Below are 110,748 nucleotides of genomic sequence, written 5' to 3' on the forward strand. Positions count from 1 at the left end.
TTCGGCACGCATGAGCAGCGCCAGGACCCCGCCCAGCACGAAGAAGGCGAAGGTCGTCACCAGGTAGAGAGAGCCGATGGCCTTGTGGTCCGTGGTCGTCAGCCATCCGATCACCTTCCTTCCCCGGCTCGTCCGGACCGGGTCCGGGCGCTCCGCCGTCAGCTCCGCCGCTGTGCTGCCGGTCGTCGTCACCGCGACAACTCCTCGCCTCGATGGTCACGTGCACTGCGCACCGGACCACCATGGTCCTTTTTCACCCCCTTGCGGGTGTATTGCGGTGCGGCGAGTCGAGTGCTCGTGGGCGGGCCGGCGAAGCCCGGCCGTCCGGCCGCCGCCACGCGTACCCCCTGGACGCACGCGTATGCGGGTGAGTCCTGCGGCTATGTTCCGGTCCGCGCGGCGCGGCTGTACTGGACGCATGACGACGAACAGCGACATCACGCAGCACACCGAGCAGCCCGTCCGTACCGCCGAGTCCACCCGTACCGCCGAGCCCGTCCGCACCGATCGCTCCCGCCCGGCGGGGGGCGCCGCCGAGCACGGCACCACGCTGGTCATCGGCGGCACCGGCAAGACCGGCCGCCGCGTCGCGGAGCGGCTGACCGCGCTGGGCCGCCCCGTGCGGATCGGCTCGCGCTCCACCGCCACGCCCTTCGTCTGGGAGGACCCGGGCACCTGGGAGGCCGCACTGGAGGGCGTCGGCGCGGTCTACGTCACCTACTACCCGGACCTCGGCTTCCCCGGCGCCGCCGAAGCGGTGGGCGCCTTCTCCGAGTTCGCCGTCGGCAGGGGCGCGCGGCGGCTGGTGCTGCTCTCCGGCCGGGGTGAGGAGGGGGCGCGCGCGAGCGAGGACGCGCTGCGCGGCTCCGGCGCGGACTGGACCATCCTGCGAGCCAGTTGGTTCGCCCAGAACTTCAGCGAGAGCTTCTTCCTGGAGCCCGTGCTCGCCGGTGAGCTGGCGCTGCCGACCGGGGACGCGGTCGAGGCGTTCGTCGACGCCGACGACCTCGCGGACGTCGCCGTGGCCGCGCTGACCGGCGAGGGCCACGACGGGCAGATCTACGAACTCGCCGGGCCCCGGCTGCTCGGCTTCCGGGACGTGGCCGAGATCCTGTCGGCCGCGACCGGCCGCGAGGTGCGCTACGTGCCGGTCACGGTCGAGGAGTTCCGGACCGAGCTGAAGCGGCAGGGGCTGCCGGAGGACTTCGCCGACCTCTTCCGGCTCATCCTGGACGGCCGCAACGCACACCTGACCGACGGCGTGCAGCGCGCGCTCGGCCGGGCGCCGAAGGACTTCGCCCAGTACGCCCGCGACGCGGCGGCCAGCGGTGCGTGGGACGCCTGAGATGCCGTCCGCGCGGCGCGGGCGGCCGGTGGACCTGCGGCCCCTGACGCCGCACACCGCGCCGGACCCGTTCGCGCGCTGGGCGTACGTGGACGACCCCGGCCACGGGAGGTTCGTGGCCGGGCCGCCACGGGCGCACCGGCACGGCGGCGGGGAGGCGGCTACGCTCCGGGGCATGGACAGCTTCACCGGAATGCTGGACGGGCCCAAGGCGAGTGGCGCCTTCCTGCTCCGCTCCCTGCTCGATCCGCCGTGGGCGCTGCGGATCGAGGACAGGGCGCCGCTCTCGCTGGCGACGATGGTGCGCGGCGAGGCGTGGGTGCTGCCGGACGGCGGCAGCCCGGTGCGGCTGCGCCCCGGGGACGTCGCCCTGCTGCGCGGGCCCGACGCGTACACCCTCGCGGACCACCCGGACACCCCGGTCCAGGTGGTCATCGACGCCGACCAGCGGTGCAGCACGGGCACGGGGGAGGACGTCACCGACGCCATGGCGCTGGGTGTGCGCACCTGGGGCCACGACACCGAGGGCTCGGCCGTGCTGCTGAGCGGGACCTACCAGGCGGACCGCGAGATCGGCCGCAGGCTGCTCGGCGCCCTCCCGCCGCTGCTGATCCGCCCGGCGGGCTCCGGCGACAGTGCACTCGTACGGCTGCTCGCGGAGGAGATCGGGCGGGACGAGCCGGGCCAGGAACTCGTGCTGGACCGGCTGCTGGACCTGCTGCTCGTCACCATCCTGCGCAGCTGGCTGGCGGCCCCCGACTCCGGGGCCCCCGCCTGGTACCAGGCGCAGTCCGACCCCGTGGTCGGTCCGGCGCTGCGGCTGCTGCACGGCAGCCCGGCGTACCCGTGGACGGTGGCGGCGCTGGCGGGGAAGGTCGGGGTCTCCCGGGCGGCGCTGGCCCGCCGCTTCGCCGAACTGGTGGGCGAGCCGCCGATGACGTACCTGGCGGGGTGGCGGCTGGGGCTGGCAGCGGACCTGCTGCGCGAGCCGGAGGCGACGGTGGCGCGGGTGGCGCGGGAGGTCGGCTACAGCAGCGCGTTCGCGCTCAGCACGGCGTTCAAGCGGGTGCGCGGGGTCAGCCCGCAGGAGTACCGCAACGGGGAGCGGGGGACGGCGCCCGTGGTGGGGACGGCACCGGTCGTGCTCAGCGGCTGACGGGCGCGCGGCAGCGGTGACTGTGACAGAGCCAGCGGCGGAGACAGCGACAGCGACAGCGACAGCGACAGAAAGAAGGAAGCCATCATGCGGGTCATCGCCTTCGACCACCTCGTGCTCAACGTCGAGGACGCCGAGCGCTCCCTCGCCTTCTACTGCGGACCGCTCGGGCTGGAGCCGGTGCGGGCCGAGGAGTGGCGGGCGGGGAAGGTGCCGTTCCCCTCCGTACGGGTCAGCCCCACCACCATCATCGACCTGCTGGAGCAGCCCCGGGGCGCGACCAACGTGGACCACCTCTGCCTGGTCGTCGAACCGCTGGACTGGCAGGAGGTCGTGGACTCGGGGGTCTTCACGGTGGTGGACGGTCCGGGCAGCCGCTTCGGCGCGCGCGGCACGGCGCAGTCCCTCTACGTCCTCGACCCTGACGGGAACACCGTCGAACTGCGCTGGTACCCGGAGGACGCCGAGAAGGCCTGACCGGCCGTCATCGCGGGCCGAAAGCCCGCAGCGCCGCCTCGGTCAGGCTGTCCGCGTACTCCGCCGTCAGCGGGCCCGTGCCCAGCAGCCAGCGCTGGTACAGCGGGCCGTAGAGCACTTCGAGGACCAGATCGAGGTCGGCGTCCGGGTCGAGCTGCCCGGCGCGCTGCCCCGCGCGCAGCCGCTCCTTCTTCGCCTCGTCCACCGGGCCCGCTATCTTCTCGCGGTAGGCGCTGGCCAGCGCCGGATCGTGGATGATCTCGGTGTTCAGCGCGCGCACCGGGGCGTCGAAGGCCGGGTCGGCGAACTCCGCGACCGTCGCCCGCAGCACGGCCTTGAGGTCCGCTTCGAGATCGCCGGTGTCGGGCAGCGAGACACCCTCACCCGCCTCGTCCTCCCCCTGGCCGGACTCGCTCAGAGCGAGGAACGCGTCGAAGACCACGGCGCCCTTGGAGGGCCACCAGCGGTAGATCGTCTGCTTGCCGACGCCGGCGCGGGCCGCGATGGCCTCGATCGTCAGCTTGCCGTATCCCGTCTCGCTGACGAGGTCGCGGGTGGCGGCGAGGATCGCGCGGCGGGAGGCTTCGCTGCGGCGCGCGGGGTCGGGCTTCTTCTCGTTCGGCACGGCCTCAGCGTACCGCATCAACGAGACGCGACGGTCCGTCTTGACGGGGCGATCCGAGGGGCCTAAGGTCGGTCTCGACAGCGAGACGCGACGGTCCGTCTCGTGGATTCGGGAATGCCCCTTCTCTGCACCAGGAGTGCCGTGCACACCATCGCCAGCGCCACCAGCCACGCCCACCCCGCCGCCCACGCCGCCACCAGCCCCCGCGTCTGGTTCATCACCGGCGCCTCCCGGGGCCTGGGCCGCGCGCTGACCGCCGCGGTGCTCGCCGAAGGCGACCGCGTCGTCGCCACCGCGCGTGACGTCACGCCCCTCGCCGCGCTCTGCGCCGAGTACGAGGGGGCGCTCTTCGCCTTCCCGCTCGACGTGTCCGACCGGGCGGCCGTGTTCGCCGGGGTGGAGCGCGCCGTGGGCGAGTTCGGCCGGCTCGACGTCGTGGTCAACAACGCGGGCGGCGTCCTGTTCGGCATGACCGAGGAGGTCACCGAGGAGCAGGCGCGCGCCCACTTCGACACCAACTTCTTCGGCGCCCTCTGGGTCAGCCAGGCCGTGCTGCCGCACCTGCGCGCCCGGGGTTCGGGCCACCTGCTCCAGATGTCGTCCATGGGATCGGCCGGCGGCTTCGCCTCCGTCGGCCTCTACTCCGCGGGAAAGGCGGCGCTCGACGCGATGAGCGAGGGCCTGGCGATGGAGCTGGAGCCTTTCGGGGTGAAGGTGACGATCCTTCAGCCCGGCGGCTATGCGACCGACTTGTTCACGCTCGGCCTGACCGCCACCGAGGAGCGGGAGGAGTACGCCCCGCTGCGCGCCGAGCTGGCCGAGATGTGGGGCGGCGCGGTGGATGCCGCGCCGGAGAAGGCCGCCCCGGTGATACGCGAGGTGGCAGCGATGGAGCACCCGCCCAAGCGCGTCCTCCTCGGCGGGCTCGCCTTCGACCAGGTGCGTCAGTTGGATCAGGCCCGGGCTGCGGAGTGGGCGCGGTGGGAGGAGCTGAGCCGCCGTGCGGACTGAGCGGGTGGGCGTCGCCGATGGCGGAAGAGCTGGCTCCCGGTGTATTGCCGGGGCGCCCGGGGAGCCCCAAGCTGTGGCACATGGATCTGGAGCTGCGGCACCTGAAGACGATCCGGGCCATTGCCGAGGCGGGCAGCCTTACCGGGGCTGCGACCGCACTGGGCGTGGCGCAGCCCGCGCTCAGCGCGCAACTGAAGCGTATCGAGCGCACCTTGGGCGGTGAGCTGTTCGAGCGCAGTCGGCAAGGGGTGCGGGCCACCGCGCTCGGCGAGATGGTGTTGGAGCGGGTGCGTGTCCTGCTGCCGACGGTGCGCGAGTTGCAGGAGGAGGCGGTGCGCTTCACGCAGGCCGCGCGGGGGATGCCCCGCTTCCGGCTCGGCGGCACGCACGGGCCGCTGCTCGGCGGCGTACTGGACCGGTTGGCGAACAGCCATCCGGCGGCCCCGGTGACGACGCACACCTCGTGGTCGGAGCGCGAGATCGCCAGCATGGTGGTGGAGGGCCGGGTCGACTTCGCGCTGATCGGCGTCTGCGGGCAGAGCCTCCCGCCGGAGGCGGAGCGGCTGGTGTGGCGGGAGGTCGGTATCGACCCGGTGTTCGTGATGCTGTGCAGCGCGCACCCGCTCGCCGGGTGCTCCCAGATCGAACTGCGCGAGCTGGCCGGTGAGTCGTGGACGGACGTCCCGGGGGACGGCTGCTTCGCCGACTGCTTCGCGGCGGTCTGCGCCCGCGCCGGATTCACCCCCACCTCGGTGTACGAGACGGATACGGCCTCGTGCGTGCACCTCGTCCAGGTGGGGCGGGCCGTCGGCCTGTGCCGGGCGACGTTCCCGCCGATGCCGGGGATGGTCACGGTGCCGCTCGCCGGAGTGCCGTTAAAGTGGCGGCACCTGATCGGCTGGCACTCCGGGACCCCGGCAGCCGAGGCCGCTCCCGAGGTCGTCGCGCACGCACGGGCGGCGCACGCGGAGGCCGCGGAGCGCAGCGTCAGCTTCGCCAAGTGGCTCGTGGCGCATCCCGAGTTCGAGGGGGTCTCCTCTGCCCCGTCCTGATCCTCGCCCTGACCCCCGTCCTGACCGCCGGTCTGCCGCTCCGGCCTGGCGTACCCGCCCGCCGAGGTGTCGCGTCGCAGGTCAGCGCCCTGGCGGGGGCCCATAACGCGAGGGCAGGGGCCGACTGATAGCTCCTCCAGCGGTCGCACCCGCGGCTACGGTTTCGGCACCCCCGAAACAAGGAGACTCGCATGCTCCACAGACGTGTCATGGGTGCGTGTTCCGCCGTGGTGGCGATCGGCGCACTCACCCTGGCCGGACTGCCGGGCACGGCAGCGGCACGACCCGCAGAATCCCCACCCTCTTCGGCGGCCGCTCAAGCGCCGGAGATATCCCCCGGAATGCTCAAGGCCATGAAGCGGGACCTCGGGCTCACCGCCGCCGAGGCCAGGACGAAGCTGGTGAACGAGCAGAAGGCGGGCGCCACGGCCGGCAGCCTGCGGCTCGCCCTCGCGGACGACTTCGCCGGGTCCTGGGTCAGCGGTGACACCTCGAAGCTGACGGTGGCCACCACCGACGCCTCGGACGTCTCCCGGATCGAGGCCAGGGGCGCCCGTGCCAAGGTGGTGGAGCACAGCCTTGCCGAGCTGGAGTCCGCGAAGTCCGCCCTGGACCGCGCGTCGAAGCGGCAGGCACCGGACGCCACCCCCGTCTGGTACGTGGAGGTCCGCACCAACACCGTGGAGCTGCTCAGCTCCAAGCCGTCCGAGGCGAGGGCCTTCGCCGCGGACGCCGGTGTGGCGGCGGACGCCGTATCGGTGAAGCGCTCGACGGTCAAGCCCCGCCCCTACTACGACATCCGGGGCGGCGAGGCGTACTACATCGGCAGCGGATCGCGCTGCTCGGTCGGGTTCTCGGTGACCAAGGGCGGCCAGTCCGGCTTCGTGACCGCGGGCCACTGCGGCAGCACCGGCCAGACCACGACCGGCTCCAACCGCGTGGCGCAGGGCAGCTTCGCCGGATCGAGCTTCCCCGGCAACGACCACGCCTACGTGGCGGCCAACAGCCAGTGGACCTCCACCCCGCAGGTCAACAGCAGCCCGCAGCAGGTGGCCGGTTCGACCGTGGCGCAGGTGGGCGCCTCGATCTGCCGCTCCGGCTCGACCACCGGCTGGCACTGCGGCTCGGTCCAGCAGCTGAACACCAGCGTCACCTACCCGCAGGGCACGGTCTCGGGTGTCACCCGGACCAACGTCTGCGCGGAGCCCGGTGACTCCGGCGGTTCCTTCATCTCCGGGAACCAGGCCCAGGGCATGACCTCCGGCGGTTCGGGCAACTGCCGCTCCGGTGGCACCACCTACTTCCAGCCGGTGAACGAGGCGCTCCAGGTCTACGGCGTGACCCTCACCACGACCGGCGACCCGGGCCCCGGCCCCGGCCCCGGTCCGGGCGACGGCACCTGGAAGGCGAGCACCGTCTACCAGCCCGGTGACTCCGTCACCTACGGCGGCGCGACCTACCGCTGCCTCCAGGCTCACCAGGCCCAGCCCGGCTGGGAGCCGCCGAACGTGCCCGCACTCTGGCAGCGCGTCTGATCCAGTCTCCCCACCGCGTGCCGCGGGCAAGGGTTTGCCGGGTGGTCTCGGACCGGATGGCGTGACCGCCCGGTCGGAGGCCACCCGGCAGACCTTGTGACGGCTCCGGCCGTCGGAGCGCACTTGACGGTGCTCCGGCGGCCGGTCCGCCGTCCGCGGCGGTCCCGCCGAGCGGGCGGCTCGGCGGTCACCCACCGATTTCCCCTTTGGGCCGGGAGTGACGTAGAGTCCTGATTACCGACGCGGGGTGGAGCAGCTCGGTAGCTCGCTGGGCTCATAACCCAGAGGTCGCAGGTTCAAATCCTGTCCCCGCTACTGCACCCGAAGGCCCGGCAGCCCAGCTGCCGGGCCTTCGTGCTGTCCGCCTGCCCGCTCGTCCGCCTGCCGCCCCCAACCCACCAGGCGCGGATCGGTGCGCGGGTCCGGGCGGGCGGCCCGGGTCCGCGAGGGTGCCTGCTCCACGGCCGGAGCCGCCGCGGGTTCCGCCTGCGCCTCCACCTCCACCTCTGCCTCTGCCTCCGCGCCGTCGGTGCGGCGCTCCGTGAACGGGTCGGTGTACGCGGGGAGCCGCGCGGCCTCCCGAATCCAGCGCGCCACGGTGGCCACGGCGCCCTCGTCCAGTTCCGCGAGCTGTCCGATGGCGCGCAGGTCGCCGGGGTGCGGGGGTACGCCCGCCCGGATCAGCTCCATGTGCAGCCACATCCGGTGCTGGTCGGTCGCGCCGCGGACCGGTTCCGGCGCCGACGCGGCCCCCGTGCCCGTGCCGTCCGCGGCGCCGTCCGCTGCCGCCGCGGGCGTCGGCGTCATCGGCGTCGTCTGCGGTGGCGTGGGCGGCACGGGCAGCGGCACCGTGACGGCGTGCGGGTCGGCCATCGGGGATCGCCTCAATCCTTGCGGTACGCGTCGTGCGGTCACCCCATGTCACGAGCGACGACCCGGTGTGGTTTCGGGTGCGGCGCCCGGTGTCACTCGTTCAGCGGGGCGGAAGCCGCTTCGGAGCGGGATCACCGCGATTGGCTAGATACCCCCTTGGGGTATACGATGAGGGTAACGGACGCACCAACCGGCACTCAGGGAGCACGGTATGACCACCGCATCGCCCGCCGTCCAGCACGAGGTGGAACTCGCCATCGGCGGTATGACCTGTGCTTCCTGCGCGGCGCGCATCGAGAAGAAGCTGAACCGCATGGAGGGTGTGCGGGCGACCGTCAACTACGCCACAGAAAAGGCGAAGGTCACCTACGAGGCGTCGGCCGACCTCGCCGTGGAGGACCTGGTCGCCACCGTGGAGGCCACCGGCTACTCGGCCACCCCGCCCGCCCCGGCCCGCCCGGACGGCGCCCCCGGCGGCGCCCCGGAGGCCGCGGCGCCGGACGCGCTCACCCCCCTGCGGCAGCGGCTGGTCACGGCGGTGGTGCTGGCGGTGCCGGTGATCGCCATGGCGATGGTCCCGGCCTGGCAGTTCGAGTACTGGCAGTGGCTCTCCCTCACCTTGGCCGCGCCCGTGGTGACCTACGCGGCCTGGCCGTTCCACCGGGCCGCCTTCACCAACGCCCGGCACGGCGCGGCCACCATGGACACACTGGTCTCCGTCGGCACCTCGGCCGCGTTCCTGTGGTCGCTGTGGGCGCTGTTCTTCGGCACGGCGGGCACGCCCGGGATGACCCACGGCTTCGAGTTCACCATCGCCCGCAGCGACGGAGCGGGCAACATCTACCTGGAGGCGGCGGCCGGGGTCACCGCGTTCATCCTGGCGGGCCGTTACTTCGAGGCGCGCTCCAAGCGCACGGCCGGCGCCGCGCTGCGCGCGCTGATGGAGCTGGGCGCGAACGAGGTCACGGTACTGCGGGAGGGCCGCGAGGAGACGATCCGCACCGAGGAGCTGACGGTCGGCGACCGCTTCGTCGTACGGCCCGGCGAGAAGATCGCCACCGACGGCCGCGTCCTCGAGGGCAGCTCGGCCGTGGACGCCTCGATGCTGACCGGTGAGTCGGTGCCGATCGAGGTCGCCGCGGGCGACGCGGTCACCGGCGCCACCGTGAACGTCGGCGGCAGGCTGGTCGTGGAGGCCACCGGCGTCGGTGCCGACACCCAGCTGGCCCGGATGGCGAAGCTGGTGGAGGACGCGCAGAACGGCAAGGCCGCGGTGCAGCGCCTCGCCGACCGGATCTCGGGCGTCTTCGTCCCGATCGTCATCGCACTCGCGCTGGGCACGCTCGGCTTCTGGCTGGGCAACGACGCGGGCTGGACCGCCGCGTTCACCGCCGCCGTGTCCGTCCTGATCATCGCCTGCCCCTGCGCCCTGGGGCTGGCCACGCCCACCGCGCTGATGGTCGGCACCGGCCGCGGAGCGCAGCTCGGCATCCTGATCAAGGGCCCGGAGGTGCTGGAGACGACCCGCACCGTGGACACCGTCGTGCTGGACAAGACCGGCACCGTCACCACCGGCGTCATGACGCTGCTCGGCGTGCACACCCTCAAGGGCGGCGCGGGGGAGGCGCACAGCGCCGCGGAGGACGAGGTGCTGCGGCTGGCCGGCGCGCTGGAGCACGCCTCCGAGCACCCCATCGCCCGTGCGGTCGCCCGCGGCGCCGAGGAGCGGGTGGGCACGCTGCCCGCGCCGGAGGACTTCGCGAACGTCCCCGGCCTCGGGGTGCAGGGCGTCGTCGAGGGCCACGCCGTCCTCGTCGGACGGCGGCGGCTGCTGCGCGAGTGGGCCATGGACCTGCCGCCGGAGCTGGTGCGCGCCGCCGAGGAGGCGGAGGCGGCGGGCCGTACGGCGATCGCGGTCGCCTGGGACGGCGAGGCGCGTGCCGTGCTGGAGGTGGCCGACGCGGTCAAGCCCGGCAGTGCCGAGGCCGTCAGCCGGCTGCGTGAGCTGGGCCTGACCCCGGTCCTGCTGACGGGCGACAACACGGCGGTCGCGGAGACCGTCGCCGCCGAGGTCGGCATCTCCGAGGTGATCGCCGAGGTGATGCCGGAGGACAAGGTCGACGTGGTCAAGCGCCTCCAGGCCGAGGGCCGCAGCGTGGCCATGGTGGGGGACGGCGTCAACGACGCCGCCGCGCTGGCCCAGGCCGATCTCGGACTGGCCATGGGCACCGGCACCGACGCGGCCATCGAGGCGGGCGACCTGACGCTGGTACGCGGAGACCTGCGGGTCGCCGCGGACGCCATCCGGCTCTCCCGGCGCACGCTGGGCACCATCCGGTCCAACCTCTTCTGGGCCTTCGCCTACAACGTCGCCGCGCTGCCGCTGGCCGCCGCCGGTCTGCTCAACCCGATGCTCGCCGGGGCGGCGATGGCCTTCTCCTCGGTGTTCGTCGTCGCCAACAGCCTGCGGCTGCGCCGCTTCCGGTCGCTGACCCCGCAGGGCACGCGGCCCGAGCCCGCCTGAGCAGGGTCACGGCGCCCGCCGGAACCGGCCCGTACCCGGCCGCGCCCGGCCCCCCGCGGAGCGATCCGCAGGAGGCCGGGCGCGCCTGCGCGCGGGCGACGCGCTGGGCCGTTCGGGGCACCTTCCCGGAAGCTTGCCCGAGGCGCCCAAACCGCCTCCGAACAGCGTCTTCGCAGCGTACGAAGCCGCAGCCGGAACGGCTTCGGGCGCTGGCAGGAAGTGGACAGAATCCGCTCCCCGAATCGCTGGCACACAGCGGCTGTGGAAGGCACTATCGGCAGTAATCGGCAGCAAGCCGAAGAGCTGGGTCCGTCCCCCGATTGGCAACTGGAGGAACCCATGCGCGCATCCTGGACGACCTTGGTCCGTGTGTGCAGGGAAGTGGCTTACGGCATCGACTCGATGAGCGCGGTGTGGCACGGCAGGCGTCCGTCCCCACCCCCGTATCTGCCACCATCGGCTCGCACCATCCCCTCGTCCCCGCCCACCTCGCGGTCCGCCCCCACGGCCGCCCCCGCGGCTGTCGGCGCCGGTGAGTCACCGGCCCGGTCCCGTGAACCGGAAGGGAGCCTGCCGAGCGGCGCCTGACCCGCCGGCCGTAGCCGGCGCCTCGGGCAGCACGTCGTCCAGCCGGTGACGCGCGGGGTGCGCCCCCGCGGGTCACCGGCTGCCGTGCAGGGTCAACGGCCGTACGCCGCCCTCGATCATCGCCGCCAGCCCGCGCACCGCACAGCCCGCCGGCTCCTCCGCGATGTGTACGGACATGCCCGTGTTCTCCCGCAGCCGGGCGTCCAGCCCGGGCAGCAGTGCGGTCCCGCCGGTCAGCACCATGCCGCGCTCCGCCAGGTCGGCGACCAGGTCGGGCGGGCAGTGGTGCAGCACGGTGCGGATGGCGTCGATCAGCGAGGTCACCGGAGCCTGCACGGCGTCGCGTACGTCCTGCGGGTCGACGCGGACGGTGCGCGCGAGGCCGGTGACCACATCCCGCCCGTGCACCTCGGTCGGCGCCGAGGCGCCGGCGGCGCCGGCGTTCAGTGCGAGATGCAGCGGGCGTACGGCCTGGCTGGGCAGCATCAGTTCGTGGTGGTTGCGCAGGTGCTGGACGAGGGCGTTGTGGATGGTGTCCCCGCCCATCGGCACGGTGACCGCCGAGACGATCGCGCCCAGCGACAGCACCGCGACCTGGGTGGTGGTCGCGCCGCAGACCAGGATCATGTTGGCCTCCGGCTGCTCCACCGGCAGCCCGCAGCCCACCCCCGCGGCCGTGGGCGCGTCCACGAGTTCGACCCGGCGCGCACCCACCCCGGCGAGCGTCTCCACAGCGGCCCGGCGCGCCAGGGGGTCCGCGTTGTGCGGCACGCAGACGGCCGCCCGCAGCATCGGACGCCGCCGCCACGCCCGCCGCACCTTCTCGCCCACCAGGGCCCGCAGCATCCGCTGCGCCATCTCGATGTCGACCACCATGCCGCCGGTGACGGGGCGTACGACGCGGATGTGCGCGGGGGTGCGCCCCGCCATCCGCTCGGCGGCGGCGCCGACCGCGATGAGCGCGCCGGAGAAGGTGTTGACCGCGACCACGGACGGTTCGTCGACGACGAGCCCGGCGGCTTTCACGTGGACTCGGGTACGGGAGGCGCCGAGGTCGACGGCCACGGTGCAGCGGCGCAGCTGGTCAAGGCTGAAGGTCACGGCGGATCGGGTCCTTCCCGGTGGTCGGACTGACGGGCCGCCCACCCGGCGGCCCCTCCGCCCATCGTGCGGGCAGCACGGACGCCCCGCCCGCCGGGATGGTCCGGTCGGGCGAGGCCGCCGCGGGGGCCGGGTGACGGGGGGTCAGCCCGCCGGGCCGCTCAGCACGCCGTCCGGCTCAGCTCGGTGCCCGCCGGCGCCGGCTCCGCGCCGGGCGCGCCCTCCTCGCTGAACTGCGTCCGGTACAGCTGCTCGTACCGCCCGTGCGCCGCCAGCAGTTCGGTGTGCGTGCCCCGCTCCACGATCCGGCCCTCCTCCAGCACGAGGATCTGGTCGGCCGCCCGCACCGTGGACAGCCGGTGCGCGATCACCACCGACGTACGCCCCTCCAGCGCCTCGGCCAGCGCCTCCTGCACCGCCGCCTCCGAGGTGGAGTCCAGGTGTGCGGTGGCCTCGTCCAGGATCACCACCTGCGGCTGCGCCAGCAGCAGCCGGGCGATGGTCAGCCGTTGCCGTTCGCCGCCCGAGAGGCGGTAGCCGCGCTCGCCGACCACGGTCTCCAGCCCGTCGGGCAGCCCGGCGATCAGGCCGTCCAGGCGGGATCGGCGCAGCGCGTCCCACACCTCCTCGTCGGTAGCCTCCGGGCGGGGCAGCAGCAGGTTGGCGCGGATCGTGTCGTGGAAGAGGTGCCCGTCCTGGGTGACCATGCCCAGGGTGTGCCGCACGGAGGCGGCGGTCAGGTCCCGCACGTCGGTGCCCGCCAGCCGCACGGTGCCGCTGTCGGTGTCGTAGAGGCGGGCGGCGAGCTGCGCGATGGTCGACTTGCCCGCGCCGGAGGAGCCGACGAGCGCCACCATCTGGCCCGGCTCGGCGCGGAAGGAGATGCCGTGCAGCACCTCCTCGCCGCCCCGGGTGTCCAGCGTGGCGACCTCCTCCAGGGAGGCGAGGGAGACCTTCTCGGCGGACGGGTAGCCGAAGCGGACGTCGTCGAACTCGATCGAGGCCGGGCCCGCCGGGACGTCCCGCGCGTCCGGCTTCTCCGCGATCAGCGGCTTCAAGTCCAGCACCTCGAACACCCGCTGGAAGCTGACCAGCGCGGTCATGACCTCCATCCGGGCGCTCGCCAGCGCGGTCAGCGGGGCGTACAGCCGGGTCAGCAGCATCGCGAGCGCGACGACGGCGCCCGGCTCCAGCGAGCCGCGCAGGGCGAAGAAGCCGCCGAGGCCGTAGACCAGGGCCAGCGCGAGGGCGGAGACGAGGGTGAGTGAGGTGATGAAGTAGTGCTGCACCATGGCCGTGCGCACGCCGATGTCGCGGACCCGCCGCGCGCGGTCGCCGAACTCCGCCGACTCCTCCTCGGGCCGCCCGAAGAGCTTGACCAGCGTCGCCCCGGGGGCGGAGAACCGCTCGGTCATCTGGGTGCTCATCGCCGCGTTGTGCCCGGCGCGCTCCCGCTCCAGCTGGGCCAGCCGGGCGCCCATCCGGCGCGCGGGCAGTACGAACACCGGCAGCAGGACGAGCGCCAGCAGGGTGATCTGCCAGGAGATGTTGAGCATGACGACCAGCGTCAGCAGCAGCGTGACCAGGTTGCTCACCACCCCGGAGAGGGTGTCGCTGAACGCCCGCTGCGCGCCGATGACGTCGTTGTTGAGTCTGCTGACCAGGGCGCCGGTGCGGGTGCGGGTGAAGAAGGCGACGGGCATCCGCTGCACGTGGTCGTAGACCGCGCCGCGCAGCTGGAGGATCAGCCCCTCGCCGATCCGGGCCGAGAGCCAGCGGGTGCCGATGCCGGCCACCGCCTCGGCCACCGCGATCGCGCCGATCACCCCGGCCAGCCACAGCACCACGCCGGTGTCGCTGCCGTCCACGATCGCGTCCACGACCTGGCCGGCCAGCAGCGGGGTCGCGACGGTGAGGACGGCCAGCACGCTGCTCAGCGCCAGGAACACCCCGATCTTGCGGTGGTGCGGACGGGCGAAGCGGATGATGCGGCCCATCGCGGCGCGGGAGAAGGGGTGCCGGTCCTGCTTGGCGTTGCGTGCGTGGTGGAGTGCGCTCCACGCGGTCATTTCCATGCTCATGTCCGTCGCCCCTCGGTTGGTGAGGACTGAACCGTAAGAGCTGAAGGACACTTCAAGTCAAGCAGCCCCGGCCGTGCACCTGGCGCACTCCTGCCGCGCTCCGGCCACGGGCCGTTCAGCGGGCCGCGTAGACGATCCACACCTGCCCGCGCGCGAACGCCATGCGCTCTCCGTCCGGCAGCGTGTACGCCGTCCCCGAGTCGTCGGAGGGCCGCTTCCACTCGGTGGCGTAGGACTTGCCGTCCCGCAGTACCGTCGCCTTCCCGGACCCGACGGTCTTGATGTACGGCGTGACCGCCCCCGTCACATCGCGGTACCGCGAGGAGGTGACCTCCACCTCCTGCACGACCACCGTCGGCGCCCCGAGCCGCTCGCCGCCCGCGTCCCGCGCCGCCGCGCCGTCCATCGAGACCAGCCAGCGCTTCTCCTCGCCGGACCAGTCGAACGTGAAGCGCGCGGCGGGATAGCGCACCTCCCGGCGTGCCGTGGGCTCGCCGCCCGGCGGCGCGTCGCCGAAGCGGAAGCCGATGTCGCGGGGCGCGCTCATGCCGGGCGCGGCCCGCACCGCGTCCGCGGGCCGCAGGAACAGGTTGTGCGGCGCCGCCCGGTTCTCCGAGCGGTAGTACGCGGCGGGGACCTCCGAGGGCGGCAGCCGCCGCAGCGGAGCGCGCCGCAGATCGTCCTGGAGCGCGGAACGGACGCCGGAGTAGGCCAGCGCCGGGCGCCCGAACTGGCGCAGCAGTTCGATGTCCGACTCCCGGGCGCTGCGCACCGGGCCCACGGAGTCCGGCGGGCGCTGCGAGTAGACGGCCAGCAGCCTGCTGGACCCGCCCTCCACCTGTTCGACGAAGACGAGGTCGGCGCCGCCCGGACCCGTCGGGCTGCCCAGCCCGGCGGGCGGCCGGGCGCCGGGGGCGTTGTCCACCTTGACGGCCAGCACCGGACCGAGCTTGCCCGGCAGTCCGGTGAACGGTGAACGCCCCTGCTCCGGGGCCTGGCCGCCCTCGTGCGGGTCGCGCTGCGAGCCGTCGCCGGAGCTGTCGCAGGCGGCCGTCAGGCCCAGCAGCAGGGCGGCCATCAGTACCGCCAGGATGTGCGCGGTCCGGCGCGTGCGGCCCGGCGGGCGGGCGGTTCCCGCGGCCTGTGCCGCGGTGCCTGCGGCCGTCCGCGCCGCGGTGTCCGCCATGTCCGCCGCGGCCTGCGCCGCCGTCCGTTTCCCGAGTGCCGTCCGTGCGGCCATCACGGCCACCTCCTGGGGTCGGCGGACGCCTCCGCGTCCTGCCTGCGTCCTGCCCTCTCGGCGGCACACGCACCCGGCAGCCAAGTCCTCCTCCGATGATGCGCCACCGGGTACGGGTCCGCCCGCCCGCCGGGGCGGGCACCGGAAAACCGCCGCCGGATCGCCGGAGGCAGACGGCCGTGAATTGCGTCTTTCTGTTCGACAACAGGGAGCCGCGCGTTTTTCCCGTGACATGACACAGACCGTCCGTCATCAGATGCGTGCACATCGAATTGATAGCAACAAGGGGTATTCCGCTTGTGCTGTTGGCATATGCGCAGCCGTCTGACCGGCTGTGATGGCCTCGCGACGCGCGGTCGTGCACGTGCATTAGCGCATGCATCAGCACGTGAACAGCGTTATGATCCGGGGCAGTTGGAGATGTCCCGGCATTCCCGCGGGCATCACAAGCAGTGCCACCCCCCAGGAGACTCCAGTGCCTCACGCGTACAACGGCATGGCCGCAAGGGACCTTGAGGGGGTCCGGTGGCAGAAGAGCCGGCACAGCAACTCGCAGGGCACATGCGTGGAGTTCGCCAAGCTGCCGGGGGGAGAGGTGGCCGTGCGCAACTCGCGCTTCCCGGAGGGGCCCGCCCTCGTCTACACGCCCGCGGAGATGGAGGCGATGCTGCTGGGCGTCAAGGACGGCGAGTTCGACCACCTGGCACAGGGCTGACGGCGCGGACGGCCGGGCGCGCGGGGGAAGCCGGGGCCGCCGCGCGGCCAGGCAGCGCAGCGGGCCCCGGGGCGCCGCCGGATCAGATGCCCGGGCCGAGCCGGAACATCGCCCAGACGACCTTCCCGGGCAGCATGCCCGTCAGCGGGTGCCAGCCCCAGCTGTCACTGAACGAGTCGACCAGGCACAGGCCGCGCCCGGACTCCGCCGCGAAGTCCACGAACTCCCCGAAGCCGCTCTCCTCCACCGCGCGGGTCTCCGGCGCCTCGGAACTCGGGTCCCGTACGGCGCACACCAGACGGGCGGACCAGCGCATCAGGTGCAGGCGTACCGGCGGATCGGTTTCGGGGGGCGTGCCCGACGGAACCCCGTGCCGCATCGCGTTGGTCACCAGTTCGGAGACGACCAGCGCCACGTCGTCGAACTCGGCCGCTATCTCCCAGCGGCGGAGTGTTCTGTGCGTGAACTCCCGTGCACTCTTGACCGCTTCGTAGCGCGCGGGAAGCGCGCAGGACGCCGCCCCGGACAGGGCGGCGGCGTCGAGTGCGGGGAGTCCATGCCATAACGGCTCGAGCACGGTCGATCCTTCGGTCCCCATGACGAGCCACTCCTGGGCTTGCGCGGCTGTGCCGATCCTCACGGATCGGTCCTGGTCCTCGGCGCTCCCCCGTAGGACGCTGGAGACCCGGCGATCGTAGAGTCTTCAACTTCCGTAGCACCGCGTGCACTTGTGCGATCCCCATCGTTCCCAAAGCCTTGGGCAGATGCAAGGGCAGATGCACGTGCACGCGATACTTTCGATCGTGTGTAATCACATGGGCACGCAACGGAGCCCGGAGGTGGCAGACTGCCCCCCGAGTACGGGGTGGAGGGTTAATCGAAATGAACACGAGACCGGCAAACAGTGAGAGTTACGGCGTGAACGGGACGAGTAGTTCAAGCGGCTCCATGGTCCGCCGCATCCTGCTCGGCTCCCAGCTGCGACGACTCCGCGAGGCGCGCGGGGTCACCCGCGAGGCGGCCGGTTACTCGATCCGTGCCTCCGAGTCGAAGATCAGCCGGATGGAACTCGGCAGGGTGAGCTTCAAAGCCCGTGACGTCCAGGACCTCCTGACCCTCTACGGCGTGACCGACGAGGCCGAGCGCGAGCCCCTGCTGGGCCTGGCCCGCGACTCCAACAAGGCGGGCTGGTGGCACAGTTACAGCGATGTGCTGCCCGGCTGGTTCCAGACATACGTGGGCCTCGAAGGCGCCGCCTCGCACATCAACACCTACGAGGTCCAGTTCGTCCACGGCCTGCTCCAGACCGAGGACTACGCCCGTGCCGTGATCGCCGGCGGCCACCGGGCCGGCCTGCCCGACGACGAGATCGACCGCCGGGTCGCGCTGCGGCTGGAGCGGCAGAAACTGCTCCTCTCCGAGCAGGTCACCCAACTCGTGTGCGTGCTGGACGAGGCCGCGCTGCGCAGGCCGTTCGGCGGCCGTGCCGTGCTCGACGCCCAGCTGAGGCACCTGGCCGAGATCTCGGAGGCGTCGAACGTCACGCTGCACGTCGTCCCGTTCGAACTCGGCGGGCACGCCGCCGAGAGCGGCGCTTTCACCCTGCTGCGCTTCCCCGAGTCGGACCTCTCGGACGTCGTCTATCTGGAGCAGCTGACCAGCGCGCTCTATCTCGACAAGCGCGAAGAAGTCGACCGCTACGACCAGGTGCTGAACCGGTTGGCCGAAGTCAGTCTCTGCGCCGACCGGACGCGTGACCTGCTTCGGAAGTTCCGCCAACTTCCGTGAAACAGAAGTACGATGACATGCCATCAAAACTTGAATCCGGCCTCTTCCGACCCCCCGAAGGAATGGCATGTCCTACTTCACGGACTTGGCGCTTCAGTACATCGACGGCGAGTGGCGTCCCGGGAACGGCTCCTGGGACATCATCGACTTCAATCCGTACAACGGAGAGAAGCTCGCCTCGATCACGGTCGCCACGACCGAAGAGATCGACCAGGCATACCGCGCGGCCGCGCACCACCAGCGCGCCTGGGCAGCCACCAATCCCTACTCCCGCCGGATCGTCTTCGAACGCGCGGTGCGCATCATCGAGGACCGCGAGCAGGAGATCACCGAGGCGATCATCGCCGAACTGGGCGGTACTCGGCTGAAGGCCGCCTTCGAGATCCACCTCGCGAAGGAGTTCCTGCGCGAGTCGATCCAACTGGCGCTGCGCGCCGAGGGCAAGATCGTGCCGTCTCCGGTGGACGGCAAGGAGAATCGCATATACCGCGTCCCGGTGGGCGTGGTGAGTGTTATTTCGCCTTTCAACTTCCCGTTCGTGCTCTCCCTCAAGTCCGTCGCGCCCGCTCTCGCCCTCGGGAACGCGGTCGTGCTCAAGCCGCACCAGAACACCCCGGTGTGCGGCGGCGCGCTGGTCGCCAAGGTGCTGGAGGAGGCCGGGCTGCCGCCGGGTCTGCTCAACGTCGTCATCACCGACATCGCGGAGATCGGCGACTCGCTGATCGAACACCCGCTGGCCAACGTGATCTCCTTCACCGGCTCGGACAAGGTCGGCCGCCACGTCGCCACCGTCGCTGCCGCACACTTCAAGAAGGTGATCCTGGAACTGGGCGGAAACAGCGCCCTGCTGGTGCTGGACGACGCCGATATCGACTACGCGGTCGACGCCGCGGTGTTCAGCCGCTTCGTGCACCAGGGACAGGTGTGCATGGCGGCCAACCGCGTGATCGTGGACCGCAGCGTGTCGGCCGAGTTCACCGAGAAGTTCGTCGCCAAGGTGAAGACGCTGAAGGTCGGCGACCCGCAGGACCCGACGACCCACATCGGCCCGCTGATCAACCCCGGCCAGGCCGAGAGCATCACCGCGGCCGTCGAGCAGGCCATCGAGGACGGCGCGACCGCCCTGGTGCACGGCACCACGCGGGACAACCTCGTCGCCCCCACCGTCCTGTCCGACGTACCGGCCGACTCCGCGGTGCTCCAGCAGGAGGTGTTCGGCCCGGTCGTCATGCTCATCGAGGTCGACGGCGAGGACGAGGCGGTCCGGGTCGCCAACGACACCCCGTACGGGCTCGGCGGCGCCGTGCACACGCGGGACGTGGAGCGGGGCATCGAGGTGGCCCGCCGGATCGAGACGGGCATGGTGCACGTCAACGACGCGACCGTCGCGGACGAGCCCATCGTCCCCTTCGGCGGCGAGAAGCACTCCGGCCTGGGCCGGCTGAACGGTGACCAGACCGTGGAGGCGTTCACCGCCACCAAGTGGATCTCCATTCAGCACAGCCGCAGCGCCTTCCCCTTCTGAGGGGGCCCGGCACTGTGGTGCAGACAGAAGGCCGGGCGGAGCACGTACGTCGACGCCGGGTGTGAGGGGGGGCGTCCCCACGCACCCGGCGTTCTTGTGTGCGCGGCAGCGTGCCGGGTGCCGACGGCCGGAGGACCCGCATCCTTGCGGACCGAAGCTGACCGCAACTCTTCATAACGTGGGCGTCATCGGGAGCGAGGCCCCGCCCGGGGCCCTGACGAAGGGTGATGCCCATGCCTACTCTGGTAGACGCCGAGGCCGCGGGTGACGAGCGTTCCGCACTGCTCGCCTACCTGGAGGCGCAGCGCGGTGCCGTGCGCCGGACGCTGCACGGGCTGAGCCCCGAGCAGGCGGCGAGCGCCCCGAGCGCGAGCACGCTGTCGCCGGCCGGGTTGCTCAAGCACGTCGCGGAGGTCGAGCAGGGCTGGGTACGGGACGCCCGCGGCCTGCCGCGCGAGGTGCGCCGCGATCACACGAACTGGGACGGCTGCTTCCGCCTGGAGGGCGCCGAGACCGTCGAGAGCGTGCTCGCCCGCTATGCCGAGGTGGCCCGCGAGACCGAGGAGGCGGTACGCGCGGTGCCCTCCCTCGACGACACCTTCGCCCTGCCGGAGGCGCCGTGGAACCCGAAGGAGCCGCGCTCCTGGCGCTGGATGCTGCTCACCCTGATCAGCGAGGTGGCCCGGCACGCGGGCCACGCGGACATCGTGCGGGAGACGCTCGACGGCCGTACAGCACTGGAGTTGGTCTGGGAGACCGGCGCCGCGCCGAAGCCCGACTTCGGCTGAGCGGACGGCCGGGCGGCCGGACGGCCGGGAGACCTCACCCGCGAGCGTCGGCAGGCGGGGTCGTTAGGCTGTGGGCACACCGGGTCACCGCCGTCAAGCGGCTGTGGCCCGCCCCGGTCTGGGAGAGGGAGACGCGAGAACGATGTCAGCGATCCGGCTGCTCGTGCTGGGCGCCGTCCGCCGGCATGGACGGGCCCACGGCTACCAGGTCCGCAACGACCTGGAGTTCTGGGGCGCGAACGAGTGGTCGAGCGCCAAGCCGGGCTCGGTCTACCACGCGCTCAAGCAGATGGCGAAGCAGGGACTGCTGCTGGCCCACGACGTCGCGCCGAGCACGGCGGGCGGCCCGCCCCGTACCGAGTACGAGCTGACCGGGGCGGGCGAGACGGAGTACAAGGCGCTGCTGCGCCACTCCCTGACGGACATCGACCAGAAGCCCGACCTGCTCACCTCCGGAGTCGGCTTCATCGTCGACCTGCCCCGCGAGGAAGCGATCGCGCTGCTCCGGCAGCGGGTGGCCGCGCTGGAGGGCTGGCGCGGCGACGTGGAGAAGAACTGGGCGCCGGAGGGCAGCCCCGTGGAGTGGGGTCACATCGGCGAGATCATGAAGCTGTGGGTGAGCACGGCGGACAGCGGCGCGGAGTGGGCCCGTGGGCTCATCGCGCGGCTGGAGGACGGCGCGTACGTGATGGCCGGGGAGGCCGGGCAGCAGCCGGACGTGCTGGCACCGGAGTCGGGGAATCCGTACGCGGACAGGAAGCTTCGGGGCGGCGCGGGCAGCACGGACACGTGATCAAGTTTGACTACACGAGCAGGGGGTTCGCCAACCCGGTGCGGTGCGGCGGCGCTTCCCGGGTCACCGGACACGCGGTGCTGAGGGCGGTCGTCCGGCCGCCGGCGGTACGGCGCTTCCGGCAGCTGGGGGACTGAGCGGCCGGACACGCGCTCCCGGTCCGGTGCGAAGCGCCGGGCGCGGGAGCGGGGGCATGCCGGGCGTCTGCATGTGGGAGTGACGGGGGGTGGGCCTGACGGGTGGCGGGGTGGCGCGGCGAAGTCACCCCGTGTCCCGTCCCCGACAGTCCTGGCCGCGTATCCGGCCTGGTCAGCGCCCGATACGAGGTCGCCACGGCGAACGCGGCCCCCTTCGGCGCGGCCCCTTCCGCCGACGGCGGCCCGAGCCCGCCGGTGTCCGGATGCGCACGCCCGCGCCCTGGGGCGGCTGCCCGCGCGTCGCGCGGGGCGTGGGCGCCACCGCCCCCCTCGGGCGCCCGGAGTGCAACCCTCCTATGCTGCCAGCAGACAGCGATCCTGTCGGCTGAATCGTTTATCCCATGTCCGGGAGCGGGAACGTTGAACGCGTGCCCGACCTGGTGGGAGCCGCCGGCCGAGGGGATCGCGTACGGAGACGAGGAGCGGGAGGACAGTGGCCGGGGAGTCGCAGCGGAGCGGGTCGGGCGGCGAGCCGGAGCCCGTCGACAGCAAACCGCATCCGGACGAGGTGCACAGCGCGTTCACGCCGCCGCTCGGCGTACCGCTGCCGCCCCCGCCCGAGGACGAGCACACCACCTCGGAGTTCGCCGTCCCCGAGGGGCTGCTGGCCTCGCCGCCCGTCGACATCAGCAGCGCCTTCACCCCGCCCGAGGGCATGCCCCTCCTCCGGACCGGGGCGCGTCCGGGGCTGCCCTGGCAGGACCGGATGCGCACCATGGTCCGGATGCCGCTGGCCGAACGGCCCGCCCCGGAGCTGGTGGTCCGCGTCGAGGAGGACGAGGGTCCGGCCCCGGCGGTGCCCCGCGTGCTGGACCTGACGCTCCGTATCGGGGAACTGCTGCTCGCGGGCGGCGAGGGCGCGGAGGACGTCGAGGCGGCCATGTTCGGCGTCGCGCACGCGTTCGGCCTGGACCGCTGCGAGCCGACGGTCACCTTCACCCTGCTGTCCATGACCCATCAGCCCTCGCTCGTGGACGACCCGGTGACGCTCAGCCGGACCGTACGCCGCCGGGGCACCGACTACACGCGGCTGGCGGCCGTCTTCGCGCTCGTCACCGACATCACCACCGGCGAACTGACCCTGGAGGAGTCCTACCGCCGGCTCGCCGACATCCGCCGCAACCGGCACCCCTTCAGCAAGGGCGCGCTGTCCCTGGCCAGCGGCCTGCTGGCCGGCGCCGCCTCGCTGCTGGTCGGCGGCGGCTGGCTGGTCTTCGTCCTGGCGGCGCTCGGCGCGATCCTGGGCGACCGGCTGGCCTGGTTCTGTGCCGGGCGCGGGCTGCCGGAGTTCTACCAGTTCGTGGCGGCGGCGATGCCGCCCGCCGCGATAGGCGTCTCGGTGGTGCTGGTCGAGACGGACTTCACGGCCGAGATCCAGGCCGGCGCCGTGATCACCGGCGGCCTGTTCGCCCTGATCCCCGGCCGTGCCCTGGTCGCCGCCGTGCACGACGGCCTGACCGGCTTCTACATCACCGCCTCGGCCCGCCTGCTGGAAGTCATCTACCTCATCGTCGGCATCGTGTGCGGCGTGCTGATGGTGCTCTACGTCGGCGGGGAACTGGGCGCGAAGCTGGACCCGGAGGCGCTGCGGCATCAGGAGCGCCCGGAGATCCAGCTGTTCGCCGCGATGCTGCTCGCGCTCGCCTTCTGCGTGCTGCTCCAGCAGGAGCGCCACACCGTGGTCCTGGCCACCTTCAACGGCGGTGTGGCCTGGCTGATCTACGGCGCGATGCGGGACGTGGGGGAGCTGAACCCGGTGGCCGCCACCTTCTGCGCGGCCGGTCTGGTGGGCCTGTTCGGGCAGTTGATGTCCCGGTACCAGTTCGCCTCGTCACTGCCGTACATCACCGCGGCCATCGGCCCGCTGCTGCCGGGCAGCGCGACCTACTTCGGCCTGCTCAACATCGCCCAGGGCAACATGGACCCGGGCATCGAGAACATCTCGCGCGCCATCGCGCTCGCGCTCGCCATCGCCATCGGGGTGAACCTCGGCGGGGAGCTGGCACGGCTGTTCATCAAGACGCCGGGCGTCGAGACACCGCTGCCGGGCCGCCGCGCGGCGAAACGCACCCGCGGCTTCTGACCGGGCGGATTCCCACCCGGCGAAGCGCCTGCCGCGTAGCGGGACAGCAGCGCCGCGGCGGCAGGCGTGTCACGGTCAGGATCAAGAACGTCCGGAGGGGAGCGATACCGGCCCTGACGTGGCTACCATGGCGTCCCCCGACAGGCGGCGGCTCAGCCACGGGGCCACACTTGAGCCACGAGTTCGTCCATGGACGGGACGGGAGGCCGGCACGGTGAACCGCGGCAGCCGCGATCGGCGCCTGTCCGGCGGGGGCGCCGCCGGGACGCCCGGGGCCTCCCGCGTCTCCCAGGTGTCCCGGCAGTTCCGGCTGCGGCGCCGGGCCGCGGCCCTGGCCGAACGCCTCGGTGAACGCAGCCGCCTCGCCTGGCTGAACGACGCGAGCACCCGCATCGGCACCACGCTCGACCTGGAGCGCACCGCCCGCGAGCTGGCCGAGTTCGCGGTGCCTCGACTGGCCGACGGCTGCGCCGTGGACCTGCTGGAGGCGGTGCTGCGCGGCGAGGAGGGCGAACGTGCCAAAGGGACCGGCCTCCCCGTCACCCGCGCGGTCGCGGTCGCCGCCATCGATGCGCTGGCCAATCTGGAGCCCGACCCGATCGGCGAGGTCTCCGTGCACCCCGGCGCACTGCTGACGGACCGGTGCCTGGCCAACCGCGAGTCGGTGATGCTCAACCTGCGGGAGCCGGAGGACTTCCGGCGGGTGACGCCCACGCCCCGCCGCGCGGCCAAGATGCGCGAGAGCGGCGTGCACAGCTACATGGCGGTGCCGCTGATGGCCCGCGGCGTGCTCCTCGGGATGGCCGACTTCGTACGGGGGAGCGGCAGTCCGCCGTTCACCGCCACCGACGTCGCGCTCGCCGAGGAACTCGCCTCCAAGGCGGCGGTCTTCATCGACAACGCCCGCCTCTACGGCCGGGAGCGCGAGCACGTCGTCTCGCTCCAGCGCAGCCTGCTCCCGCGCGCCACCCCCAAGACACCCGGCCTCGACGTGTCCTCCGCCTACGCGCCCGCCGTCGACGCGCACGGCGTGGGCGGCGACTGGTACGACGTCGTGGCGCTGCCCAGCGGCCGTACCGCCCTGGTGGTGGGCGACGTGATGGGCCACGGCCTGTCCGCCGCGGCCACCATGGGGCGGCTGCGTACGGTCGCCCGCACGCTGATGACCCTGGACATCGCCCCCGAGCGGGTGCTCGCCCGGCTCGACCTGGCCACTCGCGACCTGGAGGACGAACAGGTCGCCACCTGCCTGTGCGCGGTGCACGACCCGGCCTCGGGCACGTACACCCTGGCCAGTGCCGGGCATCCGCCGCCGCTGCTGGTCGGCGCCGACGGCGCCGCAGCGTACGTGGACGTGCCCGTCGGCGCGCCGCTGGGGGCCGGGGTGATCCCGTACGACCCCCGGGTCCTGCCGGTGGGTTTCGGCGACCGGCTCGTCCTCTACTCCGACGGCCTGGTCAAGACCCGCGCCGTGGACGTCGATACCCAACTCGACCGGCTGCGCGCCACCGCCGCCGCGATGGCGCCGCAGGAGCTGGTCGCCGACCGGCTGATGGCCGCGGAGCACGACGCGGAGGGCCGCTTCGACGAGGCCGTGCTGCTGATCGCCGCCGGACACGAGACCGCGCCGGACGCCGACCTGTACGTCTGGGACCTGCCCTCCGACGGCACCGCCGCCTCGGCCGCCCGCAAGCTGGTCACCGAGCAGCTCGGGCTCTGGGGGCTGGCCGACCTGTCGGACGTCACGGAACTGGTCGTCAGCGAACTGGTCGCCAACGCGCTGCGCTACGGCGGCGGCCCCGGCCAGCTGCGGGTGCTGCGCGCCGAGCGGCTGATGGTCGAGGTCTCCGACACCGGCCCGGACCTGCCGCAGATCCAGCACGCCGACGTCCAGGACGAGGGCGGGCGGGGGCTCCAGCTGATCAACATGCTGTGCCGCCGCTGGGGTTCGTGCCGCACCGCGAGGGGCAAGGTCGTCTGGGCGGAGCAGGACATCCCGCGCTGACCGGCGGCACCGGCCAGGCGGGACGTACCGGGCGGACGCGGCGCCGGGCCGCGTCGGGCACCTGCCGCCTGGCGAGGCCCCGTGCCTCGGCCCTGGCGGGCCCGGGGCACCCGCAGGGCCCCGCCGCCTTGCGGGCGCGCTCGGCTTCCGGGGGCGGGACGATGCGGGTGCGGTGCACTGGACGCGGCATGCCCTGCCCCGCCCCTGCGGGCGGACGGGCGGCGTCATGCGCCGGACACGACGGAGCGGGCGGGCCCGCCCGTCAGTGGCCGCCGCCCTGTGCCTCCAGGCGCTTGCGGGAGGCCTCGACCTCGGCCTCCGCGTCCGTACGGCCGACCCAGTTCGCGCCCTCGACGGACTTGCCGGGCTCCAGGTCCTTGTAGACCTCGAAGAAGTGCTGGATCTCCAGCCGGTCGAACTCGCTCACGTGATGGATGTCCCGCAGGTGCTCCATCCGGGGGTCGGACGACGGCACGCACAGCAGCTTGTCGTCGCCGCCTGCCTCGTCGGTCATGCGGAACATGCCGATGGCCCGGCACTTGATGATGCAGCCCGGGAAGGTCGGCTCCTCGAGCAGCACCAGCGCGTCCAGCGGGTCGCCGTCCTCACCGAGGGTGTGGTCGACGAAGCCGTAGTCGGCCGGGTACACGGTCGAGGTGAAGAGGTGACGGTCGAGCCGGATGCGACCGGTCTCGTGGTCCACCTCGTACTTGTTCCGCGACCCCTTCGGGATCTCGATGACGACGTCGAACTCCAAGGCAGGCTCCTCCGTGATCAACACATGTTCTGGTGATTAAGTGTCCCCTACGCACATGTGTGCTCGCGAAAGGGGCTGGTCCGAGGTGCGCGACACCGCCGCACGGGCAACCACCGCCGCCCTCGCCACCGCCCGTTCCGCCGTACGGCGGGCCCGGCGGCGCTGGCGGGCGGCCACCGCGCAGCAGCGGCAGACCTGGCGGCTGACGGCGGGTTCCGCCACCGTCGGACTGGCGGTCGCGCTCACGGCGGTGGCCGCGGCGGGACCATGGGACTCCGGCCAGCGTACGGCCGAACGCACCCGCGCCGCCGCCCGGGAGGCCGCGGGCGGCCCCGGCGGCCCGGCGCTCGCCGCCCCCGCGCCCAGCGCGCCCGCGGTGCTCACCACGCTGGGCGGCGGGCAGCGCACGGGTCCGCGCGGCAAGAACGCCGAGCCCGGCGTGCCGCCGCCGCCCACGCTGGCGGGCATGGCGGACGCGCTCGAACCGATGCTCGATGATCCGGCGCTGGGCCCGGTGCGTACCGCGTCCGTGATGGACGCGGCCAGCGGCAGGCAGCTGCTGGACCTCGGCTCGGGGCGCGCGGTCACCCCCGCCTCCACGATCAAGCTGGCCACGGCCGTCGCCGCGCTCTCCGCCCGCGGCCCCGACTACCGGATCGAGACCCGGGTGGTGCGGGCGGGCGAGGGCCGGGTCACGCTCGTGGGCGGCGGTGACCCGACCGTCACCGCGAAGCAGCTGGACCAGCTCGCCCAGGACACGGCACGGGCGCTGCGCGGCGGTGGCAAGGACGGCGACGGCAAGAGCGGCGACGGGCCCGTACGGGTCGCCGTCGGCTACGACACCTCGCGCTACTCGGGCCCGGTCCGGCACAGCATCGGCCCCAACGAGAACCTCGCCGCCGTCACCCCGCTGATGGTCAACGAGGGGCGGCTGGACGGCAGTCGCCACGGACCGGCCCCCCGCGCGTCCGACCCGGCCCACGAGGCGGCCCGCCAGTTCGCCGCCCGCCTGGAGAAGGCCGGAGTACGGGTCACCGGGACGGCGGACCGCCCCGCCAAGGCCCCCAAGGGCGCCGACGAGCTGGCCGTCCACCGCTCGGCGACGGTGGCGTCGCTGGTCGAGCGGACGCTGACGCACAGCGACAACGACGTCGCCGAGGCGCTGGCCCGGCAGACCGCCCTCGCGGACGGCGCACCGGCCAGCTTCACCGGGGCGGGCAAGGCGGTGCGCGATCGGCTGGACAAGCTGGGCCTGCCGGTCAAGGGCGCGCGCTTCGCGGACGGCAGCGGGCTGAGCCGGGACGACCGGCTCCCGGCGTCGCTGCTGACGCGGATTCTCAGCCAGGCCGCCGCACCGCAGCACCCGCAGCTGCGGACAGTGCTCACCGGCCTGCCCGTCGCCGGTTTCACCGGCACCCTTCGCGAGCGGTACCCGGACGCGGCGCGCGGAGCGGGTCTCGTACGGGCGAAGACGGGGACGCTCACGGGGGTGAACACCCTGGCGGGGACCGTCGTGGACGCGGACGGGCGGCAGTTGGTCTTCGCGTTCATGACCACCGGCACGACGGACGCACACGGCGCGCAGGCGGTGCTGGACAAGCTCGCCTCCTCGCTGGCGAACTGCGGCTGCCGCTGAGTGGTTTGCGCCCGGCGTACGGCGAGAACGGCCACCGTGCGGCGGTCCGCTCCCGCTGGGAGGCCGTGGCACGTACCGTGAAGCCATGACGAGCCTCGGTGGTGTGGAGATGGTCGACTGGAATCTCGCGGTCGCGACCGCGACCCGGCTCATGCGGCCGGGCCCGGAGGTCAGCCGGGACGAGGCGCGCGCCGTCGTCGCCGAGCTGCGGCGGCACGCGAAGGTGTCCGAGGAGCACGTGCGCGCCTTCACCCGCATGGGCAGCCGTACGGACGCGGAGACCGCCGCCGGGGAGACGCCGCCGCCGGTCCTGGTGGTCGACCGGGCGGGCTGGGTGAAGGCCAACGTGGCCGGGTTCCGGGAGCTGCTGTCGCCCCTGCTGGGCAAGATGCAGGAGCGGCGCGGCAGCGGGCCGGGCGGCGCGGTGCTGGGCGCGGTCGGCGGCAAGGTGACCGGCGTCGAGGTCGGCATGCTGCTCTCCTTCCTCGCCTCCCGGGTACTCGGGCAGTACGAGACCTTCGCCCCGGCGACGCGCGAGCTGCCCGCCTCCTCGGACGGCGGCGGCAGGCTGCTGCTGGTCGCGCCGAACATCGTCCACGTGGAGCGCGAGCTGGACGTGCTGCCGCACGACTTCCGGCTCTGGGTCTGCCTGCACGAGGAGACGCACCGCACGCAGTTCACCGCGGTGCCCTGGCTGCGCGACCACCTCCAGGGGGAGATCCAGTCCTTCCTGAGCGAGACCGATGTGGACCCCTCGACCCTGCTGGAGCGGCTGCGCGAGGTCGCCCAGTCGCTGACGGGCGCCAGGCCGTCCGGGGAGGAGGGCGAGGAGGCGGGCGACCGCAGTTTCGTGGAGCTGGTGCAGACGCCCGCGCAGCGCGAGATCCTGGGCCGCCTCACCGCCGTCATGTCCCTGCTGGAAGGCCACGCGGACTACGTGATGGACGGGGTCGGGCCCGAGGTGGTGCCGTCCGTCGCGGAGATCCGGGAGAAGTTCCAGAAGCGGCGCGCGAGCGGCGCGGGCCGCCTCGACCAGGCGCTGCGCAAGCTGCTGGGCCTGGACGCGAAACTGCGCCAGTACCGGGACGGCGAGCGCTTCGTGCGGGCCGTGGTGGACGAGGTGGGGATGGACGGATTCAACCGCGTCTGGACGTCACCGAACACCCTGCCGACCAAGTCGGAGATCGCCAAACCGGCGGACTGGATCGCGAGGGTGCACAGCAAGAACGACTGAGGGCCGCCGAGTGCTTCTCCAATCACCCATCCGAGGGACCGTGAGTCACGGGTCAGCGTGCGATGCTCAGGGACGCAGCCGGTCTCTGTCACCATCAGTCCACCCAGCGTGACCAACTCAGTGTGACCAAACCTCCCTCGAGGAAGTGAATCGGACATGGGTCCCCATCCCGCGGTCGCCGCAATACGCCTGGCGGTCCGCCGCGTTCTTCACGACGTACTCCGCGAGCACTCCGCGCCCCCCCACCCACCGCCGACCCCTGCCGGGCCGGAGCCCTCCGGCGTCCCCGGCCCGCCCGGCGCCCCCGGCCCCTCCGGCCCGGGCACCGCCTCCGACGGGCCCGCGCCGCCCGCCCCGCTCGTCCTCGTCGCCTGCTCCGGCGGCGCCGACTCCATGGCCCTCGCCTCCGCCGTCGCCTTCGAAGCCCCCCGGCTGGGCGTCCGGGTCGGCGGGATCACCGTCGACCACGGCCTCCAGCCCGGCTCCGCCGAGCGCGCCCACGAGGTCGTCGCCCGGCTGCGCGCCCTCCGGCTCGACCCCGTCGAGGCCGCCACCGTGGCCGTCGGGCGCGGCGGCGGGCCCGAGGCAGCCGCCCGGGACGCGCGGTACGCCGCCCTGGACGCCGCCGCGGAGCGCCACGGCGCGGTCGCCGTGCTGCTCGGCCACACCCGCGACGACCAGGCCGAGACGGTGCTGCTGGGCCTGGCCCGCGGTTCCGGCACCCGCTCGCTGGCCGGCATGGCCGCGGTGTCCGGGCCCGGTGGCCGCTACCGCCGCCCGTTCCTCGCCGTCGACCGCCAGACCACCCGCCGGGCCTGCATGGTCCAGTCGCTCCCGGTCTGGGACGACCCGCACAACGCGGACCCGGCCTACACCCGCTCCCGCGTCCGGCACGAGGCGCTGCCGACGCTGGAGAAGGCGCTCGGCAAGGGCGTCGTCGAGGCGCTCGCCCGTACGGCGCGGCTCTCCCGGGACGACGCGGACGCGCTGGACGCCTGGACGGACGAGGCCGAGCGCTCCGTACGGACGGTCCCGGGCGCCCCGGCCGCCGCCACCGACGGGTCGCCCGCCGCGCGGCCGCCCGTACCCGAGCTGGACATCGCCCGCCTCCGCGCGCTGCCACCCGCCGTGCGCCGCCGCGTGCTGCGCCGTACGGCCATCGCGGCCGGTGCTCCGGCGGGCTCGCTCTTCGCCCGGCACATCGAGGAGGTGGACCGGCTGATCATGGCCTGGCACGGCCAGCAGGCCATCAACCTGCCCGGGCTGGTGGAGGCCCGCAGGCAGGGTGGCAGACTGGTCATCCGGCAGAGCTGACAGCGCCGGCTGGTCCGGCATCGAGCGAGAGCGGCACGGGTGGACGAGAAAGACATGGGCACCGACCTGGAGTCGGTGCTCATCACCAAGGAAGAGATCGACGCGAAGCTGGCGGAGCTGGCTGCCGGGATCGACGCCGAGTACGCCGGCCGGGATCTGCTGCTGGTGGGGGTGCTCAAGGGCGCGGTCATGGTGATGGCGGATCTGGCCCGGGCCCTCTCGACGCCGGTCACCATGGACTGGATGGCGGTGTCCTCGTACGGCGCGGGGACGCAGTCCTCCGGGGTGGTGCGCATCCTCAAGGACCTGGACACCGACATCCAGGGCAAGCACGTGCTGATCGTCGAGGACATCATCGACTCCGGTCTGACGCTGTCCTGGCTGCTGTCCAACCTGGGGTCGCGGGAGCCCGCCTCGCTGAACGTCTGCACCCTGCTGCGCAAGCCGGACGCGGCCAAGGTGGCGATCGACGTGAAGTGGATCGGCTTCGACATCCCCAACGAATTCGTGGTCGGCTACGGCCTGGACTACGCGGAGAGGTACCGCAACCTGCCGTTCGTGGGCACCCTGGCGCCCCGGGTCTACGGCGGCTGACCACCGTCGCGTACCACCCGTCCGGCGCCGGGAACGGAATCGGATGTCCCGCCGTTGGAGCAGGGGAGGACGGGACGGTTGACCGTCCTCGGCGGCGCCGGGTGACAATGCTGGGGTACCGTCCGAAGGTCAGTCTTTTTCAACTCACTGTGGCAGGAGGGACGGGGTGCACCGCGCTCCGTGTGGATGGACGTGAAGCGATACTTCCGTGGGCCGGTCATGTGGATCGTGCTGGCCGTCCTCGCCGTAGTCGTGTTGATGCAGGTCGTCAGCTCTTCCGAGGGCCACAAGACGGTGGACACCGGTCAGGTTGTCCAGGCGATCAACGATGACAAGGTCAAGTCCGCGCAGCTCACCACGGGCGACGAGCACATCGTCAAGCTCGAGCTGAAGGACGGGGCCAAGGTCGAGGGCAGCGACAAGATCAAGGCGAGTTACATCGGTGACCAAGGTGTCAACCTCGCCAAACTGCTCCAGACCAAATACCAGAGCAAGGACATCCCCGACGGTTACACCGTCTCCCCGTCGAAGCAGAACCCGTTCGTCGGGATGCTGCTCTCGCTGCTGCCGTTCGTACTGATCATCGTGGTCTTCCTGTTCCTGATGAATCAGATGCAGGGCGGCGGCTCCCGGGTGATGCAGTTCGGGAAGTCCAAGGCCAAGCTGATCACCAAGGACACCCCGAAGACGACGTTCGCGGACGTCGCGGGGGCGGACGAGGCGTGCGAGGAACTCGAGGAGATCAAGGAGTTCCTCCAGGAGCCCGCGAAGTTCCAGGCCGTGGGCGCCAAGATCCCCAAGGGCGTGCTGCTGTACGGCCCGCCCGGTACGGGCAAGACGCTGCTCGCGCGGGCCGTCGCCGGTGAGGCGGGCGTCCCGTTCTACTCGATCTCCGGCTCGGACTTCGTCGAGATGTTCGTCGGCGTCGGCGCCTCCCGGGTGCGCGACCTGTTCGAGCAGGCCAAGCAGAACGCCCCGGCCATCGTCTTCGTGGACGAGATCGACGCGGTCGGCCGCCACCGCGGCGCCGGCATGGGCGGCGGCCACGACGAGCGCGAGCAGACGCTGAACCAGCTGCTCGTCGAGATGGACGGCTTCGACGTGAAGGGCGGCGTCATCCTGATCGCCGCCACCAACCGCCCGGACATCCTGGACCCGGCGCTGCTGCGTCCGGGCCGGTTCGACCGCCAGATCGCGGTGGACCGTCCCGACATGCAGGGGCGGCTGGAGATCCTCAAGGTGCACCAGAAGGGCAAGCCGGTCGCGGACGACGTCGACCTGAGCGCGGTCGCGCGGCGTACCCCGGGCTTCACCGGCGCGGACCTGAGCAACGTGCTGAACGAGGCGGCGCTCCTGACCGCGCGCAGCGACAAGAAGCTGGTCGACAACCACTTCCTGGACGAGGCGATCGACCGCGTCGTGGCCGGTCCGCAGAAGCGGACCAGGATCATGAGCGACAAGGAGAAGAAGATCACCGCGTACCACGAGGGCGGTCACGCCCTGGTCGCGGCGGCTTCACCGAACTCCGACCCGGTGCACAAGATCACGATTCTCTCCAGAGGCCGTGCCCTGGGGTACACGATGGTCCTGCCCGACGAGGACAAGTACTCCACCACGCGGAACGAGATGCTCGACCAGCTGGCCTACATGCTGGGTGGCCGTGCCGCTGAGGAACTGGTCTTCCACGACCCGACCACGGGCGCGGCCAACGACATCGAGAAGGCGACGGCGACCGCGCGCGCCATGGTCACGCAGTACGGCATGACCGAGCGGCTCGGCGCGATCAAGTTCGGCTCCGACAGCTCCGAGCCGTTCCTCGGCAAGGAGATGGGCCACCAGCGCGACTACTCCGAGGAGGTCGCCGGGCTGGTGGACGAGGAGGTCAAGAAGCTGATCGAGACGGCGCACAACGACGCCTGGGAAATCCTGGTGGAGAACCGCGACGTCCTCGACAACCTCGTGCTGGCCCTGCTGGAGCGGGAGACGCTGAACAAGGAGGAGATCGCCGAGATCTTCGCCACGGTCGTCAAGCGTCCCTCCCGCCCGGCCTGGACGGGCTCCTCGCGCCGTACGCCCTCGACCCGGCCGCCGGTCACCACCCCGGCGTCGGTGGCCAACGCCAACGGCGGCCCGCCGGCGCTCGAGAAGGGCAAGGAGATCGGCCCGACCGACCCGGTCGAGTCCGTCAGTGTGGTGGAGGAGCCCCGCCCGGAGGCCTGACCAACCGCACCGGGCCCGTACCCGGAATTTAGCCCGCGCCCCTCAGGTTCTAGCCTGGGGGGCGCGAGCTATGGAACGCGCCCGTGCGCGTGAGGAACGAGGGAACATGACCGACCCGGTGATGCTGGACGGCGAGGGGCCGATAGCCGACTTCGACGAGAAGCGCGCCGAGAACGCGGTGCGCGAGCTGCTGCTGGCCGTCGGCGAGGACCCCGACCGGGAAGGGCTCCGGGAGACCCCGGCCCGGGTGGCGCGCGCCTACCGCGAGCTGTTCGCCGGGCTCCGGCAGCGCCCGGAGGACGTGCTGACCACCACCTTCGACCTCGGGCACGACGAGATGGTGCTGGTCAAGGACATCGAGGTGGTGAGCCAGTGCGAGCACCACCTGCTGCCCTTCCACGGCGTCGCGCACGTCGGGTACATCCCGGCGGCCAGCGGGAAGATCACCGGGCTGTCGAAGCTTGCCCGGCTGGTCGAGGTCTTCGCCCGCCGCCCGCAGGTCCAGGAGCGGCTGACCACCCAGGTCGCCGACTCGCTGCTGAAGATCCTCGAACCGCGCGGCGTGATCGTCGTGATCGAGTGCGAGCACATGTGCATGTCGGTGCGCGGCGTGCGCAAGCCCGGTGCCAAGACGCTCACCTCGGCCGTACGCGGACAGCTGCGGGACGCCACGACGCGGGCCGAGGCGATGAGCCTCATCATGGCGCGCTGACGGCTTGACGGCTTGAGGCGCTGACCGCCGGGGAGCCAGGCTCCGGGGCGGGCGCCGTACGCGCGTCGCGCCGCTCACAGGTTGCGGAGCCCGACGAGCACCTGCCGCAGCAGCTCGGGACCAGGCGGTTTCCCGTCGGCGACGCCCGCCGCCCGCGGGTGCCGGGCGGTGATCCGCCCGGCCGCCAGCAGATCGCCCAGCAGAATCCGCACCACACCGACCGGCAGGCCCAGCGCGGCGGCCAGCTCCACGACCCTCGTCGGCACGCGGCAGATCCGCAGTATCGCGGCGTGCTCGGACTGCATGCCCGGTGCCGGGTCGCACTGCCCGACCACGAGGGTCACCAGGTCGAAGACCCGGGTGTCGGCGCGGCTGCGCCCAGCGGTGACGGTGTACAGGCGATCCGGTGCCTCGTCGCGCCCCGGCCTGGTCATGGTGGACCGAGGCGATCGGCGGAGCGCCGCGGCGCTGCGCCGATCTCGTCGCTCAGCAGGCGCACCAGCTCGTTCACGTGGTGGCCGACCACGCCCGCGTCGCATTCCTCGGCCGCCACCACGGCCAGGTGGGCGCCCTGCCCGGCCTCCACGACGAACAGCACGCCGCCGTAGAACTCCGTCATCGCCTGCCGGACCCCGCCGCTGCCGTCGCCGAACTCGAAGGACGCGCCCCGCGACAGGCTCTGTAACCCCGCGCTGATGGCGGCCAGCTGGTCCGCCCGGTCCTCGGTCAGTCCGGTCGTACGGCACAGCTTGAGGCCGTCACGGGAGAGCAGGAGGGCGTGCCGGGCGCCCGGGGTGCTCAGCAGGAGGTTCTCCAGGAGCCGGTCCAGCTGGGTCTCGGTGATCACCGGACATCGTCCTCCGGGCGCGGAGCGGCGGGGGCCGGCGTCGTGCCCGCGGCCGGGTCGGCCTGCCCGGCCGGGTCCCGCTGGTCCGCCGCAGCGGCCTGCTCCCGGAGGGCGCGGCGGAAGGTGCCGAACCGGGCCCCGGACTCCTCCGGCGTACGCGCGGCCGGGCCCGCCTCGTCGGCGTGCCCGCGAACCCGCCCCTCCGTGCCCCAATGCCCCGCCGTGGCCGGTGTGGCCGGTGTCTGGCCGCGCTGCCGCCTGGGCAGCCCGCCCTCGCCGTACCGTACGGCGCCGCCGTGCTCCGCCTGCGGCTCGTGCGCGCGGTGGGGGCCGGCCGGGAGTTCCGGCGCGTCCTCCCACGCGCCCCCGGCCATGTCCGGCAGGTCCGCCGTGGCGCCTGGGACGCCCGGGGCGCCGCCGAGGGCGGGCGCCCCGGTGGCGGGCACCACGGCGCCAGGGGAGGCCGGGACGGCGGCGCCCGTCGCCCACGAGGGGCGCACGTCCATGCCGGTACGCGGGTCCGCGGCGGCGGGCCGTGACGCCCGGACGATCAGCGTCTGGGGGATGCGCAGCAGCACGCCGGTGCCGCCGTGCGCGGACGGCCGGTAGGAGACCGAGAGGCCGTGCTTGTGCGCGAGGCGGCCCACCACCGCGAGGCCGAGCCGGGCGCCGGAGCGGGTGTCCGGCTCCCCGGTGGCGGAGGTGACCGCCTCCTCGGCACGCCGGAGTGCGACCTCGCCCATGGCCAGGCCGCCGTCCTCGACGGTGAGGACGACCCCGGCCGAGACCTCCTCGACGTAGACGTGCACCTCGGCATGGGGCGGCGAGAAGTTGGCCGCGTTGTCCAGGAGTTCGGCCAGCGCGTGCATGACGCCCTCGGCCGCGTGCGCCGCGACGGAGACGGTGCTCGTGGAGTGCAGGCGGACCCGCCGGTACGCACCGATCCGGCCCATCGCGCCGCGCAGGACGCTCTCCATCACGATGGGCTGCGCCCAGCGCCGTCCCGAACGGGCCCCTGTCAGCACGGCGATGTTGTCCGCCAGCCGACCGGCCTGCGCCGTCCGGTGGTCCAGGTGCAGCAGGTCGCCCAGGACGTCCGGGTCGTCGTGCCGGTGCTCCATCTCCCGCAGGTCGGCGGCCATGGCGGTGGTCAGCGCCTGGATACGGCCCGCCGCGTTCGCGCAGGCGGCCATCGACGCGGCGCGCGCGGCCTCGCTCCGGTGCACCTCGGCGGCCAGGGTGCCCAGCACCCGGCGCTGCACCGCCGCGTCCCGCCCCGCCGGGCGTACGGTCGCCAGCGCCGTGTCGGCGGACGCCCCCGCGCGCAGCCGCGCCACCAGGGCCGGTACGGTCTCCTCCGCGAAGTGGAGCGCGTCCTCGCGCAGCGCGTCGGTCTCGGCGCGCTGGTCGGCGAGTCGGCCGCGCAGGCTGCGGATCGCCAGCAGCTGCCAGGCGGTCAGACCCGCGGCGGCGCAGAGCAGTACGGCGGCGGCCCCGCCGCCCCAGGCCAGCGCCGTCCGGGCGGACCGGGGCGCGGCGTACACCGCGAGCAGCCAGGCGGGCGCGGTCACCAGGAGCGCGCACAGCACGGCGAAGGCGGTCCGCGGGCCGGCGCCGGGACGGCCGGCGGCGCGGCGGTCCGCGCGGGAAGGGGCGGCACGCGGGGTGTCCGCACGAGGGGTGTCGGCGCGGGGAGGGGCCGGGTGGGGGGCGCCCGGGCGGCGTAAGGACGACGGGTGGAGGTCCGGGCGGGGCGATGCGTCAGATGTCATTTCTCACAGTCCTCATGGACGCGCGGTCCTCGTGGACAGGTCAGGTCCGGACGGAAAAAACTCTGATCAATACCGCATCAATATAGGCGAGTTGGCCGCAACGCAAGGGGCTCGAGCGGAGAAACGTGCGCCGAACGTGGCGAAGCGGGAGCGGACGGTGAACGCGTCACGCCGAACGCGCCCCCGTGCGCCCTCCGTTCAGCTCTCGGCGCCTTCCCTGTCCTCGTCGCCCTCGTCGTCCTCGCCCTCCACCAGCACCGGCGAACCGTGGTGCGACCACACCTTCCAGCCGCCGTCCGCGTCCCGCCGGAAGACGTTCGTGGCAACCACCAGGCCGCCCACGAGCGGGCCCGCCGAGCCGTCCTCCTCCGCCGGGCCGCCGCTGAGGATGTTCTCCGTGCAGCTGACCAGCGCGGTGTCGCCGAGGACGGCGACCTCCACATCGGTCAGGAAGAACTGGATGTAGTCCGTGTTCGCCATGATCAGCGCGTAGGAGCGCATCACCTCGCCGCGCCCGGTGAGCACCGGCCAGCCCGGGTGGACGACGCTGATCTCGTCCTCCAGCCACAGCTCGGCCAGGGTGTCGAGATCGCCGCGCTCCACCGCGTCGTACAGCGCGGTGTTCGCCGCCTCGACCGCCTCGATGTCCGTCGCGCCGCCGCTCACGCCGCGCCCTCGACGGCACGGGCGACCCGTACCGCGTCGGCGCTCGCGCGGACCTCGTGCACCCGCACCGCCCAGGCGCCCTCGCGGGCCGCCAGCGCCGAGACGGCCGCCGTCGCCGCGTCCCGCTCCCGCGCGGGGGGCGGCGCGGCGGCGCCCGCGCCGGTGAGCACGTGGCCGAGGAACCGCTTGCGGGAGGCCGCCACCAGCACCGGGCGGTCCAGCTCCGTACGCAGCCGGCGCAGCGCGGCCACCAGCGCCAGGTCGTGTTCGGCGCGCTTGGCGAAGCCGAGCCCGGGGTCGATGATGATCCGCTCCGGGGCGACGCCGCCCGAGACGGCGCGGTCCATCGCCCCGCGCAGCTCGCTGATCACCTCGGGGACGACCTCGCCGTACGCCGCGCGGTTGTTCATGTCGATGGACTGCCCGCGCCAGTGCATCACCACGAACGGGACCTCCGCCTCGGCCACCACACGGATCATGTCCGGATCGGCCTGCCCGCCACTGACGTCGTTGACCAGCAGCGCGCCCGCGGCCACCGCCCGCGCCGCCACCGTCGCGCGCATGGTGTCGACACTGACCCGCACGCCGTCCGCCGCCAGGCCGCGCACCACCGGCAGCACCCGGCGCAGCTCCTCGGCCTCGTCCACCCGCGCGGCACCGGGCCGGGTGGACTCGCCGCCGACGTCGACCAGGTCCGCGCCCTGGGCGACCAGGTCCAGCCCGTGCTTGACGGCGGTCTCCGCGTCGAACCAGCGCCCGCCGTCGGAGAAGGAGTCCGGCGTGACGTTGACCACGCCCATGACCGCGCACCGGTCCTGCTCCGGCAGATCGGCCACCCGGCCACGCAAGGTCGTCATGACGTCCAGCCTAAGCGCTCTCCCGCCGGCTCCCACCGGGGAACTTCTCCGGCCCCGGTGCCCCGGTCCCGCCGGTACCAGAAACGCGGAGTGGCGCGGGACGCGGGCGGGTAGGGGCCGTAAACCGCGTGGCGGCGCCCGCCCGGAGCGGGGTGTGCGCCGGCCGCGGGTGGCGGCGCCCTGTGGCGGGGGCACCCGGGGGTGACCCCCACGGGCAGGCGCTGTCAGGGTTCGCAGGTAGATTCGACAGGTCAGCGTGCACCGCACGATCCGCGGCCGGCGGATGGGAACGACCGACGGGAGTGATTCGCGTGGACCGCGTCGCACTGCGCGGACTGAGGGCCCGTGGGTATCACGGAGTCTTCGAGCGGGAACGTGCAGAAGGACAGACCTTCGTCGTCGACCTCGAACTGGGCCTGGACACCCGCGCCGCCGCCGCGGCGGACGACCTCGCCAAGACCGTCCACTACGGCGTCGTGGCCGAGGAGGTCGTGGCCGTCGTCGAGGGTGAGCCCGTCGACCTGATCGAGACGCTCGCCCAGCGCATCGCCGACGCCTGCCTGGCGCACGAGGCGGTCCGCGAGGTCGAGGTCGTCGTCCACAAGCCGGAGGCCCCGGTCACCGTCCCCTTCGACGATGTGACCCTCACTATCAAGCGGAGCCGCGTATGACACCGAACAGCGACCCGACCGTGCAGCCGGTGCCCGCAGCCGTGGTGCGCCAGGTCGACGAGGCGGACGTGACCCTGAGCAATCCGCAGCGGGCGGTGATCGCCCTCGGCAGCAACCTGGGCAACCGCCTGGAGACCCTCCAGAGCGCGGTCGACGCGCTGGCGGACACCCCCGGCCTGCGGGTCAAGGCGGTCTCGCCGGTGTACGAGACGGTGCCCTGGGGCGTGGACCCGGCCGGCCAGCCCGCCTACTTCAACGCGGTGGTGCTGGTCAGGACGACGCTGCCGCCGTCCTCCCTGCTGGAGCGCGCGCACGCGGTCGAGGAGGCGCTGCGGCGCGTACGGGAAGAGGTGTGGGGCCCGCGCACGATCGACGTCGACATCGTGTCGTACCAGGACGTCGTCTCCGACGACCCGGTGCTCACGCTGCCCCACCCGCGTGCGCACGAGCGGGCCTTCGTGCTCGCCCCGTGGCACGACGTGGACCCGGCGGCCGAGGTGCCGGGGCGCGGCGCGGTGGCGCAGCTGCTGAGCGCGCTGGGCCGGGAAGGCGTCACCCCGCGCACCGACCTGGAACTGAGCCTGCCCGACTGACGTTGGTGACCTCGTGAGACAACTGCGAATCAGGACGCTGGCGGGGCTCTTCGCCGTCGCCGCCGTGCTGTCCTGGGCGCTCGCCCGGATGCTGGACGCGCTCGGCTCGCTGCCCAGCGTGCCCGTCGCGGCCCCGATCGTGCTGGCGGCGATCGCCGCCGTGCTGCTCGCGACGGCGCTCTCGCTGCGTTCCCGGCTGCGGGCGCAGCGGGAGCGGCAGCCGGGCGCCAAGGGCGTCGATCCGATGATGGCCGCGCGGGCGGTGGTCTTCGCGCAGGCGAGCGCGCTGGTGGCGGCGCTGGTCTCGGGCATGTACGGCGGCACCGGGGTCTTCCTGCTGCTGACCGAGATCGACCTGCCCGCCCGCGGGGACCAGGCGCTGTACGCGGGGCTCTCGGTGGTGACGGGCGTCGCGGTGATGGCGGCGGCGGTCTTCCTGGAGCGGGTGTGCAGGCTGCCGGAGGACGAGGACGACGACAACCCGGCCGCGGCCGCGGCGTAGGTCCGGTCCGGACCTACGCGGCGCTGAGCGCTCGGACAGTACCGTCCGGGGTATGCCACCTGTCGCCGGGCGCCGTCCGGCGTTATTGTCGGTATTCATGAGCACTGTGGACTCAGCGGCGCACTCGCGCACGAGCACGGACGGCCCGCCGGACCTGGGTGCCGCCGCGCACCCGAGCCGGTCGTTCCAGGAGCGCATCCTGCGCGACCCGGCGGACGACGGCGCGTGGCGCGGACTCCGCAGCTCGTACGCGGAGATGTCCGCCGAGTGGCGCGCCTGGACGAGCGAGCAGCACAACTACGACCTGCCCGTGCGCGCCGGTCTGCGCCGCGTCCGCCCGGTGCCCTGGGCGGTGGAGATCTGCTGCGGCACGGGCGAGGCCACGGCCGGCATCGCCGAGGTGGTGCCGAAGGTCTTCGCCTGCGATCTCAACGTGCCGATGCTGAACCGGCGTACGGGCGAGCCGGCGGCGGGCTGGTTCGCGGCCGACGTGCAGGCGCTGCCGCTCGGCAGCGGCCGGGTCCCGCTGGTGGTGGCGCTCAACGGCGTCTTCAGCCCCGCCGAGCTGGTGCGGGTCATCCGGCCCGGCGGCCAGCTCCTGTGGTGCACCTCGTTCCGCAGCGGTACGCCGCTGTACGTGGCCCCCGAGCAGGTCCACCGCATGCTGGGTGACGGCTGGAGCGCCGAGGGCCAGCACGTCGGGCACGGCGAGTGGACCCTCTTCACGGCTCCGGGCGGCCCCGGCACGGACACTTCGGACACCGCTGAGGGGGCCACCCCCTAGGCTTGCCCCCGTCCGGGCGGCAGGGTGCCGTGCGGTCGAATCCACAGGGGGGCCTGTGCAGGTCGTGCTGATCGCTCCGTTCCTGATGCGCTTCCGGCTCAGCGGCAACACCTTCGGCGGGGCGGTCGGGCGGCGGCTGGAGAGCGCCGTGACCGAGGCGCTGGAGGACTTCTCGGTGCTCGCCTCGGAGCCCGACTCGCCGCTGCTGTTCGACTACCACACCTCGACCGGCGGCTCCCGGCTGAGCGGCAAGAAGACCGTCGGCACCATCGAGCTGGCCGAGGGCGCGGGGCGCGTCTGGGTGCGCTTCGACCCGAGCGGCATCTGCCATCTCATGCAGACCGTCGAGGTTCCCGACAAGGACGAGATGCACCGCCGCGAACGCCGCCTGGTGAGCGCGCTCAACCCGCACGTCGCCCAGTGGGTCGACCGGATCTCGCAGCTGATGCTGGACAGCGGGCTGGTCGACCCGGTGGCCGAGGCCGCCATGCAGCCGGGCATCCTGCTGTGGTGGCACCGCGTCCTGATGAACCCGCCGGACGGCCAGGAACCCGCCGCCACCCGCGTCTACGGCGTGGAGCGGAAGGTACACGACGATGCCTGGCTGCGCTTCGGCGACGGCTTCACGACCCTGGTGGACGTGCCCCGGCACCGGGTCGCGGAGGTGCTGGACGGGGCGATAGCGGCGCAGTGCGAGTGGATCGCGGTGGACGAGGGCAACCGGCTCGTCTCCGCCCGGATGCTCCGCCTCAACGACTCGCGCTGGGAGCGGGTCGGCGACATCGACGAGGAGTTCCGGGTCTCGCTCAAGCTGAGCAAGGACCTCGCGCTGCGCGACATGGTCCGGCTGGAGGAGAGCCGGTACACGGTCAACGGGGGCGCGGTCATCATGGAGGCCGCGATGGAACGCTGGGCGATGGACCGGGAGCGGGCCGCGCTCGAGGTGCAGCTCCAGTCGCTCCGCGACATCCTGGACTTCCACCGCACCATGGCCCAGTCCCGGCGGGACGAGCGGCGCAACCGGCTGTTGTTCGTCTTCACCTCCATCGCGCTCTTCCAGTCGGTGCTGGTGTGGTACGACTTCGCGCACGAGGAGAACAACACGTTGGCGCCGACCGCCCGGCTGACGGTCGACGCGGTGATCGTGCTGCTGACCCTGCTGGTCGTGCTGGGCGGGTTCGTCGCCCGGCGCCGGGAGTGAGCGGGGCCGTGGAGGGAACGGTGTCGTGGGCGAAACGGGCCTTGGAGTGAACCGGTCCGGGCCGGTCCCGGCGCCGGTGACTGGCGGGAACTGATCGGCGCCGTACGGGCGGGCCCGGCCGGGGCGGCGCCGTGCGGAGAGGGGTGGTGAGGGGTGTCGAGGGAGCAAAGGTTGACCTCGCATGGTGTCGCGGACCGGGGTGCACCCGGTAAATTTCAGGCCATGCCACGTGGACGCCATCGCCATTCGCCGTCTCTGCACCGGCTCCTGCCACCGGCAGCCGTCGCGGCCTTCGGGCTGGCCTGCGCGGGCGGCGCCTGGCTCGTGGGCGATCCCGGGCTGGGCGATACGGACACCGTGCTGCTGCGCGGCTTCGCCGCGGCCGCCGCGCTGGCCGGGGTCTCCGGCGCGGTGCTGGCGCGCCGGTGGGACCGCGGGGCGGGGCGCCGGGTGGCTGAGCTGAAGGCGCGTCAGGCAGGAGTCGAATGGCGGGCCGAGGAGCGCCAGGCCGATCTGGAGGGCGATCTCGACGAGGCCCGTACGGTCCGTGCGGGCCTGGAGGCGAAGCTGCGCGACAAGCGCGTCGAGCTGGCCGGCCTGCGCACCGAGCACGCGGCGCTGCTGCGCCGGTACGCCCAGGCCGAGACGGGGCGGGCCAACGCCCTGGAGGGGCGGCGGCAGCTGGAGATAGAGGCCGGATCTCCGGCGCCCGCGCTCACCGTGTCCGCCACGGACCACCGTGCGGCCTCCGGGGCGCCGACGCCGCTGACGTACCTCCAGGCGAGCGAGGCGCTGCGGCACCTGAAGCGGAACGGCGAGCGGCAGCGGGCCCGCGAGGCGGCGCAGGCGGCCGGCCCGGAGGGGGACGCCGCGGAGCCCGCGTCGTCTGCGGAGACCGAACGGCCCGCTGAGCCCGTCGAGCCCGCTGAACTCGCGGAGTCCGGCGCGCCCGCGGAGTCCGGCGGGTCCCCGCGGCAGCCGGAGCGGTCGGGGCAGTCGGAGCGGTCGGCGCGGGCCCGCCCGCAGCCGCGTGCGCTGCCCGCGCCCGTCGCGGGCGCCACGGCCTCGCCGCTCGTCCCGCAGCCCGCCGTCCCCCGCCCGTCCGGGCAGTCCGCCGGGTCGGCGGGCGCCGACGGCTCGGAGACCGGCCAGTTCGACTTCTTCGGCTCGGCGAAGGGCGGCGGTCAGGAGCCCGCCGCCGAGGAGGACGAGCCCGACCCGGCCGCCGTACCCGAGCGGCCCGCCGACGCCGCCGCGGGCAAGGTCATCGACCTGGCCGAGCCCGGGGACGAGGAGCCGGTCGACATCACCGAGCTGCGCAGCGCCCTCTCCTGACCCCCGCCTGCTCACGCGGGGGCCCTGCGGGAGTCACGTGCAGTCGCACGTGGCGCCGCGCGGCCCCGGCCCTGCCCCGCCTCCTCGCACCGGAGCGTGGCGCCGGGCGCGCGCCAGCCGCCGTACGAGCCCCTGGGCGCCCCGCAGGAGGCCGTGCGCCCGCCCGCCGCCCCCCTTGCGCGGCGGCCGGGGAGCACGAATCCGGATGCGGCGGGACTCCAGGTGCGCCTCGCGCAACTCCCGGACGGTCCGCCAGTCGTGGGTGCCGGGGGCGGGCGGGAGCGGGGTCTCGTGCCGGGCGGAGCGGTACAGGTCGATCGCGTACTGCGCGGTGATGCTCACGGTGTCCTCCACGGGCCCGGAGCGGCTCGCTCCGGAGTTGCGCCGCCGGTCCGCCCGGCGGGCTGTGCACCTACCGTGCGGCGGGCCCGGCGGCCTCGTCGCGCCGATTGACGGAGGCAGTCAAACGGGTCCGCGGCCCGGGCACCCGGGAGGCATCATGGCGGCATGAGCATGGACATCGAGATCGCCGGGCTGCCGCTGGAGCGGGTCGTCTTCGCCCCGGCGCCGCTGGCCGAGCTGGGCAGCGCCCTGCACGTTCTCGAGGAGCCGGGCCACCACCCCGGCCTGCACGGGTGGGTCACCGCGACCGCCGCCGGGCTCAAGCCGGACCTGGCCGACCGGCTGCACGAGGCGCACTTCCTGTGGAGCCCGGGATTCTCCGACATCCTGATGACCTTCGCCGCGATGCCGGGCCGCGACGGCCGGCCCGGCGCCACCCTCACCGAGGAACTCGACATCCTGGACCAGCTGGACGACGAGCGCTTCGTCGCCTCCGCGCTGGAGTTCACCTGCTCCGCGACATACAACACCGGCGGCCCCTCCCCGCTGGTCGACCGGTTCGGCCGGGAGCGGGCCCTGGAGATGGCGGCGGCCCGCGGCCCGCGCCAAGAGGACTTCACCCGTCGCCTGCTGGCCGACCCGCCCGTCGTACGCGCCTGGCTGCGGCGCCTCCTGGAGGACTGCGAGCAGGCGTTCTTCGCGGACACCTGGCACCGCCTGCGCGTCCAGCTGGCCGCCGACGCCCGGCACAAGACGGATCTGCTGCGCCACCGGGGGCTCGCGGAGACGATCGCCGCCGTCTCGCCGGCGCTCAGCCTGACCGCCGAGGGGCGGCTGAGCATCGACAAGCTGGCCGAGGGGCTGACCACCGCGCTGGACCCGGCCGTCGGGCCGGGGATCACCTTCGTGCCGACGACGATGGGCTGGCCGCATCTGCTGGTGCTGAACGCGCCGGGCTGGCGGCCCGTCGTGCAGTACCCGGTGGCCGCCCCGGAGCTGCCGCGGGCCGCGTCCGTGCAGCTGGTGCAGCGGCGGCTGGAGGCGCTGGCGCACCCCCGGCGGATGCAGCTGGCCCGCTACCTGGCGCGCGCGCCGTACACCACGAGCGAGCTGGTGGAGGTCGTCGGGATGAGCGCGCCGGAGGTCTCCCGGCACCTGTCGACGATGAAGAAGGCCGGGCTGCTCACCACCCGTCGCCGGGGCCGGTACGTGCTGCACCAGCTGGACCTGACGGTGGCCGCGCGCCTCGGCGGCGACTTCCTGGAGGGCATCCTCCGCTAGGCCGGGCCCGGCACAGGGGCGCCTGGCCAGGGGCGTGCTTGCGGCGGCCGGTCAGCGTCCTCCGGCCTGCACCAGCCCCGTCTCGTACGCGAGGACCACGGCCTGCACCCGGTCCCGCAGCTCCAGCTTGGTCAGTATGCGGCCCACGTGCGTCTTGACCGTCGCTTCGGAGAGGACCAGCTGCTTGGCTATCTCCCCGTTCGAGAGGCCCTGGGCGATGAGCCCGAGGACCTCCCGTTCGCGGGTGGTGAGCCGCTCCAGGCCGCGGGCCAGGGGCTCGGGCACGGTGGCGGGCAGCACCGTGGAGAAGCGGTCGATCAGCCGCCGGGTGGTGCTCGGCGCGACCACCGCGTCCCCGCTGTGCACGGCGCGGATCGCGTTGAGCAGCTCGGCGGGCGGCACGTCCTTGAGCATGAAGCCGCTGGCCCCGGCCTTGAGCGCGGTGAACGCGTACTCGTCGAGGTCGAAGGTGGTGAGGATGAGCACCTTGGGCTGGTGCGTGACGCCCCGGCCGCCCTCGCAGATGCGCCGGGTCGCCTCCACCCCGTCCAGATGCGGCATCCGCACGTCCATCAGGATCACGTCCACGGCCGTGGACCGCAGCACCTCCAGGGCCTGCACGCCGTCTCCGGCCTCGGCGACGACCTCCATGTCCGGCTGCGCGGCGAGCACCATGCGGAAGCCGGTGCGCAGCAGCGCCTGGTCGTCGACGAGCATTACGCGGATCGCCATGCGGGTGTCCCTCGTTCTCTGTGCGCGGACGGGTGGGGTGTGGCGCGGGTGCGGGGGTCAGTGCGCGCTCTTGAGCGGCAGTACCGCGCTGATCCGGAAGCCGCCGCCCGGCCGGGGCCCGGCCTCCAGGTTCCCGCCGACCATACCGACCCGCTCCCGCATGCCGATGAGCCCGTGCCCGAGGCCGTCCGAGCCGCCGTCCTCGTACAGGTCGCGCTGCGAACCGCGTCCGTCGTCCTCGGCGAGGAGCGCGAGTTCGCAGTCGCCGTAGGTGAGGCGTACGTGCGCGCCGACGTCGGGGCCGCCGTGCTTGCGGGTGTTGGTCAGCGCCTCCTGGACGATGCGGTACGCGGTCAGCTCGACGCTGCTGGGCAGCGGGCGCGGGGTGCCCTGGATCTTGAAGTTCACGGCCAGCCCGGCGCCGCGCACCTGGTCGACGAGGTCCGCGAGCTGCTCGACGCCCGGCTGCGGCACGTACTCGCCGCCGTCCTTGGCCGGCTCGCCGGTGCGCAGCACCCCGAGCAGGCGGCGCATCTCGGCGAGCGCCTGGCGGCCGGTGCCCGAGATGGTCTCCAGCGCCTGCCGCGCCTGGCCGGGCGCGGAGTCCAGCACGTACGCGGCGCCGTCCGCCTGGACGACCATGACCGAGACGTTGTGCGCGACGACGTCGTGCAGCTCGCGCGCTATCCGGGCGCGCTCGGCGGCGACCGCGACCTTGGCCTGTGCCTCCCGCTCCCGCTCCAGCCGGGCGGCCCGCTCCTCCAGCTGGTGGTAGTAGGCGCGGCGGGTGCGCAGCGAATCGCCCAGGACCCAGGCCAGCAGGAAGGCGGCGGTGAGCAGGAGGCAGCTGAAGACGGCCTCGGTGGTGCTCTGATCCGTGTCCGCGGCGGGCCAGCGCAGGGTGGCCGCGCTGGGCGCGACACAGGCGCTCACGAGGGCGAACCGGGAGGCCCACTGGACGGAACCGCAGGCCACCGTGTAGATGATCACGAGGAAGGCGAAGTTCCCCGTGTTCACCTGCACGTCCAGCACCAGCTGGGCGAAGCCCGTACCGGCGGCCAGCAGCAGCATCCGCTCGGGGGCCCGCCGGCGCAGCGCCACGACGGTGCTCAGTGCCACGGCGATGGGGACGGCCGCGATCTGCTGGCGCGGCTCGGTCATGGAGCCCTCGAACCGCGTCTCGACGCTGGCGATGATCCACACCGCGGACGTCAGCAGCAGCAGGACAGCCCAGAAGCCGTCCACCCCGGTCGGGTGCCTGCGGATGAAGTCGTAGATACGGTGCACGTAACCCAGCGTATGTAGGCCGGAGGCGCGGACGGGTCAGCCCGACGGCCGATCCGTCGCACGTCCGCATACTCCGCAAGGTGGAGGCCGCACCGCGGTTCGCGGGGGGACCCGTACCGTATCGGGGTGAGCGGGCAGGGCGGTGACGGCGGAGGCGGCTGGCGTACGGCGATGGAGCGGGCGCTGTACGGCCCCGGCGGTTTCTTCGTACGGGAGGAGCCGGGCGCGCACTTCCGTACGTCCGTGCACGCCTCGCCGCTCTTCGCGCGGGCCGTGGCCGGGCTGCTGGCCCGGGTGGACGCGGCGCTGGGGCACCCGGCCGAGCTGACGCTGCTGGATGTGGGCGCGGGGCGGGGGGAACTGCTGCGCGGCGTGCTGAGCGAGCTGGGTGAGTCGGACGCGGGGCCGGCCGGCCGGCTGCGGGCGGTCGGCGTCGAGCGGGCGCCTCGCCCCGCCGGGCTGGACGCCCGGATCGGCTGGCGGGACTCGCTGCCGCCGCCGGGCTCGGTGATCGGGCTCGTGTTCGCCAACGAGTGGCTCGACAACGTGCCGCTGGACATCGCGGAGACGGACGCGCGGGGAGTGCGCCGCTATGTCCAGGTGGACGCCGCCGGGGCGGAGACCCTGGGCGAGCCGGTCACCGGGGCGGACGCCGAGTGGCTGGCCCGCTGGTGGCCGCCCGCCGCGGACGGCGCCGGGGCCCGGGCGGGTGATCCAGCCGGTGATCCAGTGGGTGACCCCGCCGATGGCCCCGGGCTGCGGGCGGAGATCGGCCGCCCGCGCGACGCGGCCTGGGCCGCGGCCGTCGCGACGCTGGACGCCGGGCTGGCCGTCGCCGTCGACTACGGGCACACCCGCGCGCACCGCCCGCCCTTCGGCACCCTCACCGGCTTCCTCGACGGCCGCGAGGTGCGGCCCGTCCCGGACGGCGGGCGTGACCTCACCGCGCACGTGGCGCTGGACGCCTGCGCCGCCGCCGCGGGCGGCGGCGCCCTGCACCCGCAGCGCGCGGCCCTGCGCGCCCTCGGCGTGCACGGCGGCAGACCGCCGCTGGCGCTGGCCTCCACCGACCCGGCGGGCTACGTACGTGCCCTGGGCGCGGCGGGCGAGGCCGCCGAACTGACCGACCCGCACGGCCTGGGCGCCTTCACCTGGCTGGTGTGCCCGGCGGGCGTACGGGACCCTTTCGGGTGACGCGGTCCGGGCCCGCCGCCCGTAGGCTGGAGGGGACGAGACCCGAGGAGAGAGGTGTCGCCATGCCCGTGTTGTCCAACCGGTACGCCCTGATGCGCACCTTTGCGGAAGAGATGTCCGATCGGCCCGAGCCCTGGGCCGTGGAGATCTCGGGAGACGAGATCATCGTCATGATGAGCCCGGCCAAACGCCACGAATTCATCGTGGCACTCACGGCCCGCCAGCTGAACCGTCAGCTGGACGGCATCGACCCCACTCTCGTCGCTCACGGCGGTGCGGAGATCGAAGACCCCTCGGCAGGGGTGATGCGCAGGCCGGATTTGCTGGTGCTCCCGCTGGACGTACTGGACGAGCAGGGCGACTACGTGGACCCCAAGGAGGTCCGGGTCGCCATGGAGGTCGTCTCCAAGTCCAACCCGGAGAACGACTACACGGGCAAGATGCGCGACTATCCGAGGATCGGCATCCCGTGCTACGTCATCGTCGACCCCCGCCTCGGCAACGGCGTGGTGCTCTCGGAGATCGGCCCCGGCGCGGACGGCCCGGCGTACCAGCACCGGGAGGCGTTCACCTTCGGTGACACGGTCAGGGTCGGCGAGTGGACCATAGACACCTCGCAGTTCCCCCTCTACTGAGCCCGCCGCTACTGAACCCCGCCGCGCCCCAGTCGGCACCGCCCCACCGCGTCACCTCGTGAGCCACCGGTCCGGTCCTGCCTCGCGGCGGCTCGTACGGGAGCGTTCCGCCTGCGCGGCGACCAGTGCCCGTGCCTCGTCCTCGTCCCGCAGCCGTGCCCGCACCCAGCCGTTCGCGCCGTGGTCGACGGTGACGTTCGCCAGCCGCAGCCGCCGCGCCCACGGCCCCTGTCCGAGCCGGACGCTCTGCACCTTCGCGTGCGGCACCAACTCCGTGCTGCGCCGCAGCAGCCCGTGCCGGCAGACGAAGACGGCGTCCGTCACGCCGTGCGCGTAGCCGCGCCTGCGCACGGGGGCGCACCAGCGCGACCGGCGGGGCGGCGCGGTGGCGCTGCGTGCCGCGGCGGCGAGGTCGACCCCGGGCAGCACCCGGGCCAGGACGCGCGCCGCGTCCCGGTGCGTGGCGACGGGCAGCAGCACCCCGCCGCCTTTGCCCTTGGTGGTGCCCGCGATCTCCAGCTCCACCCGCACCCAGCCGCGCCGCCGCCACAGCAGCGGCTCGCTGATCCGCACGTACTGCACCCGCCCCGGCGGTACGGTCGCGTGCTCGCGGTCCAGCAGGCCGTGGTCGATGCGTACGCCGTCCGGGGACTCGGCCACCGTCCAGTCGTACTCGGTCAGGAAGCGCCCCAGGGTGCTCGCCCATACCCCGCCCAGCAGCGGCAGCGAGACGGCCAGGGTGGGCCACAGGCTGTCGGTGACCAGGTAGAGCACCAGCGGCAGGACCAGTGCGGCAGCCAGGGCCACCCAGGCGCTGCTGAGCAGCAGCATCCCGGCGATCAGCGTGCGCGAGCGCACCCGCAGCAGCTCGTGGGAGGGCGCCTCGCCCGCTTCCGGCGCGGCGTCGGGGGCCATGCCCGCGGCCCGTGCGAGCAGTTCGGCGCGGAGCGCGACGGCGTCCCGTTCGCCCAGGAAGGCCAGCTCGTCCTTGGCCTCGGTGCCGACGACGTCCAGCTTCAGTTTGGCGACCTGCGCGATGCGGGCGAGCAGCGGGCGGCTCACGTCCACGGCCTGGATGCGGTCCAGCCGGATGTGCGCCACGCGCCGGAAGACGAGGCCGGTGCGGATGCGCAGCTCGGCGTCGGTGACGGCGTAGCTGGTGAACCACCAGGAGAGGAAGCCGTACGCGGCGGCGGCCGGCAGCAGCACGGCGAAGCCCAGGAGCAGCCAGCCCAGGGTCAGTTCGTCGAACCACTGGCGGGTCCGCTCGAAGTCCTGCACGGCGAAGACGGTCAGACCGGCGACCGGTGCCCAGGCGCGCCGCCAGGGGGTGATCGGGTGCAGCCGGGTGCCCTCGGGGCGCCGGGGGGACGGGGGCCGCGCCGTCGTCCGCGCGCCGCCGCCCGGCTCGTCCGCCGCGCCCTCGCCGTGCGCCCCGCCCGCCCCGTCCCGCGACCCGGCGCTCACAGACCCGCCGAGCGGGCTTCGCCCAGTTCGGTCAGGCGGTCGCGCAGCCGCTCCGCCTCGGCCGGTGCCAGGCCGGGGATCGTGGCGTCCGAGGTGGCGGCGGCGGTGTGCAGCTGGAGCCGGGCCAGCCCGTACCGCCGCTCCAGCGGACCGGAGGTGACCTCGACCAGCTGCATCCGCCCGTACGGCACCACGGTCATCTCCCGCCACAGCACCCCGTGGGCGACCAGCAGGTCGTCGGCGCGCTCCGCGTACCGCCACGAGCGCCAGTTGCGCGCCAGCGCCCCCCAGCCCCACCCGGCGCCCGCGAGCGGCACCAGTGCGCCGAGGGACCACGCGGACCAGGCCGCGCCCGTCAGCAGCCAGGTCAGCACCCAGATCACGGCCGCCAGCGGCAGCAGGGTGCCCAGCAGCACGAGCCGCCGGAGGCGCAGCAGTGCGCCTTCCACACGGTGCCAGCGCTCGGTGGCGGGGGCGTCCCCGCCGGTGGCCGTCGTCATGCCGTCAGCGTATGCGTGCGCGGTGACGGTCCGTATCCGACCGCAGGATGACGCGGCGGCCGGAGCGGCCGGACCCCGAGCTGTCAGACTGGGCCCATGACGGAGACGACGGTCGGCATCGGAGGTGCCGCGGAGAGCACGGACATGGTGCTCAACATCGGCCCCCAGCACCCCTCGACGCACGGCGTGCTGCGGCTGCGGCTGGTCCTCGACGGCGAGCGGATCACGTCCGCCGAGCCGGTGGTCGGCTACATGCACCGCGGTGCCGAGAAGCTGTTCGAGGCGCGCGACTACCGCCAGATCATCGTGCTGGCCAACCGCCACGACTGGCTCTCCGCGTTCTCCAACGAACTGGGCGTCGTGCTGGCGGTGGAGCGGATGCTCGGCATGGAGGTGCCCGAGCGCGCCGTGTGGACGCGCACCCTGCTCGCCGAGCTGAACCGGGTGCTGAACCACATGATGTTCCTCGGCTCCTATCCGCTGGAGCTGGGCGGCATCACCCCCGTCTTCCACTCCTTCCGCGAGCGTGAGGAACTCCAGAACGTCATGGAGGAGGTCTCCGGCGGGCGCATGCACTACATGTTCAACCGCGTCGGCGGCCTCAAGGAGGACCTCCCCGCGGGCTGGGCGGGCAGGGCCCGGCAGGCGGTGGCCGCCGTCCGCTCCCGGATGGACGTCTACGACCGGCTCGTCCTGGGCAACGAGATCTTCCGCGGGCGCACCCGCGGCGTCGGCGTCCTCGCCCCGGCGACCGTGCACGCGTACGGCGTGAGCGGGCCGATCGCCCGCGCCTCCGGCGTCGACTTCGACCTGCGGCGCGACGAGCCGTACCTGGCGTACGGGGACCTCCAGGACACGCTGCGGGTGGTCACCCGCGAGGCGGGCGACTGCCTGGCCCGCTTCGAGGTGCTGCTCGGGCAGGCGCACAACTCGCTCGACCTGGCCGACGCCTGCCTCGACCGCCTCGCCGAACTGCCCCCCGGCCCGGTCAACCAGCGGCTGCCCAAGGTGCTCAAGGCCCCCGAGGGCGCCACGTACGCCTGGACGGAGAACCCGCTCGGGCTCAACGGCTACTACCTCGTCTCCAAGGGCGAGAAGACGCCGCACCGGCTCAAGCTCCGCTCGGCCTCGTTCAACAACATCCAGGCGCTGGTGGAGCTGCTGCCCGGCACCCTGGTGGCGGACATGGTGGCGATCCTGGGCTCGTTCTTCTTCGTCGTCGGCGACATCGACAAGTAGCGGTCCGGCCGCCCGGCGCCGGGGCCGCTTCGCCCGGCGGGTCCGTGCCGCGCTCACGTAGCATGGCGGGGCATCGTCCGGTACCCAGCGCGGACCGGAACGGAAGACGGAAGGTCACCACTCCGTGGACGCACAGCAGCACCCCGGCCCCGCCGTACGCGCCGAGGACCGTCCGGCCCGGCTCAGCGTCGGCGTCGTCGGCACCGGCCGGGTCGGCAGCACCCTTGCCGCCGCGCTGCGGCTGGCCGGGCACCGTCCGGTCGCCGCCTCCGGCGTCTCCGAACCCTCCCGCGCCAGGGCGGCGGCGCTGCTGCCCGGCGTCCCGCTGGTCGACCCGGCCGAGGTGCTCGCGCGGGCCGAACTGGTGCTGCTGACCGTCCCCGACGACGCGCTGCCCGGCCTGGTCGCGGGCCTCGCCGAGACCGGCGCCGTGCGGCCGGGGCAGCTCCTCGTGCACACCTCCGGGCGGTACGGGGCGGCGGTGCTGGAGCCCGCCGTGCGCGCGGGCGCGCTGCCGCTCGCGCTGCACCCGGCGATGACCTTCACCGGCACCGCGGTGGACGTGGAGCGGCTCGCGGGCTGCTCGTTCGGGGTCACCGCGCCGGAGCAGCTGCGACTGGCCGCCGAGGCGCTCGTCATCGAGATGGGCGGCGAGCCCGAGTGGATCGAGGAGGAGTCCCGCGCGCTCTACCACGCGGCCCTGGCACTCGGCGCGAACCACCTGGTCACCCTCGTCGCGCAGGCGGCGGAGCTGCTGCGGACCGCTGGCGTGGCCGCCCCGGCCCGGATGCTCGGGCCGCTGCTCGGCGCCGCCCTGGACAACGCGCTGCGCTCCGGCGACGCGGCGCTGACCGGGCCGGTGGCGCGCGGCGACGCGGGCACGGTCGCCGCGCACATCGCCGAGCTGCGTACGCATGCGCCGCAGGCCGTCGCCGGGTACCTGGCGATGGCGCGTACGACGGCGGACCGCGCGCTGGCGCACGGACTGCTCCGGCCGGAGCTGGCGGAGGACCTGCTCGAGGTGCTCTCGGCGCCGCGGGGCGGCGGCGCCTCGGACGGGCCGGAGGGTCCGGGGGCGCCGGAGGACGACGGGCGAGGAGGCGAGCAGGGGTGACCGGCAGTACGCGTGAGGGCGACGGCGGCGGCATACCGCGCGTGGTCCGGACGGCCGCCGAGCTGTCCGCGCCGACCGGCCCCGCGCCGACCGGCCCCGCCCCCCGAGCCGTCGTGATGACCATGGGCGCGCTGCACGACGGCCACGCCGCCCTGATCCGAGCCGCCCGCGCCCGGGTCGGCCCGCACGGGGAGGTGGTCGTGACGGTCTTCGTCAACCCGCTCCAGTTCGGCGCGGGCGAGGACCTGGACCGCTACCCCCGTACGCTCGACGCCGACCTGCGCGTCGCGGCCGAGGCGGGCGCCGACACGGTCTTCGCGCCCTCCGCCGAGGAGGTCTACCCCGGTGGCGAGCCCCAGGTACGCATCGCGGCGGGCCCGATGGGCGGGCGGCTGGAGGGCGCGTCCCGGCCCGGCCACTTCGACGGCATGCTCACGGTGGTGGCCAAGCTGCTCCACCTCACCCGTCCCGCGCTCTCCTTCTACGGCCGCAAGGACGCCCAGCAGCTCGCCCTGATCCGGCGGATGGTGCGCGACCTGAACTTCCCCGTCGAGATCGTCGGCGTCCCCACCGTGCGGGAGCCGGACGGCCTCGCCCTCTCCAGCCGCAACCGCTACCTCTCCGCGCCGGAACGGCACACCGCGCTGGCCCTCTCCCGCGCCCTGTCCGCCGCGCGGACAGCGGCCGACGGCCCCGGGGGAGCGGCGGCCGTGCACGCGGCGGCGCGGTCGGTGCTGGCGGCGGGGGCCGCCGCCGAGCCGCCGCTCGCGCTGGACTACCTGGCGCTCGTCGACCCGGCGGACTTCACGGCCGTCCCGGACGGCTTCACCGGCGAGGCGCTGCTCGCGGTGGCCGCGCGGGTGGGCGCCACCCGGCTGATCGACAACACCTCCGTCGTGCTGACGGACGCGCCCGCCGCCGCGCCCGCGCGCCCGACCGGGGCCCGCTGATGACGGCGCGCACCGTACGGCGCCGCCGCACGATCCGTGGCGGAGCGTTTCTGCACACCCTGTGGACAGCCCCCGCGCGCACCTTCGCGCGCACCCCTGCCCGCACCCCCGTCCGCCCCGCCGACCCAGGAGGCGCCGTATGCCCCGTGTGACCACCCTGCCCGCGCCCGCGCCGGGCTGGACGCTGGAGGCGGACGTCGTCGTGGTCGGCTCGGGCGTCGCCGGGCTCACCACCGCGCTGCGCTGCGCGGCGGCCGGGCGCCGTACCGTCGTGGTGACCAAGGCGCGGCTCGACGACGGCTCCACCCGCTGGGCGCAGGGCGGCATCGCCGCCGCGCTGGGCGAGGGCGACACCCCGGCGCAGCACGAGGCGGACACCCTGGTCGCGGGCGTCGGCCTGTGCGCGCCGGACGCCGTGCGCACGCTCGTCACCGAAGGCCCGGACGCCGTACGCAGGCTGATCGCCAGCGGCGCGCGGTTCGACACCTCCCCCGGCACGGGCGCGGTCGCGCTCACCCGCGAGGGCGGCCACCATCGTCGCCGCATCGCCCACGCGGGCGGCGACGCGACGGGCGCGGAGATATCCCGCGCGCTGGTCGCGGCCGTACGGGAGGCGGGCCGGGGCGCGGCGCCGGGCCGACCCCTGCGCACGGTGGAGAACGCGCTCGTCCTCGACCTGCTGACCACCGCCGACGGGCGTACCGCCGGCGTCACCCTGCACGTCATGGGCGAGGGCCAGCACGACGGCGTCGGCGCCGTGCACGCGCCGGCCGTCGTGCTGGCGACCGGGGGCATGGGCCAGGTCTTCTCCGCGACGACCAATCCGCCCGTCTCCACCGGGGACGGCGTGGCGCTGGCGCTGCGCGCGGGGGCGGAGGTGAGCGACCTGGAGTTCGTGCAGTTCCATCCCACGGTGCTCTTCCTGGGCCGGGACGCGGAGGGCCAGCAGCCGCTCATCTCCGAGGCCGTACGCGGCGAGGGCGCGCACCTGGTCGACGCGGCCGGGGTGCGCTTCATGGCCGGTGCGCACGAGCTGGCCGAGCTGGCGCCGCGCGACATCGTCGCCAAGGCGATCACGCGGCGGATGCGCGAGCAGGGCACCGAGCACATGTACCTGGACGCCCGGCACTTCGGCGCCCGGATGTGGGAGCAGCGCTTCCCCACCATCCTGGCCGCCTGCCGCGCGCACGGCATCGACCCCGTCACCGAGCCGGTTCCCGTCGCACCGGCGGCGCACTACGCCTCCGGCGGCGTCCGCACCGACCTGCGCGGACGGACCACGGTGCCCGGCCTGTACGCCTGCGGGGAGACCGCCTGTACCGGGGTGCACGGGGCGAACCGGCTGGCCTCCAACTCCCTGCTGGAGGGCCTGGTCTTCGCCGAGCGCATCGCGGCGGACATCGCGGCGGGCCCGGCCGCCCCGGCCGTACCGGAACCGGCCGCCGAGCCCGCGCCCGCCACCGCGCTCCTGCCGCCCGCCGCCCGCCCCGCGCTCCAGCGGATCATGACCCGCGGCGCGGGCGTGCTCCGCTCCGCGGAGAGCCTCGCCCAGGCCGCCGCCCAGCTCGCCGCCCTGCACGCGGACGCCGAGGACAAGCCCGCCGAGCCGGGCGTGGACACCTGGGAGACGGCCAACCTCCAACTGGTGGCACGGGTGCTGACGGCCGCCGCCGTCCGCCGCACCGAGACCCGCGGCTGCCACTGGCGCGAGGACCACCCGGAGCCGGACGACGCCGCCTGGCAGCGCCATCTGGTCATCACGCTGCGCCCCGACCGGCGGAGCCCTACGCTCGACACCCTGGCCTTCCGCACCACCGAGACCACCGCGTTCCCACCCGTCAGCCCCGCCGGCCCTGTCACCCCCGCCGGCCCTGTCACCCCCGCCAGCCCCGTCGCCCCTGCCAAGGAGCAGTCTTGACCAGCCCCCTCCCCGATGAAGAGCACCGTCCGCGACCGGTGGACGTGCCCCTGCTCCAGATCGGCGGCGAGGCGGCCGGGTCCGCCGAGCCCGCGCCCGGCGGCTGCGGGGACGGCTGCGGCTGCGGTCCCGACCCGCTGGACTGCGGCCTCGACGCCGGACTGGCCGCACTGCTCCAGGAGGCCGGGCTCGACCCCGTCCAGGTCGAGGACATCGCGCACCTCGCCATCGAGGAGGACCTCGACCACGGCGTGGACGTGACCACCATGGCGACCGTCCCCGAGAAGGCGCGCGCCACCGGCGACTTCACCGCCCGCCAGGCGGGCACCGTCGCCGGGCTGCGGATCGCCGAGGCGGTCCTCTCGGTCGTGTGCTCCGACGAGTTCGAGGTCGAGCGGCACGCCGAGGACGGCGACCGGGTGGAACCGGGGGCGCGCCTGCTGACCGTGCGCGCCCGTACCCGCGACCTGCTGACGGCCGAGCGCAGCGCGCTGAACCTGCTCTGCCGCCTCTCCGGCATCGCCACCGCCACCCGCGCCTGGACGGACGCCCTCGCCGGTACGGGCGCCCGCGTCCGCGACACCCGCAAGACCACGCCGGGGCTGCGCGCCTTGGAGAAGTACGCCGTCCGCTGCGGCGGCGGCGTCAACCACCGCTTCGCGCTCTCGGACGCGGCGCTCGTCAAGGACAACCACGTGATCGCCGCGGGCGGCGTGGCGGAGGCGTTCCAGCAGGTGCGCGACGCGCTGCGGGACCTGGGCGCCGACCTGCCGATCGAGGTGGAGGTCGACCGGCTGGACCAGATCGAGCCCGTCCTCGAGGAGGGCGCCGAGCTGCTGCTGCTCGACAACTTCTCCCCGGAGCAGACGGCCGAGGCGGTCGCGCTCGTCGCGGGCCGCGCACGGCTGGAGTCCTCCGGCCGCCTCACCCTCGACAACGCCCGCGCGTACGCGCAGACCGGCGTCGACTACCTGGCCGTCGGCGCGCTCACCCACTCCGCCCCGATCCTCGACATCGGCCTCGACCTGCGGGAAGACGAATCGGCCGGCTCCCCCCAGGCCCCGCGCGACGGCGAGGTCCGCTGAGATGCTGCTGACCATCGACGTCGGGAACACCCACACCGTGCTCGGCCTCTTCGACGGGGACGAGATCGTCGAGCACTGGCGCATCTCCACCGACGCCCGCCGCACCGCCGACGAACTGGCCGTCCTCCTCCAGGGCCTGATGGGCATGCACCCGCTGCTCGGCGAGGAGTTGGGCGACAACATCGAGGGCATCGCCATCTGTTCGACGGTGCCGTCCGTCCTGCACGAGCTGCGCGAGGTCACCCGGCGCTACTACGGCGACATCCCGGCCGTACTGGTGGAGCCGGGGGTGAAGACCGGCGTGCCGATCCTGATGGACAACCCGAAGGAGGTCGGCGCCGACCGGATCATCAACGCGCTGGCAGCCGTCGAGCTGTACGGCGGCCCGTGCGTCGTCGTCGACTTCGGCACCGCCACCACCTTCGACGCGGTCTCCGCACGCGGTGAGTACGTCGGCGGCGTCATCGCCCCCGGCATCGAGATCTCGGTGGAGGCCCTCGGCGTCAAGGGCGCGCAGCTGCGTAAGATCGAGCTGGCCCGGCCGCGCAGCGTCATCGGCAAGAACACCGTGGAGGCCATGCAGTCCGGCATCCTCTACGGCTTCGCGGGCCAGGTCGACGGGGTGGTCCGCCGCATGTCGGTCGAACTGGCCGACGAGCCGGACGACGTCACCGTCATCGCGACCGGCGGCCTCGCCCCGATGGTCCTCGGCGAGTCCCCGGTCATCGACGAACACGAGCCCTGGCTCACGCTGATCGGCCTGCGCCTGGTCTACGAGCGGAACGTCTCCAGGAGCTGACGTGCCAGGTACCGGTGCCCGTCCCGGCCGCCTCCGTCACCGGGTCCTGTACGCGGTCCGGCGCCGCGCCGCACGGCTCGCCGTCGCGGCGCTGCTGGTGCCGGCGGCAGTGCTGGCGGGCATGCTGCCGATACCGGGCGGCCCGGCGCAGCCCGCGGCGGCGGCCCCCGGCCCGGACGGGGGCCTCGGCGTCCGGGTGACGCCGGACTACTACCTCTTCCCGCCCGGCGAGGGCGGCGGCACCAAGTTCTCCCTCGACGTCACCGCGCGCCACGCCGAGGACGTCGTACTCACCATCGACGCGACCGAACTGCGCGGCATCGGCAGCCTCCGCGCGGACGACTGCGAGGAGGACGCGGACACCGCGTACGTCTTCCGCTGCACGCTGGGCACGGTCACGACCGCCGAAACCGTGTACGCCCTCGCGGTCGGCCCGGCCAAGGGCGCCGCGCAGGGCGCGCACGGCACCCTGCGCTACACCGTGCGAGCGGCGGGCACCGCGCCGGTCACCGCAACCTCCGAGATGTGGCTCGGCTTCGGTGCCACCGACCTGCCGGTCCGCACCGAGCCGCCCCTGCGGGGCACCGCCGCCGGAGCGACGGTCTCGTACACGCCCGCCGTCGCCAACCGCGGTAAGTTCGCGCCGAAGCGCTTCGGCATCAGCGTCGTCGCAGGAGACGGGCTCGAACTGCCCGCGCGGCACAGCAACTGCCGCTACGCGCCGGGTCCTTCGGGGATGGCGCAGGGGTACTGCCTCTTCGACGCCGCGGACCCCGGCGTGCCGGAACTGCGGCCCGGCACGGCGTACGAGGTCTCGGAGCCGTTCCGCGCCACCGTTTCCGACAGCGTGATGGCCACGAAGATCTCCGCCGACGCCTGGCTGCCCGGCGACAACGCGCCGTGGGCCGGAACGGGCACCGCCCGGGAGGCGTACACCGTCACCGGCTCCGGCCCGCCGCTGACCCTGAAGCGGGTGGCGGACCGGGGCTTCACCCGGTTCGGGTCGTCCGGCCTGCGGATCACCACCACCACCCGGGCGGACCTGAGCGCGGTCGCCGAACCGCTGACCGGCCGGGTGGGGGACGTGGTGGCGGTCGAGCTGGGCGCCCGCAACGCGGGCCCGGGCGACGTCGCCCCGCCGAGCCGGGCGGACGGCGAGGCGCCGCGGCGGCTCCGCTACGAGATCACCCCGCCGGAGGGCACCACCCTGGTCCCGGACACCTCGACGCAGGACTCCGGCCAGGCGCCCTGGCCCTGCACGCCGCGGAAGCCGGGCGCGCCCAGCTACCACTGCCGGCTCGCGGCGAGCTTCCCGGCGGGCCAGGCCCGGCAGGCGGTGTTCCACTTCCGCATCGACCGCGACGTCCCGGGCGCGGAGGGCCGGATACGGCTGCGGGGCGGCGGCCCTGACGACCGCCCGGAGTTCGACCCGGACGGCGCGAACGACTCGGTGCCGCTGCCCGTCCGCGTCACCGGAACGGGCGGCACCGCGCGGCCCGAGGGCTACCGGGAGCCGCCGGACGCGGGCGGTGCGACCGCCTCCGGCGACCGGAGCGGGGACGCGGGGGAGGCCAGGGACGCCGCAGGAGGCGGCGGCGCGGGCGGGCTGCCGGGCGCGGCGGCCTGGGCGCTGCTGGGCGGCACGGGGCTGCTCGTGCTCTTCGGCGCGGCCCGCTTCGGCCGGCCGGCCCGCCTGCGCGCGGCCCGCCACGCCATAGGCAGGTTCATAAGGCGACTTAGCGGCCAAAACACCTAAAGTCACCTCATGCCCACGCCATACGGTTCCCGAGGCGGCATGGCGTTCAGCGCGGACGAGCTGCGTGTGCTCCGAGGCGCTCTCGCCGTCGCCCTCCAGCCCGCACCGGTCCCCGACCCCGACACCGGGGCCTACCGCCAGCTCGCCGAGGCCCTGGACGAAGCCGTCCGCGAAGGGAGCAGACTCCGTTCCTTCCTGCTGGCCGATCTCGCCCGGGACCGCGCGGCACTGCCCGGCTCCGCGGCGGGATACCTCGAACAGCTCGAGGACGCGCTCGCCGCGGGCTACCTGCCCCGCCCCGACGACCTGGCCGCGCTCCGGCTGCTGTGCGCCGACCCGGCGGGTCCGGCGGAGGCCGCCCGCCGTGCGGAACTGCTCCGTCGCGGTGAACGGCTCGCCGCGCAGGCGGTACGGGCGCGGCTGGTCGTACTCCCCGGGGGCCGCTCCGCGCGCGCGGGGGGCCACTCCGGCTCGCCGGGGCCTTCGGACGCGCCGGGCGGGGCGCCGGACGCCGCCTCCGGCCTCCCCGGCCACCCCGAGACCTCCGTCACCTTCGACGGCCCCGGCGCACCCGCCGCATTCGGAGCCGCGCATCCGGACCCGGAGACCGCCCCGGCGGCGGGGTCCGACGGCTTGCCCGCCTCCCAGGAGCCGAAAGAGCCGAAAGAGCCGAAGGACCCGCAGGAGCCGAAGGCGCCCAGGGACCCGAAGGCGCCCAAGGGCCCGCCCGCCAGGAAACCCTCCACGCCTCCGGAGACGCCCGCGCCCGCGCGCCCGGTGCCGACCCCCGCCGAGGTCTTCCCGCCCCGCAGGCGCCCGGCGGAGCCTCCGCAGCAGGCACTGCTCGCCTGAGGGTCCTCCCGGGGGTCCCCGGATCGGGTGGGCGCATCAGGTCACCCCGAAAACCATGAGGCGCGCGAGGCGCCTCCGGCCGCCCCCGCGGAGAACCGCGGGGGCGGCCGTGCGCCGTTGGCCGGGGCGCGCCCGGTCGCCGGTCAACTGCGGGTTAGGCTGAGGAAGCCGCATACCGAGGAGGCTGACAGCCATGGATTACGTCTCTGCCCTGACCCCGCCCATCGTGATGGCGGTGGCCTTCACCGCGCTGGTCGTGACCATCGTGAAGAGCCAGGGCGGTGCGAACAAGGCGAAGGAGGACGCCATCGTGGACGCGGCCGCGCGCAAGACAGACGGCTGAATTCGCGACATCTCCGCCTATTATTCTCCTGTGCCTCGGCCATTGGGAGAGTTGGAAGACGTCGTCATGACACGGGTATGGCAGTGGAACCGCCCGGTCACCGTGCGAGAAGTGCTGGAAGACCTGCAACAGGAACGGTCCATCGCCTACACCACCGTGATGACCGTAATGGACAACCTTCATCAGAAGGGCTGGGTCCGGCGCGAACAAGAGGGCCGTGCCTATCGATATGCCGCCGTCTCCACCCGCGCCGCCTACTCGGCCGCGCTGATGCACGAAGCGTGGTCGGCCAGTGACAACCTCGCCGCCGCGCTCGTGGACTTCTTCGGCATGATGTCCGCGGAAGAGGGTGAAGCGCTCCGTGATGCGCTCCGGGTCGTACAGGTGAGCGGTGTGCGGCCTTCTGAGCCCGAGAGATAGCGTCACCGTATGCCCGAACATCTGACCCGCGCGAGCGCGGTGACCGTACGGCGTGCGCGCACGGGTGATGTCCATGCGGTGCGCCGCCTCGTGGACGCCTACTCGCGTGACCGCATCCTGCTCGACAAAGCGACCGTGACCCTTTATGAGGACATCCAGGAGTTCTGGGTCGCGGAACGCGACGATGACGCAGAGGTGGTCGCCTGTGGCGCACTGCACGTCATGTGGGAGGACCTGGCCGAGGTCAGAACTCTCGCGGTCGACCCGCGGCTGAAGGGCACCGGCGTGGGCCATCTGCTGCTGGAGAAGCTCTTGCAGACCGCCCGCTGGCTCGGCGTCCGGCGCATTTTCTGCCTCACCTTCGAAGTCGAGTTCTTCGAGAAGCACGGCTTCACCGAGATCGGCGAGACGCCGGTCGACGGCGACGTGTACAGCGAGCTGCTGCGTTCCTATGACGAGGGCGTCGCCGAGTTCCTCGGTCTCGAACGGGTGAAGCCCAACACCTTGGGCAACAGCCGGATGCTGCTGCATCTCTGACCGATCCGCTTTGTCCGAAAAATCCCGTGAATCCCCTCGAGGCGGGCGGGTAAACTACACCGAGGGTTTGTGTTTCTCGCGGAAAAGCGGTTTGCTTTCGTCGGCAGTATCCGTAATCGGTTTTCGATGACGAATGGGAGTTACCGGTGGCACAGAAGGTTCAGGTTCTTCTGGTCGATGACCTCGAAGGCGGCGAGGCCGATGAGACCGTCACGTTCGCGCTGGACGGCAAGAGCTACGAGATCGACCTGACTACCGCCAACGCGGACAAGCTCCGCGACGCGCTGGCGGACTTTGTGAAGGCGGGCCGCCGCACCGGCGGCCGTTCCGCGCGCGGAAAGAGCGGTCGCACCGCGGCTGTCGCCGGCGCCTCCGGTCAGGACACCGCGAAGATCCGGGCCTGGGCGAAGGACCAGGGTTACGACGTCAATGACAGGGGTCGTGTCCCGGCCAACATCCGTGAGGCCTACGAGAAGGCCAACGGCTGATCCGCCGCGGCGACAGCCGAAGCGGTAGCGGAATGCGTGCGCCGCAAACGGGCTCGGCGGCATTCCGCCGCCGCACCCCTCGGGCGTACGGAATCGGGTGCGCGACGGTGCCGCTCGGGACGGAAGGCGGGCAGGGCCCGTCCGCCCTCGTGTCCTCGCACGGGAGGCCGCAGCTACACCGCGGCCTCCCGTCGCCTATGCCCGCGCGGGTCGCCGGGCTCGCCCCGGGCGGCCGGGCCGCGGCCGTTCACCTCCGCTCACCGCGGGTCGCCCGGCGGTCGCGGAACGCACGCCGGGTGACGTGTAGTTGACACCACGCCACGGATGGTGTGCGCAAGCGTGTTCGCCAGCAGCGGATACATACGGTCACCTCGCATGGACTGTCCGTGCCAGCGGGTAGGAAGTCCCTAGTGGAATGGGGGTGTGGGTGGCGATGGGTGAGTGGGACGGGCGTGTCGGCGGCGCCGCGTTCGCCATGGGCGTACGGGATACAGGTGAATACGCCTGGCCTGCGGGAACATCGTCTCGCACCATCGGGTTGGAACTGTTGTCGGCTGTTCGGGGCAGGAGGCCCAGGGCGGCCGTCGCCAGTTGGAATGAGCGGTCCCCCGTTGCGGGACTAAGCTGCGGAAGGACAGGGAGGGGACCGACCCCTAACTGCCTGACCGCTCTGAGGAGCGATTAACGATGTTCGAGAGGTTCACCGACCGCGCGCGGCGGGTTGTCGTCCTGGCTCAGGAAGAAGCCCGGATGCTCAACCACAACTACATCGGCACCGAGCACATCCTTCTGGGCCTGATCCACGAAGGAGAGGGTGTCGCCGCTAAGGCACTGGAGAGCCTCGGGATTTCGCTCGAGGCGGTCCGCCAGCAGGTGGAGGAGATCATCGGCCAGGGCCAGCAGGCCCCGTCCGGTCACATCCCCTTCACCCCCCGTGCGAAGAAGGTCCTGGAGCTGTCGCTCCGGGAAGCGCTTCAGCTCGGCCACAACTACATCGGCACGGAGCACATCCTGCTCGGCCTGATCCGCGAGGGCGAGGGCGTCGCCGCCCAGGTCCTGGTGAAGCTGGGCGCCGATCTGAACCGCGTGCGGCAGCAGGTCATCCAGCTGCTCTCCGGTTACTCCGGCGGCAAGGAGGCGGCCACCGCCGGTGGCCCCGCCGAGGGCACCCCCTCGACCTCTCTTGTGCTGGACCAGTTCGGCCGCAACCTCACGCAGGCCGCCCGCGAATCCAAGCTCGACCCGGTCATCGGGCGCGAGAAGGAGATCGAGCGGGTCATGCAGGTGCTGTCCCGCCGTACGAAGAACAACCCGGTGCTCATCGGCGAGCCCGGCGTCGGCAAGACCGCGGTCGTCGAGGGCCTGGCCCAGGCGATCGTCAAGGGCGAGGTGCCCGAGACCCTCAAGGACAAGCACCTCTACACCCTGGACCTGGGTGCCCTGGTCGCCGGCTCCCGCTACCGCGGTGACTTCGAGGAGCGCCTGAAGAAGGTGCTCAAGGAGATCCGCACCCGCGGCGACATCATCCTGTTCATCGACGAGCTGCACACCCTGGTCGGGGCGGGCGCCGCCGAGGGCGCGATCGACGCCGCCAGCATCCTCAAGCCGATGCTGGCCCGCGGTGAGCTCCAGACCATCGGCGCCACCACGCTGGACGAGTACCGCAAGCACCTGGAGAAGGACGCCGCCCTGGAGCGCCGCTTCCAGCCCATCCAGGTCGCCGAGCCCTCGCTGCCGCACACCATCGAGATCCTCAAGGGTCTGCGCGACCGGTACGAGGCGCACCACCGTGTGTCCATCACGGACCCGGCGCTGGTCGCCGCCGCCACCCTCGCCGACCGCTACATCTCGGACCGCTTCCTGCCCGACAAGGCGATCGACCTCATCGACGAGGCCGGGTCGCGGATGCGCATCCGCCGGATGACCGCACCGCCGGACCTGCGCGAGTTCGACGAGAAGATCGCAGGCGTCCGCAGGGACAAGGAGTCCGCGATCGACTCGCAGGACTTCGAGAAGGCGGCCTCCCTCCGGGACACCGAGAAGCAGCTGCTCGCCCAGAAGGCGAAGCGGGAGAAGGAGTGGAAGGCGGGCGACATGGACGTCGTCGCCGAGGTCGACGAGGACCTGATCGCCGAAGTCCTCGCCACCGCCACCGGCATCCCCGTCTTCAAGCTGACCGAGGAGGAGTCCTCGCGCCTGCTGCGCATGGAGGACGAGCTGCACAAGCGCGTCATCGGCCAGAAGGACGCCATCAAGGCGCTCTCCCAGGCCATCCGGCGCACCCGCGCGGGTCTGAAGGACCCGAAGCGGCCCGGCGGTTCGTTCATCTTCGCGGGCCCCTCGGGCGTCGGTAAGACGGAGCTGTCCAAGACGCTCGCCGAGTTCCTCTTCGGTGACGAGGACGCGCTGATCTCCCTCGACATGTCGGAGTTCAGCGAGAAGCACACCGTCTCCCGGCTGTTCGGCTCGCCCCCCGGATACGTGGGGTACGAGGAGGGCGGCCAGCTGACCGAGAAGGTGCGCCGCAAGCCGTTCTCCGTGGTCCTCTTCGACGAGGTCGAGAAGGCACACCCGGACATCTTCAACTCGCTGCTCCAGATCCTGGAGGACGGTCGGCTGACCGACTCCCAGGGCCGGGTCGTGGACTTCAAGAACACGGTCATCATCATGACGACCAACCTCGGCACGCGGGACATCTCCAAGGGCTTCAACCTCGGCTTCGCGGGCCAGGGCGACGTCAGCACCAACTACGACCGGATGAAGAACAAGGTCAACGAAGAGCTGAAGCAGCACTTCCGCCCCGAGTTCCTCAACCGTGTCGACGACACGGTGGTCTTCCACCAGCTCACCCGGGAGGACATCATCCAGATCGTCGACCTGATGCTCAATCAGGTGGACGAGCGGCTGAAGGACCGGGACATGGGCATCGAGCTGTCCACCGAGGCCAAGGAACTGCTCGCGAAGAAGGGCTACGACCCCGTGATGGGCGCCCGGCCGCTGCGCCGGACGATCCAGCGCTCGATCGAGGACCCGCTCTCCGAGAAGATCCTCTTCGGTGAGCTGCTGCCCGGCCACATCGTGGTCGTCGGCACGGAGGGCGAGGGTGACGCGAAGACCTTCACCTTCCGTGGCGAGGAGAAGGCGGCGCTGCCCGACGTGCCGCCGATCGAGCAGGCGGCAGGCGGCTCGACGCCGAACCTCTCCAAGGAGGCCTAGCCGCGCCCGTCGCCGCGCGCGACGACGCTCCGCTCGTCCGTACGGGCCCCCGCCACCGCGGCGGGGGCCCGTACGCACGTCTGCCTCGTACGCACGTCCGCGGTGCGCGTACCGCGGGCTCGGCCGGGAGCGCGGGCCCGCGGTGGGTGAGACGTTCAGGAGACGAGGCGAATACCCTCCGGCACCCCGCTGACCCGCGGCAGCCTCGGATTCACCCGCAGCGCCGCCAGCTTCGGGAACGCGCCGAGCCACTCCATGCTCACCCCCAGGTCGTACGCCAGCCACAGGTGGGTGAGCCGCTCCCGTACGAGCCCCTCGCGCAGCTCGTCGACGGTGAAGCGCCCCGCGATCTGCACGCACTCCCGGCCGCCCAGCTTCTCCAGCATCTCCAGCTCCACCCGGTCGGTGACGGGGAAGTAGAGCCCCTCCGGGTCGAGGTGCCGCAGGACCTCCTCCGCGTACCGCGCGGTGTCGAAGTTGTGCCAGCCGCGGGCCAGTTCGGCCCGCAGGGGCAGCGAGGAGCGGTCCCGCAGCCGGGCGAGGTAGTCCACGGCCGCGTCGTCGTTGATGCGGGTGACGGTGACGGCGAGCCGGTGTGCCTCCTCGTCGGAGACGCTGGTCGGATCGGGCAGCATCTCCAGCGCGATGGGGCCGACCCAGCCCAGTCCGCGCGCGGCGGCGACGCTCGAGGGCCGGATCATGTTGCGGGTCTCGCGGCGGATGCGGGCGTGGGTCTCCGGGTCGAGCTCGGTCACGTGCTCCAGACAGGCGACGGCCAGCAGGCGGCGCCGGTTGCGCGGGAAGCCGGTGTGCCCCGGCGCGATGAGGCCCTCCAGCAGCTCCGCGCACTCGCTGGGGCGGGCGTGCGCCACGGCCATCCGGATGACCTCTTCCCAGTCGGGCTCGTGCGCGTGGTCCAGGAGCAGCTGTAAGGTGCGGCGCTCGACCGCCTCCTTCGCCGCGAGGTAGTCCTGCACGGTGCGGTGGACGAACTCCACGGAGCCGTCCGGCTGCTCCCGCAGCAGGCCGGTGCGCTGGAGCAGGTGGTTGAAGATCTTCTCGGGCGAGCCCTGCCCCGCGAGCGCCGGGATGGCGGGCAGGTGGCGGGCGATCTCCGCGATCGCCGCCGCCTCGTCCAGCACGGGCCGCCCGTCGACGAGCATCTGGTAGGCGAGCTTGCGCAGCAGCCGCTCGCGGGGCGCGCGCTGGACGGTCACCCCGTCCGCGTACAGCACGCGGCGCTCCGGGTCGCGGCGCTGGAGCAGCATCTCCATCGCCGCCTCGTACAGCTCCCGGCGGCCCTTGGGCAGGGAACCGGAGCGGTCCCGGTTGAGCGCGCAGATCAGGCCGCACATCAGCGGGTTGGTGGCCAGGCCGCGCAGCTCGCGGTAGAGCGGGATGGACTGGACGAGCTTCTCCCGGTACTCGTCCAGCCTGCGGTGGTCGTTGCCCTCGTCGGTGCGGGCGGCGTTGTGCCAGGCGGTGATGAATGCGGCGACCTGGTCGCGGTTCATCGGGACCAGAGTCAGCTCGGTGAATCCCTCGTCGGCCAGCCACGCCGCGTCGACGGCGTGCGGGCGTGCCGTGACGAGGCAGAAGTTGCCGCTGTAGATCCGCAGGACCCGGCGCAGCACGTCCCGCAGCTCGTCCCGCCGTCCTTCGGGCACCTCGTCGATGCCGTCGACGAGCAGCAGCGCCCGTTCGTCGGCCAGTACGCGCACGGCCCAGCCCTCCGGCGCTTCGGCGGCGAGGGGGTGGCCGACGGCGGTCAGGAAGTCGTCGGGGTGGGGGAAGCCGTCGCGGGCGAAGCGGCGTACGGGCAGCACGAAGGGGATGCGGCCCCGCAGCGGCTCCAGCTCCTCGGGGAGCGCGCCGCGCGCCGTGCAGACGGCCAGCCACTGCACGAGGGTCGTCTTCCCCGACCCGGCGACTCCGCGCAGCAGGACGCGCTCCTGGCCCGCCAGCGCCCGGTCGGCGGGCATCACGGGCTCCGGCGGGGAGGGTTCGCCGGTGTCGTCGGGGTCGTCGAACTCGGCGCCCAGGCTCAGATAGGTGGCGTCCAGCGGCCAGTTGTCGGGGGTGTTCGGATTGGGCAGGTCGATACCGTGGATGGTGACGCGGTTGTACTTCTCCACGAGCGCCCGCAGGTAGCGCTCGGAGAAGGCGGCGTCCTGGGGGGACGGCGCGGGCCGGCGCCGCAGCGCCGCCACGTCGCCCAGGTCCACCAGCTGCCGGATGCGGTGGCTGCGCTCCGGCAGCCGCTCGGCGAGCCGGGGGGAGCGGTCGATCAGCAGGTTCAGCACGTGCAGGCAGACGGCCACCAGCAGGCTGTCGTGGAACCAGGCGGCCTCCTGCGACAACCCCCGGTCCGCGCCCGGCACTTCGGCGCGCAGTCGGCGCGCGTAGTCCTGCGGCCCGAGCCGGACGGCCAGGGTGTCGGTGGTGTCCAGCTCGCCCATGATGGCCAGCGTCCGCGCGAGCACGGCGGCGACGCCTGCGGACTCCGCGCCGGGCAGCTCGCGTCCCCTCAGCCCGAGGCGGACGAACTCGCCCGCGAGCGACTCCAGGTCGGCGTAGGTGCAGCGGGGGCTGCCGCCGCGGAAGGAGACGAGCCCGGCGATCAGCTCGTCCCCGGGACCGGCCGCGGGCGGGCGGTCGGCGAAGAGCCTCCCCACGAGCGGCGCGGCGGCGCTGGACGGGAGGCGTACCGGTTCCATGAGGCTCCCCTGGGGGGCATCTGTCAGGTGTGCGGCGTGGGTTGACGCCGAGACTGGTGAACTGCCAGTGCCCAGGGTAGCGACCTGAGGGGTGATGGACAGAGGTTCGCCGGCCGGGTGGCGGGTTCGCGGCCGTCGCACACGTACGTCCGTTTGGGTCGGCAGGCGGACGGGTGCACCGGAGCGGGTCATAACGGAGTGCGTGCGTCACGCTACCGAGCGTATTAATTCTGAGTCGGGTCAACCGGCCCGTATGCGGGGCACGGTGAGTGCATGGCACCTCAGGCGCAGCGCCAACCATCGGTCACCGCACGTGTGTTCAACCAGCGGTTCAGCTCCACCCGGCGCGGTGCGCGGCTGGCCCGGCTGCTTGCGCTCCACCAGCTCGACAGCTGGCTGATTCCCTACCGCAGCTCGCTCTCCGAGACGGTCGGACTCATCGTCGCCGAGCTGGCGAACAACGCCGCCACGCACGGCTGCGTGCCGGGACGGGACTTCGAGCTGGGGCTCACGCTGACCGCATACGCACTGCGCGTCGACGTCTCCGACACGCGCGGCGACCGCGTGCCGCCGGGGCCGGAGGGGCTGGGCGAGCCCTGCCCGTTCGCCGACTCCGGGCGCGGGCTGTGCCTGGTGGACGCGCTGGCCAGCCGCTGGGGGGTCGTCGCACGGGCGCCGTCGCCGGGGAAGACCGTGTGGGCGGAGCTGGACCTCGGGGGCGGGCGGCCCCCCGCCGGATGCGCCGGGGGGCCGCCCGTACCGCCCGCCGCCGGGTGAGGTGCGCGTCAGGCGGAGGCGCCGCCGTCGACCACCAGGTCCGCCCCCACGGTCGCCCCGCTCTCCGGCGAGGCCAGGTAGAGCACCGCGGCGGCGATCTCGCCGGTCGAGGCCACCCGGCCGAGCGGCGACTGCTCCTTCATCCGCACGCTGCGTTCGGCCTCGCTCTCCCCGGGCAGCAGGGACATGGAGGTGTCCGAGGCCCCGGGGCTCACGGCGTTGATCCGAATGCCGTCGGCGACGTGGTCCAGCGCCGCCGCGCGGGTGAGCGCGCTGACGGCGGCCTTCGAGGCGAGGTATCCGGCGACGCCGGGTATGCGGGTGTGCGCGCCGAGGTTGGAGGCGAGGTTCACGATGGCTCCGCCGCCGTGCGCGCGCATGTGGGCGATCTCGGCCTGCATGGAGAGCAGGACGCCGGTCACGTTCACGTCGAGCAGGAGCTGCCAGTCCGCTTCGGGCAGGTCGCCGGCCGGCTGGCCGCCGCGGAAGACGCCCGCGTTGTTGACGGCGAGGTCGAGACCGCCGAAGTGCTCGACCGTACGGGCCACCAGCGCCCGTACGTCGGCGGTGCGGGTGACGTCGGCGGGGACGGCGAGGGCCGTGCCGCCCGCCTGCTCGATCAGGGCGACGGTCTCCGCGAGGGCGGTGACGGTGCGGCCCGCGACGGCCACCCGGGCGCCCTCGGCGGCGAGGGCGAGCGCGATGGCGCGGCCGAGCCCGGCGCCGGCGCCGGTGACGAGGGCGGTTTGGCCGTCGAACCGGGCGGCGGAGCGGGGGGCGAGGGGGGCTGCGGCGGTTGCGGTCATGCGGAGTTCTCCTATGCAAAATTCTTGACTGATCGTTCTTGAAAGAGGGCGTGCGTGAGCTGGCTGTGTGGCCTCGTGGCGGTGCGGCGGTGCGGCGGTGCGGCGGTGGGGGTGCGGGTCAGTCCAGCAGGAGGAGCGCGGTCTCGCCCGCGTCGCGTATCCGGGCCTGGTCCGTGCTGGCCTTGCCGACCACCCGCATTCCCTGGAGCAGGACGACGAGCAGCCGCGCCAGCGCCTGCGGCTCGCGCTCCGGGGCCAGCTCGCCCTGCTTCTCCGCCCGTACGAGCGCGGAGTGCAGCAGCGTCTCCAGGTGCGTCCAGTTGGCCTCGACCCGGCGGGCGGCCTCGGGGTCGTGCGGAGCCAGTTCGGCTGCGGTGTTGGTGATGAAGCACCCCCGGTCGCGCCCCTCTGCGCCCGACTCGGCGGCGAACCGGAGCACCAGCCGCCGCACGGCGGGCAGTGCGGGGCCGGGCTGGGCCAGGTCCTCCAGCAGCCCCGGCGCCTGCTGCTCGCCGTAGCGGTCGAGGGCCTTGAGGTAGAGCTGGTGTTTGTTCCCGAAGGTCGCGTAGATGCTGGCGCGCCCGACGCCGAGGTGTTCGACCAGCTCACTCATCGACGTCGCCTCGTAACCGCGCCGCCAGAACAGCTCCAGGGCTGCCTGCAACGCGGCTTCGGGATCGAACTCCTTGGTCCTCGCCATGCGCTGTACTGTATCCCTATCGAGAACGAATGGTCAAGAAAAGCAGATCATGGCTGACATCTTCGGCGAGGAAGACCAGGGTCACGCGGCGTGAAGTACCGCTTCGCGTTCACCGCGCATGCCCGCCGTCAGATGCGCGGGATCGAGCAGCACGCGGCGATGCGCATCCTGGAGGCACTCACCCCGCTGGGCGAGGACCCGTACCGGCCGGACGTCGCGGTGCGGAAGTTGACGGGCCGCGGAGACCGCTACCTCCTGCGGGTGGGGGACTATCGCGTCGTCTACCGTGTCGACGACGGCCAACTCGTCATCGAGGTGAGCGGCCTCGGTCACCGTCGCGAGGTGTGCCGGGGAGGGTGACGGCGGACGGGGTCAGCCCTCGCGGGGGCGGGGGGTGCGGCGCAGGACCACTCCCGGCGGGAGCCGGTCGGCGTGCAGGACGCGGCCGATGTTGAACAGGCGAACCTCCCGCAGCCGGGGAAGCCGGGCCAGCGGAGTCAGGTCCAACTCCTCCTGGTTGGACAGCTGAACGGACATCAGCCCGGGGAAGGATTCGGGCAGACACGTCACGTCCCAGGGGGAGTGGGTGCCGGTCACCGTGAGATCGGTGAGCCTGGGCAGTGCGCCGGGTGGCGGCCCGGCGAGCAGTGGGGAGTCGATCAGGAGGTTCACGAGCCGGGGCAGCGCGCTGACGGAGCGCCACTCGTCCGCGGACAGCGTCCGTACCCAGCCCGTGAGGTACAGCACCCGCACTCTCTGCCAGTGGTCGATGCCGGTGAGGTCACCCGCCTCTCCGGAAAGCATGAGCATGGTCAGCTGCGCGTCCTGCGGCAGTCGGGAGAGCGCCGGGCGATCGATCCCCTCCCCGACGCCCAGTGTCCTGAGCCCGTCGAGTGCCCGTGCACCGGCCAGCGACTTCAGTCCTTCGAGCTGCGAGAGCCACAGCGAGCGCAGCGGCAGTGTGCCCACGGAGGACAGGTCCTCGACGTGGGGGCACTGGTCGAGTTGCAGGCTCTGCAGGTGCGGGAAGGCTTCGAGGAAGCGGAAGTCGGACACCTGCGGGTTGTCGAAGAGCCGCAGATTCGTCAGCTTCGCCCGGTCGAGACTCCTGGTGATCTCCGCAGGGGTGAAGCCGCCGTGCAGATGGATACCCGTGAAGCGTCCCAGAGGCCCGAGCGCGGCCAGTTCGCCCGAGGTGCGGACGGTGACATGGGAGTCCTCCCGTCCGGCCAGATGGCGGATGACCTCCCTCCCGTAGGTCTCGGTGTCGAACCGGTCCCAGTACTGCCCGAGTTGGAACCGCACGGACATGTCGCCGTGGTCCCGGAAGCGCACCGCCGTGGGCAGCGCCGCGTCCGTGCCGATGCGGCAGGCGGTCTGCACGACTGCCTGAGCCTCGTCCTCCTCCAGGCCCTCCGGCCCCGGCAGCAGGTCCAGCACCACCGGGCCGACCTCGGCCAGGGCCTTCGCCTCCTCGGAGCTGCGCGGCGGGATCAGGGTCGACGTGCGCCGCTGCACCTCCTCCCGCACCTCCGGCGCCAGCTTCGTGGCGTGCTCCAGGCAGGCCGTCGCCAGCAGGAAGAGGCGGGTGCGCCACTCCGGCTCCGCGTCGCCGCGCGCGATCATCGCGCGCAGCAGCCGCGCCCGTTCGTCCGGCCGGGCGTGGGCGACGGCCATCCGCAGCACGTCCTCCCACTGGTCCAGGTGCGCGTGCCGTACCAGCAGGTCGAAGTCGCGTTCCTCGACGGCCTCCCGCGCGCCCAGGTAGTCCTGGAAGGTGCGGTGGACGAAGTCGATCGCCTCCGGCCCCGGTTCGCGCAGCAGCCCGGAGCGCTCCAGCAGGTGGTGCAGGATCTCGGTCGCCGCCCCCTGGGCGGCCACCTGGGACATGGCGGGCAGTACCCGGCCCAGCAGTTCGGTCGCGTCCGACCGCGCCATCTCGGAGCGGCCGTTGCGGATCAGCCAGTACGCCAGCTTCTGGAGCAGCTCGGTCTGCGACTCCTGGTCCAGCTCGATGCCGCCGGACCCGCGTACGTCCCGCTCCCGGTCGCGCCGCTCCAGCAGCATGGACAGCGCGGCGTCGTACAGCGCCTTCCGGCCGCGAGGCAGAAAGCCGCGCCGTTCCCGGTGCAGGGCGCAGATCAGGCCGCACATGAGCGGGTTGACGGCCAGCCGTCCGAGATCCTGCTTGGCGCGTACGGCCGTCAGCAGTGCCTCCGCCGGTCCCGGTCCGGCCTCCGCTGCCTCGTGCCAGCGGTGGATGAACGCTGCGATCTGGGCGCGGCCCATCCGCGCGAGCGACAGTTCGGCGAAGCCCTCGGCAGCCAGCCAGTCCTGCCGTACGGCGGAGGGGCGGGAGGTGACCAGCCACAGATTGCCGGGGAAGGCGGTCACCAGGTCGCGCAGCCAGCCAAGGACCCTGTCGCGCTCGGCCTCGGGCACCTCGTCGATGCCGTCGACGAGCAGCAGCCCGCGTCCGGCCGCCAGCACCCGGTCCGCCCAGCCGTCCGGCTCCGCGCCGGTCAGCGGGCAGCCTGCGGCGGCGAGGAACCGCTCGGGCGGAGGCAGTGCCGCCCCGCCCCGGGTCAGGGTGCGCAGCGGCAGCACGAAGGGGACGCGGCCGAGTAAGTACGTCATGCCCGGCGCCGGGTCCTGGCGGGCGGTGGTGACGGCCAGCCACTGCACGAGCGTGGTCTTGCCCGACCCGGCGACGCCGTGCAGCAGCACCCGCTCATGCTGGGCGAGCACCCGGTCGGCGGGCTGCGGCGCGGCCTCGGCGGGGGCCGCGCCGCCGTCGGGCGGCACCGCCTCGTGCCCGCCGCGCCCGTTCGCTTCCAGGCTCAGGTAGGCGGCGTCCAGCGGCCAGGCGCGGGAGTGCTGGAGGTCCAGCCCGTAGATGGTCAGGGTGGCGTGCTTGGCCATGAGGAACTCGGTGTAGCGCCGCTCGAACCGGACGTCCTCGGCAAGCTGTGCGGGGAGTCGCTCCAGGAGCAGATCGACCCGGGCGACCACCTCCGCCAGCTGCCTGCTGTGCTCCACCAGCGAGCGGGCGACGAAGGTGGAGCGCTGGGTGAAGAAGTTCAGAATGTGCAGGGAGGCCGTCTCCAGCAGGGCGGCGTGGAGGTAGGCGGCGTCGGTGGACAGGCCGCTGTACGGGGCGGAGCCGGTCGCGTCCGCCCCGCGCGCGTGCAGCCGCCGGGCGAACTCGCGGTGCCCCAGGCGTACGGCCTGTATGTCGTCCATGTCCAGTTCGCCGAGGGCGCGCAGGGAGCGCGTCAGCGCGTCGGCGACGCTCTGCCGCTCGTCCGCCGGGACCGGCCGCTCGCCCGGCAGCGCGTTCCGCAGAGCGCGGTCCACCAGCTCCTCGGCCAGCTTGCGCAGCTGCGCGGGGCCCAGAGTGCGCCGTTCGCCCTTGAACGAGACGAGGGCCGCGACCCGCACCGGCCGCTCCACCAGGCCCGCGCCCGGACCGTCCGGCGCGAAGAGTCTGCGCACCAGCGGCACGACGACGCTCGACGCCAGCCGTACCCCGATCGCTCCGGCTTCCATCTGCTCCCCAACGGGCGGTGACGGGTGAGAAGTTGCAGCCTATGCGGCGCGGCCCGGCAGGGGCGGCGAAGGACGGAACACAGGGGAGACGGAGAGCACTATGCACTGCGTGTATGTATCGCGTGTATAGTGGAGCCATGCCCCCGACGCCTGCCCGATTAGGGCTCCACGGCCCCGCCGCGCCATGCGCCGCGCGGGCCTCGGGTGACGCTCGCGGCGGGCGGTAGTCCGCTCTCTCGCGGCACCTTTCACGGCCTTCACGCCCAGCCTTCAGCACCCGGTGCAGAGCGCCGAGCACGCGCGCCCGGCCACTTCACCCGGCGGCGCCATGTCCAGATTCGCATGCCGCCTGCCGTTTTATCCAGGAAAAGAGACGTTCACCACCATGCGCAAGAAGATGGCGTTCAGGGCGGGGATCGCGGCTGCGGCCGTATGCGCGGTGGTCGGCGTGACGCTGGCTGTGACGGGCACCTCCGTCGACACCACGGCGCCGGCGAGCGCCCGCGCCGACGCGGACCCGAAGGCCGCGAAGAAGGGCGAGTTCGGCTCGGTCGACTGCCGCAAGGCCAAGTGCATAGCCCTCACCTTCGACGCGGGCCCGGGCGAGAAGACCCCGGAGCTGCTCGACACGCTGCGGGACGAGAAGGTCCCCGCCACCTTCTTCCTCCTCGGCAGGAAGCACATAGACCGCTACCCCGAGACGGTGAAGCGCATCGCGGACGAGGGCCACGAGGTGGCCAGCCACACCTGGACGCACCGGCGGCTGACCGACCTCTCGGCCGACGAGGTGCGCGAGGAACTCATCCGTACCCAGCGGGCGATAGCGGAGATCACCGGCCAGGAGCCGACCCTGATGCGTCCGCCGCAGGGGCGGACCGACAAGACGGTCTCCAAGGTGAGCCGCGAGGTGGGCCTCTCCCAGGTGCTCTGGAGCGTGACCGCGAAGGACTACTCGACCAACGACTCGGCGCTCATACGCGAGCGCGTGCTCGAGCAGGCGGGCAAGGACGGCATCATCCTCCTGCACGACATCTACAAGGGCACCGTCCCGGCCGTGCCGGGGATCATCGACGCGCTCAAGAAGCGCGGCTACACCTTCGTCACCGTCCCCCAGCTGATGGCCCCGGCTGTCCCCGAACCGGGCACCGTCTACCGGCCCTGAGCCGCCCCGTCGCCGTCACCCTCGGTGGGCCATGCCTCCTGGACGACGCGCCGCAGATCCTCCTCGGAGGGCATCAGCGCCCGCTGCTCGGGCGTGAGCGTCGCGTACGAGCTGACGGCGACCGGCCCGGACTGGCGGTCGACCGCCAGTTGGGAGACCGCCCGGTTGTGACTCTTGCCGATGAGGATGCCGAGGGTGGGGCCGTCCAGCTCCGGCGTGCGGACGAACTGGTCGACCGCGCCGCAGTAGAAGCTCAGCTTGCCGACATGCTCCGGGGTCGTGGGCGTGGCCTTGAGTTCGACGACGACGTAGCGGCGCAGCCTGAGGTGGTAGAAGAGCAGGTCGACCCGGTACTCGTCGCCCCCGACGAGTACCGGGTACTGCCGCCCCACGAAGGCGAAGCCGACGCCCAGTTCGGTGAGGAAGCGGACCATGTGGGTGGTGAGGGCCTCCTCCAGATCGCGCTCGTTGTGGTGGAGGTCCAGCCCGACGAAGTCCAGGCGGTAGGGGTCTTTGGTGATCTCCTGGACGGTCTCGGCCTCTTCGGCGAGCGTGGCGGCGAAGTTCGTCGGCGCGGCGCCCTGGCGGAGATGCGTCTGCTGCGCGACGTGCTCCTCCAGGGTCTTGCGCGACCAGCCGTGCCGGACGGCCTCGGAGGCGTAGAAGTGCAGCTCGGCGGGGGTCTTGAGCCTGCTCATCAGGATGACGATGTGGCCCCAGGGCAATTGCGCAACAGGCTGTTGCGCAATTGGGTCCGGCCACGTCCGGGCCATCTGCTGCATGTATTGGAGGTTGCGGGTGGAGAACCCGCGCTGGCCGGGGAATGCCGTCCGCAGATCCGCCGCGAGCCGGCCGACGACCTGGGTCCCCCAGCCCTCCTCGGACTGGCGGCGCAGGATCGTCCGGCCGATCTCCCAGTACATCTGGATCAGTTCGGTGTTCACCGCGCGCTGTGCGCGTACCCGGGCGCTCTGGACGATCGACTTGAGGTCGTCCAACAGGTCCGTGTAGCCGGGCGGAAGACCGTCCGTCTGGGCGGGGACGGCGGATTGGGTGTCGTTTTGCTGGGTCACGTGTACGAGCCTGACCCGGCGTGTCCGTACAGGGAACGACACGCCGAGTGATCTACGCCGATCGGGTGAATCAGGGCGCCTCGGGAACGCGGCTGTACGGGTCAGGCACGGGGCGGTCGGTTTCGGGCAGGCGGAAGCCGGAGACGAAGGCGGTCTCCAGCCGCTCGGTGACCTCCGGGGCCAGGCTGTGCCGCGCCGAATCCGGCAGGGTGAGCACGCGCAGGTGCGGCAGCTCCCACAGCAGCCAACTGCCGTCGTCGCCCACCCCCAGGCCGCTCGGCAGCCACAGGTGGGTGAGCGGCGCGACGCCGAGGTGTTCGGGCAGCAGGCGCGGGTCGAGGCGTCCGGCGACCTGGATGCGGCTGCGTCCGCCCAGCTCGCGCAGGGCGTCCAGGTGGGAGAGGTCACGGACGCCGAAGTACAGGTCCTCCTGCGGCAGGTGGGCGATGATCTCCTCGGCGTACGCCCGGGTGTCGAAGCGGTGCCAGGACCAGGCGAGCTGGCTGCGGACGACGAGCGAGGGGTGCTCGCGGTAGCGCACCAGCAGGGGCAGCGCGGCGTCGGTGGCGATGTGGCTGGCGGTGATCACGACGGCCTGCGCCTCCTCCCCGGTCAGCCCTTCGGGCCCCGGCAGCAGGCTCAGCACGATCCGGCCGCCGTGGTCGGCGAGCAGGGTCGCCCGCATGGGGCTGTCGGGGGGCAGCAGGCCCCGGGTGGCGTGCACCACCCGCTGCCGTACGTCGGGGTCGAGTTCGGTGGCCTGCTCCAGGCAGGCGGCGGCCACGATGGTGGTGCGGAACGAGGCGGGGACGACGTGCCGGCGCAGCGCCTGGTCGTCGGGGGGTAGTTGCTGCAGGGGAGTGGGCTGCCGGCCGAGCAGTCCGGTGATGATCCGGGCGCGTTCGGAGGGGCGGGCGTGTGCCACGGCCATCCGGATGACGTCCTCCCACTGCTCCTGGTCCGCGTTGTCGATCAGCAGGCCGAAGTCACCCTCCTCCACCGCCGCGCGGGCGCCGAGGTAGTCCTGAAACGTCCGGTGGACGAAGTGCATACGCTCGAACGCCGGCTCCCGGAGCAGGCCGGAGCGCTCCAGGAGGTGCCGGCGTACGGTCTCGGCGGACGCCTGCACGTGTGCCATGTTGCGCAGGGTGCGGGTGAGCTGCGCCAGCGCGTCCGTACGGGTCATCTCGGCCTGGCCGTTGCGGATCATCCAGTACGCCAGCTTCTGGAGCAGCTGGACCTGGGTGTCCTTGGAGAGACGGAGGTCCGACCCGGCGGTCACCGCGCGCTCGACGTCGCGCCGCTCCAGCAGCATGGACAGCGCGGCGTCGTAGAGGTCCTTGCGGCTGTGCGGCAGGAAGCCGCGCCGTTCCCGGTGCAGCGCGCACAGCAGGCCGCACATGAGCGGGTTGACGGCCAGCCGGCCGAGGTCGTGGTGCGTGCGGATCGCGCTGGTGAGGGCGTCGGCGAGGGCGGGCTCCGCGTCGGCGGCGTGGTGCCAGCGGCGGATGAAGCCGGTGACGTCGGCGTGCGACATGGGCGCGAGCGTCAGTTCCGTGAAGTCCTCGCCGGCGAGCCAGTCCTCGCGTACGGCCGAGAGGCGGCAGGTGACCAGCCACAGGTTGCCGGGGAACTCGCCCAGCAGATCCCTTAGCCAGCGCCGTACCTCCTCACGCTCGGGCTCCGGGATCTCGTCGATGCCGTCGACCAGGAGCAGCCCGCGCCCCGCGCGCAGCACCCGGTCCGCCCAGCCGGGGGGCTGGGCCCCGGCCGCGCTGCTGTGCACCGCGTGCAGGAAGCGGTCCGGCGTCGGCGGCAGCCCCTCCCGCACGATCCGGCGCAGCGGCAGCACGAACGGGACCCGGCCGACGAGATGGGACAGCTGCGGAGAGCGGGTCCGGCGGGCCGCGGTCACCGCGAGCCACTGGACGAGCGTGGTCTTCCCGGAGCCCGCCATGCCGCGCAGCAGCACCCGGTCCTCCCCGGCCAGGGCGCGTTCGGCGGGCATCGGGGCGCCGTTGCCGCGGGTGGCCTCCAGCGATATGTACGCGGCGTCGAGCTGCCACTCGCGGGCGTGCTGGAGGTCGAGGCCGTAGATGGTCAGCTCGCCGTGGCGGCGTGCGACGTGCTCGGCGTAGCGCTGCTCGAAGCGGGCGTCCTCGGCGCTCTGCACGGGGACGCGTTCGAGCAGGAGGTCGAGGACGGCGGCTTGTTCGGCCAGCTCGCGGCTCTGCTCCACCAGGGTGCGCGGGATGAAGTCGGAGCGCTGGGTGAAGAAGTTCAGGATGTGCAGGCAGGCGGTGTCCAGCAGCCGGGTGTACAGCTCGGCCGCGTCCGCGCCCAGGTGCCCCGCAGAGGGCGGGGCGAGGCGGCGCAGTTCGCGGGCGAGGCCCTGCGGTCCGAGGCGGACGGCCTGCACGTCGTCCATGGTCAGGGTGCCCAGGGCCTGGAGCGTGCCCGCCAGCGCGTGGGCCACGGCCGCCTCGTCCTCTTCGGGCACCGGGCGTTCGCGCGGGCCCGCGGCCCGTACGGCCCGACGGGTCAGCTCGGCGGCCAGCCGCTCCAGGCCCGCCTCGTCGAGCGTGCGCCGCTCGCCCCGGAAGGAGACGAGGGAGGAGATCCGCACCGGCTCCGAGACCAGCGCGGCACCGGGGCCGGGACGGGTGAACAGCTGCTTCACCAGGGGGGTGACAGCGGCGGCGGCCAGGCGTACGCCGAGGGTCGTGGGCTCCATGGGCCGATGCTAGAGCCCCAAGGTGCTGCCCGGCCTCCCCAAGTGCTTTGGTGCGCACGGGTGTTGCCCGGCGCACGGGTCAGGACCGGGGCACGGCGGAGGCCGGCGGGGCGGGGGGCGGTGCCGGTCAGGTGAGCGGCAGGCTCCAGTCGTTGCAGCGCATGATGTTGCCGGTGGCCGGGGGGTACTCGATCTCGCACTCGCCTGCCAGGGTGAAGCCGAGCCTGCGGCAGATCGCGTTCGAGCCGGGGTTGCCGGTGGCGGGGAAGGCGTGGATACGGGCGTGCCGCCGCTGGTCGCGCGCCCACTCGACGGCCTGCGCGGCTGCCGCGACCGCGATGCCGCGCCCCTGGAAGCGCGGGAGCACGCCCCAGCCGGTCTCGTAGACCGCCTCGCCCCGCCACTCGGTCTCCCAGTAGCCGATGACGCCCGCCGGCTCGTCGCCTGGCAGCACGGCGATGCGGAACATGCAGCCCGCCGCCGGGTCGGTGCGGTCGAGATAGCGAACGTGCCGGGCGGCGACCGCCGCCTCGCTCTCCGGGCCGCCGAGGTGGGCGCGCATCTCGGGGGTGTTCACCTCACGGAGCAGCGGGAGGTCGTCCGCCGCCCAGGGGGTGAGGCGGAGCTGCGGTGTCGGCCGGTTCGCTGGCCGGTTCGGCCGGTTCGTCGGCATGTACGGGCGCCTCTCGGTCGGTGGCGGGCCGGCCGGCCGGGGCGGCGGGCCGGGCGGCGGTCAGTCGCCGTGGTGGGAGGCGGTGATCAGCTCGTGCGCCACCGTGAGGTGGGCCTGCTTGCGCTCCTTGGGGTCGTCGTCCAGCTTTTGCATGGCGAACATGCCCGCGTGCATGGCGAAGAGCGCGGTGAGGGTGCGGACCCGGTCGGTCAGTTCGGCGTCCGGTTCCACCAGCAGGTCCGAGAGCGCGAACATGTAGTCCTTGAGGCGGTCGCCCAGGCTCAGGTCGCGGATGGTGGCCTGGTTCTCCTGCATGAAGCGGAACAGCGCCTCCGCCTCGTACAGCGCGTTGCTGTACCGCTGGAGCAGCTCCTTCTTCGTCTCCAGGGTGCGCGGCTGCCCCTCGCCCCAGGCGAGCAGCTCGGCGAGCGGCTGGCTGAGGCCCTCGAAGATGCTGAGGAGGATGTCCTCCTTGGTCTTGAAGTGGTAGTACAGCGCGGCCTTGGTGACGTCGAGCCGTTCGGCGATCTCGCGGAGGGACGTCTTCTCGTAGCCGCGCTCAGCGAACAGATCCAGCGCGATGTCCTGAATCCGCTGGCGGGTGTTTCCCCTGCTCATGACTACCCTTTCGGATGCTTACTTGACGCCCGGCTAGTAGCGCTCTAGTTTCACCACTGTACTCAACTAGCCGGGCGTCAAGTAAGTCGTTGCCGTCAGTAGGCGCCAGTCCGAGCCCTGTCTCCTGAACCGGTGGAAGATGACCATGAGTGACACTGCCCAGAACGCCGAGACGTCGTCACCCCCTCCCGCCTCCCAGCAGCGGAACCTCCGTGTCACACTCTCCGCGCTGATGATCGCCGTCATGCTCGCCATGCTCGACAACATGGTGGTGGGCACCGCGATGCCCACCATTGTCGGTGAGTTGGGCGGACTGGACCACCTTGCGTGGGTGGTCACGGCCTACACGCTCACCACGGCCGCGTCCACCCCCCTGTGGGGCAAGCTCGGCGACATGTACGGGAGGAAGGGCACCTTCCTCATCTCCATAGTGATCTTCCTGGTCGGCTCCGCCACCTCCGGCGCCGCCCAGAGCATGGGCCAGCTGATCGGCTTCCGGGCGCTCCAGGGCCTGGGCGCGGGCGGCCTGCTCGTCGGCGCGATGGCGATCATGGCGGACCTGGTCTCCCCCCGCGAGCGCGGCAAGTACATGGGCATGATGGCCGGGGTGATGTCGTTCGCCATGATCGGCGGGCCGCTGGTCGGCGGCACCCTCACCGACCACCTGGGCTGGCGCTGGGCCTTCTACATCAACCTGCCGCTGGGCGCCGTCGCGCTGGTCATGGTGGTGACCCTGCTGCACCTGCCGAAGAAGCGGGCGGAGGGCCGTATCGACTACGTGGGCGCGGCGCTGCTCACCACCGTCATCACCGCCGCCGTACTGGTTGCCAGCTGGGGCGGCACGGAGTACGCCTGGGGCTCGGGCGTGATCATCGGGCTGTCCGTGCTGGCGGTGGCCGCGCTGGCGGGGTTCCTGTTCGTGGAGCGGCGGGTCGCCGAGCCGATCATGCCGCTGGGGATCTTCCGCAACGGCAACTTCTCGATCGTCATCGTCATCGGCTTCCTCCTCGGCTTCGTGATGTTCGGCTCGATGACCTTCCTGCCGCTCTACCAGCAGGCCGTGCAGGGCGCGTCGGCCACCAACTCCGGGCTGCTGCTGCTGCCGATCCTGCTGCCGCTGATGATCGTCTCGGTCTTCGTCGGCCGCGCCACCACCGCCACCGGCCGCTACCGCGTCTACCCGATCGTCGGCGGCGCGCTGATCCCGGTCGGCCTCTTCCTGCTCGCACAGATGGACACCGGCACCAGCCGGCTGACCGCCGGGCTCTACATGGTCGTCCTGGGCACGGGCATGGGCTTCCTGATGCAGCTCACGATGCTCATCGCGCAGAACAGCGTCGGGCTCAAGGACCTGGGCGTCGCGTCCTCCTCGGCCACCCTCTTCCGCACGATCGGCGGGTCGTTCGGTGTCGCGCTGATGGGCACGATCTTCGCGAACCAGGTCAAGGAGACGATGACCGACCGGCTCGGCAGCTCCGGCGCCGAAGCGGCGGCGGGCGGGAACGCACAGCTGGACAACGACTCGCTGAGCAAGCTCCCGGCCCCGGTGCGGGATGCGTACGAGCACGCGGTGGCCAACGGCACGCAGACCGTCTTCCTGCTGGCGGCGGTGCTGACGCTGGCCATCTTCGTCACCGCGTGGTTCATCAAGGAGGTGCCGCTGCGCGGCAGCGGCACCTCGTCCGACAGCGCGGATCCGCCCGGCTCCGCCGACGGGGCCTCGGGCGACGCGCCCGCCCAGGCGGGGGCCGGTGCCTCGCTGACCAAGTCGGCGGCGGCCGACGACGACCCGCTGGCCGGGGACCGGGTGACCGTGGAGGCGTGAGCCCGCGCGCCGGGTGCGCGCGGCGTGCCCGGCGCGGCCCAATGCGCCCGGTGCGCCCGCCTCAGCGGCGCGGGGGCGGGCGCCGCAGGACCGGCACCCCGCCGGGCGGCGTGACCGGTTCGGCGGGCGGCTGCTCCGGGAGCCACAGCACGGCCACCGCGCCGGTGCTCGCCTCCTCGGCGGCGGCTGCCTCCTCGGCGGCTGCTGCCTCTTCGGCGGTGCCCGTCTCCGCGCCTGCGGTCGTCTCCGCGCCGCTGCCCGCCCCTTCGCCGCTGCCCGTCTCCTCGGCGGCGCCCGGTACGGCGGGTTCGCCCGGCGCGGCGTTGCGGAACGTCAGCCGGGCTCCGAGCACCCGGGCCTGACCCGCCGCGATGGTGAGCCCCAGCCCGTGCCCCGGCTGCGAGCGGTCGGTGCTGCCCGTACGGAAGCGGCTGACGCCCTCCGCCAGCAGCTGTTCCGGGAAGCCGGGGCCGTGGTCCCGTATCCGGATGCGGCGGCCGTCGACGGTGACCACGACCGGCGGACGCCCGTGCCGGGCGGCGTTCGCCAGCAGGTTGCCCAGAATCCGCTCCAGCCGCCGGGGGTCGGTGGTGACCACCGCGTCCGCCACGATCCGCACCCGCGCCTCCGGCGCCGCGATCGCTACCCGGCGGCGTACGAATTCCCCGAGCGCCACCTCCTGCAACTCCGCCCGCTCCCGCGCGCCGTCCAGCCGGGCGACCTCCAGCACGTCCTCGACCAGCTGGCGCAGCGCCTGCGCGCGATCGCGTACCAGCTCGGCCGGGCGGCCCTCGGGCAGCAGTTCGGCGGCGGTGAGCAGACCGGTCACGGGGGTGCGCAGCTCGTGCGCGATGTCGGCGGTGACCCGGCGCTCCGCCTCCAGGCGGGCCTGGAGCGTGTCGGCCATGGCGTCGATGGCGTCGGCCAGTTCGTCCGCCTCGTCACGTACGCGCAGCCCGCGCCCGCCGATCGCGTCCCGTACCCGCACCTCGGTGTCGCCGCTCGCCACCTCGGTGGCCGCGTCGGCGGCCTTGCGCAGCCGCCGCGAGAGCTGGCCGCCCACCAGCACACCCAGCGCGCAGCCGCCCAGCACGACGGACAGCGAACCGATCGTCAGCGAACGGTCGAGGTCGGTCAGCACGTCGTAGCGGTCGTAGAAGCGGGTGCGCAGCGACATGATCCGGTCGTCGGGCAGCGGCGTGGCCGCCCACACGACGGGGACGCCGTCGCTCCGCTCGTCCAGATAGGTCGCCCGCTTGTTCCCCTCGACGGCGCGGCGCAGCTCTGCGGGCAGCTCGGGGTCGTCGATGCGCGCGCCGAAGGGGATCTGGCCGGTCGAGTCGTAGATGCGGCGCGCGTACTGGAGCCGCTCGTCCTGGACGTCCCGGCTGCTGTCCTGCATGGTGCCGCGCGCCGCGTTGTGCACGACGAGGCTCAGCGCGAGCGCGACCAGCGCGCCGACGAGCGCGATGGCGGCGCTCAGCTTCCACCGGAGGCCGGTGCGGAAGGTGAGGTGGGGGGTGAGGCGTGTGAGCGGGGTGCGGGGTGGGTGGGGGCGCGGGCGCGTCGACGACACCGCCTACCCCTTCAGTTTGTAGCCGAAGCCGCGCACGGTCTCGATCCGGTCCTGACCGATCTTGCCGCGCAGCCGCTGCACATGGACGTCCACCACCCGCGTGTCACCACCCCAGCCGTAGTCCCACACGCGCTCCAGCAGCCGGTCCCGGGAGAGGACCGTGCCGGGCGCGGCGGAGAACTCCAGCAGCAGCCGCATCTCCGTCGGCGTCAGGGACACCGGACGGCGCGCGACCCGTACCTCCATGCCCTCGGTGTCGACCTCCAGGTCGCCGAAGCGCAGCACCTCGTCCCCCGTGCCCGGCCGCTCGGCCGCCGCCGCGCCGCCCGGCCCGCCGCCGCCCTGCGGGCCGTTCGCGTGCCCGAAGCGCCGCAGCACCGCGCGGATACGGGCCACCAGCACCGCGCCGTCGAACGGCTTGGTCACGTAGTCGTCCGCCCCGGCCTCCAGGCCCAGCACCACGTCGATCGAGTCCGCCCGCGCGGACAGCATGATCACCGGAACGGTGGAGGCGTCCCGGATACGGCGGCACAGGCTCACCCCGTCCAGCCCCGGCACCATGACGTCCAGCAGCGCGATGTCGGGCCGGTCCGCGCGGAAGGCCTCCAGGCCCCGGAGGCCGTCGGCGACCGCCGTCACCGCGAAGCCGTCGCGTTCCAGGGCCAGCTGCGTCGCCTCCCTGATGACGTCGTCGTCCTCGACGAAGAGCACGTGGGTCTCGGCCATGCCTGTCTGCCTCAGTCCTTTCCGGCCCGCGCGGGCTCGGCCGGTTTCGCCTCGCTGTCGGTGCGCTCGCGGGCCACCTCCTCGAACACGCCGTCGCGCCAGGCGTAGGTGATGACATCGCGCCCCGAGGGGCAGCACAGCGGCTCGTCGCCGATGTAGATGTCACGGGTGACCACCAGCATGCCCCCCTCGCCCGGTTCGGCGAAGACCGGCGGCCGCTCGGCGGCGAAGACGTTCACCAGCGCGCCGCTCGTACTGCGGCGGTAGACGTACGTGCCCACGCCCACGCTGTCCGCGCAGGACGAGACGTTCACCACCAGGTCGGTCTGGCTGCCGCCGGTCACCCGCCCGTACACCACGCCCACCGGATACTGCTCGCCGTCGCACGGCGCCAGGTCCTTCTTCACGTGGTCGCTGACCTTCGGGTCCCGCCGCAGCTCCGCGATGACGGTGGTCTCGTCGACCTTGCGCGCCTCGCCGTTCTCCGTGTACGCGGCGTCGTCCGGCGGCCCGGCGCTCCCCTGTCCCGGGGAGACGGACGGCGACGGCATGCCCGGGTCCTCCTCGGGGCCGTCCCCGCCTCCCTCGCCCGGCTCCGCCGAACGCGCCGCGTTCAGGGAGGGCGACTCGGTGGGCGAGCCCTCGACCCGTACGCCGTCCTCGGACGCCGCGCAGGCCGGGAGCAGGGCCACCGCGCCCAGCAGGGCCAGGGCCGCCGCCACATGGCGTGCCGCCCGGGACCCCGTCCCGGCGGCTCTCAGGCGACGCACTCCGCCGTCCTCCGCTTCAGCTCCTCGCGCAGCCGGGCAAGCGAGCGGTGCAGCGTGCTCTTCACGGTGCCCGGCGACATGCCCAGCGCCCGCGCGGTGTCCTCGGTGCTCATCTGCTCCCAGTGCCGCAGGATCACCACACTGCGCTGCTTGGGGGCCAGCGTGCCCAGCACCTCCATGAGGAGTTCGCGGTCGGCCCGCTGCTCCGTGCCGTCCTCGACGCCCGCCACGTCCGGCAGGTGCTCGGTCGGCACCTCCTGGAGCCGCCGCGAACGCCACCACTCCGTACGGGTGTTGATCATCACCCGGCGCAGGTAGGCGTCCGCGAGCGACTTGTCCGCTATGCCGTCCCACCGGCCGTACGTTCGGACCAGCGCGGTCTGGAGCAGGTCCTGCGCCTCCATCGGGTCGGTCACCAGGCGGCGGGCACTGCGCAGCAGGGCGTCCTGCCGAGTCCGTACGTACTCCTCGAAGTCCAGCACCTCTGCCGCCATGTCCGCCTCCCGAGCCTGTCACGTGGGTCGCCCCCCGGTCTGGGGAAGAACCTAGGCAGCGGGTGTTGCGGGACCGTACGCAGCGGGACTTCGGGGAGCCGTCGGCTGCCCATCGGTTGTGTAACGGCGCTGTGGCGGGCCGTGCGCGGAGCGCGTTCGCCGTCCGACGGACGCCCCCGCGCGCGCCGGTCAGGTCTGCGGCAGCCGGTACGTGCCGCCCTCCAGCGGCTCCACCAGCCCGTCCGACACCAGCCCGTCCAGAGCCCGCGCCCGCTGCACCGGCTCATGCCACACCCGGTCCAGCGCCGACTGCGGCACCGGCGACTCGGCGTCGCGCAGCACGGCCAGCAGCCTGCCGCGCACCTGGCGGTCCGTACCGGCGTAGGTCTGCGTACGGCGCGGCGGACCCTCGTACTCGGGCGCGCCCGCGAGCTGCCAGGCGCACCGGTCGGCGATCGGGCAGCGCCCGCACTCCGGCCCGCGCGCCGTGCACACCAGCGCACCCAGCTCCATCGTCGCCGCCGCCCAGCGCGCGGCCAGCGCCGCCTCCTGGGGCACCAGCGCGCGGGCGAGCTTGCGTTCGGCGGCGGTGGTGGCGTTCGGCGGGTACTGCGTCCCGCTCACCGCCCGCGCGAACACCCGGCGCACGTTGGTGTCGAGCACGGCGTGCCGCTGCCCGTACGCGAAGGAGGCCACCGCGGCGGCCGTGTACTCCCCGACCCCCGGCAGCGCCAGCAGTTGGGCGTGCTCCCCGGGTACGTCGCCGCCGTGCCGTTCCGTTATGGCGGCGGCGGCCCCGTGCAGGCGCAGTGCCCGGCGCGGATAGCCCAGGCGGCCCCAGGCGCGGACGGCCTCGCCGGACGGTTCGGCGGCCAGGTCGGCGGGGCGGGGCCAGCGGGCGAGCCACTGCTCGTAGACCGGCAGCACCCGGGCCACGGGAGTCTGCTGGAGCATGAACTCGCTCACCATCACGCCCCAGGCACCCGCCTCGGGGCGGCGCCAGGGGAGGTCGCGGGCGTGCGCGTCGAACCAGTCGACGACGCTGGTGTGCAGGTCGGTGTGGTCGCGGTCGTGGTCCGGGACGGCGTTCGCGGCGTCTTCAGTGGTCGCAGTCATGGCAGTGCCGATCCTGGCACGGAGCGCGGCACGGCCGAAACGACCACGCGGGCGGAGTGCCCGGAAGCCTGACGGACTGCCACCGGTGGGCGATGCCGGAAACGCTCCGGCGCCGACGTCGTGCCTGCTTCGTACCGCCCCGGGAGGGCGCCGGACCTGACCTTCGTCAGGAGCGGCGGGCGGTGGACGGCCGGTAGCGTCGGGGGGAGGGCGGACGGGGGCGGACGGGGTGGTGAAACGGATGATGCGCGGCGCGGGCAGGCGCGGTGATGCGGTGCGGGACGTGCTGGTGTGGCTGCCGCTCGCCGGGTGCGCCTTCGCCGGGAACATCTTCGGCGTGGAGGGGCCGCCGTGGTGGCTGACCGCGAGCCAGGCGGCCTGGCTCGCCGTGGCGGTCGCCGTGCTGCGGCGGCGTCCGCTGGCGGGCTGGCTGCTGGTCGCCGTCCCGGTGCTGGTCTTCCTGCCGGCCGTGTTCGACCTGGTGCCCGCGCTGGCCGTGGCCAGCTGCCTGCTGGGGCGGCGCAGCGAGCGGACCCGGTCGGCGCTGCTCGCGTTCGGCGCGGTCGCCCTGGTCGGCACGGTCGGCGTGTTGGTGCAGGCGGGTGAGGAGGCGCGGTACGCCGACCCGGTCTTCGGCTGGCTGGTGAAGGCGGGCGTGCTGCTCTTCTGCGCGGTGTTCCCCTGGCTCGCGGGCCGCTACCGTCGCCAGGACCGGGCGCTGGTACGGGCGGGCTGGGAGCGGGCCGAACGCATGGAACGCGAGCAGCGGATCGTGGCCGAGCAGGCCGGGCTGCGGGAGCGGACCCGTATCGCGGAGGACATGCACGACGCGCTCGGCCACGACCTGAGCCTGATCGCGCTGCGGGCCGGTGCGCTCCAGGTCGCGCCGGACCTGCCGGACGCGCACCGGGCCGCCGCCGCGGAGCTGCGGGCGGAGGCCGCCGCGGCCACCGACCGGCTGCACGGAATCCTGAGCGTGCTGCGCGAACCCACCCGGCCCGAGCCGCTCGCGCCGGTGGGGGAGTCGCTGCGGTCGCTGGTGGAGCGGGCCGCCGCCTCGGGGCTGCGGGTACGGCTGGTCACCTCCGGCGGCACAGCGGAGCAGGGCCTGCCCGGGGCGCTGCCGCCGGGCGCGGACCGGGCCGCCTACCGAGTGGTGCAGGAGGCGCTGACCAACGCCGCCCGGCACGCGCCGGGCGCGGCGGTGACGGTGGCGGTCGCGCTGGAGCGTACGGAGCGTACGGAGCGTACGGAGCGCGGGGCGGCGGCCCGGGTCACGGTGGCCAACGGGCCGCCGGAGGCGCGGGACCGGGCGCCCGCGTCCGCGTCCTCCCGCACCGGGACCGGGCTGGTCGCGCTGCGCGAGCGGGTGCGCATGGCGGGCGGCGGGCTGAGCGCGGGCGCCGGGGACGACGGCGGCTTCGTGGTGACGGCCTGGTTCCCCGCGGACGGCGCGGCGGCGCCGGACGGGGGCGGCGTCCAGGCCGAAGACCTGGGCGGCACGGAGGCCCCGGGCGGCGCCGCGGATTCCGGTGCCGGGGCCCTCGCCGCCGCCGGGCCCAGCCGCGCCGCGCGCCAGTTCGCCACCGAGCAGCACGCCGCCCGGCGCCGGTTCGCCGTCGCCTCCGCGTTCGCCGGTACGGCCGCCGCCCTCGTGACGGCCGCCGTGCTGGGCTGGTACGCCTACACCACCGCCGAGTCCGTACTGCCTCTGGCGGACTACGACCGGCTGCGCGTCGGCGACACCGAGGAGCGCACGCGGTCCGTGCTGCCCGCCCGCGAGGACGTCGGGCCGCCCACCGACCGCGCACCGGCCCTGCCGCGCGGCGCGGAGTGCGCGTACTACCGTGCCAGCGGCGACCTCTTCACCAGCGTGGACACCTACCGGCTGTGCTTCCGTGCCGGGCGGCTGGTCGACAAGAGCGTGATCGAGAGGGTGGGGGCGGAGCGTTGAGCATCCGGGTACTGGTGGCGGACGACGAGGCGATGGTGCGCGCGGGCGTACGGGCCATCCTGGAGGCCGCTGCCGATTTCGAGGTCGTCGCGGAGGCGGCGGACGGACGGCAGGCCGTCGAGCTGTCCCGCGCGCACCGCCCCGACGTCGCGCTGCTGGACATCCGGATGCCCCGCCTGGACGGCCTCGCGGCAGGCGAGGAGATCCTGCGCACCGGTCCGCCGGGCACCGCCGTCGCCTTCCTCACCACCTTCGCCGAGGACGCCTACATCGCCCGCGCCCTCAGCGGCGGCGCCACCGGCTTCCTGCTCAAGTCCGGCGACCCGCACGAACTCCACGCGGGCATCCGGGCGGTGGCCGAGGGCGGTGCCTTCTTCTCGCCGAAGGTGGCGCACCACGTGCTGACCGAGCTGGGCGGCGGCGCCGGCGGGCGTCTCGCGCGGGCCGCGCGCGCCCGAGCCCGTACCGACGTGCTCACCGAGCGGGAGCGGGAGGTGCTCGCCCTGGTGGGGCGCGGACTGTCCAACGGGGAGGTCGCCCGGCGGCTGCACTTGGTGGAGGGGACGGTCAAGGGCCATGTGAGCGCGGTCCTGGAGCGGCTCGAGGTGAGCAACCGGGTGCAGGCCGCGATCGTCGCGTACGAGGCGGGGCTCGTCTGAGCCCGCCCTGACCTGACCCGCCCTGCCCGGCCCGACCGGCCCGATCCGACCCATGCGTCGAACGCGGGCTCGGGCGCGGTGCGCGAAGTCGAGCCGGGCGCCGCCGGAAACCGCACAAGAACCGCTCATCGTAAAAGTCATGGGACTGAAGCGGTGGGTACCGCTCTGCGGGACGGGTGAAGTCTCGTAAGGTTTCCGCGTGGGATCTCTGCGCAATCCGATCGGACCTCTCCCCTCCACCATCTACTGGCGGCGGCGGGTCATCGCGCTGTCCGTCCTCGGGCTGCTCGTGCTGCTCGCCGTCTGGGCGCTGAGCCTCGGCGGCGACGACGGCGACCAGCGCGCCGACGCGGGCCGCAAGGACGACAACAACGGCCAGGGTCCGACGGACGCCATCACGCCCGGCCCCTCCGACTCCTCGCCCCGGGTGAGTGAACGGCCCGGCGGCCGGGACGAGGTGGACGGCGGCGCGGGCTCGGACGGCGGAGAAAACTCCGGCGGCGGCTCCGGCGGCGACAGCGGGAGCGGCGGTTCGGGCGGTGACGGCGGGGGCGACGGAGGCGGCAACGGCAACGGCGGCGGCGCGCTGGGCGGTTCCGGCGGCAACGTCACCGGCGGCGAGGGCATGCCCGCCGGGACGAGCCTGCCACTGTGCGGCCCGGGCGTCTCCGTGACGCTGAGCAGCGTCGAGAACGAGTTCACGCCCGGCGAGAAGCCCGAGCTGAAGCTGACGGTGAAGAACGGCGGCGACGGTGACTGCCGCGTGGATCTGGGCCGGCTGGCGACCGTACTGACGATCACCGACGGCGACGGCGAACGGGTCTGGTCCTCGGCCGACTGCCCGCCCAGCCGCAAGTCCGCCTACGTGCAGGTGCCGGCCGACGGCGAGACGGCACAGACACTCGAATGGGACCGCAAGCAGAGCAAGCCCGAGTGCGCGAAGGCGCCGTCCGGCTCGGTGGACGCGGACACCTACCTCGCCGAGGTGCGGGTGAAGGGCCTGCCCGCCGCCGAGGCGTCGTTCGTCCTCACCAAGGACTGACCCGCACGGGCCGACCCGCCACGGCCGGGCGCCACGGCCGGTCCGTGCGTGTCTACGGGGCGCCGAACGCGTACGTCACCGAGAACACCGTGACCAGCTGCCCGGCGCGGCGGCCTCGGTGACCCCCAGGTCCTCGGAGAGTTCCGGGAGCACGCCCGCGACGACGAAGTCGTCGGTGCCGATGACGAAGGTGAGCAGGAGCAGGCACAGCAGCCACGGGGGAAGTCCCCGGCGGGAGTTCGCAGAAGTCATGCCGGACGCTGAAACCTTGGCCCCAGGTGCAAGGTCAACCCCCGCGCCACGGTTCCCCCCCCGCTAGAGCGTGGGGTGCCGACGGCGGGTCTGCCCGGCGGGTCGGGCTCGGCGCGGTGTGCCTGCCCGGCGTTCGAGTACGAGGCCGGAGCGCGCCGCCCGGAGGATCGGCTCAGCGCGGCACGCTAGTGCTGTGACCGCATAGGTTCACCGGGTTGAGGTCTGTGCACTTGGAGGTGCCGCGACGTCCGGTCCAGCGGGGTGAACGGCACCTCACCGCAAAGCCCCTGGCAGACTCTCGGCGTGATTCAGAAGAAGCTCGACGCGCTCGCGCAGATGATGGACGAGTACAGGGCCATGCCGTTCCCGAGCGGGTTCCGTGGCCTGGATATTGAGGACCAGGACATGGTCATGCTCGACGCGGACACCGCCGGCTACACCTACCGAGTCCTCAAGGGCCCCCTTCCCGCACCGTCCCGAGGAGGCTTGATCAGGTTGGTGGGGGTGTTCGAGAAGGTTCTTCCGGCGATCAGCGACGAGTACGCAAGCAGGTACTACACGCAGGCGCGCGACGTGGCCGCGCTGGCCGCCGAGATCGAGGACATGCGTGACAAGCAGTCCTCCGGCGGAGAAAGTTCTCCGGGCCGGCGGTCGTAGCAGTTGGATGTGCGGTGACGTCCGACCCGACCGCTGGAGGTGCGGTGGCCGAGCCTGTCCGTGTGCGCAGACTGACCGATCAAGAGGGACAGAGGCTGCAGCAGATCGTACGCCGGGGCAGCACCAGTTCGGTGCGCTACCGACGCGCGATGATGCTGCTGGCCTCGGCCGGCGGGAACCGCGTCCCGGTGATCGCACAGCTGGTCCAGGCCGACGAGGACACCGTCCGGGACGTGATCCACCGGTTCAACGAGATCGGGCTGGCCTGCCTGGACCCTCGATGGGCGGGAGGCCGTCCCCGCCTGCTCAGCACTGACGACGAGGACTTCGTCGTTCAGACGGCCACCACCCGCCCGACCAAGCTCGGCCAGCCTTTCACCCGCTGGTCACTGCGCAAACTCGCCACCTACCTGCGCAAAGTCCACGGCCGGACCATCCGCATAGGACGCGAGGCATTACGCCGCCTCCTCGCCCGCCGCGGCGTCACCTTCCAGCGCACCAAGACATGGAAGGAGTCACCCGACCCGGACCGAGAGGCGAAACTGGACCGGATCGAGGAGGTCCTGGACCGCTTCCCGGACCGGGTCTTCGCGTTCGACGAGTTCGGCCCCCTCGGGATCCGGCCCACCGCAGGCTCGGGCTGGGCCAACCAGGGGCGCCCCGACCGGGTGCCCGCCACCTACCACCGCACCCACGGGGTGCGCTACTTCCACGGTTGTTACTCAGTCGGGAGCGACACCTTGTGGGGTATCAACCGCCGCAAGAAAGGTGCCGTGAACACGCTGGCCGCGCTGAAGTCGATCCGCGCTGCGCGGCCCGACGGAGCACCGATCTACGTGATCATGGACAACCTGTCCGCTCACAAGGGCAGCGACATCCGCCGCTGGGCGGGAAAGAGCAAGGTCGAGTTGTGCTTCACCCCGACCTACGCCTCTTGGGCGAACCCGATCGAAGCCCACTTCGGACCGCTGAGGCAGTTCACCATCGCCAATTCGAACTACTCGAACCACACGGTTCAGACGCGGGCCCTGCACGCCTACCTGCGGTGGCGCAACGCCAACGCCCGCCACCGCGATGTCCTGGCCGCCGAGCGCAAGGAACGCGCCCGCATCCGCAGCGAGAAAGGCATCCGCTGGGGCGGACGACCTCTCAAAACCGCAGCCCGACGAACCCGGTGAACCTATGCGGTCACAGCACTAGACGTACCGCTCCAGGATCGAGGACTCCGCCAGCCGCGAGAGCCCCTCGCGCACCGAGCGGGCGCGGGCCTCGCCCACGCCGTCCACCGTCTGGAGGTCGTCCACGCTCGCGGCGAGCAGCTTCTGGAGCCCGCCGAAGTGGTCGACCAGCCGGTCGATCACCGCGCCGGGCAGCCGCGGCACCTTCGCCAGCAGGCGGAAACCACGCGGCGAGACGGCCGAGTCGAGGATCTCGGGAGAGCCCGAGTACCCCAGCGCCCGCGCCACCGTGGAGAGTTCGAGCAGCTCGGTGTGGCTGAGCCGGTCCAGGTCGTGCAGCGCCTCGGCGACCGTACGGGAGCGGCGCCCGCTGCCCGTGGGCTGCGGCACGTAGTCGCGGGCGACCAGTTCGCGTTCCGGCTCGACGCCCGCGATCAGCTCGTCGAGCTGGAGCGAGAGCAGACGGCCGTCGGTGCCCAGCTCGACGACGTACTCCGCGATCTCCGTCGCGATGCGCCGCACCATCTCCAGCCGCTGGGCGACCGCCGTCACGTCGCGGACCGTCACCAGGTCCTCGATCTCCAGCGCGGACAGCGTGCCCGCGACTTCGTCCAGCCGCAGCTTGTACCGCTCCAGCGTCGCCAGCGCCTGGTTCGCCCGGGACAGGATGGCCGCCGAGTCCTCCAGGACCCGCCGCTGCCCGTCCACGTACAGCGCGATCAGCCGCATCGACTGGCTGACCGACACCACGGGGAAGCCGGTCTGGATGGAGACCCGCTGCGCCGTACGGTGCCGGGTGCCGGTCTCCTCCGTCGGGATCGACGCGTCGGGGACGAGCTGCACACCCGCCCGTACGATCTTGGTCAGCTCGCGGTCCACGATCAGCGCGCCGTCGAGCTTGCACAGCTCGCGCAGCCGGGTCGCGGCGAACTCGACGTTCAGCACGAAGCCGCCGGTGCACAGGGTCTCGACGGTCTTGTCGAAGCCGAGGACGATCAGTCCGCCGGTGTTCCCCCGGAGGATGCGCTCCAGGCCGTCGCGCAGCGCCGTACCGGGCGCGACCGCGCTCAGCGAGGCGCGCATCAGGCCGTCGGCACGGGAGCCTCCCTGGCTCCCCCCGGCCCTGCCGGGAGCTGCTGCCCGGTCATTGGCTGCCACTGCACTCCTTCGGTCGTGCTGGTGCCCGCCGACGTCGTCCGGCTACGGGCGCGGGGCTGGTCTGCCGGACGGAGCCGCCGTGGCGAGGCCGCGACTTTGCCATCGACACCCCGTCGTCGTCCTTCGTCGACAGGCTGGGTACGTCGGGGCGAAGTCTACCGGCGGGCAACCTCCTCGTGTGGCGCGCTCCGCGAGGGGCGCGACGGGAGCACCCGCAGGGCCTCCCCGATGTCCGCGACCACCTGCACCCGCATGCCCTCCGGTATCTTCCCCGGGTCGGCCGGCACCAGCGCGTGCGTGAAGCCCAGCCGCGCGGCCTCGGCCAGCCGCCGCTGCACGCCCGTGACCCGGCGCACCTCGCCCGCCAGCCCGACCTCGCCGACCGCCACCAGGTTCTGCGGCAGCGGTGTGTCGCTCGCCGCGCTCGCCAGCGCCAGCGCCACCGCGAGGTCCGCGGCGGGCTCGGTCAGCTTCACCCCGCCCACCGTCGCGCTGTAGATGTCGCGCTTGCCCAGCGCGCTGATCCGGCCGCGCTGCTCCAGCACCGCGAGCATCATCGACACCCGCGAGGTCTCCAGCCCGGAGGTCGTACGGCGCGGGGAGGGGATCTGGCTGTCCACCGTCAGCGCCTGCACCTCGGCCACCAGCGGACGCCGGCCCTCCAGCGTCACGGTCAGGCAGGTGCCGGGCACGGGCGCGTCGCGCCGGGTGAGGAAGAGGCCGGACGGATCGGCCAGACCGGTGATCCCCTCGTCGTGCAGCTCGAAGCAGCCGACCTCGTCCGTCGCCCCGTAGCGGTTCTTCACGCCGCGCACCAGCCGCAGCCGGTTGTGCCGGTCTCCCTCGAACTGGAGCACGACGTCGACCAGGTGCTCCAGCAGCCGGGGCCCGGCGATCGCGCCGTCCTTGGTGACGTGGCCGACCAGCAGGGTGGACATGCCGCGGTCCTTGGACGCACGGATCAGCGCGCCCGCCACCTCCCGCACCTGGGCGACGCCGCCGGGCGCCCCGTCGATCTCGGGCGAGGCGACCGTCTGCACGGAGTCCAGCACGAGCAACGAGGGCTGCACCGCCTCCAGATGGCCCAGCACGGCCGCCAGGTCGGTCTCGGCGGCCAGGTACAGGTCGTCGTCGATGGCGCCGATGCGGTCGGCGCGCATCCGGACCTGGGCGGCGGACTCCTCACCGGTCACATACAGCGTGCGGTCCTCGGGGCCCGCCGCCTTCGCCGCCACGTCCAGCAGCAGCGTCGACTTGCCCACCCCCGGCTCGCCCGCCAGCAGCACCACCGCGCCGGGCACCAGGCCGCCGCCCAGCACCCGGTCCAGCTCGGGCACGCCGGTGCCGCGCGCGGTGGCGTGCTTGCCGTCCACCTGGCCGATGGGCAGCGCGGCCGTGGAGACCCGGCCGGGCGCGGTCGTACGGACGGCGGGGGAGCCGCCGGTCTCCTCCACCGTGCCCCACGCATGGCACTCGGGGCACCGGCCCAGCCACTTCGCCGTCGTGTAGCCGCAGTCGGTGCAGCGGTAGGAGGGCCGGTCCTTCGCGGACGACTTACGGGTGGCTGCCATGCGGCCACCGTATCCGCGCCCGCCGACACCGGCCGCCGCCCGGCCCCGGCGCCGTACACCAGGTCCGGCAGTCTGAAGCCGCATCATGTCCCCTTTTGAGGGAGATGTTCATCCGTACGGATTAAACTGGCGCAAGCTGGTCCGATGAACGACGTCCGCCGTCCTACGGTCGCCGGATGAAGAGCACCAGGCGCGAGCGATCCCCGCACACCACCGGTGCCCACCGGGCGCACTCGGTGCGGCGCCCCGTCGAACTGCGGTCCGCCCCGCGTTCCGAACAGCGCTCCGACCACCAGGCGCCCTACCTCGACGGGCTGTTCACCTACTGCCTGTCGGTGCTGTGCGAGCACGACGAGGCTACCGCCGCCCTCGGTGAGGCGCTCGCCCTCGCCGAGCGCCAGCAGGGCCGCGGCCGTGCGCCGTCCGGACCGCACCAGTACCGCCCCTGGCTCTACGCGCTGACCCGCTGGGCCTGTCTGCGCCGCCTCGCCCAGCGCGCGGCACCGGGCCGTACGGGCGCCGCCGCCGACCCGCCGCCGGGCGCCGCCACCGCACAGCGCCGCCGTGAACTGGCCGCGCTGGCCTGGCCGGAGGCCGCCGGCACCACGCCCGAGCAGCGCGAGGCGCTGGAGCTGGCCGTCCGGCACGGCCTCCCGGTCGTCGAGGTGGCCGCGATCCTCTCGCTCACCAGCGAAGCCGCGGGCGAGCTGCTCACCAGCGCGGCCTGCGAGGTCGAACGCACCCGCGCCGCGCTCGCCGTGGTCGACTCCGGCGGCTGCCACGCCGTCGCCCGGCTGGCGGGGGACCAGCGGCTGCTGCTGGGCACCCCGCTCCGCCGCGAGCTGCTGCGCCACGTGGACGACTGCGCGGAGTGCCGCCGGGGCGCCGAGCGGGCCATGGCCGGAATCTCCTGGCCCGGCACCGCACCGGGCGGAGCCGCGCCCCTGGCCGTGCTCCAGGCCCCGCGGCCCGCCGTGCACGCCGCGCGGCGGACGGCGCAGCGCGCCCGCTACCTCCACAGCCCCCGTTTCGACAGGAACGGTTTTCCGGTCGAGCTGAAGGACCGCGCCGCCCGCCGCGACCGGCTCCGCAGCCGCGCGGTGACGACCACGGTGGTGGCGGCCGTCGTCGCCGCGCCCGTCCTCGCCCTCTGGGCCGCCTACCGCGGTGCGCCCCTCACCGGCGAGGGCCACGAGGCATCCACCGTCTCCGCCGCCGACCGGGAGGAGGACGCCTACGGCGAGTACCCGTACGAGAACGCCGGCCGTACCGCGCGCGACTCCGGCCGCAGCCAGGGCCCCCGGACGAACGGCATGTCGGTGGCCGTCGAGAACCCGGACGGCCCCACCGCCCCCGGCCGCCCCGGCAGCGGCGGGCTCGACGTGCAGGCCCGGCACGTCGGCAGCGGCACGGTGATCACCCTCACCGCGACGGGCGCCGACCCCGTCCGCTGGTCCGCCTCCACGGGCGCGGCCTGGGTCTCGCTCAGCCGTACGTCGGGCACGCTGGAGCCCGGCGCATCGGTCACCTTCATGGCGTACGCCGACAAGGCGGCGCAGCCCGCGGGCTGGTGGGCCGCGCGCATCCACATCGCGCCGTCGGGCGCGGTGGTCACGCTGGAGGGGCGCGGCGCGGACACCCCGGCCCCGCAGGAGCCGTCCCAGCCGCAGGAGCCGGTGCCGCCGGATCCGTCCGCCTCCTCCGGGCCCGGGCCGGGGCCTTCGCCGGACCCGTCGCCCGCGCCCTCGGAGCCGGCGCCGGGGCCGTCCGAGCCGACCCCGGGCAACCCGGGCGGCCCCGGCGACCCGGACCCGAGCACACCCCCGGACACGCCCCCGTCCTGAGCGGCGCGCCCGCTCGCGCTACCTGCCTGCCGGTTCCCCCGGTTCCCCCGTCTGCACCGCGTGCGCCGTGTCCGCCGGATGCGGAGCCAGCAGCGGCAGCTGCGCGGCCAGCCGCTCCGCGCACAGCTCCGCCAGCCGCGCATAGCCCGCCGGGCCCATCAGCTCCGTCAACTCCGGCCCGTACGACTCGTACACCGGCTTGCCCGCGCCGTGCGCCGAGGGCGCCGAGGTGCACCACCAGTGCAGGTCGTGCCCGCCCGGCCCCCAGCCCCGGCGGTCGTACTCGCCGATGGAGACGTACAGCACCTGCTCGCCGTCCGGCCGCTCCACCCACTCGTAGGTGCGCCGGACGGGCAGCTGCCAGCAGACGTCCGGCTTGGTCTCCAGCGGCTCGCGGTCCTCCCGCAGCGCCAGCGTGTGCAGCGCGCAGCCCTGGCCGCCGGAGAAGCCCGGGCGGTTGTGGAAGATGCACGCGCCCTCCCAGCGGCGGGTCTGCCGCTCACCGTCCTCGTCGGTCTGCGTCCAGCCGGAGGTGGTGCCCTCCTCGTGGAACTGCCACGTCTGCGGGGTGAGCCGCGCCACATGCCCGGCGACCCGGCGCTCGTCCTCCTCGTCGGTGAAGTGTGCGCCCAGGGTGCAGCAGCCGTCCGCCGCCCGGCCCTGCTGGATGCCCTGGCAGCCCTGGCCGAAGACGCAGTTCCAACGGGAGGTCAGCCAGGTCAGGTCGCAGCGGAAGACCTGCTCGGCGTCGGCCGGGTCCGGGAACTCCACCCAGGCGCGGGTGAAATCCAGCGAGACCTCCTCCGCCCGTGCCTCGGCCCGCGGCTCGGGCAGCCCGCCCGCCTGGCCGCGCCCGCCCTGCTCGTCCCGCTTCTTACGCTTCGCCGCTTTCGTCTTACCCACGCACCCAGCGTACGACCTCAACCGCCCCGGGCAGCGGCGACCGCCGGTCATCGCGGGACGGTCCCCCAAAGGGTGATTCCCACTCGCGCGGGCGGATAGCGTGCTGTGTATGAGACTCGGTGTCCTCGACGTGGGTTCGAATACGGTCCACCTCCTCGTGGTGGACGCGCACCGCGGTGCGCGCCCCCTGCCCGCCTACTCGCACAAGGCCGAGCTGAAGCTCGCCGAGCTGCTCGACGAGAACGGCGCCATCAGCCCGGACGGTGTGGACCGGCTCTCCTCCACCGTCAGGGAGGCGCGGGACGTCGCGGAGGACAAGGGCGTCCAGGACGTGCTGCCCTTCGCGACCTCCGCCGTACGGGACGCGGCCAACGCCGAGACCGTCCTCGCCCGCGTGGCCGAGGAGACCGACGTCAAGCTCCAGGTGCTCTCCGGCGAGGACGAGGCGAGGCTGACCTTCCTCGCGGTCCGCCGCTGGTTCGGCTGGTCCGCGGGGCGGCTGATGGTCGTGGACATCGGCGGCGGCTCGCTGGAGATCGCCTACGGCCTGGACGAGGAGCCCGACGCCGCGGTCTCCCTCCCGCTGGGCGCGGGCCGGCTGACCTCGGGCTGGCTGCCGGGCGACCCGCCCGAGACGGACGACGTACGGGCGCTGCGCCGCCACGTCCGCGCCGAGATCGCCCGGGTGGTGGGGGAGTTCAGCCGCTTCAGCCCGCCGGACCACGTGGTCGCCACCTCCAAGACCTTCAAGCAGCTCGCCCGGCTGGCGGGCGCGGCGCGCTCCGGCGAGGGCGAGTACACGCAGCGCGAGGTGGGCCGCAAGGCGCTGGAGGAGTGGGTGCCCAGGCTGGCCGGGATGACCACCGCGCAGCGGGCGGCGCTGCCGGGCGTGTCCGAGGGGCGCGCGGGGCAGCTGCTGGCGGGCGCGGTGGTCGGCGAGGCGGTGATGGATCTGTTCGGCATCGAGACACTGGAGGTCTGCCCATGGGCGCTGCGCGAGGGCGTGATCCTGCGCCGCCTGGACCACCTGCGCACGGTGTGACGGCGCACGCGCGGGGGCGCGGCAGCAGGGTGCGGGCGCGTGCGGGCGCCGTGCCCGAGCCCGCGCGCGCCCGCCGTAGGGTGTGACCGTGGTGCAACGACCGGTGCGGATGCCAACGCCCAAAGTCGCGCTGTCCACGGCCTCCGTGTACCCGGAGTCGACGGCGGCGGCCTTCGAGATCGCGGCTCGCCTCGGGTACGACGGGGTCGAGGTCATGGTGTGGACCGACCCCGTCAGCCAGGACGTGGAGGCGCTCCGGCGGCTCTCCGACGCGCACGGCGTCCCCGTCCTCGCGGTGCACGCCCCCTGCCTGCTGATCACCCAGCGCGTCTGGTCCACCGACCCGTGGACGAAGCTCCAGCGCGCCCGCTCGGCCGCCGAGCGGCTCGGCGCCTCCACCGTGGTCGTGCACCCGCCGTTCCGCTGGCAGCGCGCGTACGCACGGGACTTCGTCGGCGGTATCTGGCGGATGGCCGAGGAGACCGAGGTGCGCTTCGCCGTGGAGAACATGTTCCCGTGGCGCTACCGGGACCGCGAGATGATGGCGTACGCCCCCGGCTGGGACCCGACCGACGAGGACTACCGCCACTTCACGATCGACCTCTCGCACACCGCCACCTCGCGGGCCGACACGTTCGCCATGGCCGACCGGATGGGGGACCGGCTGGGGCACGTGCACCTCGCCGACGGGCTGGGGTCCGGCAAGGACGAGCACCTGGTGCCGGGCCGCGGTGTGCAGCCCTGCGGCGAACTGCTGGAGCGGCTCACCCGCCAGGGCTTCGACGGCCATGTGGTGGTGGAGGTCAACACGCGGCGCGCGATGTCCGCCGCCGAACGCGAGGACGACCTCGCGGAGGCGCTGGCGTTCACCCGCCGCCACCTCGCCGCCGCGTCCGCGGGCTCGGCGTCCGACGGCGGCCGGGCGGCCCGCCCGTGACCGCCGGACCGGCCGAGCCCGCCGCGGCACCCGGCCGCAAACGCGGGCGCCCCTCGCTCGCCGCCCGCGCCGCGGGCGGACCGGCGGCGCCCGACCGCATCCTCGCCTCCGCCCGCGCCGAGTTCGCCGCCCGCGGTTACGACAAGGCGTCCATCCGCGCGATCGCGCGCGGGGCCGCCGTGGACCCGGCCCTGGTGCACCACTACTTCGGCACCAAGGAGCAGGTCTTCGAGAAGGCGGTGGAGACGGCCTTCTCGCCCGCCGTGGCCGCCGGCGCCGAGGCGCTCACGCACGACGTGGACCAGCTCGGCGAGGTGATGACCCGCTTCATCTTCGAGATCTGGGGCCGTACGGCCACCCGCGAGCCGCTGCTGGCCATCCTGCGCTCGGCGGTCAACAACGAGACCGCCGCCGCGATCTTCCGCCGCCTGGTGACCCGCCAGCTGCTGGCCGTGCTGGCCGGGCGGCTGACCGCCCCGGACGCCGACCTGCGCGTGGAGCTGGCCGCCGCCCAGCTCGTGGGTACGGCGATGCTGCGCTACGTGATCAAGGTCGAGCCGATCGCGTCCACCGACCCGGAGGTCCTGATCGCCCGGCTCGCCCCCGTGGTCCAGCACCACCTGACGGGCCCCTGACCGGACCCTGGCCCGCCTCGGCCCGCGCCCCTGCACGCTCCCCGCGCCTGCATGCCGCCCCGCGCGGGTCTCACGATCCGATCGGGGTGTCCGGCTGGCGGATTCGCGGCGTACCCTCGAAAATCCGCAGAACCACCACGCACCACAGGGAGTGGAGCAGCCATGCCCGAGCTGAGGTCCCGCACTGTCACCCACGGCCGCAACGCGGCGGGCGCCCGCTCGCTCCTCCGCGCCGCGGGCGTAGAGCGCGAGGACTTCGGCAAGCCGATCATCGCGGTGGCGAACAGCTTCACCGAGTTCGTGCCGGGCCACACGCACCTCCAGCCGGTGGGCCGGATCGTCTCGGCGGCGGTGCAGGCGGCAGGCGGCATCCCGCGCGAGTTCAACACCATCGCGGTCGACGACGGCATCGCCATGGGCCACGCGGGGATGCTCTACTCGCTCCCCTCCCGCGACCTGATCGCCGACTCGGTCGAGTACATGACCGAGGCGCACTGCGCCGACGCGCTGATCTGCATCTCCAACTGCGACAAGATCACCCCCGGCATGCTGATGGCCGCGATGCGGCTGAACATCCCGACGGTCTTCGTCTCCGGCGGCCCGATGGAGTCGGGCACGGCGACGTTGGTCGACGGCACGGTCCGCAAGCTCGACCTCATCTCCGCCATCGCGGACTCCGCGAACGACGCGGTCTCGGACGAGGACCTCGCCCGGATCGAGGAGAACGCCTGTCCGACCTGCGGCTCCTGCTCCGGCATGTTCACCGCGAACTCCATGAACTGCCTCACCGAGGCCATCGGCCTCTCCCTGCCGGGCAACGGCTCCCTGCTCGCCACGCACACCGCCCGCAAGGAGCTGTACGAGGCGGCGGGCCGTACGGTCGTGGAGATCACCAAGCGCTTCTACGACGAGGACGACGAGACCGTCCTCCCGCGCCACATCGGCTCCCGCGCCGCCTTCGAGAACGCCATGGCCCTGGACATCGCCATGGGTGGCTCGACGAACACGATCCTGCACCTGCTGGCCGCCGCGCAGGAAGCCGGGCTGAACTTCGCGATGCCCGACATCGACGCGCTCTCGCGCCGCCTGCCCTGCCTCTCCAAGGTCGCACCGAACGGCGCGTACTACATGGAGGACGTCCACCGGGCGGGCGGCATCCCCGCCATCCTCGGCGAGCTGTACCGCGCGGGGCTGCTGGAGGAGGACGTGCACTCGGTGCACAGCCCCTCGCTGGCCGACTGGCTCAAGCAGTGGGACATCCGGGGCGGCTCGCCCTCGCCCGAGGCAGTCGAGCTGTTCCACGCGGCCCCCGGCTGCGTCCGCTCCGCCACCGCCTTCTCGCAGTCCGAGCGCTGGGACACCCTGGACACCGACGCGGCGGGCGGCTGCATCCGCGACATCGAGCACGCCTACTCCACCGAGGGCGGCCTCGCCATCCTGCACGGCAACCTCGCGGCGGACGGCTGCGTGGTGAAGACCGCGGGCGTCGACGAGTCCGTGTGGACCTTCGAGGGACCGGCCGTGGTGTGCGAGTCCCAGGAGGAGGCCGTCGAGAGCATCCTCAACAAGCGCGTCAAGGAGGGCGACGTCGTCGTCATCCGCTACGAGGGCCCCAAGGGCGGCCCCGGCATGCAGGAGATGCTCTACCCCACGTCCTTCCTCAAGGGCCGCGGCCTGGGCGCCAAGTGCGCGCTGGTCACGGACGGGCGGTTCTCCGGCGGCACCTCCGGCCTCTCCATCGGGCACGCCTCGCCGGAGGCGGCGGCGGGCGGCGCCATCGCCCTCGTCCGCGACGGCGACCTGATCCGCATCGACATCCCCGCGCGCGTCATCGAGCTGAAGGTCCCGGACAGCGAGCTGGCGGCCCGCCGCGAGGAGCTGGGCGGCCACTACGCGCCGCGCGACCGCGAGCGCAAGGTCTCCACGGCGCTGCGCGCGTACGCCGCCATGGCCACCAGCGCGGACCGGGGTGCCGTGCGCGACCTCTCCCAGCTGGGGGACGGCCGCTAGGGCCTAGCGCTGTGGCCGGGCACGGTTCTCCCTGCGAGCTGCCCTGGCGCGTACGTCCTCCCCCTGGCTTCGCCGGGAGGTGCCCCCTGCGTGGGCGGTCTCCCCGGCCCGCGGGGCCGAGGGGGCGACCGCACGCACCAGGGCGCCGCGCCCCGGCCATAATCGAGGGTATGAGCGACACGCAGCGTCCCGACGAGCCCGATGAGCCCCGCGACGCCTCCGGCGCGGGCGGGACGGACGACGACCGCCCCCTCCCCGAGCCGATCCGCTTCTACGGCACCACCTGGGTCAACCACACGGGCGGCTACGCCCTGCGCCGCGTGGGACTCGGGCTCGGTGCCGTGGTGCTGGCGGCGGTGGGGGCGTACGCGCTCCGGCTCGCGTACGAGGGCGTGGCGATCGCGGAAGTGGGGGACTGGGCCCGGGTGCTGCTGATCCTGGCGTTCGCCATCTGCAGCTCGATCGGCTTCTCCCGCACCCTCACCGGCTTCACCCGCCGCCCGGAGACCGAGGAGGAGGAAGCGCGCGAGAAGTCGATGCGCAGCTTCATGCTGGTCGGCTTCGTGGGCGTGCTGCTGGGCTACGCCGTCCGCAGCCTGGTCGAGGCACCCGGCGAGAAGCTGCACCGCGCCGAGCACGCGGCGGCGCTCGAGCGCTTCGAGCGCCGCCGCTCCGCGCGTACCGGGAATCCGGCGAAGCGGAAGCGCAAGCGGAAGTCCTGAGCGGGTGGGCTCGGAGCGGCCCCCGCACGCCTCTCAGGGATGACCCTGAGCTGACCCCCACATGTGTCAGTTTTCTTTGACAGGTGGTGTGGGCAGGTGTCAGCTTTTTCTTACACACAGGGAAGGGCGGCACGATGGGCGCGGCCGGGAGTCCGACGGGCGACGAGTTGCTGAGGGCCCTCGCGGCGCTCGGCAACCCGCACCGGATGCGCATCATCGAGGCGCTGTTCGAGAGTCGCGACTACGTCAGCAGGCTCGCGCGTCGGATCGGCCTGAGCCGTCCACTGCTGCACATGCACTTGCAGCGGCTGGAGGCGGCCGGGCTCGTCGTCGGGTCGCTGGAGGTCGGGGAGGGGGGCAAGACGGTGAAGTACTTCGAGGTCGCGCCGTTCGCGTACGCGCTCACGCCGCGGTCCGTCGCCGAGGCCGCCCGCACGATCAGCGACGGCGGCGCGAGCGGCGGCACGGCCGGCGGCGAGCCCGTGGCCGAGCCCGTCCGCCCCGCCCCGCCCGGGACAGGCCGCGCCGGTACGCGCGAGAAAGAGGGAACGAAGTGAACCAGCAACTGGCCGCCGGGTCCGACCCGGTCGGGGTCTGGGCGGCGGGGCTCGGCACGGCCGGGGTCTTCGCCCTGCTGATCGTCATCGTCTGGCAGGTGGCCGCGACCTGGCGGGCCCGGATGCTCGCGGCGCGCGAGGGACAGTACAAGCAGCTCACGCTGAAGTACGCCCAACTCCTCGAGGACAACCTCGAGCTGCACCGGCGCAGCATCGACGAACTCACCGAGGCGCGCAGGTCGATCGCCTCGATGGAGAAGATGATGCGCGAGATCGAGTGACCGGCCGTGCTCCGGCCCGGCCCGTCCCGGCCCGTCCCGGGACGCGAATCGGAACGAGAACCGGCCCCGGCGCCCAGGGCCGCGCCGGGGCCCGCGCCCTGCTCAGTACCAGGGCCGGTCGCCGGGCGGTGGCAGCGGCCGGAGCGTGCTCCAGCGCTCCAGCAGCCGGTCGGCCAGGGCCGAGCTGAGCCGCCCGAGCGCGTGCAGCCGGTCGTGGCCGCGGGTCAGCTCGGCGACGACGCCCAGCCGGTGGAGGAGGCGCTCCCGGGCGGAGATGTAGCCCCAGGTGAAGTCCTCCGTCGGCACCCGCGCCAGGTGGTCGACGGTGCGCCGGTGCGCGCGCTCGACCAGTGCGTCGCCCCGGATCAGCCAGCCCGCGCACGCGTCCGCGAGATCCCCCGGCACCTCGGTGCCGGTGAGGTCACGCCAGGTGGTCCGGTAGATCTGCTCGACCTCCGCGACCGGCGTGGCGGGCACCGCCATGGCACACCAGCAGGTGGGGAACCCGATGCGGAAGTAGGCGAGTTCATTCAGGCCGTTGCCGAGCGCGGCGTGCTCGAAGTCGATGAAATGCAGGCCGTCGGCGGTGCGCAGGTCGTTTCCCGGGCAGGGGTCGCCGTGCAGCAGCGAGTGGTGGCCGGCCGGGTCCAGCCGTACGAGCAGGGCGCCCAACTCGTCGGACACCTCGGGCGGCACGGGGACCTCCAGCGCGCGGGCGAACGCGAGGAAGGACTCGGCATCGGCGGCGGTCGGGCCCTGCCAGGCGGGCAGCGTCCCCGCGTCGGCCGGGCCGGTGAGGGAGTGCAGCCGGGCGAGGGTCTCGGCGTGGGCGGGCATCCAGTCGGCGGTCTCGCCGAGATCGGCCAGGTACTCCAGGACCAGCACGCGCGCCGCGGGGTCCGTGCCGAGCAGGGCGGGCGCGACGGCCGGCCGCGTCGCGCGCCCGGCGTACCGCAGCGCGGTGGCCTCGCGCGCGAAGCGGGCGTCGCCGCCGACTCCGCCGCCGGACGTGTCGGTGGCCTGCTTGACGATCACCGGTCTGCCGTCGGCCAGTTCGGCGCGCCAGACGCGGGCGCGGGGGCTGCTCTCCAGGAGCGTGGCTTTCACGGGTGAGCCCACGGCGGCCCGCAGTTCCTCGTTCATCGGAAGTCTGTGCGGCACGACGGCGACCCTATGTCCTCCGCCGCCGCGCCCTGCTTGACGGGGTGGTTCCGCCAGGAGGAGTATTCCACGTGTGTTGAATAAAACCCCTCCCGGCGCACCCGCCCCATCTCCCGGCGCGCCCGCCATCCGCGCCGTCGGCCTCCAGGTCCGGCGCGGCGGCCGTACGGTGCTCGACGCGCTCTCCTTCCAGGTCCCCGCAGGCACCGTCACCGGCCTGCTCGGCCCCTCCGGGTGCGGAAAGTCGACCCTGATGCGCGCCCTGGCCGGCACCCAGGCGAAGGTCGGGGGCACCCTCGAAGTGCTCGGCGCCCCGGCCGGATCGGCCGCGCTGCGGGCCCGCGTCGGGTACGTGACGCAGGCACCGTCCGTCTACCTCGACCTGACGGCGCGGCAGAACCTGGACTACTTCGCCGCCGTCCTCGGCGTCGCCCGCCGCGACCGCGCCGCCCAGGTCGGGCAGGCCCTCACCGACGTCGACCTGAACTCGCACGCCGACGTGCTCGCGGGCAACCTCTCCGGCGGCCAGCTGGGCCGCGTCTCCCTCGCCGTCGCCCTGCTCGGCGCCCCCGACCTGCTGGTCCTGGACGAGCCGACCGTCGGCCTCGACCCCGTACTCCGCCGCGACCTGTGGCACCTCTTCCACCGGATCGCCGCCGAACGCGGCGCGACCCTGCTGGTCTCCTCGCACGTCATGGACGAGGCCGACCGCTGCCAGCGCCTGCTGCTCCTGCGCGCCGGGCGCCTGCTCGCCGACGACACCCCGGAGAACCTCCGCGCACGCACCCGCACCGACACCGCCGAGGACGCCTTCCTCCACCTGGTCGACGCCGCCCGCGCGGCCGAGGAGCCCGCCGCAGCCGAGGAGCCCCGCGCATGAACGCCACCCGCACCCTGGCCACCGCGCTCCGCGTCCTGCGCCAGCTCCGCCACGACCCCCGTACGATCGCGCTGCTGCTGCTCGTCCCGGTCCTCCTGCTCGTGCTCCTCTTCTACGTCTTCGACGCCGACCGGCGCTCCTTCGACGCCATCGGCGCCTCGCTCCTCGGCATCTTCCCGCTGGTGACGATGTTCCTGGTCACCTCCATCGCGACGCTGCGCGAGCGCACCTCCGGCACCCTGGAGCGCCTGCTCGCCATGCCGCTGGGCAAGGGCGACCTGATCCTCGGCTACGCGCTCGCGTTCGGCCTGCTCGCCGTCGTCCAGGCCGGCGTCGCCACGGGCGTCGCCGTCTGGCTGCTGGACCTGGGCATCGCGGGCTCGCCGTGGCTCCTGCTGCTGATCGCCCTGCTGGACGCGCTGCTGGGCACCGCGCTCGGCCTCTTCGTCTCGGCCTTCGCCGCCTCGGAGTTCCAGGTCGTCCAGTTCATGCCCGCGCTCATCTTTCCGCAGATCCTGCTCTGCGGGCTCTTCGCGCCCCGCGACTCCATGCAGCCGGTCCTGGAGGCCGTCTCCGACGTCCTGCCCATGTCCTACGCGGTCGACGCCATGAACGAGGTCCTGCGGCACCCCGACCCCTCGGGCGCGCTCGTGACGGACATGGCCGTCGTGGCGGGCAGCGCGCTCCTGGTCCTCGCGCTGGGCGCGGTGACGCTGCGCCGCCGTACGCCATAGTGGGCCGACATCCGCGATCAGGGAGCGAGCCGATGAGGGAAGAACTGGCCGAGGCCGTCCGACTGCGCGAGCAGGGACGTCCGGACGAGGCCCGGACCCGGCTCCTCGCCCTCTCCGAGCGCCACCCCGACGACGCCGCGATCGCCTACCAGACCGCCTGGGCGCACGACGTGCTCGGCCTGGAGCGGGCTGCCGTGCCGTACTACGAACGGGCCCTCGCCGCCGGCGGACTCGACCCCGAGGACCGGCACGGCGCGCTCCTCGGCCTGGCCAGCACCCATCGCGTGCTCGGCGCGTACGAGAGCGCGCTCGCCGTCCTGGCCGCCGGACTGCGGGAGTTCCCGGGCAATCCGGCCCTCCGGGCCTTCCGCGCCCTGGCCCTGTGCAACGCCGGCCGGGCCCAGGAGGCGGCGTGCGACCTCCTGCACGTCCTCGCCGACACGACGGCCGACGCGCAGCTGCGCGCGTACGCCCCGGCCCTCACCTACTACGCGGACCGCATCGACGGGACCGCCCCCTGACCTGGGGCGCCTCCGTGGAGTGGGGCCCTGACCTGCGGCGTCCGCCCAGCGGACACCCGCACGCCGCCGGAGCCCAGGTGCGAGGATGGATCAGGCGCGCCCCGCACCGTACGACGCCGGACGGACGAGGTGAGTTCCCAGCTCCACAGGAGCCCGTTCCCCCTCCGCTCTGAAGGGCGGAGCATCCACGGAGGTAACCGATGACCCAGCGAGTCGCCGTGCTCGGCGCGGGAAAGATCGGTGAGGCGCTCCTCTCCGGCATGATCCGGGGCGGCTGGTCGCCGTCCCATCTGCTGGTCAGCGCGCGCCGTGAGGAGCGCGCGCAGGAACTGCACGTGCGCTACGGCGTCGAGTGCGTCTCCAACGCGGAGGCGGCAAAGGCCGCCGACACGCTTATCCTGACCGTCAAGCCCCAGGACATGGGACGCCTCCTCGACGAACTCGCGCCGCACGTACCGGCGGACCGGCTGGTCATCAGCGGCGCGGCGGGCCTGCCCACGACCCTCTTCGAGACGCGGCTCACCACCGGCACCCCCGTGGTGCGTGTCATGACGAACACCCCCGCCCTCGTGGACGAGGGGATGTCCGTCATCTCGGCCGGCACCCACGCCGGTGAACCGCACCTGCGCCGGGCCGAGGAGATCTTCGGCGGCGTCGGCAAGACCGTCCGCGTCCCGGAGTCCCAGCAGGACGCCGCCACCGCGCTCTCCGGCTCCGGCCCCGCCTACTTCTTCCTGCTGGTCGAGGCGATGACGGACGCGGGCATCCTGCTCGGCCTGCCCAGGGACAAGGCGCACGACCTCATCGTGCAGGCCGCAGTCGGCGCGTCCACAATGCTGCGGGACAGCGGGGAGCACCCCGTCACACTCCGCGAGAACGTCACCTCCCCGGCCGGGACGACCATCAACGCGATCCGCGAGCTGGAGAACCACGGCGTGCGCGCCGCGTTCCTCGCCGCCATCGAGGCGGCCCGCGACCGCAGCCGCGCCCTGGCAGCCGGGGAGGGCTGAGCCGGCGGGCCGGGCCGGGTGGTCATCCCGCCCGGCCGCCCGTACGCGGCCTCGCCTCCGCGCCCGTCTCCGTCCCGGCCGCGGCCAGCACCTCCGCGGTGGCCACGATCCGGGCGAACCCTCCGCTGTGCAGGTTCACCGAGGTGGCCAGCGACAACTGGTCCGCGTCGAGCCACTCGCCCCCGGGCCCGGAGTCGCCGAACGTGTAGGTCGCGTCGAGCGGCACCAGCACCTCGTACCCCAGGTTCCCGCCCATCCGCGCGGTGGTCTCGACGCACCGGTTGGTCTGGATGCCCGCGATCACGATCTGGCCGATCCGCTCACCCGTGAGCCATTCCCCCAGGCCGGGTGTGCCGAGGAAGGCCGAGTTCACGGTCTTGTCCACGAGCAGCTCCGGCCCGTCACCCAGGCCGCGGCGCGCCTGTACGAAGTCCTGGAAGTCGTTGCCCGGGGTGCCCGCCCGCAGCGGGGTGGACGCTCCGAGCGAGGTGTGCCGGACGAACACCACCGGCCGCCCGGAGCCCTGCCAGGCGTCGAGGAGCGACTCCATGTTCCGCTCGGCCGCCCGGTTGTTCCGCCCCAGCGGCTGGAGCACGGGGTCGTCGAAGCCCTTCTGCACGTCGATGACGAGAAGGGCCGCGTTCTGTGCGATCTCTGTGGTCTCCATGGCGGCAAGTCTGGAACGGCGCCCAGGGCACCACCAGTGGCAGCATTGCCGAGGAACGATGGCTTTCTGCCAGCGAGCAGGGCATGCTGTCCCGCATGCGCTCCGTGGCCCTGCTCGCCTTCCCCGGCATCCGCGCCTTCGACGTCTCCGTCATCACGGAGGTCTGGGGCACCGACCGCACGCAACTCGGCGCACCCGCCTTCGAGCTGCGGCGCTGCGGCGAGAACCAGGCACCCGTCCCCATCCGGGGCGGGCTCACCCTCACCCCTGACCGCGACCTGGCCTGGCTGGACCGGGCCGACTTGGTGCTGGTCCCCGGGCTGGACGCGTACGGGCCTCCGGGGGAGGGGGTACTCGCCGCGCTCCGCCGGGCCCGCCACCGGGGCACCCCGATCGCCGCCCTCTGCGCCGGGGCCTTCACCCTCGCCCAGGCCGGGCTGCTGGACGGGCGGCGGGCCGTCACCCACTGGAACCTCACCGCCCGCCTCGCGCACGAGCACCCGGAGGTCCGGGTCGAGGCGGGCGCGCTCTTCGTCGAGGACGACGGCCTCTGGACCTCGGCGGGCACCGCCGCCGGCATCGACCTGTGCCTGCACCTCGTCCGTACGGCGCACGGGGCCGAGGTCGCCGCCGCGCTTGCCCGCGCGATGGTCACGGCGCCGTTCCGCAGCGGGACGCAGGCGCAGTTCATCGAGCAGCCGACGCCGCCGGCGGGCCGCGACGCGGACGCCCTCGCCTCCGTACGCGAACGGGCGCTCCGGCAGCTGGCCGACCCGCTCACGGTGACCGAGCTGGCGGGCTGGGCCGGGATGTCGCCCCGCACCTTCGCCCGCCACTTCACCGCCACCACCGGTACGACCCCGCACCGCTGGCTGCTGCGGCAGCGGCTCGCCGCGGCGCAGAAGCTGCTGGAGCGGACCGATCTGCCGATCCCGGAGGTGGCCCGGCGGGCGGGGATGGGCAGCGAGGTGACGATGCGGCAGCACTTCACGCGGCACCTGGCCACCAGCCCGCGTGCGTACCGGGCGGCGTTCGCGTCCCCGCCCGGGACGGACGCCCGGAGCAGGTTTGAAGGTCACTCGGCCGTGGTGTAGAGTTCTTCGAGTTGCCACGGGGTTGTTGTGACCTCGGGTGGCCATCCCGCTGTCTTCGTGACGGCATCCATTTCAGAAGTGTGATTTCCCTCCGGGGATGATTTCGGCGTGCCGTAATCGCTTCGGAAGGCCCGGTTTGGAATTCGGGTGGGTGATCCTCTAACGTGGTGGACACGCCGAAAGGCGAAAACAGCAGGACCGCAGTACACAGTAGGAACCCCGCTCGACCGGGGGCAGGACCGGGAAAAGGATCTGCTAGAGTCGGGAACACGAAATACCGAAGGGAAAGCCCGGAGGGTGTCGGAGACGGCATTCGAAGGAAGCGTCCGTTCTTTGAGAACTCAACAGCGTGCCAAAAGTCAACGCCAGATATGTTGATACCCCCGCCATTCGGGGTCTGCCTGCAAGTCTGTGGGTGGGTTTCGGTGGTGGTGGTTCCTTTGAATGATGTAGTACAGCGAGGACGCTGTGGTCGGCTGGATTATTCCTCCGGTCGACCCGCTCTCGTGCTGCTTTTTTGAAGCATTCACGGAGAGTTTGATCCTGGCTCAGGACGAACGCTGGCGGCGTGCTTAACACATGCAAGTCGAACGATGAAGCCGCTTCGGTGG

101 protein-coding genes, 1 tRNA gene and 1 rRNA gene (1 of these 103 only partly in view) are annotated in these 110,748 nt (G+C 73.3%); 66 read left to right on the top strand and 37 right to left on the bottom strand.

Annotation, left to right across the window (positions count from 1 at the left end; all coding sequences use genetic code 11):
* Window positions 1-162: the 5' end (the start) of an aa3-type cytochrome oxidase subunit I gene (gene ctaD, locus H299_RS33465; RefSeq protein ID WP_486587239.1), read on the bottom strand. 1,581 nt of this gene lie to the left of the window's left edge; 162 of the gene's 1,743 nt are visible here — the first part of the coding sequence; it begins with the start codon at window positions 160-162; its stop codon lies off the left edge, out of view.
* A 256-nt stretch (window positions 163-418) separates the two neighbouring features.
* Between ctaD and H299_RS0111015 the strand changes: the two genes are divergently transcribed.
* The 3 genes from H299_RS0111015 to H299_RS0111025 all read left to right on the top strand — a co-directional run bounded on the left by H299_RS0111015 (window position 419) and on the right by H299_RS0111025 (window position 2,978).
* Complete coding sequence (locus H299_RS0111015; protein ID WP_078512629.1) at window positions 419-1,345, top strand: NAD(P)H-binding protein; 927 nt, start codon at window positions 419-421, stop codon at window positions 1,343-1,345.
* Window positions 1,346-1,520: 175 nt separating this feature from the next.
* Window positions 1,521-2,501: an AraC family transcriptional regulator gene (locus tag H299_RS33470; protein ID WP_037758655.1), complete on the top strand. Its 981-nt coding sequence runs from the start codon at window positions 1,521-1,523 to the stop codon at window positions 2,499-2,501.
* An 87-nt stretch (window positions 2,502-2,588) separates the two neighbouring features.
* Complete coding sequence (locus tag H299_RS0111025; protein ID WP_027748455.1) at window positions 2,589-2,978, top strand: VOC family protein; 390 nt, start codon at window positions 2,589-2,591, stop codon at window positions 2,976-2,978.
* A gap of 7 nt (window positions 2,979-2,985) precedes the next feature.
* On the opposite strand, the gene H299_RS0111030 is transcribed toward H299_RS0111025, so the two are convergent.
* The gene (locus H299_RS0111030) at window positions 2,986-3,603 is read right to left on the bottom strand and encodes a TetR/AcrR family transcriptional regulator C-terminal ligand-binding domain-containing protein (RefSeq protein WP_027748456.1); all 618 of its coding nucleotides are present in this window, start codon (window positions 3,601-3,603) and stop codon (window positions 2,986-2,988) included.
* Window positions 3,604-3,744: 141 nt separating this feature from the next.
* Between H299_RS0111030 and H299_RS0111035 the strand changes: the two genes are divergently transcribed.
* The 4 genes from H299_RS0111035 to H299_RS0111050 all read left to right on the top strand — a co-directional run bounded on the left by H299_RS0111035 (window position 3,745) and on the right by H299_RS0111050 (window position 7,516).
* On the top strand, window positions 3,745-4,614 hold the full coding sequence (locus tag H299_RS0111035) for an SDR family NAD(P)-dependent oxidoreductase (protein WP_486587227.1): 870 nt from the start codon (window positions 3,745-3,747) through the stop codon (window positions 4,612-4,614).
* A gap of 80 nt (window positions 4,615-4,694) precedes the next feature.
* Window positions 4,695-5,666 (top strand): LysR family transcriptional regulator, encoded by a 972-nt coding sequence (locus tag H299_RS0111040; protein ID WP_027748458.1) that lies wholly within the window; start codon window positions 4,695-4,697, stop codon window positions 5,664-5,666.
* 191 nt (window positions 5,667-5,857) lie between these two features.
* The gene (locus H299_RS0111045; RefSeq protein ID WP_027748459.1) at window positions 5,858-7,201 is read left to right on the top strand and encodes a carbohydrate-binding protein; all 1,344 of its coding nucleotides are present in this window, start codon (window positions 5,858-5,860) and stop codon (window positions 7,199-7,201) included.
* 241 nt (window positions 7,202-7,442) lie between these two features.
* Window positions 7,443-7,516 (top strand) — tRNA-Met (locus tag H299_RS0111050).
* On the opposite strand, the gene H299_RS33475 is transcribed toward H299_RS0111050, so the two are convergent.
* A complete protein-coding gene (locus H299_RS33475; RefSeq protein WP_037758487.1) occupies window positions 7,514-8,074 on the bottom strand; it encodes a hypothetical protein in 561 nt (186 codons plus the stop codon). The two genes, H299_RS0111050 and H299_RS33475, sit on opposite strands and share 3 nt — an antisense overlap.
* A 211-nt stretch (window positions 8,075-8,285) precedes the next feature.
* Here H299_RS33475 and H299_RS0111060 point away from each other — a divergent pair, with 211 nt between their 5' ends.
* Window positions 8,286-10,598 carry a heavy metal translocating P-type ATPase gene (locus H299_RS0111060; protein WP_027748460.1) on the top strand — a complete coding sequence of 771 codons (2,313 nt, stop codon included), beginning with the start codon at window positions 8,286-8,288 and terminating at the stop codon, window positions 10,596-10,598.
* Window positions 10,599-11,258: 660 nt separating this feature from the next.
* Here the strand turns inward: H299_RS0111060 and mreB are convergent.
* The 3 genes from mreB to H299_RS0111075 all read right to left on the bottom strand — a co-directional run bounded on the left by mreB (window position 11,259) and on the right by H299_RS0111075 (window position 15,608).
* On the bottom strand, window positions 11,259-12,287 hold the full coding sequence (gene mreB / locus H299_RS0111065; RefSeq protein WP_027748461.1) for a rod shape-determining protein: 1,029 nt from the start codon (window positions 12,285-12,287) through the stop codon (window positions 11,259-11,261).
* Between the two features lie 161 nt (window positions 12,288-12,448).
* Complete coding sequence (locus H299_RS33480; protein ID WP_051262325.1) at window positions 12,449-14,368, bottom strand: ABC transporter ATP-binding protein; 1,920 nt, start codon at window positions 14,366-14,368, stop codon at window positions 12,449-12,451.
* Between the two features lie 115 nt (window positions 14,369-14,483).
* Window positions 14,484-15,608 (bottom strand): DUF3048 domain-containing protein, encoded by a 1,125-nt coding sequence (locus H299_RS0111075; RefSeq protein ID WP_486587228.1) that lies wholly within the window; start codon window positions 15,606-15,608, stop codon window positions 14,484-14,486.
* A 475-nt stretch (window positions 15,609-16,083) separates the two neighbouring features.
* Between H299_RS0111075 and H299_RS0111080 the strand changes: the two genes are divergently transcribed.
* Window positions 16,084-16,323: a DUF397 domain-containing protein gene (locus tag H299_RS0111080; RefSeq protein WP_027748463.1), complete on the top strand. Its 240-nt coding sequence runs from the start codon at window positions 16,084-16,086 to the stop codon at window positions 16,321-16,323.
* An 82-nt stretch (window positions 16,324-16,405) separates the two neighbouring features.
* Here H299_RS0111080 and H299_RS0111085 read toward each other — a convergent pair whose 3' ends face one another.
* Window positions 16,406-16,921, bottom strand: a complete 516-nt coding sequence (locus H299_RS0111085) for an ATP-binding protein (protein WP_027748464.1) — start codon at window positions 16,919-16,921, stop codon at window positions 16,406-16,408.
* Between the two features lie 350 nt (window positions 16,922-17,271).
* Here H299_RS0111085 and H299_RS0111090 point away from each other — a divergent pair, with 350 nt between their 5' ends.
* From H299_RS0111090 to H299_RS0111125, 6 genes are all read left to right on the top strand, one after another.
* Window positions 17,272-18,111 carry a Scr1 family TA system antitoxin-like transcriptional regulator gene (locus tag H299_RS0111090; protein WP_027748465.1) on the top strand — a complete coding sequence of 280 codons (840 nt, stop codon included), beginning with the start codon at window positions 17,272-17,274 and terminating at the stop codon, window positions 18,109-18,111.
* Window positions 18,112-18,178: 67 nt separating this feature from the next.
* The gene (locus H299_RS0111095; RefSeq protein ID WP_027748466.1) at window positions 18,179-19,636 is read left to right on the top strand and encodes an aldehyde dehydrogenase family protein; all 1,458 of its coding nucleotides are present in this window, start codon (window positions 18,179-18,181) and stop codon (window positions 19,634-19,636) included.
* Between the two features lie 233 nt (window positions 19,637-19,869).
* Window positions 19,870-20,424, top strand: a complete 555-nt coding sequence (locus H299_RS0111100) for a DinB family protein (protein ID WP_027748467.1) — start codon at window positions 19,870-19,872, stop codon at window positions 20,422-20,424.
* Window positions 20,425-20,566: 142 nt separating this feature from the next.
* The gene (locus H299_RS0111105) at window positions 20,567-21,217 is read left to right on the top strand and encodes a PadR family transcriptional regulator (protein ID WP_027748468.1); all 651 of its coding nucleotides are present in this window, start codon (window positions 20,567-20,569) and stop codon (window positions 21,215-21,217) included.
* A gap of 630 nt (window positions 21,218-21,847) precedes the next feature.
* The gene (locus tag H299_RS0111120; RefSeq protein ID WP_027748469.1) at window positions 21,848-23,497 is read left to right on the top strand and encodes a threonine/serine exporter family protein; all 1,650 of its coding nucleotides are present in this window, start codon (window positions 21,848-21,850) and stop codon (window positions 23,495-23,497) included.
* 214 nt (window positions 23,498-23,711) lie between these two features.
* Window positions 23,712-25,502, top strand: a complete 1,791-nt coding sequence (locus tag H299_RS0111125; protein ID WP_027748470.1) for a SpoIIE family protein phosphatase — start codon at window positions 23,712-23,714, stop codon at window positions 25,500-25,502.
* A 262-nt stretch (window positions 25,503-25,764) separates the two neighbouring features.
* On the opposite strand, the gene H299_RS0111130 is transcribed toward H299_RS0111125, so the two are convergent.
* On the bottom strand, window positions 25,765-26,259 hold the full coding sequence (locus H299_RS0111130; RefSeq protein ID WP_027748471.1) for an inorganic diphosphatase: 495 nt from the start codon (window positions 26,257-26,259) through the stop codon (window positions 25,765-25,767).
* Between the two features lie 55 nt (window positions 26,260-26,314).
* On the opposite strand from H299_RS0111130, the gene dacB reads away from it, so the two are divergent.
* The 6 genes from dacB (at window position 26,315) to folE (ending at window position 33,969) form a co-directional block, all read left to right on the top strand.
* Window positions 26,315-27,895, top strand: coding sequence for a D-alanyl-D-alanine carboxypeptidase/D-alanyl-D-alanine endopeptidase (gene dacB / locus H299_RS0111135; protein ID WP_037758492.1), 1,581 nt, complete (start codon window positions 26,315-26,317; stop codon window positions 27,893-27,895).
* An 85-nt stretch (window positions 27,896-27,980) separates the two neighbouring features.
* The gene (locus H299_RS0111140; RefSeq protein WP_027748473.1) at window positions 27,981-29,129 is read left to right on the top strand and encodes a zinc-dependent metalloprotease; all 1,149 of its coding nucleotides are present in this window, start codon (window positions 27,981-27,983) and stop codon (window positions 29,127-29,129) included.
* A gap of 156 nt (window positions 29,130-29,285) precedes the next feature.
* Window positions 29,286-30,443, top strand: coding sequence for a tRNA lysidine(34) synthetase TilS (tilS, locus tag H299_RS0111145; RefSeq protein WP_027748474.1), 1,158 nt, complete (start codon window positions 29,286-29,288; stop codon window positions 30,441-30,443).
* 54 nt (window positions 30,444-30,497) lie between these two features.
* Window positions 30,498-31,037: a hypoxanthine phosphoribosyltransferase gene (gene hpt, locus H299_RS0111150; protein ID WP_037758493.1), complete on the top strand. Its 540-nt coding sequence runs from the start codon at window positions 30,498-30,500 to the stop codon at window positions 31,035-31,037.
* Between the two features lie 186 nt (window positions 31,038-31,223).
* On the top strand, window positions 31,224-33,257 hold the full coding sequence (gene ftsH, locus H299_RS0111155; RefSeq protein WP_027748476.1) for an ATP-dependent zinc metalloprotease FtsH: 2,034 nt from the start codon (window positions 31,224-31,226) through the stop codon (window positions 33,255-33,257).
* Between the two features lie 106 nt (window positions 33,258-33,363).
* Window positions 33,364-33,969 carry a GTP cyclohydrolase I FolE gene (gene folE / locus H299_RS0111160; RefSeq protein WP_027748477.1) on the top strand — a complete coding sequence of 202 codons (606 nt, stop codon included), beginning with the start codon at window positions 33,364-33,366 and terminating at the stop codon, window positions 33,967-33,969.
* 74 nt (window positions 33,970-34,043) lie between these two features.
* On the opposite strand, the gene H299_RS0111165 is transcribed toward folE, so the two are convergent.
* The 5 genes from H299_RS0111165 to folP all read right to left on the bottom strand — a co-directional run bounded on the left by H299_RS0111165 (window position 34,044) and on the right by folP (window position 38,111).
* Window positions 34,044-34,403: a DUF742 domain-containing protein gene (locus tag H299_RS0111165; RefSeq protein ID WP_027748478.1), complete on the bottom strand. Its 360-nt coding sequence runs from the start codon at window positions 34,401-34,403 to the stop codon at window positions 34,044-34,046.
* A complete protein-coding gene (locus tag H299_RS0111170) occupies window positions 34,400-34,816 on the bottom strand; it encodes a roadblock/LC7 domain-containing protein (protein WP_027748479.1) in 417 nt (138 codons plus the stop codon). The genes H299_RS0111165 and H299_RS0111170 overlap by 4 nt, the downstream gene beginning before the upstream one ends.
* Window positions 34,813-36,588: an ATP-binding protein gene (locus tag H299_RS33490; RefSeq protein WP_078512632.1), complete on the bottom strand. Its 1,776-nt coding sequence runs from the start codon at window positions 36,586-36,588 to the stop codon at window positions 34,813-34,815. Before H299_RS33490 ends, H299_RS0111170 begins: the two co-directional genes overlap by 4 nt.
* A 198-nt stretch (window positions 36,589-36,786) precedes the next feature.
* Window positions 36,787-37,254: a nuclear transport factor 2 family protein gene (locus tag H299_RS0111180; RefSeq protein WP_027748480.1), complete on the bottom strand. Its 468-nt coding sequence runs from the start codon at window positions 37,252-37,254 to the stop codon at window positions 36,787-36,789.
* On the bottom strand, window positions 37,251-38,111 hold the full coding sequence (folP, locus tag H299_RS0111185; RefSeq protein ID WP_037758494.1) for a dihydropteroate synthase: 861 nt from the start codon (window positions 38,109-38,111) through the stop codon (window positions 37,251-37,253). Before folP ends, H299_RS0111180 begins: the two co-directional genes overlap by 4 nt.
* 311 nt (window positions 38,112-38,422) lie before the next feature.
* Here folP and folB point away from each other — a divergent pair, with 311 nt between their 5' ends.
* The 6 genes from folB to H299_RS0111215 all read left to right on the top strand — a co-directional run bounded on the left by folB (window position 38,423) and on the right by H299_RS0111215 (window position 43,197).
* The gene (gene folB / locus H299_RS0111190; protein ID WP_027748482.1) at window positions 38,423-38,782 is read left to right on the top strand and encodes a dihydroneopterin aldolase; all 360 of its coding nucleotides are present in this window, start codon (window positions 38,423-38,425) and stop codon (window positions 38,780-38,782) included.
* Entirely contained in the window at window positions 38,779-39,375 is a 597-nt protein-coding gene (gene folK, locus H299_RS0111195) for a 2-amino-4-hydroxy-6-hydroxymethyldihydropteridine diphosphokinase (protein ID WP_027748483.1), read from the top strand. Before folB ends, folK begins: the two co-directional genes overlap by 4 nt.
* Before the next feature lie 13 nt (window positions 39,376-39,388).
* Window positions 39,389-39,877 (top strand): DUF3180 domain-containing protein, encoded by a 489-nt coding sequence (locus tag H299_RS0111200; protein WP_027748484.1) that lies wholly within the window; start codon window positions 39,389-39,391, stop codon window positions 39,875-39,877.
* 97 nt (window positions 39,878-39,974) lie between these two features.
* On the top strand, window positions 39,975-40,661 hold the full coding sequence (locus tag H299_RS0111205; RefSeq protein WP_158692315.1) for a methyltransferase domain-containing protein: 687 nt from the start codon (window positions 39,975-39,977) through the stop codon (window positions 40,659-40,661).
* Window positions 40,662-40,716: 55 nt separating this feature from the next.
* Window positions 40,717-41,862 (top strand): hypothetical protein, encoded by a 1,146-nt coding sequence (locus H299_RS0111210; protein ID WP_027748486.1) that lies wholly within the window; start codon window positions 40,717-40,719, stop codon window positions 41,860-41,862.
* Window positions 41,863-42,084: 222 nt separating this feature from the next.
* A complete protein-coding gene (locus H299_RS0111215) occupies window positions 42,085-43,197 on the top strand; it encodes a hypothetical protein (protein ID WP_027748487.1) in 1,113 nt (370 codons plus the stop codon).
* A 33-nt stretch (window positions 43,198-43,230) separates the two neighbouring features.
* Here H299_RS0111215 and H299_RS33495 read toward each other — a convergent pair whose 3' ends face one another.
* On the bottom strand, window positions 43,231-43,539 hold the full coding sequence (locus H299_RS33495) for a hypothetical protein (RefSeq protein WP_051262355.1): 309 nt from the start codon (window positions 43,537-43,539) through the stop codon (window positions 43,231-43,233).
* Window positions 43,540-43,710: 171 nt separating this feature from the next.
* On the opposite strand from H299_RS33495, the gene H299_RS0111225 reads away from it, so the two are divergent.
* Window positions 43,711-44,820: a DUF5937 family protein gene (locus H299_RS0111225; protein ID WP_027748488.1), complete on the top strand. Its 1,110-nt coding sequence runs from the start codon at window positions 43,711-43,713 to the stop codon at window positions 44,818-44,820.
* Between the two features lie 51 nt (window positions 44,821-44,871).
* On the opposite strand, the gene H299_RS0111230 is transcribed toward H299_RS0111225, so the two are convergent.
* A complete protein-coding gene (locus H299_RS0111230) occupies window positions 44,872-45,552 on the bottom strand; it encodes a response regulator transcription factor (RefSeq protein WP_027748489.1) in 681 nt (226 codons plus the stop codon).
* Window positions 45,553-45,609: 57 nt separating this feature from the next.
* Entirely contained in the window at window positions 45,610-46,839 is a 1,230-nt protein-coding gene (locus tag H299_RS0111235; RefSeq protein WP_027748490.1) for a sensor histidine kinase, read from the bottom strand.
* Window positions 46,840-47,010: 171 nt separating this feature from the next.
* Here H299_RS0111235 and H299_RS0111240 point away from each other — a divergent pair, with 171 nt between their 5' ends.
* Both H299_RS0111240 and H299_RS0111245 read left to right on the top strand, forming a co-directional pair.
* Window positions 47,011-48,033, top strand: a complete 1,023-nt coding sequence (locus H299_RS0111240) for an SAM-dependent methyltransferase (RefSeq protein ID WP_051262327.1) — start codon at window positions 47,011-47,013, stop codon at window positions 48,031-48,033.
* A gap of 62 nt (window positions 48,034-48,095) precedes the next feature.
* Window positions 48,096-48,668, top strand: coding sequence for a Uma2 family endonuclease (locus H299_RS0111245; protein ID WP_037758496.1), 573 nt, complete (start codon window positions 48,096-48,098; stop codon window positions 48,666-48,668).
* Between the two features lie 51 nt (window positions 48,669-48,719).
* Here H299_RS0111245 and H299_RS33500 read toward each other — a convergent pair whose 3' ends face one another.
* Window positions 48,720-50,135, bottom strand: a complete 1,416-nt coding sequence (locus H299_RS33500) for a PH domain-containing protein (protein ID WP_078512633.1) — start codon at window positions 50,133-50,135, stop codon at window positions 48,720-48,722.
* Entirely contained in the window at window positions 50,132-50,635 is a 504-nt protein-coding gene (locus tag H299_RS0111255) for a PH domain-containing protein (protein WP_078512634.1), read from the bottom strand. The genes H299_RS33500 and H299_RS0111255 overlap by 4 nt, the downstream gene beginning before the upstream one ends.
* Window positions 50,636-50,731: 96 nt before the next feature.
* Here H299_RS0111255 and H299_RS0111260 point away from each other — a divergent pair, with 96 nt between their 5' ends.
* The 13 genes from H299_RS0111260 (at window position 50,732) to H299_RS0111320 (ending at window position 65,352) form a co-directional block, all read left to right on the top strand.
* Window positions 50,732-51,874: an NADH-quinone oxidoreductase subunit D-related protein gene (locus H299_RS0111260; protein WP_027748494.1), complete on the top strand. Its 1,143-nt coding sequence runs from the start codon at window positions 50,732-50,734 to the stop codon at window positions 51,872-51,874.
* Between the two features lie 124 nt (window positions 51,875-51,998).
* Window positions 51,999-52,988, top strand: a complete 990-nt coding sequence (locus H299_RS33505) for a DUF2520 domain-containing protein (RefSeq protein WP_051262328.1) — start codon at window positions 51,999-52,001, stop codon at window positions 52,986-52,988.
* A 32-nt stretch (window positions 52,989-53,020) separates the two neighbouring features.
* Entirely contained in the window at window positions 53,021-53,938 is a 918-nt protein-coding gene (panC, locus tag H299_RS33510) for a pantoate--beta-alanine ligase (RefSeq protein WP_037758668.1), read from the top strand.
* 139 nt (window positions 53,939-54,077) lie between these two features.
* A complete protein-coding gene (locus H299_RS33515; protein ID WP_051262329.1) occupies window positions 54,078-55,856 on the top strand; it encodes an L-aspartate oxidase in 1,779 nt (592 codons plus the stop codon).
* Window positions 55,853-56,941 (top strand): carboxylating nicotinate-nucleotide diphosphorylase, encoded by a 1,089-nt coding sequence (gene nadC / locus H299_RS33520; RefSeq protein ID WP_051262330.1) that lies wholly within the window; start codon window positions 55,853-55,855, stop codon window positions 56,939-56,941. The genes H299_RS33515 and nadC overlap by 4 nt, the downstream gene beginning before the upstream one ends.
* 1 nt (window position 56,942) lies before the next feature.
* The gene (locus tag H299_RS0111285; RefSeq protein ID WP_027748495.1) at window positions 56,943-57,740 is read left to right on the top strand and encodes a type III pantothenate kinase; all 798 of its coding nucleotides are present in this window, start codon (window positions 56,943-56,945) and stop codon (window positions 57,738-57,740) included.
* Window position 57,741: 1 nt separating this feature from the next.
* Entirely contained in the window at window positions 57,742-59,496 is a 1,755-nt protein-coding gene (locus H299_RS0111290; protein ID WP_027748496.1) for a hypothetical protein, read from the top strand.
* A 9-nt stretch (window positions 59,497-59,505) separates the two neighbouring features.
* Window positions 59,506-60,348: a hypothetical protein gene (locus tag H299_RS0111295; RefSeq protein WP_027748497.1), complete on the top strand. Its 843-nt coding sequence runs from the start codon at window positions 59,506-59,508 to the stop codon at window positions 60,346-60,348.
* A 193-nt stretch (window positions 60,349-60,541) separates the two neighbouring features.
* A complete protein-coding gene (locus tag H299_RS39920) occupies window positions 60,542-60,691 on the top strand; it encodes a hypothetical protein (RefSeq protein WP_027748498.1) in 150 nt (49 codons plus the stop codon).
* 30 nt (window positions 60,692-60,721) lie between these two features.
* The gene (locus H299_RS0111305) at window positions 60,722-61,111 is read left to right on the top strand and encodes a BlaI/MecI/CopY family transcriptional regulator (RefSeq protein WP_078512635.1); all 390 of its coding nucleotides are present in this window, start codon (window positions 60,722-60,724) and stop codon (window positions 61,109-61,111) included.
* Window positions 61,112-61,120: 9 nt separating this feature from the next.
* A complete protein-coding gene (locus tag H299_RS0111310) occupies window positions 61,121-61,648 on the top strand; it encodes an amino-acid N-acetyltransferase (protein WP_027748500.1) in 528 nt (175 codons plus the stop codon).
* A gap of 146 nt (window positions 61,649-61,794) precedes the next feature.
* Window positions 61,795-62,136, top strand: a complete 342-nt coding sequence (locus H299_RS0111315) for a histone-like nucleoid-structuring protein Lsr2 (protein WP_027748501.1) — start codon at window positions 61,795-61,797, stop codon at window positions 62,134-62,136.
* Window positions 62,137-62,823: 687 nt separating this feature from the next.
* Window positions 62,824-65,352 (top strand): ATP-dependent Clp protease ATP-binding subunit, encoded by a 2,529-nt coding sequence (locus tag H299_RS0111320; protein ID WP_027748502.1) that lies wholly within the window; start codon window positions 62,824-62,826, stop codon window positions 65,350-65,352.
* Window positions 65,353-65,507: 155 nt separating this feature from the next.
* Here the strand turns inward: H299_RS0111320 and H299_RS0111325 are convergent, their stop codons facing one another.
* A complete protein-coding gene (locus H299_RS0111325; RefSeq protein ID WP_027748503.1) occupies window positions 65,508-68,069 on the bottom strand; it encodes an NACHT N-terminal Helical domain 1-containing protein in 2,562 nt (853 codons plus the stop codon).
* 273 nt (window positions 68,070-68,342) lie between these two features.
* Between H299_RS0111325 and H299_RS0111330 the strand changes: the two genes are divergently transcribed.
* Complete coding sequence (locus tag H299_RS0111330) at window positions 68,343-68,846, top strand: ATP-binding protein (RefSeq protein WP_027748504.1); 504 nt, start codon at window positions 68,343-68,345, stop codon at window positions 68,844-68,846.
* A gap of 8 nt (window positions 68,847-68,854) precedes the next feature.
* Here H299_RS0111330 and H299_RS0111335 read toward each other — a convergent pair whose 3' ends face one another.
* Both H299_RS0111335 and H299_RS0111340 read right to left on the bottom strand, forming a co-directional pair.
* A complete protein-coding gene (locus H299_RS0111335; RefSeq protein ID WP_027748505.1) occupies window positions 68,855-69,652 on the bottom strand; it encodes a glucose 1-dehydrogenase in 798 nt (265 codons plus the stop codon).
* A gap of 118 nt (window positions 69,653-69,770) precedes the next feature.
* Window positions 69,771-70,352 carry a TetR/AcrR family transcriptional regulator gene (locus H299_RS0111340; protein ID WP_027748506.1) on the bottom strand — a complete coding sequence of 194 codons (582 nt, stop codon included), beginning with the start codon at window positions 70,350-70,352 and terminating at the stop codon, window positions 69,771-69,773.
* 90 nt (window positions 70,353-70,442) lie between these two features.
* On the opposite strand from H299_RS0111340, the gene H299_RS0111345 reads away from it, so the two are divergent.
* Window positions 70,443-70,712 (top strand): type II toxin-antitoxin system RelE family toxin, encoded by a 270-nt coding sequence (locus tag H299_RS0111345; RefSeq protein ID WP_027748507.1) that lies wholly within the window; start codon window positions 70,443-70,445, stop codon window positions 70,710-70,712.
* A 12-nt stretch (window positions 70,713-70,724) separates the two neighbouring features.
* Here H299_RS0111345 and H299_RS0111350 read toward each other — a convergent pair whose 3' ends face one another.
* The gene (locus tag H299_RS0111350) at window positions 70,725-73,901 is read right to left on the bottom strand and encodes an NACHT N-terminal Helical domain 1-containing protein (protein WP_037758498.1); all 3,177 of its coding nucleotides are present in this window, start codon (window positions 73,899-73,901) and stop codon (window positions 70,725-70,727) included.
* Window positions 73,902-74,286: 385 nt separating this feature from the next.
* Between H299_RS0111350 and H299_RS0111355 the strand changes: the two genes are divergently transcribed.
* On the top strand, window positions 74,287-75,063 hold the full coding sequence (locus tag H299_RS0111355) for a polysaccharide deacetylase family protein (protein ID WP_027748509.1): 777 nt from the start codon (window positions 74,287-74,289) through the stop codon (window positions 75,061-75,063).
* Here H299_RS0111355 and H299_RS33525 read toward each other — a convergent pair.
* The 4 genes from H299_RS33525 to H299_RS0111375 all read right to left on the bottom strand — a co-directional run bounded on the left by H299_RS33525 (window position 75,051) and on the right by H299_RS0111375 (window position 80,161).
* A complete protein-coding gene (locus tag H299_RS33525) occupies window positions 75,051-76,136 on the bottom strand; it encodes a DUF1016 domain-containing protein (RefSeq protein WP_037758499.1) in 1,086 nt (361 codons plus the stop codon). The genes H299_RS0111355 and H299_RS33525 overlap by 13 nt on opposite strands.
* 70 nt (window positions 76,137-76,206) lie before the next feature.
* Complete coding sequence (locus tag H299_RS33530; protein ID WP_051262331.1) at window positions 76,207-78,870, bottom strand: NACHT N-terminal Helical domain 1-containing protein; 2,664 nt, start codon at window positions 78,868-78,870, stop codon at window positions 76,207-76,209.
* A 127-nt stretch (window positions 78,871-78,997) separates the two neighbouring features.
* A complete protein-coding gene (locus H299_RS0111370; RefSeq protein ID WP_027748510.1) occupies window positions 78,998-79,543 on the bottom strand; it encodes a GNAT family N-acetyltransferase in 546 nt (181 codons plus the stop codon).
* A 60-nt stretch (window positions 79,544-79,603) separates the two neighbouring features.
* Window positions 79,604-80,161, bottom strand: coding sequence for a TetR/AcrR family transcriptional regulator (locus H299_RS0111375; protein ID WP_027748511.1), 558 nt, complete (start codon window positions 80,159-80,161; stop codon window positions 79,604-79,606).
* 145 nt (window positions 80,162-80,306) lie between these two features.
* On the opposite strand from H299_RS0111375, the gene H299_RS33540 reads away from it, so the two are divergent.
* Window positions 80,307-81,986, top strand: coding sequence for an MDR family MFS transporter (locus tag H299_RS33540; RefSeq protein WP_078512636.1), 1,680 nt, complete (start codon window positions 80,307-80,309; stop codon window positions 81,984-81,986).
* 61 nt (window positions 81,987-82,047) lie between these two features.
* Here H299_RS33540 and H299_RS33545 read toward each other — a convergent pair whose 3' ends face one another.
* From H299_RS33545 to H299_RS0111405, 5 genes are all read right to left on the bottom strand, one after another.
* Entirely contained in the window at window positions 82,048-83,469 is a 1,422-nt protein-coding gene (locus H299_RS33545) for a sensor histidine kinase (protein WP_051262358.1), read from the bottom strand.
* Window positions 83,470-83,565: 96 nt separating this feature from the next.
* Entirely contained in the window at window positions 83,566-84,288 is a 723-nt protein-coding gene (gene cseB / locus H299_RS0111390; RefSeq protein ID WP_027748512.1) for a two-component system response regulator CseB, read from the bottom strand.
* An 11-nt stretch (window positions 84,289-84,299) separates the two neighbouring features.
* Window positions 84,300-85,058, bottom strand: coding sequence for a hypothetical protein (locus tag H299_RS33550; protein ID WP_158692316.1), 759 nt, complete (start codon window positions 85,056-85,058; stop codon window positions 84,300-84,302).
* The gene (locus H299_RS33555) at window positions 85,046-85,552 is read right to left on the bottom strand and encodes a SigE family RNA polymerase sigma factor (protein ID WP_037758681.1); all 507 of its coding nucleotides are present in this window, start codon (window positions 85,550-85,552) and stop codon (window positions 85,046-85,048) included. The genes H299_RS33550 and H299_RS33555 overlap by 13 nt, the downstream gene beginning before the upstream one ends.
* A gap of 189 nt (window positions 85,553-85,741) precedes the next feature.
* Window positions 85,742-86,668, bottom strand: coding sequence for an A/G-specific adenine glycosylase (locus H299_RS0111405; protein WP_027748514.1), 927 nt, complete (start codon window positions 86,666-86,668; stop codon window positions 85,742-85,744).
* 241 nt (window positions 86,669-86,909) lie between these two features.
* On the opposite strand from H299_RS0111405, the gene H299_RS33560 reads away from it, so the two are divergent.
* From H299_RS33560 to H299_RS0111420, 3 genes are all read left to right on the top strand, one after another.
* Window positions 86,910-88,622 carry a histidine kinase gene (locus tag H299_RS33560; RefSeq protein ID WP_051262332.1) on the top strand — a complete coding sequence of 571 codons (1,713 nt, stop codon included), beginning with the start codon at window positions 86,910-86,912 and terminating at the stop codon, window positions 88,620-88,622.
* 32 nt (window positions 88,623-88,654) lie between these two features.
* Window positions 88,655-89,281, top strand: a complete 627-nt coding sequence (locus H299_RS0111415) for a response regulator transcription factor (RefSeq protein ID WP_037758686.1) — start codon at window positions 88,655-88,657, stop codon at window positions 89,279-89,281.
* 199 nt (window positions 89,282-89,480) lie between these two features.
* On the top strand, window positions 89,481-90,323 hold the full coding sequence (locus H299_RS0111420; protein WP_027748516.1) for a hypothetical protein: 843 nt from the start codon (window positions 89,481-89,483) through the stop codon (window positions 90,321-90,323).
* 75 nt (window positions 90,324-90,398) lie between these two features.
* Here the strand turns inward: H299_RS0111420 and H299_RS39070 are convergent, their stop codons facing one another.
* Window positions 90,399-90,575, bottom strand: a complete 177-nt coding sequence (locus H299_RS39070; RefSeq protein WP_486587229.1) for a hypothetical protein — start codon at window positions 90,573-90,575, stop codon at window positions 90,399-90,401.
* Between the two features lie 303 nt (window positions 90,576-90,878).
* Between H299_RS39070 and H299_RS33565 the strand changes: the two genes are divergently transcribed.
* Window positions 90,879-91,232: a hypothetical protein gene (locus H299_RS33565; protein ID WP_051262359.1), complete on the top strand. Its 354-nt coding sequence runs from the start codon at window positions 90,879-90,881 to the stop codon at window positions 91,230-91,232.
* A 44-nt stretch (window positions 91,233-91,276) separates the two neighbouring features.
* Window positions 91,277-92,410, top strand: a complete 1,134-nt coding sequence (locus H299_RS0111435; protein WP_486587230.1) for an IS630 family transposase — start codon at window positions 91,277-91,279, stop codon at window positions 92,408-92,410.
* A gap of 18 nt (window positions 92,411-92,428) precedes the next feature.
* Here the strand turns inward: H299_RS0111435 and disA are convergent, their stop codons facing one another.
* Window positions 92,429-93,568, bottom strand: a complete 1,140-nt coding sequence (gene disA, locus H299_RS0111440; RefSeq protein ID WP_027748518.1) for a DNA integrity scanning diadenylate cyclase DisA — start codon at window positions 93,566-93,568, stop codon at window positions 92,429-92,431.
* A gap of 155 nt (window positions 93,569-93,723) precedes the next feature.
* The gene (gene radA / locus H299_RS0111445; protein WP_027748519.1) at window positions 93,724-95,139 is read right to left on the bottom strand and encodes a DNA repair protein RadA; all 1,416 of its coding nucleotides are present in this window, start codon (window positions 95,137-95,139) and stop codon (window positions 93,724-93,726) included.
* Between the two features lie 176 nt (window positions 95,140-95,315).
* On the opposite strand from radA, the gene H299_RS33570 reads away from it, so the two are divergent.
* Window positions 95,316-96,983, top strand: a complete 1,668-nt coding sequence (locus tag H299_RS33570) for a BACON domain-containing protein (protein ID WP_037758501.1) — start codon at window positions 95,316-95,318, stop codon at window positions 96,981-96,983.
* An 18-nt stretch (window positions 96,984-97,001) separates the two neighbouring features.
* Here the strand turns inward: H299_RS33570 and H299_RS33575 are convergent, their stop codons facing one another.
* On the bottom strand, window positions 97,002-97,937 hold the full coding sequence (locus H299_RS33575) for a DUF3109 family protein (protein ID WP_486587231.1): 936 nt from the start codon (window positions 97,935-97,937) through the stop codon (window positions 97,002-97,004).
* Between the two features lie 58 nt (window positions 97,938-97,995).
* Between H299_RS33575 and H299_RS0111460 the strand changes: the two genes are divergently transcribed.
* From H299_RS0111460 to H299_RS0111490, 7 genes are all read left to right on the top strand, one after another.
* Complete coding sequence (locus tag H299_RS0111460; protein WP_027748520.1) at window positions 97,996-98,928, top strand: Ppx/GppA phosphatase family protein; 933 nt, start codon at window positions 97,996-97,998, stop codon at window positions 98,926-98,928.
* A gap of 109 nt (window positions 98,929-99,037) precedes the next feature.
* Window positions 99,038-99,865, top strand: coding sequence for a sugar phosphate isomerase/epimerase family protein (locus tag H299_RS0111465; protein ID WP_051262334.1), 828 nt, complete (start codon window positions 99,038-99,040; stop codon window positions 99,863-99,865).
* The gene (locus tag H299_RS0111470; RefSeq protein ID WP_027748522.1) at window positions 99,862-100,500 is read left to right on the top strand and encodes a TetR/AcrR family transcriptional regulator; all 639 of its coding nucleotides are present in this window, start codon (window positions 99,862-99,864) and stop codon (window positions 100,498-100,500) included. The genes H299_RS0111465 and H299_RS0111470 overlap by 4 nt, the downstream gene beginning before the upstream one ends.
* Window positions 100,501-100,662: 162 nt before the next feature.
* On the top strand, window positions 100,663-102,510 hold the full coding sequence (ilvD, locus tag H299_RS0111475) for a dihydroxy-acid dehydratase (protein WP_027748523.1): 1,848 nt from the start codon (window positions 100,663-100,665) through the stop codon (window positions 102,508-102,510).
* 170 nt (window positions 102,511-102,680) lie between these two features.
* On the top strand, window positions 102,681-103,232 hold the full coding sequence (locus H299_RS0111480) for a hypothetical protein (RefSeq protein WP_027748524.1): 552 nt from the start codon (window positions 102,681-102,683) through the stop codon (window positions 103,230-103,232).
* 134 nt (window positions 103,233-103,366) lie between these two features.
* Window positions 103,367-103,789 carry a winged helix-turn-helix domain-containing protein gene (locus tag H299_RS0111485; RefSeq protein WP_027748525.1) on the top strand — a complete coding sequence of 141 codons (423 nt, stop codon included), beginning with the start codon at window positions 103,367-103,369 and terminating at the stop codon, window positions 103,787-103,789.
* Window positions 103,786-104,070 carry a hypothetical protein gene (locus tag H299_RS0111490; protein ID WP_027748526.1) on the top strand — a complete coding sequence of 95 codons (285 nt, stop codon included), beginning with the start codon at window positions 103,786-103,788 and terminating at the stop codon, window positions 104,068-104,070. Before H299_RS0111485 ends, H299_RS0111490 begins: the two co-directional genes overlap by 4 nt.
* A 102-nt stretch (window positions 104,071-104,172) precedes the next feature.
* Here H299_RS0111490 and H299_RS0111495 read toward each other — a convergent pair whose 3' ends face one another.
* Entirely contained in the window at window positions 104,173-105,231 is a 1,059-nt protein-coding gene (locus H299_RS0111495; RefSeq protein WP_027748527.1) for a phosphotransferase, read from the bottom strand.
* 73 nt (window positions 105,232-105,304) lie between these two features.
* Between H299_RS0111495 and H299_RS0111500 the strand changes: the two genes are divergently transcribed.
* The 4 genes from H299_RS0111500 to proC all read left to right on the top strand — a co-directional run bounded on the left by H299_RS0111500 (window position 105,305) and on the right by proC (window position 108,376).
* Entirely contained in the window at window positions 105,305-106,111 is an 807-nt protein-coding gene (locus H299_RS0111500; RefSeq protein ID WP_486587232.1) for an ABC transporter ATP-binding protein, read from the top strand.
* On the top strand, window positions 106,108-106,845 hold the full coding sequence (locus H299_RS0111505; RefSeq protein WP_027748529.1) for an ABC transporter permease: 738 nt from the start codon (window positions 106,108-106,110) through the stop codon (window positions 106,843-106,845). The genes H299_RS0111500 and H299_RS0111505 overlap by 4 nt, the downstream gene beginning before the upstream one ends.
* A gap of 32 nt (window positions 106,846-106,877) precedes the next feature.
* Entirely contained in the window at window positions 106,878-107,366 is a 489-nt protein-coding gene (locus H299_RS0111510) for a tetratricopeptide repeat protein (protein ID WP_037758502.1), read from the top strand.
* A 200-nt stretch (window positions 107,367-107,566) separates the two neighbouring features.
* Window positions 107,567-108,376 carry a pyrroline-5-carboxylate reductase gene (gene proC / locus H299_RS0111515; protein WP_027748531.1) on the top strand — a complete coding sequence of 270 codons (810 nt, stop codon included), beginning with the start codon at window positions 107,567-107,569 and terminating at the stop codon, window positions 108,374-108,376.
* Between the two features lie 22 nt (window positions 108,377-108,398).
* Here proC and H299_RS33580 read toward each other — a convergent pair whose 3' ends face one another.
* The gene (locus tag H299_RS33580; RefSeq protein ID WP_051262335.1) at window positions 108,399-109,043 is read right to left on the bottom strand and encodes a cysteine hydrolase family protein; all 645 of its coding nucleotides are present in this window, start codon (window positions 109,041-109,043) and stop codon (window positions 108,399-108,401) included.
* 95 nt (window positions 109,044-109,138) lie between these two features.
* Here H299_RS33580 and H299_RS33585 point away from each other — a divergent pair, with 95 nt between their 5' ends.
* Window positions 109,139-110,137, top strand: a complete 999-nt coding sequence (locus H299_RS33585; RefSeq protein ID WP_486587233.1) for a GlxA family transcriptional regulator — start codon at window positions 109,139-109,141, stop codon at window positions 110,135-110,137.
* A 525-nt stretch (window positions 110,138-110,662) separates the two neighbouring features.
* Window positions 110,663-110,748 (top strand): 16S ribosomal RNA (locus tag H299_RS0111530); the annotation flags it as partial.

This window comes from Streptomyces sp. CNH287, assembly GCF_000424825.1.

Excerpts from the sequence above, each read along its gene's own strand:
- H299_RS0111015 (WP_078512629.1), top strand. The coding sequence starts at position 419 with ATGACGACGAACAGCGACATCACGCAGCACACCGAGCAGCCCGTCCGT.
- H299_RS33470 (WP_037758655.1), top strand. The coding sequence starts at position 1,521 with ATGGACAGCTTCACCGGAATGCTGGACGGGCCCAAGGCGAGTGGCGCC.
- H299_RS0111025 (WP_027748455.1), top strand. The coding sequence starts at position 2,589 with ATGCGGGTCATCGCCTTCGACCACCTCGTGCTCAACGTCGAGGACGCC.
- H299_RS0111040 (WP_027748458.1), top strand. The coding sequence starts at position 4,695 with ATGGATCTGGAGCTGCGGCACCTGAAGACGATCCGGGCCATTGCCGAG.
- H299_RS0111045 (WP_027748459.1), top strand. The coding sequence starts at position 5,858 with ATGCTCCACAGACGTGTCATGGGTGCGTGTTCCGCCGTGGTGGCGATC.
- H299_RS33475 (WP_037758487.1), bottom strand. The coding sequence starts at position 8,074 with ATGGCCGACCCGCACGCCGTCACGGTGCCGCTGCCCGTGCCGCCCACG.
- H299_RS0111060 (WP_027748460.1), top strand. The coding sequence starts at position 8,286 with ATGACCACCGCATCGCCCGCCGTCCAGCACGAGGTGGAACTCGCCATC.
- H299_RS33480 (WP_051262325.1), bottom strand. The coding sequence starts at position 14,368 with ATGAGCATGGAAATGACCGCGTGGAGCGCACTCCACCACGCACGCAAC.
- H299_RS0111075 (WP_486587228.1), bottom strand. The coding sequence starts at position 15,608 with ATGGCCGCACGGACGGCACTCGGGAAACGGACGGCGGCGCAGGCCGCG.
- H299_RS0111085 (WP_027748464.1), bottom strand. The coding sequence starts at position 16,921 with ATGGGGACCGAAGGATCGACCGTGCTCGAGCCGTTATGGCATGGACTC.
- H299_RS0111090 (WP_027748465.1), top strand. The coding sequence starts at position 17,272 with ATGGTCCGCCGCATCCTGCTCGGCTCCCAGCTGCGACGACTCCGCGAG.
- H299_RS0111095 (WP_027748466.1), top strand. The coding sequence starts at position 18,179 with ATGTCCTACTTCACGGACTTGGCGCTTCAGTACATCGACGGCGAGTGG.
- H299_RS0111100 (WP_027748467.1), top strand. The coding sequence starts at position 19,870 with ATGCCTACTCTGGTAGACGCCGAGGCCGCGGGTGACGAGCGTTCCGCA.
- H299_RS0111105 (WP_027748468.1), top strand. The coding sequence starts at position 20,567 with ATGTCAGCGATCCGGCTGCTCGTGCTGGGCGCCGTCCGCCGGCATGGA.
- dacB (WP_037758492.1), top strand. The coding sequence starts at position 26,315 with ATGTGTGCTCGCGAAAGGGGCTGGTCCGAGGTGCGCGACACCGCCGCA.
- H299_RS0111140 (WP_027748473.1), top strand. The coding sequence starts at position 27,981 with ATGACGAGCCTCGGTGGTGTGGAGATGGTCGACTGGAATCTCGCGGTC.
- tilS (WP_027748474.1), top strand. The coding sequence starts at position 29,286 with ATGGGTCCCCATCCCGCGGTCGCCGCAATACGCCTGGCGGTCCGCCGC.
- hpt (WP_037758493.1), top strand. The coding sequence starts at position 30,498 with ATGGGCACCGACCTGGAGTCGGTGCTCATCACCAAGGAAGAGATCGAC.
- ftsH (WP_027748476.1), top strand. The coding sequence starts at position 31,224 with ATGGACGTGAAGCGATACTTCCGTGGGCCGGTCATGTGGATCGTGCTG.
- folE (WP_027748477.1), top strand. The coding sequence starts at position 33,364 with ATGACCGACCCGGTGATGCTGGACGGCGAGGGGCCGATAGCCGACTTC.
- H299_RS0111165 (WP_027748478.1), bottom strand. The coding sequence starts at position 34,403 with ATGACCAGGCCGGGGCGCGACGAGGCACCGGATCGCCTGTACACCGTC.
- H299_RS33490 (WP_078512632.1), bottom strand. The coding sequence starts at position 36,588 with ATGACATCTGACGCATCGCCCCGCCCGGACCTCCACCCGTCGTCCTTA.
- folP (WP_037758494.1), bottom strand. The coding sequence starts at position 38,111 with ATGACGACCTTGCGTGGCCGGGTGGCCGATCTGCCGGAGCAGGACCGG.
- folK (WP_027748483.1), top strand. The coding sequence starts at position 38,779 with ATGACACCGAACAGCGACCCGACCGTGCAGCCGGTGCCCGCAGCCGTG.
- H299_RS0111205 (WP_158692315.1), top strand. The coding sequence starts at position 39,975 with ATGAGCACTGTGGACTCAGCGGCGCACTCGCGCACGAGCACGGACGGC.
- H299_RS0111215 (WP_027748487.1), top strand. The coding sequence starts at position 42,085 with ATGCCACGTGGACGCCATCGCCATTCGCCGTCTCTGCACCGGCTCCTG.
- H299_RS0111225 (WP_027748488.1), top strand. The coding sequence starts at position 43,711 with ATGGACATCGAGATCGCCGGGCTGCCGCTGGAGCGGGTCGTCTTCGCC.
- H299_RS0111230 (WP_027748489.1), bottom strand. The coding sequence starts at position 45,552 with ATGGCGATCCGCGTAATGCTCGTCGACGACCAGGCGCTGCTGCGCACC.
- H299_RS0111240 (WP_051262327.1), top strand. The coding sequence starts at position 47,011 with ATGGAGCGGGCGCTGTACGGCCCCGGCGGTTTCTTCGTACGGGAGGAG.
- H299_RS0111245 (WP_037758496.1), top strand. The coding sequence starts at position 48,096 with ATGCCCGTGTTGTCCAACCGGTACGCCCTGATGCGCACCTTTGCGGAA.
- H299_RS0111255 (WP_078512634.1), bottom strand. The coding sequence starts at position 50,635 with ATGACGACGGCCACCGGCGGGGACGCCCCCGCCACCGAGCGCTGGCAC.
- H299_RS0111260 (WP_027748494.1), top strand. The coding sequence starts at position 50,732 with ATGACGGAGACGACGGTCGGCATCGGAGGTGCCGCGGAGAGCACGGAC.
- H299_RS33515 (WP_051262329.1), top strand. The coding sequence starts at position 54,078 with ATGCCCCGTGTGACCACCCTGCCCGCGCCCGCGCCGGGCTGGACGCTG.
- H299_RS0111285 (WP_027748495.1), top strand. The coding sequence starts at position 56,943 with ATGCTGCTGACCATCGACGTCGGGAACACCCACACCGTGCTCGGCCTC.
- H299_RS0111295 (WP_027748497.1), top strand. The coding sequence starts at position 59,506 with ATGCCCACGCCATACGGTTCCCGAGGCGGCATGGCGTTCAGCGCGGAC.
- H299_RS39920 (WP_027748498.1), top strand. The coding sequence starts at position 60,542 with ATGGATTACGTCTCTGCCCTGACCCCGCCCATCGTGATGGCGGTGGCC.
- H299_RS0111310 (WP_027748500.1), top strand. The coding sequence starts at position 61,121 with ATGCCCGAACATCTGACCCGCGCGAGCGCGGTGACCGTACGGCGTGCG.
- H299_RS0111320 (WP_027748502.1), top strand. The coding sequence starts at position 62,824 with ATGTTCGAGAGGTTCACCGACCGCGCGCGGCGGGTTGTCGTCCTGGCT.
- H299_RS0111325 (WP_027748503.1), bottom strand. The coding sequence starts at position 68,069 with ATGGAACCGGTACGCCTCCCGTCCAGCGCCGCCGCGCCGCTCGTGGGG.
- H299_RS0111330 (WP_027748504.1), top strand. The coding sequence starts at position 68,343 with ATGGCACCTCAGGCGCAGCGCCAACCATCGGTCACCGCACGTGTGTTC.
- H299_RS0111335 (WP_027748505.1), bottom strand. The coding sequence starts at position 69,652 with ATGACCGCAACCGCCGCAGCCCCCCTCGCCCCCCGCTCCGCCGCCCGG.
- H299_RS0111340 (WP_027748506.1), bottom strand. The coding sequence starts at position 70,352 with ATGGCGAGGACCAAGGAGTTCGATCCCGAAGCCGCGTTGCAGGCAGCC.
- H299_RS0111350 (WP_037758498.1), bottom strand. The coding sequence starts at position 73,901 with ATGGAAGCCGGAGCGATCGGGGTACGGCTGGCGTCGAGCGTCGTCGTG.
- H299_RS0111355 (WP_027748509.1), top strand. The coding sequence starts at position 74,287 with ATGCGCAAGAAGATGGCGTTCAGGGCGGGGATCGCGGCTGCGGCCGTA.
- H299_RS33530 (WP_051262331.1), bottom strand. The coding sequence starts at position 78,870 with ATGGAGCCCACGACCCTCGGCGTACGCCTGGCCGCCGCCGCTGTCACC.
- H299_RS0111370 (WP_027748510.1), bottom strand. The coding sequence starts at position 79,543 with ATGCCGACGAACCGGCCGAACCGGCCAGCGAACCGGCCGACACCGCAG.
- H299_RS0111375 (WP_027748511.1), bottom strand. The coding sequence starts at position 80,161 with ATGAGCAGGGGAAACACCCGCCAGCGGATTCAGGACATCGCGCTGGAT.
- H299_RS33540 (WP_078512636.1), top strand. The coding sequence starts at position 80,307 with ATGAGTGACACTGCCCAGAACGCCGAGACGTCGTCACCCCCTCCCGCC.
- cseB (WP_027748512.1), bottom strand. The coding sequence starts at position 84,288 with ATGGCCGAGACCCACGTGCTCTTCGTCGAGGACGACGACGTCATCAGG.
- H299_RS33555 (WP_037758681.1), bottom strand. The coding sequence starts at position 85,552 with ATGGCGGCAGAGGTGCTGGACTTCGAGGAGTACGTACGGACTCGGCAG.
- H299_RS0111405 (WP_027748514.1), bottom strand. The coding sequence starts at position 86,668 with ATGACTGCGACCACTGAAGACGCCGCGAACGCCGTCCCGGACCACGAC.
- H299_RS33560 (WP_051262332.1), top strand. The coding sequence starts at position 86,910 with ATGATGCGCGGCGCGGGCAGGCGCGGTGATGCGGTGCGGGACGTGCTG.
- H299_RS0111415 (WP_037758686.1), top strand. The coding sequence starts at position 88,655 with ATGGTGCGCGCGGGCGTACGGGCCATCCTGGAGGCCGCTGCCGATTTC.
- H299_RS39070 (WP_486587229.1), bottom strand. The coding sequence starts at position 90,575 with ATGACTTCTGCGAACTCCCGCCGGGGACTTCCCCCGTGGCTGCTGTGC.
- radA (WP_027748519.1), bottom strand. The coding sequence starts at position 95,139 with ATGGCAGCCACCCGTAAGTCGTCCGCGAAGGACCGGCCCTCCTACCGC.
- H299_RS33570 (WP_037758501.1), top strand. The coding sequence starts at position 95,316 with ATGAAGAGCACCAGGCGCGAGCGATCCCCGCACACCACCGGTGCCCAC.
- H299_RS33575 (WP_486587231.1), bottom strand. The coding sequence starts at position 97,937 with ATGACCGGCGGTCGCCGCTGCCCGGGGCGGTTGAGGTCGTACGCTGGG.
- H299_RS0111460 (WP_027748520.1), top strand. The coding sequence starts at position 97,996 with ATGAGACTCGGTGTCCTCGACGTGGGTTCGAATACGGTCCACCTCCTC.
- H299_RS0111465 (WP_051262334.1), top strand. The coding sequence starts at position 99,038 with ATGCCAACGCCCAAAGTCGCGCTGTCCACGGCCTCCGTGTACCCGGAG.
- ilvD (WP_027748523.1), top strand. The coding sequence starts at position 100,663 with ATGCCCGAGCTGAGGTCCCGCACTGTCACCCACGGCCGCAACGCGGCG.
- H299_RS0111480 (WP_027748524.1), top strand. The coding sequence starts at position 102,681 with ATGAGCGACACGCAGCGTCCCGACGAGCCCGATGAGCCCCGCGACGCC.
- H299_RS0111485 (WP_027748525.1), top strand. The coding sequence starts at position 103,367 with ATGGGCGCGGCCGGGAGTCCGACGGGCGACGAGTTGCTGAGGGCCCTC.
- H299_RS0111505 (WP_027748529.1), top strand. The coding sequence starts at position 106,108 with ATGAACGCCACCCGCACCCTGGCCACCGCGCTCCGCGTCCTGCGCCAG.
- H299_RS0111510 (WP_037758502.1), top strand. The coding sequence starts at position 106,878 with ATGAGGGAAGAACTGGCCGAGGCCGTCCGACTGCGCGAGCAGGGACGT.
- proC (WP_027748531.1), top strand. The coding sequence starts at position 107,567 with ATGACCCAGCGAGTCGCCGTGCTCGGCGCGGGAAAGATCGGTGAGGCG.
- H299_RS33580 (WP_051262335.1), bottom strand. The coding sequence starts at position 109,043 with ATGGAGACCACAGAGATCGCACAGAACGCGGCCCTTCTCGTCATCGAC.
- H299_RS33585 (WP_486587233.1), top strand. The coding sequence starts at position 109,139 with ATGCGCTCCGTGGCCCTGCTCGCCTTCCCCGGCATCCGCGCCTTCGAC.